This is a genomic window from Pseudomonas sp. Sample_20, assembly GCF_004307585.1.
Taxonomy (GTDB): domain Bacteria; phylum Pseudomonadota; class Gammaproteobacteria; order Pseudomonadales; family Pseudomonadaceae; genus Aquipseudomonas; species Aquipseudomonas atacamensis.
This window is the reverse complement of sequence record NZ_RCOA01000019.1, coordinates 1-115,343: the sequence shown is the minus strand read 5'-3', so window position 1 is coordinate 115,343 and position 115,343 is coordinate 1. Positions and strand designations below refer to the sequence as shown.

At 59.9% G+C, this 115,343-nt stretch carries 100 protein-coding genes and 1 pseudogene (1 of these 101 running past the window's edge); 52 read left to right on the top strand and 49 right to left on the bottom strand.

What is annotated here, in order from left to right:
• Together D8U70_RS03540 and D8U70_RS03535 are read right to left on the bottom strand one after the other, a co-directional pair.
• Nucleotides 1-886, bottom strand: partial view of a CynX/NimT family MFS transporter gene (locus D8U70_RS03540; protein ID WP_130928299.1) — the 5' portion only. The gene continues 419 nt to the left of window position 1, outside the view; the window shows 886 of its 1,305 coding nt (coding positions 1-886); the start codon lies at nt 884-886; its stop codon lies beyond the left edge, outside the window.
• Nucleotides 876-1,535 (bottom strand): FadR/GntR family transcriptional regulator, encoded by a 660-nt coding sequence (locus D8U70_RS03535; protein WP_071174465.1) that lies wholly within the window; start codon nt 1,533-1,535, stop codon nt 876-878. The genes D8U70_RS03540 and D8U70_RS03535 overlap by 11 nt, the downstream gene beginning before the upstream one ends.
• 166 nt (nt 1,536-1,701) lie before the next feature.
• On the opposite strand from D8U70_RS03535, the gene D8U70_RS03530 reads away from it, so the two are divergent.
• Both D8U70_RS03530 and D8U70_RS03525 read left to right on the top strand, forming a co-directional pair.
• Nucleotides 1,702-2,013 carry a type II toxin-antitoxin system MqsR family toxin gene (locus D8U70_RS03530; RefSeq protein ID WP_071174464.1) on the top strand — a complete coding sequence of 104 codons (312 nt, stop codon included), beginning with the start codon at nt 1,702-1,704 and terminating at the stop codon, nt 2,011-2,013.
• Nucleotides 2,010-2,498 (top strand): type II toxin-antitoxin system MqsA family antitoxin, encoded by a 489-nt coding sequence (locus D8U70_RS03525; RefSeq protein WP_122699624.1) that lies wholly within the window; start codon nt 2,010-2,012, stop codon nt 2,496-2,498. The genes D8U70_RS03530 and D8U70_RS03525 overlap by 4 nt, the downstream gene beginning before the upstream one ends.
• Nucleotides 2,499-2,555: 57 nt before the next feature.
• On the opposite strand, the gene D8U70_RS03520 is transcribed toward D8U70_RS03525, so the two are convergent.
• The 4 genes from D8U70_RS03520 to D8U70_RS03505 form a co-directional block, all read right to left on the bottom strand.
• Nucleotides 2,556-3,320, bottom strand: a complete 765-nt coding sequence (locus tag D8U70_RS03520) for an amino acid ABC transporter ATP-binding protein (RefSeq protein WP_016771581.1) — start codon at nt 3,318-3,320, stop codon at nt 2,556-2,558.
• 13 nt (nt 3,321-3,333) lie between these two features.
• Nucleotides 3,334-4,428, bottom strand: coding sequence for an amino acid ABC transporter permease (locus D8U70_RS03515; protein ID WP_016771582.1), 1,095 nt, complete (start codon nt 4,426-4,428; stop codon nt 3,334-3,336).
• A gap of 10 nt (nt 4,429-4,438) precedes the next feature.
• On the bottom strand, nt 4,439-5,620 hold the full coding sequence (locus D8U70_RS03510) for an amino acid ABC transporter permease (RefSeq protein WP_071174462.1): 1,182 nt from the start codon (nt 5,618-5,620) through the stop codon (nt 4,439-4,441).
• Between the two features lie 66 nt (nt 5,621-5,686).
• Nucleotides 5,687-6,718, bottom strand: a complete 1,032-nt coding sequence (locus D8U70_RS03505; RefSeq protein WP_016771583.1) for an amino acid ABC transporter substrate-binding protein — start codon at nt 6,716-6,718, stop codon at nt 5,687-5,689.
• 468 nt (nt 6,719-7,186) lie between these two features.
• On the opposite strand from D8U70_RS03505, the gene D8U70_RS03500 reads away from it, so the two are divergent.
• The 5 genes from D8U70_RS03500 to D8U70_RS03480 all read left to right on the top strand — a co-directional run bounded on the left by D8U70_RS03500 (nt 7,187) and on the right by D8U70_RS03480 (nt 12,468).
• Complete coding sequence (locus D8U70_RS03500; RefSeq protein ID WP_122747670.1) at nt 7,187-7,843, top strand: alpha/beta fold hydrolase; 657 nt, start codon at nt 7,187-7,189, stop codon at nt 7,841-7,843.
• A 96-nt stretch (nt 7,844-7,939) separates the two neighbouring features.
• Nucleotides 7,940-9,418: an ATP-dependent RNA helicase RhlB gene (gene rhlB, locus D8U70_RS03495; RefSeq protein ID WP_016771585.1), complete on the top strand. Its 1,479-nt coding sequence runs from the start codon at nt 7,940-7,942 to the stop codon at nt 9,416-9,418.
• A 117-nt stretch (nt 9,419-9,535) separates the two neighbouring features.
• Nucleotides 9,536-10,480: an ornithine cyclodeaminase family protein gene (locus tag D8U70_RS03490; protein ID WP_130928298.1), complete on the top strand. Its 945-nt coding sequence runs from the start codon at nt 9,536-9,538 to the stop codon at nt 10,478-10,480.
• 149 nt (nt 10,481-10,629) lie between these two features.
• Entirely contained in the window at nt 10,630-11,757 is a 1,128-nt protein-coding gene (locus tag D8U70_RS03485) for an FAD-binding oxidoreductase (RefSeq protein ID WP_073473656.1), read from the top strand.
• Nucleotides 11,758-11,841: 84 nt separating this feature from the next.
• Entirely contained in the window at nt 11,842-12,468 is a 627-nt protein-coding gene (locus tag D8U70_RS03480) for a transcriptional regulator (protein WP_073473659.1), read from the top strand.
• A 123-nt stretch (nt 12,469-12,591) separates the two neighbouring features.
• On the opposite strand, the gene D8U70_RS03475 is transcribed toward D8U70_RS03480, so the two are convergent.
• The 6 genes from D8U70_RS03475 to D8U70_RS03445 all read right to left on the bottom strand — a co-directional run bounded on the left by D8U70_RS03475 (nt 12,592) and on the right by D8U70_RS03445 (nt 17,919).
• On the bottom strand, nt 12,592-13,368 hold the full coding sequence (locus D8U70_RS03475; protein WP_110646409.1) for an ABC transporter substrate-binding protein: 777 nt from the start codon (nt 13,366-13,368) through the stop codon (nt 12,592-12,594).
• 286 nt (nt 13,369-13,654) lie between these two features.
• Complete coding sequence (moaE, locus tag D8U70_RS03465) at nt 13,655-14,107, bottom strand: molybdopterin synthase catalytic subunit MoaE (RefSeq protein WP_016771590.1); 453 nt, start codon at nt 14,105-14,107, stop codon at nt 13,655-13,657.
• A gap of 2 nt (nt 14,108-14,109) precedes the next feature.
• Nucleotides 14,110-14,352 (bottom strand): MoaD/ThiS family protein, encoded by a 243-nt coding sequence (locus D8U70_RS03460; RefSeq protein ID WP_016771591.1) that lies wholly within the window; start codon nt 14,350-14,352, stop codon nt 14,110-14,112.
• The gene (gene moaC, locus D8U70_RS03455) at nt 14,349-14,822 is read right to left on the bottom strand and encodes a cyclic pyranopterin monophosphate synthase MoaC (RefSeq protein WP_008080206.1); all 474 of its coding nucleotides are present in this window, start codon (nt 14,820-14,822) and stop codon (nt 14,349-14,351) included. Before moaC ends, D8U70_RS03460 begins: the two co-directional genes overlap by 4 nt.
• A 239-nt stretch (nt 14,823-15,061) precedes the next feature.
• Complete coding sequence (locus tag D8U70_RS03450; RefSeq protein WP_024011685.1) at nt 15,062-16,456, bottom strand: PhoH family protein; 1,395 nt, start codon at nt 16,454-16,456, stop codon at nt 15,062-15,064.
• A 338-nt stretch (nt 16,457-16,794) separates the two neighbouring features.
• Nucleotides 16,795-17,919: a polysaccharide deacetylase family protein gene (locus D8U70_RS03445; protein ID WP_110600253.1), complete on the bottom strand. Its 1,125-nt coding sequence runs from the start codon at nt 17,917-17,919 to the stop codon at nt 16,795-16,797.
• A gap of 317 nt (nt 17,920-18,236) precedes the next feature.
• Between D8U70_RS03445 and yaaA the strand changes: the two genes are divergently transcribed.
• The 13 genes from yaaA to D8U70_RS03380 all read left to right on the top strand — a co-directional run bounded on the left by yaaA (nt 18,237) and on the right by D8U70_RS03380 (nt 36,341).
• The gene (gene yaaA / locus D8U70_RS03440; RefSeq protein ID WP_130928296.1) at nt 18,237-19,016 is read left to right on the top strand and encodes a peroxide stress protein YaaA; all 780 of its coding nucleotides are present in this window, start codon (nt 18,237-18,239) and stop codon (nt 19,014-19,016) included.
• Between the two features lie 809 nt (nt 19,017-19,825).
• The gene (locus D8U70_RS03435) at nt 19,826-21,142 is read left to right on the top strand and encodes a UDP-glucose/GDP-mannose dehydrogenase family protein (protein WP_130928295.1); all 1,317 of its coding nucleotides are present in this window, start codon (nt 19,826-19,828) and stop codon (nt 21,140-21,142) included.
• Nucleotides 21,143-21,221: 79 nt separating this feature from the next.
• On the top strand, nt 21,222-22,703 hold the full coding sequence (alg8, locus tag D8U70_RS03430; RefSeq protein WP_162098720.1) for a mannuronan synthase: 1,482 nt from the start codon (nt 21,222-21,224) through the stop codon (nt 22,701-22,703).
• A gap of 35 nt (nt 22,704-22,738) precedes the next feature.
• Nucleotides 22,739-23,908, top strand: coding sequence for an alginate biosynthesis protein Alg44 (locus tag D8U70_RS03425; protein ID WP_110646406.1), 1,170 nt, complete (start codon nt 22,739-22,741; stop codon nt 23,906-23,908).
• A 9-nt stretch (nt 23,909-23,917) separates the two neighbouring features.
• Nucleotides 23,918-25,426 (top strand): alginate biosynthesis TPR repeat lipoprotein AlgK, encoded by a 1,509-nt coding sequence (gene algK / locus D8U70_RS03420; protein WP_177433943.1) that lies wholly within the window; start codon nt 23,918-23,920, stop codon nt 25,424-25,426.
• On the top strand, nt 25,423-26,904 hold the full coding sequence (locus D8U70_RS03415) for an alginate export family protein (RefSeq protein ID WP_056783051.1): 1,482 nt from the start codon (nt 25,423-25,425) through the stop codon (nt 26,902-26,904). Before algK ends, D8U70_RS03415 begins: the two co-directional genes overlap by 4 nt.
• A gap of 26 nt (nt 26,905-26,930) precedes the next feature.
• Nucleotides 26,931-28,502 (top strand): mannuronan 5-epimerase AlgG, encoded by a 1,572-nt coding sequence (gene algG / locus D8U70_RS03410; protein WP_073473915.1) that lies wholly within the window; start codon nt 26,931-26,933, stop codon nt 28,500-28,502.
• 11 nt (nt 28,503-28,513) lie between these two features.
• A complete protein-coding gene (locus D8U70_RS03405; RefSeq protein ID WP_130928293.1) occupies nt 28,514-29,980 on the top strand; it encodes an alginate O-acetyltransferase in 1,467 nt (488 codons plus the stop codon).
• 8 nt (nt 29,981-29,988) lie between these two features.
• A complete protein-coding gene (locus tag D8U70_RS03400) occupies nt 29,989-31,113 on the top strand; it encodes a mannuronate-specific alginate lyase (RefSeq protein ID WP_122601884.1) in 1,125 nt (374 codons plus the stop codon).
• A gap of 202 nt (nt 31,114-31,315) precedes the next feature.
• Nucleotides 31,316-32,881 (top strand): MBOAT family protein, encoded by a 1,566-nt coding sequence (locus tag D8U70_RS03395; protein WP_024011674.1) that lies wholly within the window; start codon nt 31,316-31,318, stop codon nt 32,879-32,881.
• Between the two features lie 10 nt (nt 32,882-32,891).
• Nucleotides 32,892-34,064, top strand: coding sequence for an alginate O-acetyltransferase (locus tag D8U70_RS03390; protein ID WP_016771604.1), 1,173 nt, complete (start codon nt 32,892-32,894; stop codon nt 34,062-34,064).
• Between the two features lie 14 nt (nt 34,065-34,078).
• Nucleotides 34,079-34,735, top strand: coding sequence for an alginate O-acetyltransferase AlgF (locus D8U70_RS03385; RefSeq protein WP_016771605.1), 657 nt, complete (start codon nt 34,079-34,081; stop codon nt 34,733-34,735).
• Between the two features lie 154 nt (nt 34,736-34,889).
• Nucleotides 34,890-36,341: a mannose-1-phosphate guanylyltransferase/mannose-6-phosphate isomerase gene (locus D8U70_RS03380; protein WP_024011673.1), complete on the top strand. Its 1,452-nt coding sequence runs from the start codon at nt 34,890-34,892 to the stop codon at nt 36,339-36,341.
• 79 nt (nt 36,342-36,420) lie between these two features.
• Here D8U70_RS03380 and D8U70_RS03375 read toward each other — a convergent pair whose 3' ends face one another.
• Nucleotides 36,421-39,156, bottom strand: coding sequence for an RHS repeat protein (locus D8U70_RS03375; RefSeq protein ID WP_177433942.1), 2,736 nt, complete (start codon nt 39,154-39,156; stop codon nt 36,421-36,423).
• Between the two features lie 170 nt (nt 39,157-39,326).
• Here D8U70_RS03375 and D8U70_RS03370 point away from each other — a divergent pair, with 170 nt between their 5' ends.
• The 3 genes from D8U70_RS03370 (at nt 39,327) to D8U70_RS03360 (ending at nt 42,109) form a co-directional block, all read left to right on the top strand.
• Nucleotides 39,327-39,791 carry a multidrug transporter gene (locus D8U70_RS03370; RefSeq protein WP_071174448.1) on the top strand — a complete coding sequence of 155 codons (465 nt, stop codon included), beginning with the start codon at nt 39,327-39,329 and terminating at the stop codon, nt 39,789-39,791.
• Nucleotides 39,792-39,827: 36 nt separating this feature from the next.
• Nucleotides 39,828-40,652: an SDR family oxidoreductase gene (locus tag D8U70_RS03365; RefSeq protein ID WP_130928292.1), complete on the top strand. Its 825-nt coding sequence runs from the start codon at nt 39,828-39,830 to the stop codon at nt 40,650-40,652.
• A gap of 161 nt (nt 40,653-40,813) precedes the next feature.
• Nucleotides 40,814-42,109 (top strand): hypothetical protein, encoded by a 1,296-nt coding sequence (locus D8U70_RS03360; protein ID WP_130928291.1) that lies wholly within the window; start codon nt 40,814-40,816, stop codon nt 42,107-42,109.
• Between the two features lie 45 nt (nt 42,110-42,154).
• On the opposite strand, the gene D8U70_RS03355 is transcribed toward D8U70_RS03360, so the two are convergent.
• From D8U70_RS03355 to D8U70_RS03335, 4 genes are all read right to left on the bottom strand, one after another.
• Nucleotides 42,155-43,021 (bottom strand): HlyD family secretion protein, encoded by an 867-nt coding sequence (locus tag D8U70_RS03355; protein ID WP_073473686.1) that lies wholly within the window; start codon nt 43,019-43,021, stop codon nt 42,155-42,157.
• A 10-nt stretch (nt 43,022-43,031) separates the two neighbouring features.
• Nucleotides 43,032-43,232: a DUF1656 domain-containing protein gene (locus tag D8U70_RS03350; protein ID WP_016771611.1), complete on the bottom strand. Its 201-nt coding sequence runs from the start codon at nt 43,230-43,232 to the stop codon at nt 43,032-43,034.
• Nucleotides 43,222-45,414, bottom strand: coding sequence for an FUSC family protein (locus D8U70_RS03345; protein WP_071174444.1), 2,193 nt, complete (start codon nt 45,412-45,414; stop codon nt 43,222-43,224). The genes D8U70_RS03350 and D8U70_RS03345 overlap by 11 nt, the downstream gene beginning before the upstream one ends.
• A gap of 139 nt (nt 45,415-45,553) precedes the next feature.
• Nucleotides 45,554-47,053: an efflux transporter outer membrane subunit gene (locus D8U70_RS03335; RefSeq protein WP_130928290.1), complete on the bottom strand. Its 1,500-nt coding sequence runs from the start codon at nt 47,051-47,053 to the stop codon at nt 45,554-45,556.
• 276 nt (nt 47,054-47,329) lie between these two features.
• Here D8U70_RS03335 and D8U70_RS03330 point away from each other — a divergent pair, with 276 nt between their 5' ends.
• Complete coding sequence (locus tag D8U70_RS03330; RefSeq protein WP_024011667.1) at nt 47,330-48,298, top strand: LysR family transcriptional regulator; 969 nt, start codon at nt 47,330-47,332, stop codon at nt 48,296-48,298.
• 96 nt (nt 48,299-48,394) lie between these two features.
• Here the strand turns inward: D8U70_RS03330 and D8U70_RS03325 are convergent, their stop codons facing one another.
• Nucleotides 48,395-48,856: a hypothetical protein gene (locus D8U70_RS03325; RefSeq protein ID WP_073473692.1), complete on the bottom strand. Its 462-nt coding sequence runs from the start codon at nt 48,854-48,856 to the stop codon at nt 48,395-48,397.
• 718 nt (nt 48,857-49,574) lie between these two features.
• Here D8U70_RS03325 and D8U70_RS03320 point away from each other — a divergent pair.
• Entirely contained in the window at nt 49,575-50,549 is a 975-nt protein-coding gene (locus D8U70_RS03320) for a D-glycerate dehydrogenase (protein WP_130928289.1), read from the top strand.
• Between the two features lie 140 nt (nt 50,550-50,689).
• The gene (locus D8U70_RS03315) at nt 50,690-51,199 is read left to right on the top strand and encodes a DUF2165 domain-containing protein (protein WP_073473697.1); all 510 of its coding nucleotides are present in this window, start codon (nt 50,690-50,692) and stop codon (nt 51,197-51,199) included.
• 18 nt (nt 51,200-51,217) lie between these two features.
• On the opposite strand, the gene D8U70_RS03310 is transcribed toward D8U70_RS03315, so the two are convergent.
• Nucleotides 51,218-52,120, bottom strand: coding sequence for a DMT family transporter (locus D8U70_RS03310; protein ID WP_073473699.1), 903 nt, complete (start codon nt 52,118-52,120; stop codon nt 51,218-51,220).
• A 140-nt stretch (nt 52,121-52,260) separates the two neighbouring features.
• Here D8U70_RS03310 and D8U70_RS03305 point away from each other — a divergent pair, with 140 nt between their 5' ends.
• Nucleotides 52,261-53,136, top strand: coding sequence for an AraC family transcriptional regulator (locus D8U70_RS03305; RefSeq protein ID WP_130928288.1), 876 nt, complete (start codon nt 52,261-52,263; stop codon nt 53,134-53,136).
• 199 nt (nt 53,137-53,335) lie between these two features.
• Here the strand turns inward: D8U70_RS03305 and D8U70_RS03300 are convergent, their stop codons facing one another.
• The 6 genes from D8U70_RS03300 to D8U70_RS03275 all read right to left on the bottom strand — a co-directional run bounded on the left by D8U70_RS03300 (nt 53,336) and on the right by D8U70_RS03275 (nt 59,744).
• Nucleotides 53,336-55,765 carry a TonB-dependent receptor gene (locus D8U70_RS03300; protein ID WP_130928287.1) on the bottom strand — a complete coding sequence of 810 codons (2,430 nt, stop codon included), beginning with the start codon at nt 55,763-55,765 and terminating at the stop codon, nt 53,336-53,338.
• A 213-nt stretch (nt 55,766-55,978) separates the two neighbouring features.
• Nucleotides 55,979-56,968, bottom strand: coding sequence for a FecR family protein (locus tag D8U70_RS03295; protein ID WP_130928286.1), 990 nt, complete (start codon nt 56,966-56,968; stop codon nt 55,979-55,981).
• Entirely contained in the window at nt 56,965-57,531 is a 567-nt protein-coding gene (locus tag D8U70_RS03290) for an RNA polymerase sigma factor (protein WP_016771621.1), read from the bottom strand. Before D8U70_RS03290 ends, D8U70_RS03295 begins: the two co-directional genes overlap by 4 nt.
• A 1-nt stretch (nt 57,532) precedes the next feature.
• Complete coding sequence (locus D8U70_RS03285) at nt 57,533-57,859, bottom strand: DUF3325 domain-containing protein (RefSeq protein ID WP_110646390.1); 327 nt, start codon at nt 57,857-57,859, stop codon at nt 57,533-57,535.
• The gene (locus tag D8U70_RS03280) at nt 57,859-59,442 is read right to left on the bottom strand and encodes a PepSY-associated TM helix domain-containing protein (RefSeq protein WP_130928285.1); all 1,584 of its coding nucleotides are present in this window, start codon (nt 59,440-59,442) and stop codon (nt 57,859-57,861) included. The genes D8U70_RS03285 and D8U70_RS03280 overlap by 1 nt, the downstream gene beginning before the upstream one ends.
• On the bottom strand, nt 59,439-59,744 hold the full coding sequence (locus tag D8U70_RS03275) for a DUF3649 domain-containing protein (RefSeq protein WP_071174514.1): 306 nt from the start codon (nt 59,742-59,744) through the stop codon (nt 59,439-59,441). The genes D8U70_RS03280 and D8U70_RS03275 overlap by 4 nt, the downstream gene beginning before the upstream one ends.
• Nucleotides 59,745-59,890: 146 nt before the next feature.
• Here D8U70_RS03275 and D8U70_RS03270 point away from each other — a divergent pair, with 146 nt between their 5' ends.
• The 3 genes from D8U70_RS03270 to fecA all read left to right on the top strand — a co-directional run bounded on the left by D8U70_RS03270 (nt 59,891) and on the right by fecA (nt 63,773).
• Nucleotides 59,891-60,421: a sigma-70 family RNA polymerase sigma factor gene (locus D8U70_RS03270; RefSeq protein ID WP_122601871.1), complete on the top strand. Its 531-nt coding sequence runs from the start codon at nt 59,891-59,893 to the stop codon at nt 60,419-60,421.
• Nucleotides 60,418-61,350: a DUF4880 domain-containing protein gene (locus D8U70_RS03265; RefSeq protein WP_130928284.1), complete on the top strand. Its 933-nt coding sequence runs from the start codon at nt 60,418-60,420 to the stop codon at nt 61,348-61,350. The genes D8U70_RS03270 and D8U70_RS03265 overlap by 4 nt, the downstream gene beginning before the upstream one ends.
• An 89-nt stretch (nt 61,351-61,439) precedes the next feature.
• Complete coding sequence (gene fecA, locus D8U70_RS03260; RefSeq protein WP_130928283.1) at nt 61,440-63,773, top strand: TonB-dependent Fe(3+) dicitrate receptor FecA; 2,334 nt, start codon at nt 61,440-61,442, stop codon at nt 63,771-63,773.
• 277 nt (nt 63,774-64,050) lie between these two features.
• Here fecA and D8U70_RS03255 read toward each other — a convergent pair whose 3' ends face one another.
• Both D8U70_RS03255 and D8U70_RS03250 read right to left on the bottom strand, forming a co-directional pair.
• Nucleotides 64,051-64,458, bottom strand: a complete 408-nt coding sequence (locus D8U70_RS03255; protein WP_016771629.1) for an HPF/RaiA family ribosome-associated protein — start codon at nt 64,456-64,458, stop codon at nt 64,051-64,053.
• Between the two features lie 200 nt (nt 64,459-64,658).
• Nucleotides 64,659-65,606, bottom strand: a complete 948-nt coding sequence (locus D8U70_RS03250; RefSeq protein ID WP_016771630.1) for a LysR substrate-binding domain-containing protein — start codon at nt 65,604-65,606, stop codon at nt 64,659-64,661.
• Nucleotides 65,607-65,741: 135 nt separating this feature from the next.
• Between D8U70_RS03250 and D8U70_RS03245 the strand changes: the two genes are divergently transcribed.
• On the top strand, nt 65,742-67,118 hold the full coding sequence (locus D8U70_RS03245) for an L-serine ammonia-lyase (RefSeq protein WP_130928282.1): 1,377 nt from the start codon (nt 65,742-65,744) through the stop codon (nt 67,116-67,118).
• Between the two features lie 263 nt (nt 67,119-67,381).
• Entirely contained in the window at nt 67,382-67,699 is a 318-nt protein-coding gene (locus D8U70_RS03240; RefSeq protein WP_130928281.1) for a DUF3509 domain-containing protein, read from the top strand.
• On the opposite strand, the gene D8U70_RS03235 is transcribed toward D8U70_RS03240, so the two are convergent.
• Nucleotides 67,696-68,196, bottom strand: coding sequence for a phosphate-starvation-inducible PsiE family protein (locus D8U70_RS03235; RefSeq protein WP_016771633.1), 501 nt, complete (start codon nt 68,194-68,196; stop codon nt 67,696-67,698). The genes D8U70_RS03240 and D8U70_RS03235 overlap by 4 nt on opposite strands.
• A gap of 336 nt (nt 68,197-68,532) precedes the next feature.
• Between D8U70_RS03235 and D8U70_RS03230 the strand changes: the two are divergent.
• Nucleotides 68,533-68,772, top strand: a pseudogene (locus D8U70_RS03230) (YebG family protein); the annotation flags it as partial.
• Between the two features lie 170 nt (nt 68,773-68,942).
• On the opposite strand, the gene D8U70_RS03225 reads toward D8U70_RS03230, so the two are convergent.
• Nucleotides 68,943-69,962: a Glu/Leu/Phe/Val dehydrogenase dimerization domain-containing protein gene (locus D8U70_RS03225; RefSeq protein ID WP_071174427.1), complete on the bottom strand. Its 1,020-nt coding sequence runs from the start codon at nt 69,960-69,962 to the stop codon at nt 68,943-68,945.
• 184 nt (nt 69,963-70,146) lie between these two features.
• Between D8U70_RS03225 and D8U70_RS03220 the strand changes: the two genes are divergently transcribed.
• Entirely contained in the window at nt 70,147-70,950 is an 804-nt protein-coding gene (locus D8U70_RS03220) for a transglutaminase family protein (RefSeq protein WP_071174426.1), read from the top strand.
• A gap of 90 nt (nt 70,951-71,040) precedes the next feature.
• On the opposite strand, the gene D8U70_RS03215 is transcribed toward D8U70_RS03220, so the two are convergent.
• The 4 genes from D8U70_RS03215 to hmgA are packed head-to-tail and all read right to left on the bottom strand — an operon-like array spanning nt 71,041 to nt 75,730.
• Nucleotides 71,041-72,411 (bottom strand): aromatic acid/H+ symport family MFS transporter, encoded by a 1,371-nt coding sequence (locus D8U70_RS03215; protein WP_122707503.1) that lies wholly within the window; start codon nt 72,409-72,411, stop codon nt 71,041-71,043.
• Nucleotides 72,412-72,466: 55 nt separating this feature from the next.
• Entirely contained in the window at nt 72,467-73,105 is a 639-nt protein-coding gene (gene maiA / locus D8U70_RS03210; RefSeq protein WP_130928280.1) for a maleylacetoacetate isomerase, read from the bottom strand.
• Between the two features lie 12 nt (nt 73,106-73,117).
• On the bottom strand, nt 73,118-74,422 hold the full coding sequence (fahA, locus tag D8U70_RS03205) for a fumarylacetoacetase (protein WP_130928279.1): 1,305 nt from the start codon (nt 74,420-74,422) through the stop codon (nt 73,118-73,120).
• Nucleotides 74,423-74,425: 3 nt separating this feature from the next.
• Nucleotides 74,426-75,730, bottom strand: a complete 1,305-nt coding sequence (gene hmgA / locus D8U70_RS03200) for a homogentisate 1,2-dioxygenase (RefSeq protein WP_071174423.1) — start codon at nt 75,728-75,730, stop codon at nt 74,426-74,428.
• Between the two features lie 163 nt (nt 75,731-75,893).
• Between hmgA and D8U70_RS03195 the strand changes: the two genes are divergently transcribed.
• On the top strand, nt 75,894-76,673 hold the full coding sequence (locus D8U70_RS03195; RefSeq protein WP_130928278.1) for an IclR family transcriptional regulator: 780 nt from the start codon (nt 75,894-75,896) through the stop codon (nt 76,671-76,673).
• 27 nt (nt 76,674-76,700) lie between these two features.
• Here D8U70_RS03195 and D8U70_RS03190 read toward each other — a convergent pair whose 3' ends face one another.
• The 4 genes from D8U70_RS03190 to D8U70_RS03175 form a co-directional block, all read right to left on the bottom strand.
• Nucleotides 76,701-80,165: a DUF6543 domain-containing protein gene (locus tag D8U70_RS03190; protein ID WP_130928277.1), complete on the bottom strand. Its 3,465-nt coding sequence runs from the start codon at nt 80,163-80,165 to the stop codon at nt 76,701-76,703.
• 151 nt (nt 80,166-80,316) lie between these two features.
• A complete protein-coding gene (locus tag D8U70_RS03185) occupies nt 80,317-82,872 on the bottom strand; it encodes a LuxR C-terminal-related transcriptional regulator (protein ID WP_130928276.1) in 2,556 nt (851 codons plus the stop codon).
• A gap of 138 nt (nt 82,873-83,010) precedes the next feature.
• Nucleotides 83,011-84,378: a DUF1329 domain-containing protein gene (locus D8U70_RS03180; RefSeq protein WP_016771641.1), complete on the bottom strand. Its 1,368-nt coding sequence runs from the start codon at nt 84,376-84,378 to the stop codon at nt 83,011-83,013.
• 23 nt (nt 84,379-84,401) lie between these two features.
• Entirely contained in the window at nt 84,402-86,195 is a 1,794-nt protein-coding gene (locus D8U70_RS03175; protein ID WP_038860649.1) for a DUF1302 domain-containing protein, read from the bottom strand.
• Nucleotides 86,196-86,875: 680 nt separating this feature from the next.
• Here D8U70_RS03175 and D8U70_RS03170 point away from each other — a divergent pair.
• Complete coding sequence (locus D8U70_RS03170) at nt 86,876-89,029, top strand: S-type pyocin domain-containing protein (protein ID WP_241664632.1); 2,154 nt, start codon at nt 86,876-86,878, stop codon at nt 89,027-89,029.
• Nucleotides 89,026-89,283, top strand: coding sequence for an immunity protein (locus D8U70_RS03165; RefSeq protein WP_122508245.1), 258 nt, complete (start codon nt 89,026-89,028; stop codon nt 89,281-89,283). The genes D8U70_RS03170 and D8U70_RS03165 overlap by 4 nt, the downstream gene beginning before the upstream one ends.
• Before the next feature lie 41 nt (nt 89,284-89,324).
• Here D8U70_RS03165 and D8U70_RS03160 read toward each other — a convergent pair whose 3' ends face one another.
• The 4 genes from D8U70_RS03160 to D8U70_RS03145 form a co-directional block, all read right to left on the bottom strand.
• The gene (locus tag D8U70_RS03160) at nt 89,325-90,236 is read right to left on the bottom strand and encodes an SDR family oxidoreductase (protein WP_056782986.1); all 912 of its coding nucleotides are present in this window, start codon (nt 90,234-90,236) and stop codon (nt 89,325-89,327) included.
• Between the two features lie 153 nt (nt 90,237-90,389).
• Complete coding sequence (locus tag D8U70_RS03155; protein WP_122750880.1) at nt 90,390-91,292, bottom strand: alpha/beta hydrolase; 903 nt, start codon at nt 91,290-91,292, stop codon at nt 90,390-90,392.
• Entirely contained in the window at nt 91,292-92,074 is a 783-nt protein-coding gene (locus D8U70_RS03150; RefSeq protein WP_073473740.1) for a class II aldolase/adducin family protein, read from the bottom strand. Before D8U70_RS03150 ends, D8U70_RS03155 begins: the two co-directional genes overlap by 1 nt.
• A gap of 175 nt (nt 92,075-92,249) precedes the next feature.
• The gene (locus D8U70_RS03145; protein WP_122610814.1) at nt 92,250-92,705 is read right to left on the bottom strand and encodes a flavodoxin; all 456 of its coding nucleotides are present in this window, start codon (nt 92,703-92,705) and stop codon (nt 92,250-92,252) included.
• Between the two features lie 153 nt (nt 92,706-92,858).
• Here D8U70_RS03145 and D8U70_RS03140 point away from each other — a divergent pair, with 153 nt between their 5' ends.
• Nucleotides 92,859-93,335: a PAS domain-containing protein gene (locus D8U70_RS03140; RefSeq protein ID WP_024011640.1), complete on the top strand. Its 477-nt coding sequence runs from the start codon at nt 92,859-92,861 to the stop codon at nt 93,333-93,335.
• A gap of 54 nt (nt 93,336-93,389) precedes the next feature.
• The gene (locus D8U70_RS03135) at nt 93,390-93,995 is read left to right on the top strand and encodes a hypothetical protein (protein WP_024011639.1); all 606 of its coding nucleotides are present in this window, start codon (nt 93,390-93,392) and stop codon (nt 93,993-93,995) included.
• A gap of 3 nt (nt 93,996-93,998) precedes the next feature.
• Here the strand turns inward: D8U70_RS03135 and D8U70_RS03130 are convergent, their stop codons facing one another.
• Nucleotides 93,999-94,958 carry a MerR family transcriptional regulator gene (locus D8U70_RS03130; protein ID WP_130928275.1) on the bottom strand — a complete coding sequence of 320 codons (960 nt, stop codon included), beginning with the start codon at nt 94,956-94,958 and terminating at the stop codon, nt 93,999-94,001.
• Between the two features lie 211 nt (nt 94,959-95,169).
• Here D8U70_RS03130 and D8U70_RS03125 point away from each other — a divergent pair, with 211 nt between their 5' ends.
• The 5 genes from D8U70_RS03125 (at nt 95,170) to D8U70_RS03105 (ending at nt 97,675) form a co-directional block, all read left to right on the top strand.
• On the top strand, nt 95,170-95,739 hold the full coding sequence (locus D8U70_RS03125; RefSeq protein ID WP_073473745.1) for an antibiotic biosynthesis monooxygenase: 570 nt from the start codon (nt 95,170-95,172) through the stop codon (nt 95,737-95,739).
• A gap of 58 nt (nt 95,740-95,797) precedes the next feature.
• Nucleotides 95,798-96,508: a dihydromonapterin reductase gene (gene folM / locus D8U70_RS03120; RefSeq protein ID WP_130928274.1), complete on the top strand. Its 711-nt coding sequence runs from the start codon at nt 95,798-95,800 to the stop codon at nt 96,506-96,508.
• A gap of 72 nt (nt 96,509-96,580) precedes the next feature.
• A complete protein-coding gene (gene folX / locus D8U70_RS03115) occupies nt 96,581-96,952 on the top strand; it encodes a dihydroneopterin triphosphate 2'-epimerase (protein ID WP_016771653.1) in 372 nt (123 codons plus the stop codon).
• A gap of 95 nt (nt 96,953-97,047) precedes the next feature.
• A complete protein-coding gene (locus D8U70_RS03110; protein ID WP_130928273.1) occupies nt 97,048-97,344 on the top strand; it encodes a DUF1244 domain-containing protein in 297 nt (98 codons plus the stop codon).
• Nucleotides 97,337-97,675 (top strand): HopJ type III effector protein, encoded by a 339-nt coding sequence (locus D8U70_RS03105; protein WP_110646373.1) that lies wholly within the window; start codon nt 97,337-97,339, stop codon nt 97,673-97,675. The genes D8U70_RS03110 and D8U70_RS03105 overlap by 8 nt, the downstream gene beginning before the upstream one ends.
• A gap of 194 nt (nt 97,676-97,869) precedes the next feature.
• Here D8U70_RS03105 and trxB read toward each other — a convergent pair whose 3' ends face one another.
• Nucleotides 97,870-98,832 carry a thioredoxin-disulfide reductase gene (gene trxB, locus D8U70_RS03100; RefSeq protein WP_016771656.1) on the bottom strand — a complete coding sequence of 321 codons (963 nt, stop codon included), beginning with the start codon at nt 98,830-98,832 and terminating at the stop codon, nt 97,870-97,872.
• Between the two features lie 312 nt (nt 98,833-99,144).
• Here trxB and cysZ point away from each other — a divergent pair, with 312 nt between their 5' ends.
• Both cysZ and D8U70_RS03085 read left to right on the top strand, forming a co-directional pair.
• Nucleotides 99,145-99,897: a sulfate transporter CysZ gene (cysZ, locus tag D8U70_RS03090; RefSeq protein ID WP_038861129.1), complete on the top strand. Its 753-nt coding sequence runs from the start codon at nt 99,145-99,147 to the stop codon at nt 99,895-99,897.
• A gap of 40 nt (nt 99,898-99,937) precedes the next feature.
• Complete coding sequence (locus D8U70_RS03085; RefSeq protein WP_130928272.1) at nt 99,938-101,137, top strand: glycosyltransferase family 1 protein; 1,200 nt, start codon at nt 99,938-99,940, stop codon at nt 101,135-101,137.
• Between the two features lie 127 nt (nt 101,138-101,264).
• Here the strand turns inward: D8U70_RS03085 and D8U70_RS03080 are convergent, their stop codons facing one another.
• From D8U70_RS03080 to D8U70_RS03070, 3 genes are all read right to left on the bottom strand, one after another.
• Nucleotides 101,265-102,368, bottom strand: coding sequence for an NADH:flavin oxidoreductase (locus D8U70_RS03080; RefSeq protein ID WP_016771659.1), 1,104 nt, complete (start codon nt 102,366-102,368; stop codon nt 101,265-101,267).
• Between the two features lie 154 nt (nt 102,369-102,522).
• Nucleotides 102,523-103,005, bottom strand: coding sequence for a glutathione peroxidase (locus tag D8U70_RS03075; RefSeq protein ID WP_016771660.1), 483 nt, complete (start codon nt 103,003-103,005; stop codon nt 102,523-102,525).
• 123 nt (nt 103,006-103,128) lie between these two features.
• The gene (locus D8U70_RS03070) at nt 103,129-103,614 is read right to left on the bottom strand and encodes a peptidylprolyl isomerase (RefSeq protein WP_016771661.1); all 486 of its coding nucleotides are present in this window, start codon (nt 103,612-103,614) and stop codon (nt 103,129-103,131) included.
• On the opposite strand from D8U70_RS03070, the gene D8U70_RS03065 reads away from it, so the two are divergent.
• From D8U70_RS03065 to D8U70_RS03055, 3 genes are read left to right on the top strand one after another with little or no spacing between them, the layout of a single operon-like run.
• Nucleotides 103,583-103,909, top strand: coding sequence for a DUF3565 domain-containing protein (locus D8U70_RS03065; protein WP_082530248.1), 327 nt, complete (start codon nt 103,583-103,585; stop codon nt 103,907-103,909). The genes D8U70_RS03070 and D8U70_RS03065 overlap by 32 nt on opposite strands.
• Before the next feature lie 51 nt (nt 103,910-103,960).
• Entirely contained in the window at nt 103,961-106,060 is a 2,100-nt protein-coding gene (pta, locus tag D8U70_RS03060; RefSeq protein ID WP_024011632.1) for a phosphate acetyltransferase, read from the top strand.
• A complete protein-coding gene (locus D8U70_RS03055) occupies nt 106,061-106,966 on the top strand; it encodes an acyltransferase (protein ID WP_130928271.1) in 906 nt (301 codons plus the stop codon).
• A 232-nt stretch (nt 106,967-107,198) separates the two neighbouring features.
• Here the strand turns inward: D8U70_RS03055 and cysN are convergent, their stop codons facing one another.
• The 3 genes from cysN to D8U70_RS03040 all read right to left on the bottom strand — a co-directional run bounded on the left by cysN (nt 107,199) and on the right by D8U70_RS03040 (nt 111,031).
• The gene (gene cysN / locus D8U70_RS03050) at nt 107,199-109,097 is read right to left on the bottom strand and encodes a sulfate adenylyltransferase subunit CysN (RefSeq protein WP_110646361.1); all 1,899 of its coding nucleotides are present in this window, start codon (nt 109,095-109,097) and stop codon (nt 107,199-107,201) included.
• 9 nt (nt 109,098-109,106) lie between these two features.
• Nucleotides 109,107-110,024 carry a sulfate adenylyltransferase subunit CysD gene (gene cysD / locus D8U70_RS03045; RefSeq protein ID WP_016771664.1) on the bottom strand — a complete coding sequence of 306 codons (918 nt, stop codon included), beginning with the start codon at nt 110,022-110,024 and terminating at the stop codon, nt 109,107-109,109.
• A gap of 248 nt (nt 110,025-110,272) precedes the next feature.
• Nucleotides 110,273-111,031 (bottom strand): Nif3-like dinuclear metal center hexameric protein, encoded by a 759-nt coding sequence (locus tag D8U70_RS03040; RefSeq protein ID WP_073473762.1) that lies wholly within the window; start codon nt 111,029-111,031, stop codon nt 110,273-110,275.
• 104 nt (nt 111,032-111,135) lie between these two features.
• Here D8U70_RS03040 and algW point away from each other — a divergent pair, with 104 nt between their 5' ends.
• The 3 genes from algW (at nt 111,136) to D8U70_RS03025 (ending at nt 115,219) form a co-directional block, all read left to right on the top strand.
• Nucleotides 111,136-112,293: a Do family serine endopeptidase AlgW gene (gene algW, locus D8U70_RS03035; protein WP_016770590.1), complete on the top strand. Its 1,158-nt coding sequence runs from the start codon at nt 111,136-111,138 to the stop codon at nt 112,291-112,293.
• Between the two features lie 88 nt (nt 112,294-112,381).
• The gene (locus D8U70_RS03030; RefSeq protein WP_130928270.1) at nt 112,382-114,487 is read left to right on the top strand and encodes a TonB-dependent siderophore receptor; all 2,106 of its coding nucleotides are present in this window, start codon (nt 112,382-112,384) and stop codon (nt 114,485-114,487) included.
• Between the two features lie 12 nt (nt 114,488-114,499).
• A complete protein-coding gene (locus D8U70_RS03025; RefSeq protein ID WP_130928269.1) occupies nt 114,500-115,219 on the top strand; it encodes a DUF4198 domain-containing protein in 720 nt (239 codons plus the stop codon).
• The last annotated feature ends 124 nt before the right edge of the window (nt 115,220-115,343 follow it).

The following is a 115,343-nucleotide window of genomic DNA, read 5'->3' as shown; positions in this document are numbered from 1 at the left end:
TGGCCAGTTGAATGATCACCGAACCGGACAGCACCAATCCGGCCTGAGTCGGTGTCAGCCCGCGCCCGATGAGGATCGACGGCAACCAGCCAAACACAATGTAGGCCAGCGACGATTGCAGGCCCATGTACAAGGTCACCTGCCAGGCCAGCGGATCACGCAGCAAGCCGCGCACGCGATAGACGACGTTGTGTGCGCCATGTTTGGAGCCGACTTGTGGCAGCCAGAAAACCGCCGCCACCAATGCCGGAATCACCCAGAAGCCCAGGCCCATCGCCCAGCTGTTGCCGAAGTGCTCACTCAGCGGCACGGTCGAACCCGCCGCCATCGCAGCGCCCAGGCACAGGGCCATGGTGTAGACGCCGGTCATGGTCCCGGCGTGTTTGGCGAAGTCGCGTTTGACGATGCCTGGCAGCAGCACGCCGACGATGCCGATGCTGGCGCCGCCAAGGACGCTGCCGGCGAACAGGCCGATCTCGCCGAAATTGCTGCGCAGGATGATGCCGCCGGCCAGTGTCAGCAGAATCCCCAGCACCACCCGCTCAGCACCGAAACGCCGCGCCAGAATCGGTGCCAGCGGTGCGAACAAGCCCAGGCACAGCACCGGCAACGTGGTCAGCAATCCCGCCTGCGCCGCAGACAGCCCGAGGCTTCTGGAGACCTCGCTGAGCAATGGCGCCATGCTCGACAACGCCGGGCGCAGGTTCAGCGCCACCAGAATCAACCCGAGCAGCAACAGCCATGGACGTTTTACCAACGGATGGCTTTGCTGCACCTGCTCGTCATCAGCCTCGGCATCGATCAGCAGCTCTTCAAGTTCGGGGGTGCGCTTCGACGCTGTGGATAACTCACTGCGGGACATGGTCTTCTCGGTTTCAAGGTTCATTGATCAACTGCCTCGACAAGGCTTTTGCCCGTTCCGGGTCGCGTTGCTCGACCGCATCGAGCAAGTCGATGTGCAGATCGAACACTTCCTGACGGCGCGGGGAGATATTCAGGGTCTGGCGCAATTGCGCGCCGACGATGCTGGAAAAGTAGCGATACAACTCGCTGAGGGTCGGGTTGTGGGCGGCGTCGACCAGTCGGCGATGGAACACCAGATCGCAGGCGATATAGGTGTCGAGATCGCCGTGGTAATGGCTGCCGCTGGTGCCGAGCGCTTCACGCAGCGCCGCCAGATCCTCATCGGTACGACGCAACGCCGCCAGGCCGATGGCCTCGACTTCAAGGATGTGCCGGGTCTCCCGGGCCTGCTCCAGCGAACAACGCGATAGCGCTTTAAGTGTGTCGAGCGGGTCGACCAGCGCACGAAGATAACTGCCGTCGCCCTGGCGAATTTCGATCAATCCCGAGAACGCCAGAACACGCATCGCCTCACGCACTGTGTTGCGGCTGATGCCCAACTCGGCGCACAGCTCAGGCTCGGTCGGCAGACGCTCGCCGACCTGCCACGCACCGCTGTTGATGCGCTGACGCAGTTGATCCAAAGCCTGATCGACCAGGGATCGCTTGATCAAAGGGGAAATTTCGGACATGAGCCTCACCTTTTCATCCAATCATAGGATGAATTTTCCGACATGTTAGTCAGACCCATGTAGGACGGCAACCACCTAGGGTCAATCGGAGACACATGGAGCGGCATTTTCGATTGGTCAAAATTACCCTTTAAGGGTAATTTCAGGGACAGGTTTTTGGCTTCTTATGGAAAAGAACACACCCCATTACGACTTGGCAGTCGTGAAGGCCGAAGTAATTAGACGAGGCAAAGAAGCCTTTACACGTTATGCACTTGAGACAGGCCGGGACATGGGCATGTCCTGGAAAGTGATGATGCAGGTTGTGGCAACGCTTGAGCGGCGGATGCTCTACAAATCCATGACCTCTTATTCCAACCATCGGAACTGGCACGACGTCTATCACGTATCGTTTCGAAATCGGGAGATCTACATCAAAGTGACCTACTGCACCAGCGGTGGGTCTCCGGTGATCTCCTTCAAGGAGAAAAACACATGAGCAAGAGGCAATGCCTGAGTTGCGGCACCGAACACGCAATGCACCACTTTCAAGATCGCAGTCTCGACGTCAATTACAAACAGTTTTCGCGGCCCGTACACCTTCTTGCCGGCTGGGAGTGCAGGGTCTGTGGCGAAATCATTTTTGACAGTGGTACCGACAGTGCCGAGCGCTACGTAGACGCCGGCGATCAATTACTCGAAGACGTACTTGGGCTGATCGGTACCGAAATGAAGCGTATTCGCCGAAAGCTCCATCTCACTCAAAGAAGTGCGGTGAAGTGGCTGTCAGGAGGTGGGCATAATGCGTTTTCACGATATGAACGCGGCGAACTGGCTCCGCCGCAGCCGTTGTTCACACTGATGCGGCTTCTGGATCGTCATCCCGATCTGCTAGAGGAAATTCAGGCACTTCACGCAGACGACGGTCTCAAACAGCTTCTGGAAACTCGTTACCCGGAGCGGGAACCTGTTCTGGCCAGATGAGCCAAGATAAAACAAACCCGGAACTGAGTCCGGGTTTGTTTCAGTGCCTGACGGGCATCAATGCAAAATCTGACTCAAGAACAACTTGGTCCGATCATTCTGCGGATTGTCGAAGAAATCGTTCGGCGCGGCCTGTTCAACGATTTCGCCCTTGTCCATGAAGATCACGCGGTTGGCCACGGTGCGGGCAAAGCCCATTTCGTGGGTCACACAGAGCATGGTCATACCGTCTTCGGCCAGACCGATCATGGTATCGAGAACCTCTTTCACCATCTCCGGATCAAGCGCTGACGTCGGTTCGTCGAACAGCATGATTTTCGGCTTCATGCACAAGGCGCGGGCGATCGCCACACGCTGTTGCTGACCGCCGGAAAGCTGCCCCGGATACTTGTGTGCCTGCTCCGGAATGCGTACGCGTTCCAGATAATGCATGGCGATTTCCTCGGCCTTGCGCTTGGGCATCTTGCGCACCCACATCGGCGCCAGGGTGCAGTTCTGCAGGATGGTCAGGTGCGGGAACAGGTTGAAGTGCTGGAACACCATGCCGACTTCGCGACGGATCGCTTCGATTTGCTTGAGGTCATTGGTCAGTTCCACGCCATCGACGACGATGCGGCCCTGCTGGTGTTCTTCCAGACGATTGAGGCAACGGATCGTGGTCGATTTACCGGAACCCGACGGGCCGCACAGGACGATGCGCTCGCCCTGTTTGACGTTGAGGTTGATGTCCTTGAGTACGTGAAACTGGCCGTACCACTTGTTCACGCCCTGCATCTGGATGATGCCTTCCGGACCCACAGGCTTTTTGATTGCTTCGCTCATTTACAGAGAACTCCTAACGCTTGTGGCCAGTGTCGAGCTTGCGTTCCAGATGCATGGAATAGCGCGACATACCAAAACAGAAAATCCAGAACACCAGGGCGGCGAACACGTAGCCTTCGGTGGCCATGCCCAGCCATTTCGGGTCGGCGGCGGCTTGCTTGACGCTGTTGAGCAGGTCGAACAGGCCGATAATGATCACCAGGCTGGTGTCCTTGAACAGCGCAATGAACGTGTTGACGATGCCCGGGATTACCAACTTCAGCGCTTGCGGCAGAATCACCAGGCCCATCGAACGCCAGTAACCGAGGCCCATCGCTGCAGCCGCTTCGTACTGCCCTTTGGGAATCGCTTGCAGACCACCGCGCACCACTTCGGCGACGTAGGCCGACTGGAACAGGATCACGCCGATCAGCGCCCGCAGCAGCTTGTCGAAGTTCATGCCTTCGGGCAGGAACAGCGGCAACATCACCGAGGACATGAACAGCACCGTGATCAACGGCACGCCGCGCCAGAACTCGATGAAGGTCACGCAGACCACACGAATCGCCGGCATATTGGAACGCCGTCCCAGCGCCAGCACGATGCCCAGCGGCAATGCTCCGGCGATGCCGACGGTGGCGATCACCAGAGTCAGCATCAGGCCGCCCCACTGGCTGGTCGGCACGGTGGTCATTCCGAAACCGCCATGCAGCAAAGTGAAGGCAATGATCGGGTACAGCACCAGGAAGCTCAGGCCGTACACCGCTTTACGCGGCACGCGCGAGATGAACAGCGGTGCTGCGCCAATGACCGCCAGCCACACGGTCAGGTCGACGCGCCAGCGCAGTTCGGTCGGATAATAGCCGTACATGAACTGGCCGAAGCGCTGCTGAATGAACACCCAGCAGGCGCCTTCCTTGGTGCAGTCGGCGCGCGTGGTGCCGACCCAGTTGGCATCGACAATCGCCCAACTGAGGATCGGTGGCACGACCAGGTAGATCAGGTAGAACGCAAACAGCGTCAGCAGGGTGTTGAGCCAGCTGGAGAACATGTTTGCGCGCATCCACGCCACCACGCCGATGCTGCTGTTCGGTGGAGGCATGTCGGGTTTGAAAGTATGAGTACTCATGCGCTTTTCCTTACCGCTCGATCAGCGCAATGCGCTTGTTGTACCAGTTCATCAGCAGGGAAATGCTGATACTGATCGCCAGGTACACGCTCATGGTGATGGCAATCACTTCGATGGCCTGCCCGGTCTGGTTGAGCACGGTGCCGGCGAACAGCGAAACCATTTCCGGGTAACCGATACCGGCGGCCAGCGAGGAGTTCTTCGCCAGGTTCAGGTATTGGCTGGTCAGCGGCGGAATGATCACGCGCAGGGCTTGCGGAATGATCACTTTGCGCAGGGTCGGGCCGTTGCGCAGGCCGAGGGAACGCGCCGCTTCGGTCTGGCCGTGGCTGACCGACTTGATCCCGGAACGTACGATCTCGGCGATGAACGCTGCGGTGTACACGGTGAGCGCCAGGGTCAACGCCAGCAGTTCCGGGATCAACACCCAGCCGCCGACAAAGTTGAAGCCCTTGAGCTCGGGCATTTCCCAGTGCAGCGGAGCGCCGAAGATCAGCGCGCACAGGGTCGGGATCACCAGCGCAATTGCCAGGCCGGTCCAGAACTTGTGGAACGGTACGCCGGTTTCTTCGAAGCGCTTGTTGGCCCAGCGGCACATCAGCACGATGCCGACAATGGCCAGGACGATGCTGATCACGAACGCCCAGAAACCGTCGGCAGCGAGTGCGGCCGGCATGTTCAGGCCACGGCTGCTGACGAAGAAAGTGTCGCCGAAGTTGTGGCTGTTGCGCGGCCCCGGCATGGTCAGGAACACCGCGAAGTACCAGAACAGGATCTGCAGCAGCGGCGGAATGTTGCGGAACACTTCCACATACACCGTCGCCAGCTTGGCGATGATCCAGTTCTGCGACAGCCGCGCCACGCCGACGATGAAACCGAGAATCGTCGCCAGGATCACGCCGATAAAGGTCACCAACAGGGTGTTGAGCAGGCCGATGACAAACACCCGCGCGTAACTGTCCGCTTCGGTGTAGTCGATCAGGGTTTGAGCGATGCCGAATCCGGCACTGCGCTCCAGAAAGCTGAAACCGGAGGTGATGCCCCGGTGCTGAAGGTTGGTTTGCGTATTGTCGAACAGGTACCAGCCAAGCGAGACCACCGCCACAACGGTGATGATCTGGAATAGCCACGCACGCACTCGTGGATCGCTGAGGCTGAGCCTCTGCTTTGGTGCGCCGATTGAATTTTGCATGAAGTGCCCCGGAAGAAATGGAACAAGAACATCACCCGGCGGTTGGCCCGCCGGGCGATAGAACCATTAGCGCACTGGTGGTGCGTACTGAATGCCGCCGTTGTTCCACAGGGCGTTCAGGCCACGGTCGATTTCCAGCGGAGTGCTCTTGCCGAGGTTTTTCTCGAAGATTTCGCCGTAGTTGCCGACTTGCTTGACGATCTGCACAACCCAGTCTTTCGGCAGTTTCAGGTCTTTGCCGTACTCGCCGTCAGCGCCGAGCATACGGGCCACGTCCGGGTTCTTGGTGGACTTGGCTTCAGCTTCGACGTTCTTCGAAGTGATGCCGGCTTCTTCGGCATTGAGCAGCGCGTAGCCGACCCAACGCACGATCGCCAGCCACTCGTCGTCGCCGTTACGTACGACCGGGCCCAGTGGTTCCTTGGAAATGGTTTCCGGCAGCACCACGTAGTCCTTCGGCGAGGCCAGCTTGCTGCGCTGGGCGAACAGCTGGGACTTGTCGGAGGTCAGCACGTCGCAACGACCGGATTCCAGCGACTTGGCGCTTTCATCGGAGGTGTCGAAGGTGATCGGGGTGTATTTCAGACCGTTGCCACGGAAGTAGTCGGAAACGTTCAGTTCGGTGGTGGTACCGGCCTGGATGCAGATGGTCGCGCCGTCGAGCTCTTTGGCACTTTTCACGCCCAGCTTGTTGTTCACCAGGAAGCCGATGCCGTCGTAGTAGGTGATGAAGCCCGGGAATTTCAGGCCCATGCCCGCGTCACGGGAACTGGTCATGGTGGTGTTGCGCGACAGGATGTCGATCTCGCCGGATTGCAGCGCGGTGAAGCGCTCCTTGGCGTTCAACTGGCTGAACTTGACCTTGTTGGCGTCGCCGAAAACGGCTGCCGCCACAGCGCGGCAGACGTCGGCATCGATGCCGAGGATCTTGCCGGTCGCATCCGGTACCGAGAAGCCCGGCAGACCGTCGCTCACGCCACACTGCACGAAACCTTTTTTCTGTACCGCATCCAGGGTTGCACCCGCCTGAGCGAACCCGCTGACGCCGAGTACTGCTGCAGCAGTCACGACCGCCAGAGTGGATTTCAACATCTTCATTCAAACCTCCAGTTTTGCTCTTGTTGTGTCGGAGCTTGAGTCCTGTCGCACCCTTTTGAGGCGTTGTTGACCCGTGTTGGCTTTTTTTGGGGTCAACCGACGTAAGACCTTCGCTATGAGTCTAGTAGGAGAAAATCCACATCATGGATCACTCACTTCTCACCAATCGGCCGAACGGGCTGTAGCCCTTTCACGTTCGCTAAGCCCGTTGCGGCCATTGGCGAACATCCATCACCGGATTCGTTGCTATCCCATCGCGCGACTGACACTGATAGTGTTACCGCCGCGCAACGGATGCTTCGTACGCAAAGCTCCATAGCAAACGCCGTACCACACCGCTTGCGAAAGTGATTGCGCGACACGTCAATAGCTAAACTTGTAACCTTGCGACATCTTGTTAACGGATCAACCGGGCGCGCACTTCAATCACGCACTCATTGTGAGCGCCCGCACATTTTTGGAGCAGACATGACCGAGCCCTTGATTCTTCAGCCTGTTAAGCCCGCAGACGCCTGCGTGATCTGGCTGCACGGCCTCGGCGCCGACCGCTACGACTTCCTGCCGGTAGCCGAGGCGTTGCAGGAAAGTCTGTTGAGCACGCGCTTTGTGCTGCCGCAGGCACCGACCCGTCCAGTGACGATAAATGGCGGATATGCCATGCCCAGCTGGTATGACATCAAGGCCATGAGCCCGGCCCGGGCGATCGATCGCGACGAACTGGAGGCGTCGGCAGAGCGCATCATCGAGCTGATCGAAAACCAGCGCGCCAGCGGAATAGACGCCTCGCGGATTTTTCTTGCCGGGTTTTCCCAGGGCGGCGCAGTGGTGCTGCACACCGCATTCCTTAAATGGCAGGGACCGTTGGGCGGGGTGCTGGCGCTGTCGACGTACGCACCGACATTCAGCGACGAACTGGAGTTATCCGCCAGTCAGCAGCGTATTCCGGTGCTGTGTCTGCACGGGCAGTTCGATGGCGTGGTGCAGAACTCGATGGGGCGCACTGCCTATGAGCATTTGGTGAAGCATGGTGTCACCGTGACATGGCAGGAATACCCAATGGAGCACGAAGTGTTACCTGAAGAGATCCGCGACGTCGGCGTCTGGCTGAGCGAACGCCTGCGCTGATTTGCGAGCAATGCCCGCCCATTGATCCCTCCTACTACGCCGCGCCCGATTCTTGCATTACACTGGCCGGCGTACATTCCTTAACCAACTGATGAGATGACCGTGCTCAAAGCACTCAAGAAGATGTTCGGTAAAAGCGAGGCTGAGCAGCTCGCGCCAGTTCCCAGTGCGCCGTCGCACGCCCCCGGTCATCGCACCGATGCCCCGCAGGCCGACCGCCCCGCTCCCGCAGCCGCACCGAAGCCAGAAGAAATACCCGCTGCGCCAGCGCCAATTGCCGTAGAGCCTGCACCCAGCGAAGCGCCGAAACCGGCCAGGCCACGTCGCGAACCGAAGCCCAAGGCACCGGTCATTCCATGGAAACTCGAAGACTTCGTCGTCGAGCCGCAGGAAGGCAAAACCCGCTTTCACGATTTCAAGCTTGCTCCGGAACTGATGCACGCCATCCAGGACCTGGGCTTTCCGTACTGCACGCCGATCCAGGCGCAGGTGCTGGGTTTCACCCTCGCCGGCAAAGACGCCATTGGCCGCGCGCAGACCGGCACCGGCAAGACCGCCGCGTTCCTGATCTCGATCATCACCCAGTTGCTGCAGACTCCGCCGCCGAAAGAGCGCTACATGGGCGAACCGCGCGCGCTGATCATCGCGCCGACCCGTGAGCTGGTGGTGCAGATCGCCAAGGACGCCGCTGACCTGACCAAGTACACCGGCCTCAACGTCATGACCTTCGTCGGTGGCATGGACTTCGACAAACAGCTCAAGCACCTCGAAGCACGTCATTGCGACATCCTCGTCGCCACGCCGGGCCGCCTGCTCGACTTCAACCAGCGCGGCGACGTGCATCTGGATATGGTCGAAGTGATGGTGCTGGACGAAGCCGACCGCATGCTCGACATGGGTTTCATCCCGCAGGTACGGCAGATCATTCGCCAGACCCCGCCAAAGTCCGAACGCCAGACTTTGCTGTTCTCCGCAACCTTCACCGAAGACGTGATGAATCTGGCCAAGCAATGGACCACCGATCCGGCCATCGTCGAAATCGAAATCACCAACGTCGCCAACGAGAACGTCGAGCAGCACATCTACGCCGTGGCCGCTGCCGACAAATACAAGCTGCTCTACAACCTGGTCAACGATAACGGTTGGGAGCGGGTCATCGTGTTTGCCAACCGCAAGGACGAAGTACGCCGCATCGAAGAGCGCCTGGTGCGTGACGGCATCAACGCCGCGCAGCTGTCCGGCGACGTACCGCAGCACAAGCGCATCAAGACTCTGGAAGGTTTCCGCGAAGGCAAGATTCGCGTGCTGGTCGCCACCGATGTCGCCGGTCGCGGCATCCACATCGACGGCATCAGCCACGTGATCAACTTCACCCTGCCGGAAGTGCCGGACGACTACGTGCACCGCATTGGCCGTACCGGTCGCGCCGGCGCTGACGGTGTGTCGATCAGCTTTGCCGGCGAGGACGACTCCTACCAGTTGCCGTCCATCGAAGAAAAGCTTGGTCGCAAGATCAGCTGCGAAACCCCGCCGACGCATCTGCTGCGTGCGGTTGAGCGAAAGCGTCCGCAGTAAGCTCCGCTATATGAGAAAGCGCAGCCGGAAACGGACTGCGCTTTTTTTACGCCTGGCGGTTGCCCAAAGAAACTAAAAGTCCATAATGGAAAAATAAGTTTAGTTTCGGAGCGCGAAATGTCCAGTACGCCTTATGTGATCGATCAAGCCCAGGCCCATGAGCTATTGGCGCGTATCGATGTTCCGCAAATCCTGCGCAAGCTGTTCCGGGATCTGGCGGCCGGTAACGCCGTGCAGCCGGCGCAGCAATGGGTCGAGTTCCCCAAGGGCGCAGGCGACTTCATCAATTATCTGGGCGTGCTGGCTGAGGATGGCGTGTACGGAGTGAAGACTTCGCCGTACATCGTTCGTGAGCAGGGTGCGCTGGTGACGGCGTGGACCCTGCTGATGTCGATGAAAACCGGCCAGCCGCTGCTGCTCTGTGATGCCGGCGAACTGACCACCGCGCGCACCGCCGCGACCACGGCAGTGGCGGTCGACGCCCTCGCCCCGTTGGACGCCCAGCGACTGGCAATCATCGGCAGCGGCAAGGTCGCTCAGGCGCATCTGCATTACGCCAAGGCGCTGCGCGACTGGCAGAGCATCAGCCTGTATTCGCCATCGCTGCTGGAAGATGTGGAAACACAGACTGTGTTGAAGTCCATCGCGCCGTCACTGAAGATTGCCGACAGCCGCGAGACCGCCATCTCCAATGCTGACGTGATCATGCTCTGCACCTCGTCTGCCGGGCCGGTGATCGATCCGGCGCAACTGCACAAACCGGCGCTGATCACCTCGATCAGCACCAACGCCCCGCGCGCCCATGAAGTACCGCCGCAAAGCCTCAACGACATGCAGGTGTTCTGCGACTATCGTCAGACCACGCCGGGTTCGGCAGGTGAGATGCTGATTGCCGCCGAACAGCATGGCTGGAGCAAGGATTCGATTGTCGGCGACCTCGCCGACTTGCTCAGCGAAAAAGTGCAGCGCCCGAGTTACGACCGTCACGTGTTCTTCCGTTCAATCGGCTTGGGCCTGGAAGACATCGCCCTCGCAAATGCGGTTTATCACTTAACCCACTAACGCCAAAAATCCCCTGTGGGAGCGAGCCTGCTCGCGAATGCGGACTGACATTCACCGAAGATGTCGACTGATACACCGCTTCGCGAGCAGGCTCGCTCCCACAAGGGACTAGCGTACGCCTTGATATTGCGTACCCACTGGAGACCCACATGAGCCACGCAGATTTCATCATCATCGGCGGCGGGATTGCCGGCGCTTCTACCGGGTTCTGGCTGGCGCCGCACGGCAAAGTGATCGTGCTCGAGCGTGAAACCCATCCCGGCTATCACTCCACCGGTCGCTCCGCCGCGCTGTACACCGCCGCTTACGGCACCGCACAGGTCCGCGCACTGACTCAGGCCAGCCGCGCGTTTTTCGACAGTCCTCCGAGCGGCTTCTGCGAGCACCCGCTGCTGACCCCACGCGGCGAAATGACCGTCGACTTCATCGGTGATCCCGCCGAACTGAACAACCAATACCTCAGCGCCAAAGCCACGGTGCCGCAGATGCAACTGCTCAGCGCCGACGAAGCCTGCGCGCGCCTGCCGATCCTGCGCCGGGAAAAAGTCCACGGCGCGATCTACGACCCATCGGCCTGCGACATCGACACCGACGCGCTGCATCAAGGCTACCTGCGCGGCATTCGGCGCAATCACGGCGAAGTCCGCACCGATTGCGAGGTGCTCGGCTTGAGCCGCGATGCCGATGGCCTGTGGATCGTGCAGACCAACGGCGAGACATTCAGCGCACCGGTGCTCATCAACGCCGCCGGTGCCTGGGCCGACAAGATCGCTGCCCTGGCCGGAGCGCAGCCGCTGGGGCTGCAACCGAAGCGCCGCGCCGCATTTATCTTTGCCGGCCCGGAAGGCGTGGACACTCATCACTGGCCAATGCTGGTCAGCCTCGACGAATCCTTCTACATGAAGCCCGACGCCGGCATGTTTCTCGGCTCGCCGGCCAACGCCGATCCGGTCGAACCGCACGACGTGCAGCCGGAAGAACTCGACATCGCCATGGGCATCTATCAGATCGAAGAGGCCACCACGCTGACCATCCGCCGCCCGACCCGCACGTGGGCAGGCCTGCGCAGTTTCGTTGCTGACGGTGATTTGCTCAGCGGCTTCGATCCGCAGGTGCCGGGGCTGTTCTGGGTCGCCGCGCAGGGTGGCTACGGCATCCAGACGTCGCCGGCGATGGGCCAAGCCAGTGCGGCGCTGGTGCGCGGCGAGCCATTCCCTGAGCACCTGCATCAATTCGGTCTGGACAGCGCCATGCTCTCCCCGGCCCGACTGGCTTGATCGCATCGACTCGTCGAAAAGATTGCGGCACACTCGCAGCGCCCCGGCACAAGGGGCGCTGACGCTGCCTGGAGTTTCACTGTCATGACTGCCCCCGAATTCGACCCGGCGCTGGATAACTTCCGCGCCATCGCCGACGCCATCGCGACGCTGTTCTTTCCCCATGCCGAGGTGGTGCTGCACGACCTGCGCACGCAGAAGGTCGACTACATCGCCAACAACCTGTCCAAGCGCGAGATCGGCGACGACTCGTCGCTGGAAGACATGCTCAGCGAGGATGTCAGCGACAGGAACATCGGCCCGTACGAAAAGCTCAACTGGGACGGCCAGAAAATTCGCAGCCTGAGCACCGTGCTGCGTGACAGCGAAGGTCATCCGCTGGCGGTGCTGTGCATCAATCTGAATATTTCCCTGTTCGAGAACGCCAAGGCGGCGCTGGACCTGTTTCTCTCGCCGAGCAAACTGATTCCGCAGCCGGACTCACTGTTCCGTGATGACTGGCAGGAGCGCATCAACACCTTCCTCCACGCCTGGTTGCGCGAGCGGCAGTTGAGCCTGAATCTGCTGACCCGTGACCACAAACGCGAACTGGTGCTGGCGCTGCACGCCGAGGGCGCGTTCAAGGGCAAGAGCGCCTCGAACTACGTGGCCAATGTGCTGAACATGGGGCGGGCGACGGTGTACAAGCATTTGAAGGAATTGAAGGGCTGAATTCTGCGGTGACTCGTCCGGCCCCATCGCTGGCAAGCCAGCTCCCACAGTAATTGCGTCACACACAAAATTTATGGCGACCGCTGAACCTGTGGGAGCTGGCTTGCCAGCGATAACGGACTGTCAGTCGCCGTAGATATCGGTCTTGAAATACTTCTCGGAAATCTTCTGATATTCGCCATTCGCGCGAATCCCGTCGATGGCGCTGTTCAACTGGCTGACCAGTTCACCGTTGCCCTTGCGCACCGCAATCCCCGCGCCCTCGCCGACGTACTTCGGATCCTTCAGCTCCGGCCCGACAAACGCGTAACCCTTACCGCGCGGCATCGACAGGAAGTCATTGAGCGGAATGGTGTCGGCAAAAATCGCATCAAGGCGCCCCGCCGCCAGGTCCATGTAGATCTCTTCGTTGTTGCTGTAGCGCTTGACGTTGATGCCCTTGGGTTCGAACACCTCGGTGGCGTAACGATCGGTGGTGGTCGCGCGCTGCACGCCGACGTTCTTGCCCTTGAGGCTGGCGTACTGGTCATCCACCGTGGCGCCCTCCTTCATGACCAGACGCGAGGAGGTGAAGTAGTACTTGTGGCTGAAATCCACCGACTTCTTGCGATCTTCGTTGATGGTCATCGACGACAGCGCCATGTCGATCTTCTTCACTTTCAGCGAAGGAATCAGCCCGTCGAACTCACCTTCAACCCACACGCATTTGACCTTCATCTGCGCGCATAGGGCATTGCCGATGTCGTAGTCGAAACCGACGATTTCACCTTTATCGGTTTTCGACGCGAATGGCGGGTAGGCCGCTTCGATGCCGATGCGCAAGGTTTTCTCGGCGGCAAAGGTGCTGGCACAGGCCAGCAGGCTGAAGGCAAGGCCGGTGATGAGGGGGAGTTTCTTCATTGTTCATTCTCTCGCGGGTTGTTGTTGGTTTGGCAAGATGAAGAAGAGCAGCTGCTAGCGGGGAGCTACGAGCGGCAGGATTGAAGCTTTTTTTGTACCTGGAAATCCATATTGGACTTATAGGTACAAACCGTCAATCCGCGAGAAGAGAGTGTCTGCGAGGTTTTTGCCGTTACAGATGGCCCCTTCGCGAGCAAGCTCGCTCCCACATTGGATTTGTGAACGACACAGATCCAATGTGGGAGCGAGCTTGCTCGCGAAGGCGTACTGAGGGGCGCTACAGGAATTACTTTTTCCAGCGATCAGCGGCGGCATGATCACTGTCACGCCCTTCGACCCAACGTGGTCCATCGCTGGTGTTTTCTTTCTTCCAGAACGGCGCGCGGGTTTTCAGGTAGTCCATCACGAAGGCGCAGGCATCGAATGCGGCCTGGCGGTGGGCGCTGGCGGCGCCGACGAAGACGATCGGTTCGCCCGGCTCCAGCGCGCCGATGCGGTGCAGCACTTCCAGTTTCAACAGCGGCCAGCGCTGCTCAGCTTCGACAGCGATCTTGCCGAGGGCTTTTTCGGTCATGCCCGGATAATGCTCGAGGAACATCCCGGCCACGTCGAGACCGTCGTTGAAGTCGCGCACGTAACCGACAAAGCTCACCACCGCGCCAACGCCGACATTGGCCGCGTGCATCGCATTGACTTCAGCGCCCGGATCGAACGGCGTGGCCTGCACGCGAATCGCCATGCTCAGCCTCCGGTCACGGTGGGGAAAAACGCCACTTCGTCGCCATCGACCACCGGCTCGTCGAGCTGGCAGAGGTCTTCGTTACGTGCGCACATCAGGTTCTGCTCGCTCAGCACTTCGGCGCCATCACGTTGCGCCAACAGTGCGCGAACGTCATCGACGGTGGCGAAATCGCCTTCAACCGCAACCGAATCCACGCCCAGCGCTTCACGGTAGCGGGCAAAAAACTTCACGGTCAGTTTCATGGCTGCTCCGCCTGGAAGTGGCCGCTCTTGCCGCCGACTTTCTCCAGCAGACGCACGCTTTCGATGGTCATGCCACGGTCGACGGCTTTGCACATGTCGTAAATGGTCAGGGCAGCGACACTGGCGGCGGTCAGCGCTTCCATCTCGACACCGGTCTGCCCGGACAACTTGCAGCGCGCGACGATACGCACGCTGTCCTCACCCTCGGCGCTGAGTTCGACTTTGACGCCAGTCAGCATCAGCGGATGGCACAGGGGAATGAGATCGCTGGTTTTCTTCGCCGCCTGAATCCCGGCAATGCGCGCCACGGCGAACACATCGCCCTTGGGGTGGCCGCCGCTGACGATCATCTGCAGGGTTTCAGGGAGCATGCGCACCAGCGCTTGAGCGGTCGCTTCACGGAACGTCACGGCTTTTTCAGTGACGTCGACCATGTTGGCGCGACCTTGGGAATCGAGATGAGTCAGCACGGGATTACTCCTGATCAGGAGCGTGGATTGTAAACCTGTGGGTCAGATATCCGCATCACTGATTATGAAATCACCGTTGCCCCCTGTGGGAGCGAGCCTGCTCGCGAAAGCGGATTCAGATTCACCATAGATGTCGACTGATACATCGCATTCGCGAGCAGGCTCGCTCCCACAGGAGACATGCATTTATCCATAAAAAAACCGGGCGGCTTTAAGGGTCGCCCGGTTTGGGTGAAGGGTTACAGATGCGATTCGGCGTATTCGGCCAGGATCGAGCGAGGCACCCCTTGCAGGGTGATGTGCACACCGTTGGGGAAATCCTTGAAGCGTTCGGTCAGGTAGGTCAGCCCGGAGCTGGTCGCGGACAGGTAAGGGGTGTCGATCTGCGCCAGGTTGCCCAGGCACACCACTTTGGAACCGGCGCCGGCACGGGTGATGATGGTTTTCATCTGGTGCGGCGTGAGGTTCTGGCATTCGTCGATCAGGATCAGGCTTTGCTGGAAGCTGCGACCGCGAATGTAGTTGAGCGATTTGAACTGCAACGGCACTTTGCTGAGGATGTAGTCGACGCTGCCATGGGTGTTTTCGTCATCCATGTGCAAGGCTTCGAGGTTGTCGGTGATGGCGCCCAGCCAAGGCTCCATTTTTTCCGCTTCGGTGCCGGGCAGGAAGCCGATTTCCTGGTCCAGACCCTGCACGCTGCGGGTGGCGATGATGCGGCGATAACGTTTGCTGACCATGGTCTGCTCGATCGCAGCGGCCAGCGCCAGAATGGTTTTACCGGAACCGGCGGCGCCGGACAGGTTGACCAGATGAATGTCCGGGTCAAGCAACGCATACAGGGCCAGACTCTGATAGATGTCGCGCGGCTTCAGGCCCCAGGCCTCCTGATGCAGCAGCGGTTCCTGGTGCAGGTCGAGGATCAGCAGGCGGTCTTCCTGGATTTCCTTGATCCAGCCGACAAAGCCCTGCTCGTCGATGATGAACTCATTGATGTGCACGGCCGGCAGGTTATCGATCAGTTGCACCTGATGCCAGGTGCGGCCGTGGTCCTGACGGGTTTCGACCTTGCTCACGCGGTCCCAGAAGGAGCCGGTCATGTTGTGGTAGCCGTTGGGCAGCAGGGACACGTCATCGACCAACTGGTCGGTGCTGTAGTCCTCGGCGTCGATGCCACAGGCGCGCGCCTTGAGGCGCATGTTGATGTCTTTGGTGACCAGCACCACCGGTTTCTGCGGATCGCGGGTGTGCAGATCAATCAGTTGGTTGATGATTTTGTTGTCGTTCAGGTGCTCGGGCAGAATCAGGTTCGACTCGGCCTGTTTGCTCATCAGAATTGACAGCAAGCCTTTCGGCCCGCCCTTGCCGCGCTGGATCGGCACACCCAGTTCGACGTCCTCGGGGGACGCATCGCCCAAGGTCTTGTCGATCAGGCGGATCGCCTGACGGCATTCGGCGGCCACGCTGTGATGGCCGCTCTTGAGCTTGTCCAGCTCTTCCAGCACGGTCATCGGGATGGCGACGTGGTGTTCTTCGAAATTCAGCAGGGCATTTGGATCGTGAATCAATACGTTGGTATCGAGTACATACAGGATTGGCTGGTTGGAGGAAGGGCTGCGTCCGTGATCATCCATACTCGGTCACCTTTGTGGGAGCCATTCGACGCAATACCTTGACAGTGCTGCGCCTCGAGGTGACTGCCGAATTCATCCACGAGGGCCTGGATGAACTGCACACAATAGGAGTCTGGGAAGACGCCACCTGTGTTGCAGGTTTCGGCGGTCTGTCTTCGTAATACTCCAAAACCGATGACATAAAAAAGCACTTTGACGGTTTTTTTAAGTTTATTTTGCAGAGTGACGAAAAGCCCTTGGCGGACTCCTCGTACCCCGCTAAAGTCGGAAGTCCGCCTGCATCGAATTCCTTCTGAAAATTACCCCAAGCCCAATGTTTTCGGGCTTTTTGTCGTTTCTCAACGAAACGCGTCCTGACAGTCTTCCCAGCCGATGCCGCTCTGCGCAGTCTGGGTGATCAGCCACGGTAAGGACGTCTTCACCGCATCCTGTTTCATGTTGAAATTGATCACCCCGTGCCGCCACAGCAGCATCAGGGTCAACACTCGCTGCGCGCTCGCCGGGCCCTTGAGTTTGCCGGCACCGTCCTGGGCATCGATATCCCAGAGCGCCACTTGCAGGCCCTGGCTGTTGAAGAAACCTTGTGCGTCACTGCGGCGCTGACCATCCGGCGGCCGGAACAGCGGCACGTAGTTTTCCGGCAGTTTGTTCTTCACCAGATCGGCGCTGCGTCGTACCGAATCCTGCCAGTCCTGCCAATGGCTGTGGGAGCGGAACTCCCAGCCCTGCACGCCCACGCACTGCCGGGAGAAGCTCGCCTGCAGGCTGCTGACCGAACGGCCGGTGAGTCGTGCCTGAATATCCTTGCCCAGAACAAAGAACGTTCCGCTCAGATTGGACTTGCGCAGGTATTCGGTCAGCCAGTCGGTGTTGTCCGGTTGCACGTTGGCGGCGCTGTCGAACGTCAGCAGAAACAGCCGGTCGTGCATGTCGTCGCCGTTGCGCTCGTAGTCGCCAAAACGATCGAACTCGTTACTGGTTTGCGGCGACAGCGCAGCCTTGCGCATCAACTCGTCGAGGTACTGCAAATGGAAGATCCGGCTCGGCTCGGCCCACTTGGTGTAATAACTGTCGTCGCTGACGACGAACTTGGCCGCCTGCTCGCGCAGCGTCGGCAGGTCTTCGACGAGGAAGCAGAACGAGGCGTCCTGATCGCAGCTTTGCTGGGCGTGGTTGTAGTTGGCGAGCAAGCGCTGCCAGAGGCGCTGGCGCAGCTGATTGACCGCATCGATATTGACCGTGCGCAGGCCCAGGCGCTGGGCCAGTGCCGCCTCGTCGATGGACTCGGTGCCGAGCAGGCCGCGAGCGAACATGAGAATTTCCGCCCGCGACGCGACGTCGAACAGGGTCGGATTGCTGAGCTGCTCCGGCCAGGTCGTGCGATCCAGCGTCGCCGCGTCGCCGGGCGCCGCCATGGCGCCGAAGCTCAGCAGCCACGCGGTGAATATAAGAACAATGCGCAAAGGGATGTCTCCATAACAAAACCCGCGCGGCACTATAGCTGATCCTGTCCTGTTCCCCCTCAGCCACGGATGATCGTTCCCACGCTCTGCGTGGTAACGCCTCCCCGGACGCTCCGCGTCCGACGACTGTGACGCAGAGCGTCACGGGCTGCATTCCCACGCGGAGCGTGGGAACGATCATGTAAATCCGCTTTCGCGAGCAGGCTCGCTCCCACAAGGGGTTTGAGTTAAGCCGTCGATCACCTATGGGGCTTGATAGCTGGAGTCAACCCGGACAACCCCCTAGAATCGCCCCCACGATCAAAGGAGACGACTTCATGCTGATGGTGATTTCCCCCGCCAAGACCCTCGACTACGAAACACCGCCGGCGACCCAGCGCTTTACCCAGCCGCAGTACCTCGACCATTCCCAGGAATTGATCCTGCAGTTGCGCGAGCTGAGTCCGGCGCAGATCAGCGAGTTGATGCACGTGTCCGACAAGATCGGTGGCCTCAACGCCGCGCGTTTCGGCAGTTGGACGCCGGCCTTCACCCCGGAAAACGCCAAACAGGCGCTGCTCGCCTTCAAGGGCGATGTGTACACCGGCCTGGATGCGCAGTCCTTCAGCGAGGCGCAATTCGATTACGCGCAAAAACACCTGCGCATGCTCTCCGGCCTTTATGGCCTGCTGCGGCCGCTGGACCTGATGCAACCCTATCGCCTGGAAATGGGCACCAAACTGGCCAACGCCCGTGGCAAGGATCTGTATGCGTTCTGGGGCACGCGCATCAGCGAGTGGCTGAACGAAGCGCTGGCCGAGCAAGGCGATGACGTACTGCTCAACCTTGCATCCAACGAATACTTTTCCGCGGTCAAGCGCAGCGCGTTGAAGGCGCGGATCATCAACACCGAGTTCAAGGATCAGAAGAACGGCCAGTACAAGATCATCAGTTTCTACGCGAAGAAGGCGCGCGGCCTGATGAGCCGTTTTGTGATTGAGGAACGCATCAACGACCCGTCTCAACTCAAGCAATTCGATGTACAGGGTTATCGCTACAGCGCCGAGCAGTCGAAACCCGACAATCTGGTGTTTTTGCGCGACCACGCCCCGGAATAAAGCATGCCCTTTGCACGACTCTTTTCCTCAAGAGTCGTGCAGTCCGCCCGAAGTCAAAATCCCCTCGCGACATATCGCCAATTTAATGGCGCCAATAAAACCACACCCTATTTTCTAATTTTAGTTTCACTCGACACTGAAGTTTTTTTTCAGTAGTGGCACCTAAATTTTTTACCCGTAGTGGCACAAAACTATCGGCCCCGGTTTCGCCCCGATAACTAAAGGGCGAAATCGTTAGTGCTATCAATTTGCACCCAGTGCCATCTTCATCAATATTTCAAAAAATTTCGACTGGCACGATGAGCGGCCTGGAACTATGTCCAAATGCATTGCTCATACCACCGGTAACGATTCTCGCCGAGTTTGTACGAGATAACTTACGCAGAGCTGATAGCCATGTAACCAAGTTGTCACAGCAACTTGCCTAAGTGACTAACGAGTCTCAAAACAATCGAAGGACAGGAGATACGCACCATTAATATCCCCTACAAAGGCCAAGGCCGCGCCCCTATAAACGTGCTCGCCTGAGCACCTAACTGCTTGATTTACCGGCCCCCTACCGGACGTCGAGCAGGCTACACAACTGCACTAGAGTCTTCCCGCACGGAAGATCGGCTGCATAACAGGGCAAGTCATAACAACAAGGCCTAGTTGCGCACATCTTGAGTGCACTTATTAGACACTCGGAACTTTGTATGCCTGCACACGGCATTGTGGCGCCTGTAAGCCGCACTTCCGAGTGCACTAGTGACCGCTGAACACCATTAACTCCGGCCTTCTAAGGCCTGATATATACAGAGGTAATTGCGATGCGCATCAGCATATTTGGTTTGGGTTACGTTGGCGCAGTATGTGCCGGTTGCCTGTCTGCACGGGGCCATGACGTAGTTGGCGTCGATGTTGCCAAAGACAAGATCGACATGATTAACGCCGGCAAATCGCCGATTGTAGAACCGGGCCTGGGCGAACTGCTGCAGCAGGGTATCCAGACCGGCCGTCTGCGCGGCACGACCAACTTCGCCGAGGCGATTCGTGATACCGACCTGTCGATGATCTGCGTCGGCACGCCAAGCAAAAAGAACGGCGACCTGGAACTGAACTATATCGAGGCCGTGTGCCGCGAGATCGGTTTTGTCCTGCGTGAAAAAACCACCCGTCACACCATCGTCGTGCGCAGCACCGTGTTGCCAGGCACCGTGGCCAACGTGGTCATCCCGATTCTGGAAGACTGCTCGGGCAAGAAGGCTGGTGTCGATTTTGGCGTAGCGGTCAACCCGGAATTCCTCCGCGAATCCACCGCCATTGCCGACTACGATCAGCCACCGATGACCGTTATCGGCGAGTTCGACACCGCGTCGGGCGACGTTCTGCAATCGCTGTACGAAGAACTCGACGCACCGATCATCCGCAAGGACATCGCCGTTGCCGAGATGATCAAGTACACCTGCAACGTCTGGCACGCGACCAAAGTGACCTTCGCCAACGAGATCGGCAACATCGCCAAAGCCGTCGGCGTCGATGGTCGTGAAGTGATGGACGTAGTCTGCCAGGACAAGACCCTGAACCTGTCCCAGTACTACATGCGCCCGGGCTTCGCCTTCGGCGGTTCGTGCCTGCCCAAAGACGTGCGTGCGCTGACCTACCGCGCCGGTTCCCTGGACGTCGAAGCACCGCTGCTCAACTCGCTGATGCGCAGTAACGAATCGCAAGTGCAGAACGCTTTCGACATCGTTGAAAGCCATGAAAAACGCAAAGTCGCCCTGCTCGGTCTGAGCTTCAAGGCCGGCACCGACGACCTGCGCGAAAGCCCGCTGGTCGAACTGGCGGAAATGCTGATCGGCAAGGGTTACGACCTGAGCATCTACGACAGCAACGTCGAATACGCCCGTGTCCACGGTGCGAACAAGGACTACATCGAATCGAAGATTCCGCACGTATCGTCCCTGCTCAACTCCGACTTCGACTCGGTGATCGACAACTCCGACGTGATCATCCTCGGCAACCGCGACGAGAAATTCCGTTCGCTGGCCCAGGAAGCGCCGCACGGCAAGCAAGTCATCGACCTGGTGGGCTTCATGTCCAAGCCCACCAGCGCCGGTAGCCGCACCGAAGGCATTTGCTGGTAAGGCAAGCCTCAAGCTTCAAGCCGCAAGCAAAGGCAACACGCTTGCGGCTTGAAGCCTCCATCACCTTCGGATGACGGTTATGACCAAGCTCAAACATTTTTTTCTGCAATCAGCCGGCTGGCTTTTTTATCTCAGTCTGCTGATGGGCCTGGCCTTGATGCTGCCCACGTCCACATTCGACTCCGAGTCGAAGGACTTCATTTTCCTGATTGGCGCCGTGGGTATCTGGCGCTACTCGATGGGTGCAACGCACTTTGTGCGCGGCATGATTTTTCTCTACATCGTTTACCCGCACTTGCGTCGCAAAGTCCGCAAGCTGGGTAAAGCGGCCGATCCGTCGCATGTGTTTCTGATGGTCACCAGCTTTCGTATTGACGCGCTGACCACCGCGCAGGTCTACAGCTCGGTGATCCGCGAAGCCATCGACTGCGAACTGCCGACCACCATTGTCTGCTCGATCGTGGAAATGTCCGACGAGCTGCTGGTCAAGGCGTTGTGGGCGCGGATGAATCCGCCGGAGCGGGTCAAGCTCGACTTCGTGCGGATTCCCGGGACCGGCAAGCGCGATGGTCTGGCCTTCGGTTTCCGCGCGATCTCCCGTCACCTGCCGGACGACCGTGCCGTGGTGGCCGTGATCGACGGCGACACCGTGCTCGGCGAAGGCGTCGTGCGCAAGACCGTGCCGTGGTTCCAGCTGTTCGGCAATGTCGGCGGCCTGACCACCAACGAGTTCTGCGAAGTGCGCGGCGGCTACATCATGAGCGAATGGCACAAGCTGCGTTTCGCCCAGCGCCACATCAACATGTGCTCGATGGCCCTGTCCAAGCGCGTACTGACCATGACCGGTCGGATGTCGGTATTCAAAGCCTCCGTGGTGACCAATCCGGAATTCATCGCCGACGTTGAAAGCGACTCGCTGCAACACTGGCGTCTGGGCCGCTTCAAGTTCCTGACCGGTGACGACAAGTCGAGCTGGTTCAGCCTGATGCGCCTGGGTTACGACACCTTCTACGTGCCGGACGCCGCGATCAACACCGTTGAACATCCGCCGGAAAAGAGCTTCATCAAGGCCAGCCGCAAGCTGATGTTCCGCTGGTACGGCAACAACCTGCGCCAGAACTCCCGTGCACTGGGTCTGGGTATCCGCCGCCTCGGCGCGTTCACCTCGGTGGTGCTGTTCGACCAGCGCGTGTCGATGTGGACTTCGCTGCTCGGCCTGACCGTCGCACTGATCGCCAGCTTCAAGTACGGCACCGCGTTCATCCTCGTGTACCTGCTGTGGATCGGCATCACCCGCCTGATCCTGACGCTGTTGCTGTCGTGTTCCGGCCACCGCATCGGCCCTGCTTACCCGGCGATTCTGTATTACAACCAGATCGTTGGCGCCCTGGTGAAGATCTACGTGTTCTTCCGCCTCGACCAACAATCCTGGACTCGCCAGCCCACATCCCTGACCCGTGATCTCGCCAGCTTTCAACGTTGGTTCAACACCTGGTCGTCTCGGACCATGACCTTCTCCGCCGGCAGCATTTTTGTCGCCGTGCTGCTGATGATGGTCTGACCCGCTCCTATTGAATTAACAAGGAAATCGCCCCTATGAATACCGCCGTCAACGTCAACGTAGTGCATGAATCCGAAGCCCAGCGCCAGCACGCTCGCGTGAAAATCCCGGCCAAACTGCGTTTCTTCGGCCCTGACCGGACTCCGCTCGAAGCGCGGGTCCTCGATCTGTCGGCTGGCGGTCTGGCGTTCAACGCCGGGCAGATGCCGCTGACCATCGGCGAGGTGTACAAGGCGCGTCTGCAATTTGTCATCGACAACCTCGGCCTGGCCATGGACGTTGAACTGCAGGTGCGTTCCTTCGATCGCGCCACCGGCCGCGCTGGCTGCCAGTTCCAGAACCTCGAGCCGCAGGACATTTCCACCCTGCGCCACCTGATCACTTCGCACCTGGCCGGCGACATCGTCAGCATCGGCGAAGTGCTGGCGACGCTGCAGCGCGACAACTTCACCAAGGCGCGCAAGAACAAGACCAACGACACCGGCATGACCCCGTTCGGCCGTCTGAAAGCCGTGACCTTCAGCGCCGGTATTTTCGCCATTGGCCTGGTCGCTGCCGGTTTCATCTTCAAGTCGGTGTACGGCATGTACTTCGTCAGCCACGCCCAGGCCGGTCTGGTCAGCGTGCCGGGGATGAACATCACCATGCCGCGTGACGGCACCGTGCAGAGCCTGGTCAAGTCCGACGGCGTTGCCGCCAAAGGCGCACCGCTGGCGACCTTCAGCACCAGCATGCTCGACGTGCTCAAGGGCCATCTGGCCGAAGACCAACTGGCCCCGGCCAAGGTTGAAGAACTGTTCGGCAAGCAAATGACCGGCACCCTGACCTCGCCGTGCGATTGCACCGTGGCCCAGCAACTGGTGGCTGACGGTCAGTACGCGAGCAAGGGCGACGTGATCTTCCAACTGGTGCCGCGCAACACCCAGGCCAACGTTGAAGCACGCTTCTCCTATCGCCAGTTCGGCGACGTGCGTCCAGGCACTCCGGTGAGCTTCCAGATCGCCGGCGAAGACAAGACCCGCACCGGCAAGATCGTCAGCAGCACCAGCCTGAAGAGCGCCGACCTGTCCTCCGACATTCGCGTGCAGATCCAGCCAGACGAGCCGCTCGACAGCAGCCTGGCCGGCCGCCCGGTGGAAGTGAACAGCGACCGTGGCCCGAACCTGAACTGGCTGATCGACAAAGCCATGGCTGCCGGTCTTTAAGTCGAGGACATGCCTGTGACTACGCATAACTTGAACACACCGCCGACCCTGTGGGAGCGAGCCTGCTCGCGAAAGGGCCAGCGCGGTTTGTCTGAAGTACCGAGTCGACTGCTTCGCGAGCAGGCTCGCTCCCACATGGGATTGATGGTGTGCTCGCTGGCACTAGCAGTTTCTATGGCCGGTTGCGCCGGGCTGCCCGATCAGCGTCTGGCCAACGAAGCGCTCAAGCGTGGCGACACCGCCACCGCTGCGCAGAATTACCAGCAACTGGCCGATCTGGGTTACAGCGAGGCGCAAGTAGGCCTGGCTGATATCCAGGTCGACAGCCGCGACCCGGCGCAGATGAAACAGGCCGAAGCGACTTACCGCGCAGCGGCCAGCGTGTCGCCGCGTGCCCAGGCACGTCTGGGTCGTCTGCTGGTGGCGAAGCCGGGCTCCACCGAAGCCGAGCACCACGAAGCCGAAACCCTGCTGAAAAAAGCCGCCGCCAATGGTGAAGGCAACACGTTGATCCCGCTGGCGATGCTGTATCTGCAATACCCGCACAGCTTCCCGAACATCAACGCCCAGCAGCAGATCGATCAGTGGCGCAAATCCGGTTACCCGGAAGCCGGTCTGGCGCAGGTGCTGCTGTATCGCACCCAAGGCACCTACGACCAGCATCTGGATGACGTGGAAAAGATCTGCAAGGCCGCGCTCAACACCACCGACATCTGCTACGTCGAACTGGCCACCGTCTACCAGAAACGTGGCCAGCCGGAGCAACAGGCCGAGCTGATCAAGCAGATGCAGGCTGGTTACAGCCGTGGCACCGTCACCGCGCAGCGTGTCGATTCCGTGGCCCGCGTGCTGGCCGATTCGACCCTGGGCAAGACCGACGAAAAAACTGCGCAGGCGCTGCTCGAGCCGATCGCTCCGGGCTACCCGGCGTCGTGGGTCACCCTCGCGCAATTGCTTTACGACTTCCCCGAACTGGGCGACGTCGACCAGATGATGAAGTACCTGGACAACGGTCGCGCTGCCGACCAGCCGCGCGCCGAACTGTTGCTGGGCAAGGTCTACTACGAAGGCAAACTGGTCCCGGCCGACGCGAAAGTCGCCGAGGATCATTTCCAGAAAGCCGTCGGCCGCGAAGTCGCCGCCGATTACTACCTCGGCCAGATCTACCGTCGTGGCTACCTGGGCAAGGTCTATCCGCAGAAGGCTCTGGACCATCTGCTGACCGCTGCGCGCAACGGCCAGAACAGTGCCGACTTCGCCATCGCCCAGTTGTTTTCCCAAGGCAAGGGCACCAAGCCCGACCCGCTGAACGCCTACGTGTTCAGCCAACTGGCCAAGGCCCAGAACACCCCGCAAGCCGATGAACTGGCAGCGACCCTCGAGGCGCAACTGCCGCCCGAGCGCCTGCCCGAAGCCCGCCGCCTGTTGCAACAGGAACAGGCCAGCCGTGGCGCCCTGAACTCGAACACGCTGCAACTGCACGCCCTGCAAGAAGAAGACGGCGAGGAAAAACTATGAAGCTGAACCCATTCGTGAAGGCCGGTATTGGCCTCACCTTCGCGCTGCTCTGGTCTTGCCCGACACTGGCTGCGATGACTGAAACCAAGAACTTCGGTCTGGAAGTGAAACTCACCGGCCAGTCCGAAGACGACCGTGACCTCGGCACTGCCGGCGGCGGTGACGTCAATGGCGTGGGCCTCGACCTGCGTCCCTGGATCTACGGCGAAAGCGGCGCGTGGAGCGCCTACGCGATGGGTCAGGCGGTGACCTCGACCGACATCATCGAGACCGACACCCTGCAACAATCCGACGGTGAACAAGCCACCGACAACAGTGATCGCAAAACCAAGAAGAACTACCTGGCGATGCGCGAGTTCTGGGTCGGCTACAGCGGCCTCACCCCGTACCCGGGCGAGATGCTCAAGTTCGGTCGCCAGCGTCTGCGCAATGACGACGGCCAATGGCGCGACACCAACATCGAAGCGCTGAACTGGACCTTCGATACCACACTGCTGCGCGCCAATGCCGGTGTCGCCGAGCGTTTCAGCGAATACCGCACCGACTTGAAAGAGCTGGCACCGAAAGACAAGGATCGCCTGCACGCCTACGCCGACGCCGCTTACCAGTGGACGCCGGGGCAGTGGGTCGGCATTCGCGGCCACCACACCCACGACGACGGCAAACTCGATTACGCCGAGCCGGGCGTCCCGCGCGATTCGCTGGACAAGACCGAGAACGGCGACATCAGCTGGATCGGCCTGACTGCCGACAGCGACGCCTACAACTGGCGCAACACCAACACCGTCAACTACTGGGGCAGCATCACCGGCATGAGCGGCGACCGCGACACGGTCAATGCGCTGAACGCCGACGGCACGCGCCCGACACAAGCCAAGCGCAGCGATGACATCAGCGGCTGGGCAGCCGACGTCGGCGTACGTCTGCGCCTCGATCCGCAGTGGCAAGTCGGCGGTGCCTACGCCCGCGCCAGTGCCGATTACGAACAGAACGGTCTGGAGAGCAACCGCTCCAACTACACCGGTACCCGCTCGCGCGTGCACCGTTTCGGCGAAGCGTTCCGTGGCGAAATGAACAACATGCAGACCGCCACCCTGTTCGGTTCGTGGATGGTCAACGACGAGTACGACGCCAGCCTGATCTACCACAAGTTCTGGCGTGTCGACGGCAACAAGCCGGTCGGCAGCAACGGCATCAACGCGGTGGAAAACAACACCGACGACGTCACCGGCGCAATCCTCTCCAGCACATCCTTGCCGCTTGAAGATGGCAACAAGGACCTGGGTCAGGAAATGGACCTGGTCGTCACCAAGTACTTCAAGCAAGGCCTGTTGCCGGCGGCGTTGAGCCAGTCGATCGACGAGCCTTCGGCACTGGTGCGTTTCCGTGGCGGTGTATTCAAACCGGGCGATGCCTACGGCAGCCAGGTTGATTCCTACATGCACCGCGCATTCATTGACGTGATCTGGCGCTTCTGATGCAAACCGCCAAGGGAGTGCCCGACATGATCAGCACCAGAACAGGCTCACTCAGCCTGCTGGCCGGCGCGATGCTGCTGGCCAGCGCCGGCGCCTTCGCCAATGTTGAACCGGCGAAACCTGCGACCGTGGCCAAAGAACTGCAACAGGCCAAGACCTACACCGTCAGCAGCGCGCCGACCGACGCGCTGAAACTGGCCAAGCCGACACTGCCCGACCTGTCCGGCTTCACCGCCGAAGCCGCTGCGGCGAAAATCGTGCGCAGCAAACCGGGCAAGATCAGCGTGCGCCGGATGATGCAGGAAAACGCCCTGAAGGACTTCATCGGCGGCGATAACAAGATGGCCGAATGGGTGGTGCGTCAGCACGGCATCCCGCAGGCCATCTTCATCGACGACGGCTACATGAACCTTAAGGATCTGGCGAAAAAACTGCCCAAGCAGTATTTCAGCGAGACGTCCCCTGGCGTGTACCTGGCAAAATTGCCGATCGTGGTCGGCGAGAAAGGCATCCTCGAAATCGATGGTCAGACCCAGGAACTGCGCCTGTCCCAGGAAGCCGGTTCGTTCCTGGTCAACGACGGCAAGCTGTTCGTGCGTGACACCAAAGTCACCGGCTGGCGCGAGAAGGACAACGGCCCGGCGACCTTCCGTTCGCCGAAGGAATTCCGTCCGTTCCTGCTCTCCTGGGGCGGCACCGAGACCTACATCGTCAACAGCAAGATGGCCAGTTTCGGTTACGCCAACAGTAAGTCGTACGGGGTGAGTATTTCCCAGTACACGCCGAACATGGCCAAGGTCCTCAAGCGCCCGGAACCGACCGGCTGGATCGTCGGCTCCGAGTTCTCGGACATGTGGTACGGCTTCTACTGCTACGAAACCAGCGACTTTGTGGTCAAGGGCAACACCTACAAAGACAACATCGTCTACGGCATCGACCCGCATGACCGCTCGCACCGTCTGATCATTGCCGAGAACACCGTTCACGGCACGAAGAAGAAGCACGGGATCATTATTTCCCGTGAGGTCAACGACAGCTTCATCTTCAACAACAAGAGTTTCGACAACAAGTTGTCGGGCCTGGTGATCGACCGTAACAGCGTCAACAACATCATTGCCTACAACGAGATCTACAAGAACCACACCGACGGCATCACGCTCTACGAGTCCGCCGACAACCTGCTGTGGGGCAACAAGGTCATCAGCAATACCCGTCACGGCATTCGTATTCGTAACAGCGTGAACATCCGCCTCTACGAAAACGTTGCCATGACCAACGGCCTGACCGGTATCTACGGCCACATCAAGGACCTGACCGACACCGACCGTGACATCAAGCTCGACCCGTTCGACGCGCAGGTCTCGCTGATCGTCGTCGGCGGCGAGCTGGCGGCCAATGGCAGCGGCCCGCTGTCGATCGACTCGCCGCTGAGTGTCGAGCTGTATCGCGTGTCGATGCTGGCGCCGACCAAGTCCAGCGGGATCAGCTTCAACGGCATCCTCGGCGAGCGCCAGGATGAAATTCTCGATCTGTTGGTGCGCCAGCAGAAAGCCGTGCTGATCGACCCTGTCGAACGCCAGACCGAATTGCAGGACTGAGGATAATTTTTATGCACCCACACATGATCAAACTGCTCAGCCTCTCGGCCCTGACCCTCGGCATTCTCGCTGCCGGCAACGCCCGCGCCGACGCTGACGGCGCAAGCGTCACGCCACCGAAGTTCACCGCCGAGCCGTGCTGCAACCTGTGCCCGGCGGCCCATGACGCGAAGAACTACACCACGCGTTATCAGCAGAACTTCACCACCCTGGTACAGGCCCAGGGCGACTGGCTGTTCCGTACCCAGGAAGACCTGCGCACCGAGTTCAACACCACGCCGGCCGGCTACAAGCGCCTGCAACAGTTGCACGATGCGTTCAAGAGCAAAGGCGTTGAGCTGGTGATCGTCTACCAGCCGACCCGTGGCCTGGTGAACCGCAACAAGCTCAACCCGCAGGAAAAAGCCGCGTTCGATTACGAGAAAGCGCTGGGCAACTACAAGACCATGCTTGGCCGTTTCGCCAAGATGGGCTACGTGGTGCCTGACCTGTCGCCACTGACCAACGAATCGCTGCCGGACACCCTGCCCGCCCACGATTTCTACTTCCGTGGCGACCAGCACTGGACACCCTATGGCGCCCAGCGCACGGCAAAAATCGTCGCCGAAAAGGTCAAGCAAATCCCGGCCTTCGCCGACATTCCCAAGCGTGAATTCGAGACCAAGCGCTCCGGGCGCATGGGCAAGACCGGCACCCTGCACAACATGGCCGGACAACTGTGCGGCACCAGCTACGCGATCCAGTACATGGACCAGTTCACCACCGAGCCGAAAGGCGAGGCCGGTGACGGCGATCTGTTCGGCGATTCCGGCAATCCGCAGATCACTCTGGTCGGTACATCGCACAGCGGCAAGAACTACAACTTCGCCGGTTTCCTCGAAGAAGCCATCGGCGCCGACATCCTCAACGTGGCCTTCCCCGGCGGCGGTTTCGAAGGTTCGATGCTGCAATACCTGGGCAGCGAAGAATTCCAGAAGACCCCGCCGAAGATTCTCATCTGGGAATTCTCGCCGCTGTATCGCCTCGATCAGGAAACCATCTATCGCCAGATGATGGCGCTGCTCGATAACGGTTGCGAAGGCAAAGACGCGCAAATGTCCGCCAGTGCCACGCTGAAGCCGGGCAGCAAGCAAGAACTGCTGGTCAATAGCAAGAACCTGAACCTGCAAAACGCCAACCATCAGGTCGACATCCGCTTCGCCGACACCTCGGTGAAAACCCTGCAAGCCACCCTCTGGTACATGAACGGTCGCCACGAGGACATCAAGATCGAGAAACCGGAAACCTCCGACACCGACGGTCGTTTCGCCTTTGAGCTGCGCACGGACGAAGACTGGGCCTCGCAAAACCTGCTGGCCGTTGAAGTCCAGGGTCCTGAAGCCGGACCTGGCGCCACGCCACAAAAAGTCGAAGCGAAAATCTGCAAACGCAACGTATTCCCGGGCGTCGGTCAACAGACCGCGCAGCTCGGGCAATGAGGTCTGCTATGCGAAATCCGAAACTGAAAAACCTGTTGGCACCGACACTCCTGAGCCTGGCGATGTTCGCCGGGGCAACTCAGGCCGCCGCGCCATTGCGTCCGCCGCAGGGCTACTTCGCCCCGGTGGATAAATTCAAGACCGGCGACAAGAGCGATGGCTGCGACGCGATGCCGGCGCCGTACACCGGTCCGCTGCAATTTCGCAGCAAGTACGAAGGTTCGGACAAGGCCCGCGCGACGCTGAACGTGCAGTCGGAAAAAGCCTTTCGCGACACCACCAAAGACATCACTACGCTGGAGCGCGGCACCGCCAAGCGCGTCATGCAGTTCATGCGTGACGGTCGCCCGGAGCAGCTCGAATGCACGCTCAACTGGCTGACCGCGTGGGCCAAGGCTGACGCGTTGATGTCCAAAGACTTCAACCACACCGGCAAGTCGATGCGCAAATGGGCGCTGGGCAGCATGGCCTCGTCGTACATTCGCCTGAAATTTTCCGACTCGCATCCACTGGCCCAGCACCAGCAGGAAGCGCAGGTGATCGAAGCCTGGTTCAGCAAAATGGCTGATCAGGTGGTCAGCGACTGGGACAACCTGCCGCTGGAGAAAACCAACAACCACTCGTACTGGGCCGCCTGGTCGGTGATGGCCACCGCCGTCGCCACCAACCGCCGCGACCTGTTCGACTGGGCCGTCAAGGAATACAAGGTCGGCGTCAATCAAGTCGATGCCGATGGCTTCCTGCCCAACGAACTCAAGCGCCAGCAACGCGCCCTCGCCTATCACAACTACGCCCTGCCGCCGCTGGCGATGATCGCCAGTTTCGCCCAGGTCAATGGTGTCGATCTGCGTCAGGAAAACAATGGCGCACTGAAGCGTCTGGGTGACCGCGTGTTGGCCGGCGTCAAGGACCCTGACGAGTTCGAAGAAAAGAACGGCAAAAAGCAGGACATGACCGACCTGAAAGAGGACATGAAATTCGCCTGGCTCGAACCGTTCTGCACGCTCTACACCTGTGCGCCGGATGTGATCGAGAAGAAGCGCGACATGCAACCGTTCAAGACTTTCCGTCTTGGCGGCGACCTGACCAAGGTCTACGACCCGTCGCATGAAAAGGGCAACAAAGGCAGTTAGTCGCTGATCGTTCCCACGCTCTGCGTGGGAATGCAGCCCGGGACGCTCCGCGTCCCATGCCGAAGCGGACGCAGAGCGTCCATTGAGGCATTCCCACGCAGAGCGTGGGAACGATCGCAGGACTGTTTCACCCCTCCACTACCACGGGGGGTTTGGGGGGGCTTTGGCCCTTGACTGTTGGTTCAAACATGGAGAGATCGGGATGGTATTTTCATCCAACGTGTTCCTGTTTCTGTTCTTGCCGATCTTTCTCGGCTTGTACTACCTGAGCGGGCAACGCTATCGCAACCTGCTGCTGCTGATCGCCAGCTACGTGTTCTACGCCTGGTGGCGGGTGGACTTCCTCGCGCTGTTCGCAGCGGTCACGCTGTGGAACTACTGGATCGGCCTCAAGGTCGGTGCCGCCGGCGTACGAACCAAACCGGCGCAGCGCTGGCTGCTGCTCGGCGTGGCCGTCGACCTGTGCATCCTGGGCTACTTCAAGTACGCCAACTTCGGTGTCGACAGCATCAACGAGATCATGACTTCGTTCGGTCTCGAGCCGTTCATCCTCACCCACGTGCTGCTGCCGATCGGTATTTCGTTCTACATCTTCGAATCGATCAGCTACATCATCGACGTGTACCGTGGCGACACTCCGGCCACGCGCAACCTGATCGACTTCGCGGCATTCGTGGCGATCTTCCCGCACCTGATTGCCGGCCCGGTCCTGCGTTTCCGCGACCTCGCCGATCAGTTCAACAACCGCACGCACACCCTCGACAAGTTCTCCGAGGGCTGCACGCGGTTCATGCAGGGTTTCATCAAGAAGGTCTTCATCGCCGACACCCTCGCCGTGGTCGCCGACCATTGCTTCGCTTTGCAGAATCCGACCACGGGTGATGCCTGGCTCGGTGCGCTGGCGTACACCGCGCAGCTGTACTTCGACTTCTCCGGTTACAGCGACATGGCCATCGGTCTGGGCTTGATGATGGGTTTCCGCTTCATGGAAAACTTCAAGCAGCCGTACATCAGCCAGTCGATTACCGAGTTCTGGCGCCGCTGGCACATCAGCCTCTCCACCTGGCTGCGTGACTACCTGTACATCACCCTCGGCGGTAACCGTAAAGGCACGCTGATGACCTATCGCAACCTGTTCCTGACCATGCTCCTGGGTGGTCTGTGGCACGGTGCGAACATCACTTACATCATCTGGGGCGCCTGGCACGGCATGTGGCTGGCGATCGAAAAAATGCTCGGCCTGAACACTTCGCCGCGCAGCCTCAACCCGATCCGCTGGGCACTGACCTTCCTGCTGGTGGTCATGGGCTGGGTGATCTTCCGTGCCGAAAACCTGCACGTTGCCGGGCGCATGTACGGCGCGATGTTCAGCTTCGGTGACTGGTCGCTGTCGGAACTCAATCAGGCCAGCCTCACCGGTCTGCAAGTGGCGACTCTGGTTGTGGCTTACGTGACCCTGGCGTTCTTCGGCCTGCGTGATCTGTACACCAATCAGCCGCCAGCCAAGACCAAACCGGAAGTCAACGTCGAGGCTGATGGCCCTGCGACCGCGACGCCGGGAATGATCAAGGCAGCACCTGGGGAAAATCCGGCGAGCATCCACGAACCTGGCTACACCGTCGGCGTCGAAGCCCAGGTGCAACCGGCTTACTGGACCGCTGACTGGTCGCGCTACGTGATGCGCGGGCTGATTCTGCTGCTGTTCATCGCCTCGATTCTCAAACTCTCGGCGCAAAGCTTCTCGCCGTTCCTTTACTTCCAGTTCTGAGGGATCTGACATGACCCGCTCATTACGCATCTTCTACATCGCCCTGTTCCTGGTGACGTTGTTGGTCCTCGGTCTGTGGTCGATTCGCAGCTTCTTCGGCTTCAGCACCAACGCCGACGCGACGGTGCTCAATGGCCGCTGGACCAAGGCGGTGGAAACCCACTACGACGATGAATTCCCGATCAAGCGTCTGGGCACCAACCTCTGGGCCGCGCTGGATTTCAAACTGTTCAACGAAGGTCGTCCGGGCGTCGTGCTCGGCCGCGACCAGTGGTTGTACAGCGATGAGGAATTCAACCCGATCGTCAACGAACAGCAGAACCTGCAAGGCAACTACGCGCTGGTCGAAGGCGTGCGCCAGACCCTGAAAGAGAAAGGCGTGAAACTGGTGATGGCGATCGTCCCGGCCAAGGTGCGTCTGTATCCGGAGCATCTGGATGAAGTGAAGCCTTCGAGCATTCACCAGAACCTGTATCAGGATTTCCACGCCCGTGTCGCGGCCGACAAGATCCTCGCCCCTGACCTGCTCGGCCCGCTGCAACAGGCCAAGCAGAACGGTCAGCAAGTGTTCCTGCGCACCGACACCCACTGGACGCCGGAAGGCGCCGAGATCGCCGCCAACACGCTGGCGAAAACCATTGCCGAGAAATTCCCGCTGAGCGGCGAGCCACAGCGCTTCGTCACCACGCCAGCTGAAAAGGTCACGCACAAGGGCGATCTGCGTCTGTTCCTGCCGCTCGATCCGCTGTTCGAAAACATGATGCCGGCGCCTGAGCCACTGCTCAAACGCAACACCGTGGCCGCCGAGCAGCCTGCCGGTGACGACGCCCTGTTCGCCAACAGCGAAGTACCGGTCGCGCTGATCGGCACCAGCTACAGCGCCAACCCCAACTGGAACTTCGTCGGTGCGCTCAAACAAGCGCTGCACAGCGACGTCGTCAATTACGCCGAAGACGGCCATGGCCCGATTCTGCCGATGCTCAGCTACCTGAAAAGCGATGACTTCAAGAACAGCCCGCCACAAGTGCTGATCTGGGAGTTTCCTGAACGATATCTGCCTGTGAACAACGAAATCGGCGACGCCGACCCGCAGTGGGTCGCAGAGCTCAAACAAGCCGGCGCCCGCCAACAAAACGTAGCCATCAACACTAAATCCGAGACGCCCGATCGGGCGCAAAACTGAAAGAGAGGTACACCATGACTTTCACTACTACTCCTCGTCGTCTCGCTAAAAGCTTCGCACTGGTTGCTGGCCTCAGCGTACTTTCCGTCCCAGCCTTCGCCGGCGGCGACGCCGCGCTGTACGGCCCGACCGCACCGAAAGGCTCGACCTTCGTGCGTGTCTACAACGCCAGCAACGCTGAAGTCAGCGCGACCGTCGGCAGCACCAACCTGAGCGATATCGCGCCATTGGCCAGCAGCGATTTCAGCTTCATGCCGGGCGGCGACTACAGCGCCAAGGTCGGCAGCCAGACCCTGCCGGTCAAGCTTGCCGGTGACCACTACTACACCCTGGTCAACAACGCGTCCGGCGCGCCACAACTGATCGAAGAGCCGCCATTCAAGAACAAGCAGAAATCCCTGGTTCGTGTACAGAACCTCAGCGACAAGCCGCTGACCCTGAAGACCGCCGACGGCAAGACCGAAGTGGTGCCGAACGTCGCTGCCAAGGGCCGTGGCGAACGTGAAATCAACCCGGTGAAAGTCAGCCTGGCGCTGTACGAAGGCGACAAGAAAGTCGGCGACGTGAAACCGGTCGCTCTGGAGCGTGGTGAGGCAGCCGTACTGTACGTCACCGGCAACGGCAGCAACCTGTCGCCAGTCTGGGTGAAACGCCCGGTGTCGACTCGCTAATCCTTTTGTGAACTGACGCAGTACCCCTTGTGGGAGCGAGCCTGCTCGCGAATACGGTCTGACATGCAACATCAATGTCGACTGAGCCATCGCCATCGCGAGCAGGCTCGCTCCCACAGGGCTCTAACCAAATTGATTTTATGGAGTAAACATTATGATTCCGGTGATCTTGTCAGGTGGTAGCGGTTCGCGTCTGTGGCCTCTTTCGCGTAAGCAGTTCCCTAAACAATTCCTCGCTCTGACCGGCGAACACACACTGTTCCAGCAAACCCTCGAGCGTCTGGTGTTCGAAGGCATGGACACGCCAATCGTGGTCTGCAACAAAGAGCACCGTTTCATCGTCAACGAGCAACTGGCCGCGCGCAATCTGGAATGCCAGCGCATCCTGATGGAACCGTTCGGCCGCAACACGTCGCCGGCCGTAGCATTGACCGCGATGATGCTGGTCAATGAAGGCCGTGACGAACTGATGCTGGTGCTGCCGGCCGACCACGTGCTGGAAGACCAGAAAGCCCTGCAACGTGCGCTGGCCCTGGCCACCGTCGCTGCGGAAAACGGCGAAATGGTGCTGTTCGGCGTGCCGGCAACCAAACCGGAAACCGGCTACGGCTACATCAAATCCACCGCTGATTCGCTGCTGCCTGAAGGCGTCAGCCGCGTCTCGCACTTCGTCGAAAAACCGGACGTCAAGCGCGCCACCGAGTACGTCGAATCCGGCGGTTACTACTGGAACAGCGGCATGTTCCTGTTCCGCGCCAGCCGCTTCCTCGAAGAACTGAAAAAGCACGATCCGGACATCTACGACACCTGCCTGCTGACCCTTGAGCGCAGCCAGCAGGACGCTGACACCATCACCTTCGACGAAGCCACCTTCGCCTGCTGCCCGGACAACTCCATCGACTACTCGGTGATGGAAAAAACCCAGCGCGCCTGCGTGGTGCCGCTGACCGCCGGCTGGAGCGATGTCGGCTGCTGGTCGTCGCTGTGGGAAGTCAACGAGAAAGACGCCAACGGCAACGTCAGCAAAGGCGACGTGGTCATCCAGGACAGCAAGAACTGCATGATCCACGGCAACGGCAAACTGGTTTCGGTGATCGGTCTGGAAAACATCGTCGTGGTCGAAACCAAGGACGCGATGATGATTGCCCACAAGGACAAGGTCCAGGGCGTCAAGCAGATGGTCAACACCCTCAATGCCCAGGGCCGCAGCGAAACCCAGAACCACTGCGAAGTCTATCGCCCGTGGGGCTCGTACGACTCGGTGGACATGGGCGGGCGTTTCCAGGTCAAGCACATCTCGGTCAAGCCGGGCGCGTGCCTGTCGCTGCAGATGCACCACCACCGCGCCGAACACTGGATCGTGGTCAGCGGCACCGCCGAAGTGACCTGCGACGAGAACGTGTTCCTGCTCACCGAAAACCAGTCGACCTACATCCCGATCGCCTCGGTGCATCGCCTGCGCAACCCGGGCAAGATCCCGCTGGAAATCATCGAAGTGCAGTCGGGTTCGTACTTGGGTGAAGACGATATCGAACGTTTCGAAGATATCTACGGCCGCTCCACCCCGATCGAACGCGGCGTGTCGGTGAAGACCATCGCGCAGTAATCGATCACTAAAACGAGAAGCCCTCGTCCAGCCCGTTGCGTTCCCTATCCGCAGCGGGCTGGGCGGGGGCTTTTTTTGTCTAGCCGAAGACTGAATTGCGGCGTCTCGCCAGCGGTGAATCTTCATCGACCGACTCGCCTTCCGTCCCCTGCGCCAGCCCCGCGGGACCTTGTGTAAACGCGGCTGCAAACAGTTGCTGGGCCAACGGTGTGGGTGTTGATTCCGGTTCTGCAAACAACGGCTGCCGCCGGGTCGATCGATTGAAGGACTGCAAGTCGACCGCCGGACTGTTCGAGGAGATGGCAAGAGGCACGGCAACGGGTGTGCTGAGCAGTTTGTACTGGATCCGCGTCTGAGCCTCGGAAACCTGCATGGCATTGCCCATTGCCACACTCAGTGAGCCCACCAACTGAACTGCGGGGTTAGCGGCGTGCATCAGCAGATTTCCGCCGATCTGGAAGCCTTTGGCCACGGCACCGCGCCTGGCTGCAAGCACTTGCGGTTCTTCGACAGGGCTGTTGAACGCAACGGACATGGGTCCCATGATCCGGCTGGTGGTCTCCTCCCCCAACACCCGATTCATTGTCGAAGAAACGAATTCACCGGAGTGGTACAGCACGGCCCCCGAAGGTGGCGCGGTGTGCGTCCGCGCGGCGGCAATGACATGTGCCTGATGTGTGTTGAGCACGGAGTTGTCCCGGGCTCCCAGCTCTGCCAGCGCTACCGGTATTTCGCGGCGATAGGCCTGGACGTCGGGATTGGGGTCATTCTCGAAGTAACGGCGCACTGGCTGCATGCCGGCGGCTTGCACGGGATTGACCAGTTTCTTGTCGGCAAGATCGTGGTACACCCGATCGGGAGCATGCTTGTCGGGCTTGCGCCCGTCGCTGTCTCTGTAAGTGACTGGGTTATTGCGCATCGCGCGATAGCGATTATGACCGTCGATCGCCCCGCCAGGATCGGTATTCAACCAGCGTTGCAGCCACGGCACGTAATAGCGAAACCCAAAGTAATAAAGCCCCGTGGCATCACGTTCCTTTCCCGAATAGCGCGCGGTCTTGTAGCTGACGTCGGGCTCCTTGGCCCACGCCGTCGCGCCAAACGGATAAAAATGCTCGCGGCTGATCAGCCGCGCATCGGCGTCCAGCTCAACACTGATCGAACCCAGGTGATCTTTGAAATTGTATCGGTAGAGATTATTCAGGCCGGTCGGCGGTGGGCTTTGCCAATGCAGGACGCGTACGGTGTTGAGTCCGGTCTGCACGGTGAGCACTTGCAGGTTTTCTCCGGTGCCAGTGTCGGTGCGTAACTCCAGCGCTGGCAGATACCGCACCTGTGCAAGAAGACTGCGCGCAGCCGTGCGTGACGAACGCGTTTTCAATACCCGCTGACCGGCGCCGTCGTAGAGATAGTTTTCACAATCATCGGCGCCTGATACGCGCAGCACGAGCACCACCGAGTTCAGCTGGTTCCGCAGATTCCACTGCAACCGGCGTCCTTGATCCAGCAACAGCAAATTGCCTCGCGCATCGAACGCCTCAGCGATCTGGGCCTCAGATGGCGGCTTACCGTCATGCCACGGCAAGCAACGATTGCTGTAGCGCGCGGCCTGCAATTGATGACCTGGACTCTGTGGGCCAACGTGAGTCAGCTCGAGCAAATTGCCGGCGGCGTCATAACGATAACTCTGGCTGTAGTTGGCGACAGCGGTCGGCCCGCCACCGGCAGCGCCGGCCTCCCAGCCAGTGGCGTGAGTCAACTGGTAAAGGCTGTCATAGCGGTAGCGACTGACCGGCTCGATGCGCTGGTTGGCGAACCAGCGTACCGGCAATGCCTGGTCTTCGATGCTCAGCACATTGCCCATCGGGTCATAGGCATACAACAGGTCCTGCCAAACATTGCCCTCTTGATCCTGAGCATGACGCATGAGCAGACGGCCGTCTTCAGGGCGGTAGCTCAGCGTGGTCAGAACGCCGTTGCCTGCCAGCTCCTGGGTCACCTGACCTTCGGCGTTGTACCGAATATCACTGACCACAGGATGGTCTGAAGTCTGATACCTGAGCCGTAGATCAACCCCGCGTAATCGTCCGTCGTGAGTCAGCGCGAACACCTGCCGATGACCAGCGGCATCCACCTGTTCCAGCACGGAGCCCTGCGGTGAAAAGCGCCATTGCGTGGTTGCCCCTTCGGACTCCAGCGGTACCTTGCGCTCAACGTCAGCATCTGGCCAATCCGGCACAACCGGATCGAGCGCGAAGTGTCGGGTGTTTTCACAACACTGGCCGGTGATTGCGAATTGCTCGAACAGGACGCTACCGGCCGGATCGTCATGCCGGATCAACTGACCGAGCTGATTGCGCAGCGCCTCGCCAAAGCCGGGCCGGCCATAGGCAAAACGCTCGGCGCAGCGGCGAGGTACGCCTGTGCCTTCTTCGAACACCGCGACAGGGCGCAGCAAGTCATCGTATGCAATCTCGCGGCATGTGCCACGGCTGTCCCAGTTGAACAGCGTCTGGCCGGCCAAACCCGGCAACCGGACCTGGACTCCCGCATCGCTACTGTCCGAGCGCAGCGCGATATCGTTCAAGGCATGGGTGGTGGTGAGGCTGGCGGGCGCTTGCGGATCGATCACCTGCAACGCCCACAATCGCGCATCCCATTGTTTGACTACACGCCCGGCAACGTCCCGCAACTTCCGCTCGATTCGGGGCTCACTTGCCAGCGCCGCATCGGCGCGCCAGTAGTTGACGTTGAGGATGGCCAAACCGCGCGGATCGTTCACGGCAAGCGTTGGCGTATTGCGGTGGATGCCCATAGTGCGTCAACGTCCCAGTGTGCCCTTCGCGCATGAGAGCAAGCCCGGACGTGGATGCCTACTGTCAGAAATTACAGTCCCGACCAACGGCAGGCTTGTTGCCGCTCCGAATATCCATTGTGCGACACCTTCGGTAGGATGAAGCTCACTCACTCACGGAGCGTTCCCGCATGTTCATCGGCATCCTGCTGGTCATCACCTGGCTGATCCTGCTGCTGCGCTATCCGGCCAAGGCCTTGCCGGTGTCGGTGGCCGCTGCCATCGGCCTCGGCTTCGTAGCCATGTGGGTGGTGTGGCTGGACAACCGCGAGATCAAACAACTGGCGCGCCTGGAACTGCGCATTGCCTATGCTCCCGAACAATGTCCGGCCGACCGTCCACTGCAATTGAAAATGAACAACGGTAACGATGTGCCGCTGACCGAACTGCGTTGGCGCATCGCCGCGTACGCGCCGGGCGATACGGTCAATCTGGCCGACAATCAATACACCGCCCCGCGCTATCGCGGCCCCGGCGAACTGCAGGCCGGCGCGACCTGGGAAGATTGCTTGCCACTGCCGCCGCTGCGTCCCGGCTATCGCCCGCAAACCCTGGAGTTTCGCGCCGAGCATTTGCAGGGTAGTTTTGCCGACTGATCCCCTCCCCCGACTTTTTTGCACAAGGAATGCGCCATGCCCGTTGCGTTGATTACCGGTTGTTCCAGCGGCATCGGCCGCGCCCTCGCCGACGCGTTCAAAGCCGCCGGCTACGAAGTCTGGGCCAGTGCGCGCAAGACTGAAGACGTCGCTGCGCTCAGCGCCGCCGGTTTCACCGCGATTCAGCTGGACGTCAACGATGGCGCCGCGCTGGAACAACTCGCCGAGCGTCTGAACCAGCAACATGGCGGCCTTGATGTACTGATCAACAACGCCGGTTACGGCGCGATGGGGCCGCTGCTCGACGGCGGCGTGCAGGCGATGCAGCGCCAGTTCGAGACCAACGTGTTTTCGATTGTCGGCGTCACCCGCGCGTTGTTTCCGCTGCTGCGTCGGGCCAAGGGGCTGGTGGTGAATATCGGCAGCGTGTCAGGTGTGCTGGTCACGCCATTTGCCGGCGCCTACTGCGCTTCGAAAGCGGCGGTGCATGCATTGAGCGATGCCTTGCGCATGGAACTGGCACCGTTTGGCATCCGTGTGATGGAAGTCCAGCCCGGCGCCATCGAATCGAGCTTTGCGAAGAATGCCGGACATGAAGCCGAGCAATTGATCAACGAGCAATCGCCGTGGTTTCCATTGCGTGAAGGCATTCGGGCACGGGCCAAGGCATCGCAGGACAAACCCACCCCGGCCAGTGAGTTTGCTGCCGAGCTGTTGAAAGCGGTGCGGCAGAGCAAGCCGTCACGGCTGGTTCGCATCGGCAACGGCAGTCGGGCGTTGCCGTTGTTGGCGGCGTTGTTGCCGAAGGGTTTGCTGGAATCGACGTTGATGAAGCGCTTCGGATTGCGCGCAAAGCTCTGATACCCAGTTGTTGCGACGAGCGGTATCCCGACCTGTCAGAGTTGACAGTAGGCGCCCTCTAAAGGAAGGCCTATCGTGAGTTCAAGCCAGGTGAACGGTGTTGTGGCGGTGTTAAAGCCCGGCGAGTAATCCGACCTCACGACAACCGCGCAGGGACGTATATGACAACCGCTAAGAAGGCCACGAACATCAGGGCAACAATCGACGCTACATGGGGAAGCGGCCAGGGCAAACTTCAACTTGACGATATATTTCAGGACGACCCGGGGAAGTCCCGGCCCCTCACCGGATCGACGCTGCTGCGCGATAAATCGTTGCTGGTTACCAGTACCTTCGACAATAGCTCCTTCTTCATTTCCAAGCTGAACCACTTGGGTGCCGTAGACCTGGCGTTTGGGGTCGAAGGGCGTGTCATGGGTTCGTTCCTGGCCAATGAGCAGGCCGCTGGCGGGCCTATTGCAGAAGGTGCCGATGGGCGGCTGTTCATGGCGGGCAGCACAACCAATGGGAAGTCGAGCGAGGTTAGCCCCGCGATTCTCTGCCTCGACAGCAAAGGCAATCGAGTGAGCAGCTTTGGCGACAATGGCCAAGTCATCATCGATCCCCCAAACACACAACGGCTTACGAAAAAAGGCCCGGCATTCGTGTTCGCGCTACCCGACGGCAGCGTTATTGTCGGCGTTGATTACCACACGCCTGCCGTGCTCAGGGCGCACCTTTACAAGTTCGATGCGCAGGGAGCACCCGTTAAGGCATTCGGCACAGATGGCCGAGTCGAAATAAAGCACGGGCTACGGCATGCATCGACCTCACTCAGCGACGGTTGCGTGCTCGACAATGGACTGTTGTTATTTGCAGGCTACGAAAAATACGAGCCCGACGTGAACACGGACGGTCTCGTCGTGATGTTGAATTCAGACAGTGGCGCGCCCCATGAGAATTTCGGTCACCCGGAAAGACCCGGGATTCTGGTAGTCCGGTACAACTCCAGGGGTGCCGAACTCAATACTGTGAGACAGCGAGCCCCCAATAGGTTCACGGCATCCGGCTACACCAACATGGGCAACGCCTTGAGTGAGCGATACGGCATGTTGATCGCCTTCGATGAAGAAGGTAAGCCCGATTTCGACGTTTTCGGCAGTCCGAATATCATGCCGCTTCCAGCAGATCTCGGCAGCGACAGGCGAGTCAACTGGGCGGACCATGTTCCTTTCGCTGATAACATCGTAGTTTCTGGTGGAGACGAGAAGGGCAATTATATTGCCTGTGTGAAAGCACGCAGCGGTGGCTACAACTCCGATTTTTCAGACGCGGGTGGCGTCATCCCCCGCGAGGAGACCACCGACTCTCTCTCCAGGCTTCATTATCAGCAGGACCCTGGCAAATTGATTGTTGCCCTCAACATCAATCCAGAAAATCCTCTGGGTTGTCTGTATCGCTACAACATTGCTCAGTAGGTGGCAGGATCACCGCGTCGCCCGGTTCAAGGGCGACCCGGTCAATCAATTGTCTGCCAGGTCCTGCTTCACCACTACCGTGCAAGTAATTCCCGCCGCCAGCAACACCCCCGCCGGCACCTCATCAATGTGAATCCTTACCGGCACCCGCTGAGCCAACCGCACCCAGTTGAACGTCGGATTCACATCTGCAATCAGCTCGCGGCTTTCAGGGTTGTCGCGGTCGTAAATCCCGCGCGAAATGCTTTCGACATGGCCCTTGAGCACTTCGCCGCTCATCAATTGCATGTCGGCTTGGTCACCCACTTTGACGTGCGGCAGTTTGGTTTCTTCGAAAAAGCCGTAAACCCAAAATGAATTCATGTCGACCACGGCCATCTTCGCCTCGCCAATGCGCGCGTAGTCGCCGCGATGCACATTGAGGTTGGTCACGTAGCCGTCCACCGCCGCACGCACTTCGGTGCGTTTGAGGTTGAGTTCGGCGGCTTCCAATTGCGCCTGGGCGTGTTGGTAATCGGCCAGCGCAGCGTCGGCGATGTTGCTGGCGTCGTCGCGGTTCTCTTTGGAGATCACCAGATTGTCGAGGTCGGCGCGGCGGTGCGCGTTGACCTTGCGCATTTCCCAGGTCGACTTGCGCGAAGCCACCAGTGACTGCGCCTGCTTGACCGCGATGCGGTAGTGCTCGGGGTCGATGCGCATCAGCAGATCGCCCTTCTTCACCAACTGGTTGTCACGCACCGGCACTTCGACCACTTCGCCGGTGACGTCGGCGGCGACGTTGATGATGTCGGCACGCACGCGACCATCGCGGGTCCACGGCGTGTTCATGTAGTGTTCCCACAGCGTGCGGCCGATCCACAGCGCCAGGGCCAGTACCAGCAGGGTCGCGAGCAGGCTGAAAAACTTTTTCATCAAGATGTTCTCAACGGTAGACAGTCAGCGCCATGGCGCCGAACAGACAGGTAAACAGGCTCAGACGCAGCAGCGCCGGGTGCCAGAAAAAACGGTACAGGTCGAACCCCGAGAGGAAGCGGTCAACTGCCCAGGCCAGTCCCGCAGCAATGAAAAACATCAGGGTCATGGTCGGCATGTACACGCCGTGGAAGGCGATTTCACGAGGCATGGGCGAGTCCTTCGGGCCTGGCAGAAGCGAATTGGGCGAGGGGTGATTGCGGGTCGAGCAACGAGGTGCGGATGAAATGCAGGTAGCTTTTCACCCGGCGCAACGCCGAGGTATCGAAGTGCGGCGCGAACGGCTCATCGGTGGCGGCGACGCGGCTGATCGCGTGATCGACCGCCACCAGTGCGCGTTCGAGATTGCTCGCGTTCGGCTGTAGAAACAGGCGCACCAACGCGCGCCCCATCACGCGGATTGCCTGGCGCCACGGCTGCGATTCGGCATACGCCGGGTGCACCGGCAGGATCGCCTGTTCCTTGCGCAATTCGATGATCGCGTGGCCGACTTCGAGCACCACGAACATCCAGCGCAGCAGACTCTTCTGCACTTTCGGTTGCCCTGCCGCGAGGCCATAGGCCTGATGCAGCAGATCGCGGGTGCGGCTCTCGAAACGCGAGGCCAGGCCCTTGAGTTTGCCGCTGATCGCGTAGACCACTTGGCCACGCAGATCCTGCTCCAGGCGCTGCCACAGCCAGCGACTGTTCGGCGGCAGAATGATCGCCCCCGCCGCCGCACACACGAGCATGCCCATGACCATGGCGATGTAGTCGTTGATGAAGGTGTAGGGGTTGTAAATCGTGAGATTGTCCGGCACTGAACCGGTGCTGAAAAAGATCAACAACCCGAGGCCGACACCGGCGTATTGCGGTCGTGAAGCGAGGAACGAACCGAGCACGATCACCGGCGCGAGCATCACACAGAGCAAGGGGAAACCGTCGATCAGCGGGAAGATGAAAAACATCTCGACGAAGCCGATCAGTGCGCCGAGAAACGTGCCGCAGGCCATTTGAAAGGCCATGCGTTTGGGGTTCGGTGTGGCGGCGGAAAGGCCGACGGTGGCGGCGGCGATCAGGGTCATGGTCGCCCCGCTCGGCCACGCGGTGGCGACCCAATAACTGCCCAACACAATCAGGATGAACGAGGCACGAATTCCCGACGCGGCTGCGGCCCACCAGTTGGTTTGCGGAGTGAACGGCTCGTCCCAGCGCTCGCGTTCGTGGCGGTGCTCGGCCAGGGACGCATGGGTCTGCGCATAGCTGTGCAGGTCATCGACGAAGCGGTAGAGCAATTCGTAGGCGGTGTGGAAATCCAGTTGTTCGGCTTCGCTCGGAGCAGTGTCCTGAAAGATCCCGCGCAGGGTTCGGACACGTGCCGGCAGACCTTCCTTATAGGTGGCCAACGCGGTCGCCAAACGTGCCGCATCGGGGCTGGTCAGGGCGCGACCGCTGAAGCTGTCGAGCACTTCGGCGAGGTCCTGCAAGCCCGGTTTGATCGCCGCCACGACATGCTCTTCGCCATTGCCGCGCAGGCGTTCAAGCAACTGATGCAAGGCGTTGAAGCGCGTGGTGATGCCCATGAACTCGCTGTTCAAACGACTCAGACGACCGTTGCGCCGGCGCATGTGCGGGTCTTCGAACACGGTCACACTGCGCAGCCCTTCCAGGCCGACGGCTTCGGCAATGAAGCGCACGTTGCTGGCTTCGAACGCCTCGGCTTTGCTGCGCCCGCGCAAGCCGTCGGTGACGAACAAGGCGAACACACCGAAGCGCTGATACAAGGCGTTGCGCATCGCCGCACTGGCGGTCTGCGGCAGAATCGCCGCGCTGATCAGCGTCGAACAGAGAATCCCCAGCGAGATCTCCAGCACCCGCCACACCGCCGCCATAAAGGCGCCGTCCGGGTGCGCCAGCGCCGGCAGACCGACCATCGCTGCGGTGTAACCGGCGAGAACAAAACCATAGGCGCGAAAGTTGCGGCAACGCGCGGCACCGGCCGAGCAGATGCCGACCCAGATCGCCAGCGAGCCGAGAAACAGCTCCGTGTTCTGCGCGAACAAAGCGATCAGCGTGACCATCATCGCCGACCCGGCCAGCGTGCCGAGCAAGCGATAGAAACTTTTGGCGAACACCTGACCGCTCTGCGGCTGCATGACGATGAACACCGTGATCATCGCCGTACGCGGTTGCGGTAGTTCCAGCCGCATCGCCAGCCACAGGGTGAGAAACGCGGCGAGCAACACCTTGAAGATATACACCCAGGTCACGCCATCGCTGCGTGCCCAGTCGAAAAAACCCCGACGCCATTCCAGGGAGTGGAGCCAGCGCAGGGGGGCGGGCAAGGAGGTCATTGAAAATACTCAGGCATGCAATGCGGACTCGAAACCTGTGGGAGCGAGCCTGCTCGCGAAAGCAGCGTGTCAGGCAACATGTTCATTAACTGATACGCCCTCTTCGCGAGCAGGCTCGCTCCCACAATGGACGCTGTGTTCACCGCAGCAGCGCCGGGGTTTTCGGGGCTTGGGTCTGCTCGGCTGTCGGCACGTCATCACCGGCACCGAGGCCGCCACCCAATGCCGTCACCAATTCGGCATGCGCACTCAAGCGCGCCGCCTGGACCTGCTGCTGCACTTGCTGCTGTTTGAACAGCAAGGTCTGCGCATTCAGCACATTGAGGTAATCGGTGAGGCCACGTTGGTAGGCGATCATCGCGATGTCGTAAGTCTTCTGCGCTGCGGCCACGGATTCGGCAGCGAATTCCTGCTGCTTGTCCATCGACTCGCGGCGGATCAACTGATCGGAAATGTTCTTCAGCGCGTTGATCAGGGTCTGGTTGTAGTGCGCCACAGCGATGTCATAGCCGGCCGCCGCTTCGCCCAATTCGCCACGCAGTCGACCGCCGTCGAAGATCGGCAACGAGATCGCCGGGCCGACGTTGTAGTTGAGTTTCTTGCCGGTCAGAAACTCCAGCGCGCCGCCGCCCGTGGCCATGTAGCCGAGGCTGCCGACCAGATCGACGTTGGGGTAGAAACCGCCGTGGGCGACATCGATGTCGCGCGCCTGCGCCGCCACTTGCCAGCGACTGGCGACCACGTCCGGACGCTGGCCGAGCAGTTCGGCGGGCAATGCCGAGGGCAACTTCAACGGTGCCGCGAGGGACAGCGTCGGCCGTTGCAGTTGCGCCGCCGCGCCCGGGCCTTTACCGGCCAGCGCAGCAATCTGGTTGCGGTTCAGGGCGATTTCCTCGTCCAGCGCATCGAGTTGGCGATGGGTTTCCGGCAACGGCGTTTCGGCCTGGCTGACTTCGAAGTGCGTGCCGATGCCACCGCTCAAACGCTTCTGCGCCAGATCGAGAATCTGCTGTTGCTGTTTGAGCATTGCGGCAACGATGTCGCGCTGGGCGTAATGCAGCGACAGCTCGATGTAGGCGCGGACGATGTTGTTCTGCAGTTCCAGTTGCGCCAGGCGCGCCTCGGCCACGCTCACATGGGCCAGATCCACTGCGCGTTCACTGGCATTGCGCTCGCGGCCCCAGAGGTCGAGGGCGTAACTGAAGCCGAGCGCGGCGTTGTTGTCCCATGTGGTGGTGTTGGCCAGATCGCCGGGGCCGTAGAACTGATCGGTCGGCCAGTTGTGGCGCTTGAGGGTCGACTCGCCATTGATCTGCAACGCCTCGGCCGCTTCGGCAACACCGGCCATAGCCTTGGCCTGACGCACCCGCGCAGCGGCCATGGCCATGCTCGGGCTGCCTTGCACGGCGAGGTCGATCCAGCGATCAAGTTGCGCGTCACCAAACGCCTGCCACCATTGGGCGCTGGGCCAGTGGGCGTCTTTGGCGGCCTCGGCAATGGCGGCGTCGGTGGCCAGTGAATCGGCCGCAAGCGTTTCGCCGTGAGGGGCAATGCCTTGAGTTGAGATGCAGCCGCCGAGAGCCAGGGTGAAAGCCAGAACACTGAGCGGCAAAAGCGCTCTGTTGATGCGACGCGGCACAGCTGCGAATTCCTGAGAGAGGGATAGATCGAGGACCGTGCAGGAGCTGCCGCAGGCTGCGATTTTTTGATCTTGCTTCCCTTAAAACAAAATCAAAAGACCGCGGCCTTCGGCAGCGCCTGCACAGGATCGGCGCAATTCTATGGAGCTGCCTCTGCGGCGATAAGCTGGGATTTCTGTGAATCTTTGTTACGGTTAACGAGATAATCCCTTGGTCGGGGGTCTCAGCCCCTGAAACTTCGTGTCACAATTTGCCATCTCCCTTGAGAGCACCCCATGGACACTTTGCAAAACATGCGCGCCTTCAGTTGTGTTGCCGAAGCGGGCAGCTTCACCGCCGCCGCCGTGCAACTGGACACCACTACCGCCAACGTCTCGCGCGCGGTCTCCAACCTGGAAGCCCACCTGCAAACCCGCCTGCTCAATCGCACGACCCGGCGCATCGCCCTGACCGAGGCCGGCAAACGCTACCTGCTGCGCTGCGAACAGATCCTCGCCTACGTCGAAGAAGCCGAAGCGGAAGCCAGCGACGCCCATGCACGCCCGGCCGGCCAGCTGAAAGTGCACACCATGACTGGCATCGGTCAGCACTTCGTCATCGACGCCATCGCCCGCTACCGCAAGACCCACCCCGACGTGACCTTCGACCTGACCCTGGCCAACCGCGTGCCGGACCTGCTCGACGAGGGCTACGACGTGTCCATCGTGCTGGCCAGCGAACTGCCCGATTCCGGCTTCGTCTCGCAACGCCTGGGCATCACCTACAGCATCGTCTGCGCCTCGCCGGCCTACGTGAAAGCCAACGGCGCCGCGCAGAAACCCAGCGACCTGCTCAACCACGCCTGCCTGCGCCTGGTCAGCCCGGTGATCCCCTTGGAAAAATGGGCCTTCGACGGCCCGGACGGCCAGGAAACGGTCACCATCAACAGCTCACCGTTCCTGGTGAACTCCGCCGACGCCATGAAAACCGCCATCACCAGCGGCATGGGCGTCGGCGTGCTACCGGTCTACGCCGCCATCGAAGGCCTGCGCAACGGCACCCTGGTGCGCGTGATGCCGAACTACCGCTCGCAGGAACTCAACCTCTACGCGATCTACCCGTCGCGGCAGTACCTGGATGCGAAGATCAAAACCTGGGTGGAATATTTGCGCGGATCGTTGCCGGAGATATTGGCGGCGCATCAGGCGGAACTGGTTGCGTATGAGTTGAGCGGGAGCCTGGCTGGCGCGCGCGTTGCGACCTGACTTTCAAAGACCCGGAGGGAGTTCCGCGCTCCGATGACGCGGAATTCCCAATGCAACGTCGTTGCGATAGCACTAATCGGCGATAAAGACAGAGTGTTACTTCTGTACGTGCTCAAGACCTTGAACGTCTCTGAACGCACCGTTTGCTCCCAGCTGGGGCTCTGTTGGATCGTTCTGTACCTTTAAATTGAACGTCGCATGGAATGTGCCTCGTTCCAAATCGAATGCAACTGTGACTTTTCCGCTTCCGTAAACAGCTGAGTAAGGAGTATATGTCTCCCCATCGTCATCCTTTTCAATCAGTACATAGATAATGTCGATACCGCCGTCTTTAACGTAATCATGTTCTTTGTTGTCAATTGACTCTGGAAAACTGATGCTCAACGACGCCGACCGTTTTTCGTCAAATTGTTGATTTGCACTAACTAGGACTTCCTTGCCATCAGTCAAGAATTTCAAAACAGTGCCATTGAACGGTGGAAGGCTGTCAATCAGCACGTTGGCCGAACCTGATACTGATTTTTTTGATTTCGAATGGAGCCGAATTTTATTTTGCATGACAAGTTCCCTCTCTATGGATCCGGTACACACAGGAAAATAGTGTGCAGACACAAGATTGCATGATTGAACTCTGATCGCACCTGACAGAAATGACAGTAAAACAAAATTTTTTGCTATAAGAAACTTACGATCTGGTTCTAGACAAAGTGCAGAAGGATGGAATTGGTAGCGTATCAATTGGCCGGAGCCCGCCCAGGACTCGACACATTCAAACTCGAGGTGTCAGATAAACCGCTATCGCCAGCAGGCTCACTTCCACAGAAAAGCAAAGCAGCGCAGCTGCCCGCGGCGAAGCCGCCCCACTCAACAATGAGCGCAAGCTCGAGTGCTTTTGATCTTGATCCACCGGCGACGTCGGAAGGCTGAGTGGAGGGATTGATCCGGGCGTGGGAGCGCAGCGACCGTCTGGCGCAGCCAGACACAGCGGAAGGAGGTGCAGCGAAGCAAACCGGAGCCGCTGCGCCCGGATCAGTCCCGGAGCGAAGGGACCCGAGCCTGCGAGGGCCGAACGTAGGAGCTAGCGTTTTTTGCTTACTTTTTTAGGCGCTTGTAAAAAAGTAAGTCGCCGTCAGGCGAAACCGCCAGCCGCCGCACCGAAACCTTCGGATATTCACACCAGACAAACCAAGGCATGGTCGGCCCAGAGGCCGCCAAGACAACCCGAGCGAGAAAATGTTAGCGTGCTTGCAATCAAGCCCCGACGAGCCCAAGCCCAATGAAAAAAACAGTCCTGGCCTTCAGCCGCATCACCCCGCCCATGATCGAACGCCTGCAAGAAGAATTCGACGTCATCGTCCCCAACCCCAAGACCGGTGACATCAACGCCCAGTTCAACGAAGCCCTGCCCCACGCCCACGGCCTCATCGGCGTCGGCCGCAAACTCGGCCGCGCACAACTGGAAAGCGCAACCAGACTCGAAGTGGTCTCGAGCGTCTCGGTCGGCTACGACAACTACGAACTCGACTACTTCAACGAACGCGGGATCATGCTCACCAACACCCCCGACGTGCTCACCGAAAGCACCGCCGACCTCGCCTTCGCCCTGATCATGAGCAGCGCCCGCCGCGTCGCCGAACTCGACGCCTGGACCAAGGCCGGCCAATGGCAAGCCAGCGTCGGCGCCCCGCTGTTCGGCACTGATGTACACGGCAAGACCCTCGGCATCGTCGGCATGGGCAACATTGGCGCCGCCGTCGCCCGACGCGGGCGCTTCGGCTTCAACATGCCGATCATCTACAGCGGCAACAGCCGCAAGACCGAACTGGAAGAGGAACTCGGCGCACAGTTCCGCAGCCTCGATGAGCTGCTGGCCGAAGCCGATTTCGTCTGCCTGGTGGTGCCACTCAGCGCCAAGACCCGCCACCTGATCAGCCATCGGGAGCTGGCGCTGATGAAGCCGGGTGCGATCCTGGTCAACATCTCGCGCGGCCCGGTGGTCGACGAACCGGCACTGATCGAAGCCCTGCAAAACAACCGCATCCGTGGCGCCGGGCTGGACGTCTATGAAAAAGAACCGCTGGCCGAATCGCCGCTGTTCCAATTGAAGAACGCCGTGACCCTGCCGCACATCGGCTCGGCCACCACCGAGACCCGCGAAGCCATGGCCAATCGCGCCCTGGCCAACCTGCGCAGCGCCCTCCTCGGCGAACGGCCGCAGGATCTGGTCAACCCGCAAGTCTGGCGCGGCTGAAAAAAAAGGCCAGCGCAACATTGCGCTGGCCCTCACCTTACATAACTTGCAACCGAACAAGAACGCCAGACCCAGTAACCGCCATATAAGCTCTCGCAAATTATCAACTCATTGATTATTTGCGATGGAGAGCTGATCCCGTGAACACCCTGACCACCGACAAACTCATTCGTTACAGCAAAGTCATCTTGATGGCTTATATAAGTTTCTTTGGCTTGCTGGTGATGATTCATAACTTCACCGACTACGAGTCCAACTACACTTACGTTGCACATATCCTGAGCATGGACACCACCAACGCCAGTGAAAACATCATGTACCGGGCGATCGATTCGCCGATGATCCATCACCGGATCTACTGGTTCATCATCACTATGGAAGTCACCTATACCGTGCTTTGCCTGATCGGTACTTACCAGTTGTATCGCTACATCGATGCATCGCCAGCGGCATTCCATGAAGCCAAGAAGTTTTCGATCATGGGCATATTGGTCGCCATTTTCATCTACTACGTATGCCTGCAAACGGTCGGCGTCGAGTGGTTCGACATGGACACTTCGCAATCCTGGAATGCCAAGGACTGGGCGCGACATATTGTCGACTTCATCTTCCCGGTAATGATCTACATCACTTTGAAAGTTGAGCGCTGAGTATCAGCGCTCGCTTTATCAAGCCAACTTCCCTTGACCCGCAGACAACAGCACTTTCGGTTTACGAAACACCAGCACGTTGCCCAGCATCACCAACACCAGCCCGACCAGCGCCGGTGCGGTCCATTGATAACCTTCGGCAAACGCCGACACGTTCAACGCCACCACCGGGAACAGCACCGTGCAATAAGCCGCTCGCTCCGGGCCCATGCGCCCGACCAGCGTCAGGTACGCAGTGAAGCCGATCACCGAGCCGGGAATCACCAGATACAACAGCGCACCGACATATCGCGGCGACCAGTCCATGGTGAAGGGGATGCCTTTGAACAGACACCACACCGTCAGCATCGCCGCGCCGTAAGCCATGCCCCAGGCGTTGGTGGTCAGCGGTCGCAATCCCGCTTTCTGTTGCAGACTCGAGAGCATATTGCCGGCGGAAAAACACAAGGTGCCGCATAACGCCAATCCAAGGCCGAGCAGGGTTTGCGGACTGGCCTGATGCCCGGCCAGTTCTGGCCAGAACAACAGCCCCAGACCCGACAGCCCCAGCGCACCGCCCATCAGTACATTGCGCGCAATGCGCTGGCCGAAAAACACCCGCGCATTCAGCGCGTTCCACAACGTTGCCGTAGAAAACACCACCGCCACCAGACCGCTGGGTATCCACTGGCTGGCCGTCAGAAAGCACATGAAGTTCACACAGAACAGACAGAGCCCTTGCGCCACACAGATCAAGTGGCCCCGGCGGTTCATCGGTTGCAGGCGTCGACTGAGCAGCAACAACGCAAACAGCACCAACGCGGCGAGGCCGAAGCGATAGACAATCGACACCGGGATTTCGACCACGCCCAATTGCCATTTCAAGGCAATCCAGGTGGTGCCCCAGATCAGCACGGTCAGCAGGTACAACGACAGGTTCATGGCAAACACTCCTTAAACAGGCCTTGAGTGTCTGCCTCGGGCAGCCTTCGACGCTTGCACAATCTTGCGCTTTTGTCTGGCGGCAGGCTGGCAGGGCGGCGTCTACGGAGTAGGATGCAAGGCGTTGGAGAGAACCGAACATGGCCGCGATCGATACCCTGCAAGTCTTTCAAGCCCTCAACCGCTCGCCGAATGCACGCCTTGTGCACAGCGCCGAGCTCGGTGACGGCATGTCTGCGGCCTTGTGGACCAACCACCACGATGCCCAGGAATACGAAGCGCCAAGTCATCACACGCTGTCGTGCTACGTCGCCGGCGGCACCGGCACATTCCGTCGTGGCCAGCCGGGCCGCAAAGGCGGGCCGGACAAGCTGTGCATCCTGCCGGCCGATCATGAATCGGGCTGGGTGATCAATGGCGATATCCGTCTGGCGCACCTGTATTTCAGCGCCGAACAATTCGCCCTCGGTTGCGTCACGTTGCTCGATCGCGAACCGCGCGAGATGCAATTACGCGAGCAGACTTTTCTCGAAGATCCGCAGCAGGCGCAGCGCTTCCGGCAATTGCTGAATCTGAACTGGCAAGAGCCGGCCGAGCGCTTGCTGACCAGCAGCCTCGCCCATGAATTGATCAGCCACACCTTGCTCAGCCAGGTCGGTGCGCGTCAGGGCCTGCGCCTCAAGGGCGGGCTGGCGCCGCACCAGCGCCGACAACTGGTGGAGTTCATCGACGATCAGTTGAGCGAAGCCATCAGCCTCGGGCAACTGGCCGGGCTGTGTGCACTATCGGAATATCACTTTGCGCGGATGTTTCGCCTGAGCTTCGGCCTGCCGCCACATCAATATGTGCTGGCGCGGCGCTTGAGCCGGGCGCGGGAATTGTTGCGCGGGACGACGTTGCCCTTGGGCGAGATTGCGCTGGCGTGCGGGTTTGCCAGTGCGAGCCATTTTACTAATCGGTTCAGGCAGGTTTTGGGCGGGACGCCGGGCGAGTATCGGCAGGCGTTTTTGCGGTAACCCCATTCCCCTCACCCCAGCCCTCTCCCAGAGGGAGAGGGGGCCGACCGAGGTGTCTTGCGGTGTACATCGACCTGAAAAATCGCATCGATTATGGATTCCAAGCATTACTTTCAGGTCGGTGTATCTCTCGAATATCCCACGGTCAGTCCCCTCTCCCTCCGGGAGAGGGCTAGGGTGAGGGGCTTTTGATCTTGCCTCAAAACTCCAGAGTGCTGGAAAGCGAAACCTGCCGCGAATCCCCCATCGACACAAAGAAGCGGCTCGCCGACGAGGTGTAATAGGTGCGATCAAACAGGTTCTTCACGTTCAACTGAAACTTGACCTTCTGCCCGTCAACCGTCGTGTCGTAAGTGGCAAACGCATCCGCCACGGTGTAGCTCGGCAGATCGAAATCATTCACCGCGTTGCCGGCACGCTCACCGACGTACCGCGCGCCCGCCCCGACACGCAACTGATCGCCGCCAAACACATTGCCGAAGTCATACACCGCCGACAGCGAGCCGGAATTCTTAGCTACGTTTTGCAGGCGCTTGCCTTTGTATTCCGGGTCTTCGGTGACTTCGGCATCGGTGTAGGCATAGCTGCCGATCAGGTTCCAGTGCTCGCTGAGCTGCCCGCTCAGGTCAACTTCCAACCCGCGTGAACGCACCTCGCCTGCCGCACTGTAAATCGTTGTCGGGCCTTCGGAATTGGCCACCAGTACGTTGCGTTTCTTGATGTCGAACAACGCGATATTGCCGGTGATGCTGCCGGGCATATCCAGCCGCGCACCCAGCTCCCACGACTTGGCTTCCTCCGGCGCGATGCTACCGTCGAGCACGGTACTGCTGCCGCTCAGCGGGGCGATGGTCGAGTTGGGTTTGAACGATTCGGTGTAGCTGCCGTAGAACGACAGCGCGTCGGTGTAGCGATACACCAGCCCTGCGCGCGGTACCCACTTCTGCCCATTGCTGTCGGTGTTGGCCTTGAACGGCACGCCTTTGCCAGCGTACTGGTCGTACTCCTGAAAACGTCCGCCAGCGACGAGAATCCACTGCTCGTTGAGGTGAATCGAATCCTGCAGGAACAGCGAATCGCTGCGCAGCTTATCGGTCTGCGCACTGTCGGGCGCACTCACCGTAGTGCCCATCACTTCGCGACCATAGACCGGGTTGAGATAGCTGAACGTGCTCAGGCTTTTCTGCCGGATCAGATCCTCGCGGTAGATCTTGCGGTATTCATCATCAACGCCGAACACCAAGTCATGCTGCATGCCCAGCACATTCACTTTGCCTTCGAGGCTGGCGGTGGTGAAACGATCGGTGCTGATCGCGTTTTGCGTGCCGTCCATGCTGCGCGTCAGTGTGCCTTTGTTGGTGTCGATCGCTGTCACGCGCACCTGGCTGGCGTCGTAGGTTTCACGGTTCCAGCTGTAGCCGAAGTGGGCTTTCCAGTCGTCGTTGAGTTCATGGTCGGCTTCGAAGTGGTAGAGGTCCGAGCGCCCTTCCATGTCGTTGAACGGCTCGTCGAGACGCTGTTTGCGCGAGATATCCAGCGGATGGTTGGTGCGCGGATCGATCAAGGTGCCACGGTCGAACGGGGTGAGAAATTCGCGGTGCTCGTAGGCGAACAGCAGCTTGGTGCGCTCGCCGTACCAGGCCAGCGACGGTGCGATCAGCGTCTCGCGATGGGTGCCGAAGTTGCGCCAGTAATCTTCGTCTTCATGATCGACGACCATGCGATAGGCGAAGCCGGAATCGCCCAGCGCCCCGGTGCTGTCGAAGGCGCCGCCGCTGCCATTCTTGCCGTCACCGTAGGTCGACCCGCGCACGGTCACGGCGTTGTACTGGGTCAGTTCCGGCTTCTTGCTGACCAGGTTGACCACACCACCCGGATCCTGAATCCCGTAGAGCAACGAGGCCGGGCCCTTGAGCACTTCGACGCGATCCACGGTCGCGTTCATGCCACGGCCCTGCACCAGCGGCATGCCGTCGCGCATGATCGAGCCGTTGCGGTTGTCGCCGAAGCCGCGAGTCATCACCGAATCCTGCGTACTGCCCAAGGTGTTGCCCTGCGTGATGCCGCTGACATTGGCCAGCGCGTCGTCGAGATTGCGCGGCGCCTGATCGCGAATGACCTGCGCCGGGATGACATTGACCGTCTGCGGAATTTCTTGCAGCGACGCCGATGAGCGCATCACCGAACTGGTTTCCGGTGGCTGATAACTCATCGATTCGTCGCGCGTGGACGTGATGGTGGTGGCGCCGAGATTGAGCGCGCCTGCGGTCGGCATCGGCTCCAGCGCCAACGTGTGACTGTCGGTGCGGCGAAAGCTCAGGCCGGAGTTGCCGAGCAGGCGTTGCAGGGCCTGTTCGGCGCTCATCTGGCCGTTGACTGCCGGAGCATTGAGGCCGTACGGCGCTTCGTCGGTGTAGACCACGCTCTGCCCGGTCACACGGCTGAAGTCGCTCAGGGCCTGCGGCAACGGTTTGGCGGCGAGGGCAAAATTGAATTGCTGTTGCGCCTGATTGCTCACCGCTTCTGTCGCCAGCGCGATACTCATCGGCAGCAATGCCAACGCGGAAAAACTCAACGCCGACATGCCCAACCACTGTTTGACCGAACCGGATTTTGCCCTGGACTTCATTGCTCAATGACCTGTGTAGAACCGCAACGGATGCGAATGGCTCGCAGTTTCAGTCACTACACGGATGGGGCTCGGGGTTACCTCACCTTTAATTTGAAAATATTTTGCGGGGGGATTTGTTGCCTGGGCTGACGCCTTCGCGAGCAGGCTCGCTCCCACCTTTGGAATGCGTTCCCTGTGGGAGCGAGCCTGCTCGCGAAGAGGCCGGCAGCCTCAGCGCAGAATAATCAGCTGCCCCAACACCCGATGCTGCTCAAACCCCAACACCCCCTGCAACGAATTGAGCACCGCCTGCGGGTCCTTGCTCGGAAAGCTGCCGCTGACCTTGCGCGCCGCCAGCTCATCGTTGAGCAGCACAATCCGCCCCGGGTAATAGCGGCGCAGATCCTCGACGACATCGGCCAGCGTGGTCTTGTAGTAGGTCAGCCAACCCTGACGCCAGGCCAGTTGCGCTTCACTGTCCACGGCATGCAGTTTTTCCGCAGTGCCGTCGGCATAAGCAACTTGCTGGCCGGCCGTGAGAATCTGTTGTTGGCCATGCTCATCCGCCGTCACTGCGACACGTCCGGACAATACCGTCACTTGCGCGCCGTGGAGTTGCCGGCGCACTTCGAACTGGGTGCCGAGCACCCGCGCTTCGCCCTGCTCCGCCGCCACCACAAACGGATCGCCGGTGTGAGTGACGCTGAAGAAAGCAGCGCCTCTGATCAATTTCACGCGGCGCTGGCCATGACTGAAATCCACAACAATCGCGCTGTCGGCATCCAGCGTCACTTGCGACTGATCGGCCAGTGTCACCGTGCGAATTTCCCCTGGTGCCGAGACATGATCAGCGCGCAGATCGTCGAACCAGCGCTGCGCCTGCCACCCCGTGCCGAGGCTGACCATCAACAGCAGACACGCGGCCAGCGCCAGCGCGCCCGACCAACGCAACATCGGCGAGCGACGCGGGGCGTCCATCGCCTGCAGATAACCTTGCAGCGCGAGCGCATCTTCATCGGCCAGCGTGCGCGCGGGGCTTTCGCTGAGTTCCCAGATCACCTGCGCCTGCGCATACGCTTGGGCATGGGCCGGATCGGCGCGCAGCCATTGGCTGAAGGTCAGCTGATCGCCAGTGCTCGGGCGGTCGTGCAACAGGCTCAGCCAGGCCAGCGCGGCCTGTTCCTGGGCCGGTGTCGGCGTGATCGGGTTTGATGGCTTCACGGTGCTTTCCCTGGCAGGCGTGGCGCGGGGTCGCGCAGGCTGGCCTTGCAGGCCTCGAGGGCGCGCATCATATGTTTTTCCACGGCACTTTGGGACAGGCCCATGGCCTTGGCGATCTCGGCGTACTTGCGCCCGTGAATGCGATTGAGCAGAAAGATCTGCCGGGTACGCTCGGGCAAGGCGCGCAATGCCGCCTCGACATGGCGCAGATCGTTGCCCGCTTCCAGCGCAGCCTGAGGCTCACTGCCATGGCTGTCGGGTTCGTCCGGCTGCCAGCCTTCGTTGACCCGCGTGCGCGTGCCTTCGCTGCGCAAATGATCGATGGCGATATTGCCGGCGCAGCGCAGCAGATAAGTGCTGAGCTCTTCGACCTGGACCAGCGGCCGCCGCCAGAAGCGCAAAAACAGATCCTGGACCAGATCCGCCGCGGTCGCCCGACAACCGACGCGCCGATTCACCAGCGCCTCCATTTGCGCACGCTGGGACAGAAACACCTGAAGAAAATGCGCACGCGCGCCACGCGCTTCATCGTCACGCGATTCCGGCGGCAGACCGATCAGCACTTCAGCACTGCGCCCAGGCGGCGACCGGGCTCGCCAGCAGGCTCAACCCGGCCAGGGCCATGGCCAGACGCGGGCGATACGGCAGCAACAGCACCAATGCCAAAGCGCTGAGCATCAGCACCGCGAACCAGTCGACCAGACCGAAACTCCAGCCGCCGGCCGCCACCGCCGCCCACAGCGAAAGCGCCAGCAACAGCCATCCCGCCAACGCCAGACCCTGACGGCGGCGCGTCGACGGTCTGGCGCCGAGCAATTCGGCGTGATGACGTGGCATCGACAGGCACAACGCGGTGAAGCCGGCATAGGTGAGCAACAGGACCAGCAGCATCAGTTGGCCCCCTGTTCGACTGTGATCGAGCGAGGCGAAGGACTTGCGTTGCGAACGCTGACGGAGTCGCCCGTACGCTGCATCTTGCGCGCAGCCCAGCCGAGAAAAAGCCCCGTCGCCAGACACGTCAGATCAAATCCGGCCAGTGCCCAGTCGCGCTGCATCAGGCTGGCGCCAAGATTCCACGGTGTGGTCAGCGCATTGATCAGCGGCACCGCGATAAACAGCGCAGCGCCGAGCGTCAGCTGTTCGATCCACGCCTTGCGCCCTGGACGCAATACCGCGTGCAACAGGCTAAGCCCCCAGGCAATAAAAAACGCATTCACTTCCCAATCGGCCCGCCCCGCCAGACTCACCGGCAGCAGTCGATTGGCCAGAAAGAACACCGCCACCGCCGATACCAGGCCGGCCATGCTGGCGATATTCAGCACCTCAACCAGGCGCAATTCGAAGGGCAACGCCGCGCTTTTTACGTGCTTGAGCTGCCGCTTGCCGAGCCAGATCACCAGCCCGGTGCCAATCATCGCCGTGCCGGCCAGTCCGCAAATGAAATACATCCAGCGCAACAGCGGCCCGGCGAAATGGCCCATGTGCAAACCGTAAAACGCGCCACCCACCGCCATCGCCATGGGTTGATCGGGTGTACTGCTCAGAAGCTGCCCGGTGACGCCATTGAAGGTGACCGCCCGGCCGAAATCATGCACCACCCGATCGCCCGCGCGGGACAGCACCACCGTGGCGCTGGCATCGCCCGGATTGCTCACCGACAGGCGCGCGGTGTGGCCGCCCGACCACTGCTCGCTGGCATTGGCCAGTAGCGGCGCCATGGCGGTCAGCGGTGCGGCGACATCGGCGCGCTCGGGCGTCTTCGAGGCGGGAAAGACTTCGTCGTAGAACTTGCGCACGTCGCTGCCGTAAGAGGCAACGATGCTGGCCGGCATGACCATCGACATGAAAATCACCAGGCTGCTGTAAGTGATCATCAAATGAAACGGCAGCACCAGCACGCCCACGGCGTTATGCCCGTCGAGCCAGGAACGCTGGCCCTTGCGCGGGCGGAAGGTGAAGAAGTCCTTGAAGATTTTCTTGTGGGTGATGATGCCGCTGATCAACGCAACGAACATCACCATCGCGGCGAGGGTCGCCAGCCAGCGCCCCCACGGGTAAGGCATCTGCAACTGGAAATGGAAGCGATAAAAGAACTCGCCGCCCATGCTTTCGCGGCCCTGCACCTCGGCCCCGGTCTGAGCGTCGAGGGTTCGGGATTCGAAGCGGCCGCGCTCGCCGGGGTTGCCCGGCGCCTGTTGCCAGCGCACCGTCAGGCCGGGGTCGCGGGCATCGGGCAAATCGATCAGCCAGCGCGAGGCGCCGGCGGCGTGTTGTTGCAGATAATCTTGCGCCAGCGCCAGGCTCGCTTCGCTATCAAGCGAATGTGCAGCGATTTCCGGCTGCATCCAGTGGCTGATTTCATCTTTGAAATAAGCGAGCGTGCCGGTGAAAAAAATCGCGAACAGCAACCAGCCGAACACCAGCCCGGCCCAGGTGTGCAGCCAGGCCATCGCCTGCCGGAAGCCCTCTTTCATGCCAGCCCCAGACCGCGCGCGGCACCGGAAACGGTGGCGAGAATCACGCTCGGCACCAACAGGCCGACCCACGCCGACCACGCGCTGCGGCAGGCAAAACACCAGAGCACCGCGACCAGATAGACCAGAAAGGACACAGTCATGCCGGTGACCACCGCTTCGGCGCGGTTCAGCGGCAGCCACAACGTCAGGGCGACACTGGCCAGCGCCGCGACCAGATAGCCGCCGAAAATCGCCGCCAGCACTCGCGAAGTGACGGCCAGACGATAGGACATGGGAAGGGTGGCGAGTTTGCCTTTCATGTTTCGACCCTGAAACGAAAAACGTTCGGCCGACAAGCCGAATCTACAGGCGAGCAATATTAATGATAAATATTCTCATACGCAAAAGCATCTGATTGCCGGACACTGTCGCCAGCCTCTACAATGCGAACCGTTCTTGTTCTCTAATGCACGTTCTCTACGCAAATTTTGCGTCCGGAGTCATTTCGTTGCCGCCCGCCCATCCCGTCGAATCGCTCTACCATGCTCATCACAGCTGGCTCACTGGCTGGTTGCGGCGCAAGCTCGGCTGCCCCGACAGCGCGGCGGATCTGGCTCAGGACACGTTCATCAAGGTGCTGACCGCTCGCGAGCCACCGGTGATCATCGAACCGCGCGCCTTTCTCACTACGCTGGCCAAGCGCGTGCTGTTCAATCATTACCGGCGCCAAGATGTGGAACGCGCCTACCTCGAGACGCTGGCGCAAATGCCGGAAATGGTCGCGCCGTCGGAAGAGCACAAAGCGATCATCCTGCAGACGTTGATCGAGCTCGATGAGCTGCTCGACGGCTTGCCGCGCCAGGTCAAACGCGCCTTTCTGCTCGCGCAGGTCGATGGTCTGACTTATCCACAGATCGCCGCAGAACTGGGCATCTCAGTGGCCACGGTCAAACGCCATTTGAACAAAGCGGCCATGCGCTGCTATTTCGCTTTATGAATCGCACCCCGGACTTCTCCGCGCAGGTCGCCGAACAGGCGGTGCACTGGCTGCTGGAAATACAGCAGGGCACGCTGACCCCGCGCCAGCAACAGGCCTGGCAACAATGGCTGGATGCACACAGCGAACACCGCCGGGCGTGGGAACACATGCAACGAGTCAATCAGCGTTTGCGCGGCGTTTCGTCGCCGTTGGCCCACGCGGCGTTGAACGGACCGAAGTCCGGCAGCCGCCGTCAGGCGCTGAAAATGTTGCTGATTCTCGGTGCCGGCTCAGCGGCGACCTGGGGCATGCGCGAGCACACGCCGTTGCCGTCGCTGCTCGCCGATTACCGCACGCCGGTCGGCCAGCGGCGCGAGATCGGCCTGGGCGGTGCCGATTCGTTACAGCTCAATACCGCCAGCTCGGTTGATGTTGACGGTGCGCAGCGGTTGATTGGTCTGCTCGAGGGCGAAATGCTGTTGAGCGCTGCAAATCCGTTCGAGATCCGCACGGCACACGGCGTGCTGAAAACCCAAGGTGCGCGCCTCAATGTGCGGCAGTTTGCCGAGCGCACGCAGATCGCGCTGTTTGAAGGACGAGTCGAACTCATCGCCAACCAGCGCGCGCCCCTGCTGCTGCCGGTCGCGCGGCAGTTGAGTTTTACTGCCAGCTCCGTCAGCGCGGCCAAACCACTGGACGCCAACAGTGGTGCGTGGACTGACGGCATGCTGGTCGCCGCTCATATGCGCCTCGGTGATTTCCTCGAAGAGCTTGGCCGCTACCGGCGCGGGCAGCTGCGGTGCGACAGCCAGGTTGCCGATCTGCTGATTTCCGGAACGTATCCACTGGATGACAGCGAGCGGATTCTTGACCTGTTGCAGGTCAGTCTGCCGGTCAGAGTGAAGCGCTTTACCCGTTATTGGGTGAGCGTCGAAGCGCGGGTGTAAAAAAAACGCCAAAACCATGAGCCGTTTTTCAGATCTGGCGTGACAGAGAAGGAAAGCCCCCTTGATTCCACCTTCTCAGGATCATCCACATGCAGTCCACCCGCCTCACGCCACTGGCCCGCAGCCTGCGCAATCTTCTGCTCGGCGCCAGCCTGAGTTTCACCGCCCTGCCCGCCGCGTTGGGTGCCGAAGCCAAGGTTTATCACATCGCCCCGGCGTCGCTGGAAACCGCGCTGAACCAGTTTGGCCGTGAAGCCGGCGTGCTGATTTCCTTCGGCTCGCAAGTCACCAGCGGTGTGCAGAGCCGGGGTCTGGAGGGCAATTACACGACGCAAAAAGGCCTCGATGCCCTGCTCGAAGGCACCGGCCTGCAAGCCCGCGCCGAAGGCGACAATGCCTTCAGCCTGCAACCGCTGGCTGACGCGGCGCTGGAGCTGGGCACCTCGACCGTAGTCGGCGACTGGCTCGGCGATGCGGCGCAGATCAATGTCTTCGAACACCCCGGGGCGCGTGATGTGATCCGCCGCGAAGAATTCGAACGCCAGGGCGCGACCCAGGCCCGCGATGTGCTCAACCGCATCCCCGGTGTGAATGCGCCGGAGAACAACGGCACCGGCAGCCACGACATGGCGCTGAACTTCGGCATTCGTGGTCTGAATCCACGCCTGGCCGCGCGCTCGACAGTATTGATGGATGGCATCCCGGTGCCGTTCGCGCCGTATGGTCAGCCGCAGTTGTCGTTCGCGCCGATCAGCATGGGCAACATGGATGCGGTGGACGTGGTGCGCGGCGGCGGTGCGGTGCGTTATGGCCCGCAGAACGTCGGCGGCGTGGTCAACTTCGTGACCCGGGCGATTCCCGACGAGCCAACGGTCAAGGGTGGTTTCCAGACTGAAACCAGCCCATCGTCGAGCCACGACGGTTTCAAGACCAGCGCCAATCTGCTGGCCGGCGGCACCAACGCCAACGGCCTCGGTGGTGCGCTGTTGTACTCCGGCACCCGTGGCGGTGACTGGCGCGAACACAGCGATACCGAGATCGACGACCTGATCCTCAAGGGCAAGTACCAGCTCGACGAGGCCAACAGCTTCAACGCCATGGCCCAGTATTACGAGGGCAAGGCCGACATGCCTGGCGGTCTCAACGTCGCCGATTACGATGCCGATCCGTATCAATCGACGCGGCCGAAAGACCAGTTCTGGGGGCGCCGCACGATGTTCAACTTCGGCTATCGCTATCAGGAAGATCGCCGCGAATTCACCGCCAACACCTTCTTCACCAAAACCCTGCGCAGCGGTTATCTGGATCAGGGCACATTCCTTTCGCTGTCGCCCCGCGAGTATTGGGTACGTGGTCTGGAAACCCGTTTCGCCCAGGGCTTCGATCTCGGTCCGAGCAGCCACGAAGTCGGCGTCGGCTACCGCTACATCAACGAGGCCGGCCACGAACTGCGTTATCGCACGCCGATCAGCGCCAACGAATACCCGACCACCAGCAGCCGCAACGACCGCGACACTCGCGGTGGTACCGAGGCCAACGCGTTCTTCGTCGATGACCGCATCGACATCGGCAAATGGACCATCACTCCGGGCGTGCGCTACGAGATGATCGAGTCGCAACAGACCAACAACCTGACCAACGTCAAATACAAGGGCGACTACAACACCGCGCTGCCGGCGCTGAACGTGCTTTATCACCTCACCGACAGCTGGAACCTGTATGCCAACACCGAAGGCTCGTTCGGCAGCGTGCAATACAGCCAGATGCCCAACCGCGTGAGCAGCGGCGAAGTGAAACCGGAAAAGGCCCGCACCTGGGAACTCGGCACGCGCTACGACAACGGTGCCCTGCGCGCGGAGATCGGCGCATTCCTGATCAACTTCGACAACCAGTACGAAAGCAACCAGACCAACGACTCGGTGATCGCTCGCGGCGAAACCCGCCATCAGGGCATCGAGACCAGCGTCAATTACGCGCTGGATGACTTGAGCCCGGCGCTGGCCGGTTTCGATGTCTACGCCAGTTATGCCTATGTCGACGCCACCATCCGCGAGGACGGGCCGAACAAAGGCAACCGCGTGCCGTTTTCCTCCAAGCACAAAGGCACGATTGGCGTCGGTTATACCGAAGGGCCATGGAAGCTGAATCTGGACAGCAGCTTCCAGAGCGACCAGTTCGCCGACAATGCCAACACTTCGAAGGAAAGCGCCGATGGCAGCACCGGCAAGATCCCCGGCTACATGCTGTTCAGCAGCCGCGCCGGGTATGACTTCGGACCGCAACTGTCGGATTTGAATGTGGCGGTGGGCGTGAAGAACATCTTCAACACGCAGTACTTCACACGCTCGTTCGATGACAACAACAAGGGCAAGTACGTGGGAGAGCCGCGGACGGTTTATGTGCAGACGTCGGTGGCGTTCTGACCGCAGCCCATTGAAGATCAAAAGCCCCTCACCCTAACCCTCTCCCAGAGGGAGAGGGGACTGACCGAGGTATATTTACGATTTACGCTCGCCTGCAATATCGAGCCGAACGCTGGACCTGAAAACAACCGGAATCGGCTCCCTCTCCCTCGGGAGAGGGCTGGGGTGAGGGGCTACGATCTCCAACCCTGCCGCGAAACAACCAACACCTCGAACAAAAAAAAACGGGCCTGCATCAGCAGGCCCGTTCTCCTTAGTCACTTGTGAAATCAGCGCATCAACTGTTGATCGCTGCCTGTTCATTCTCGTCAAATTCTTCCGCCAACAGCTTGTCGTTGGCCTTGCCGGTAAATGGCACTACAGCGGCGCGTGGTTTACCTCGCAGTTTGCCGAACAGATGATCCAGTTTGTGCTCGAGTTTCTCGGCAGCACCGTCGATCGCCTGTTCCAGCGAATCGGCTTTGTGGGTCACGGAAATCGGTTGGTGGCCTTTTGGCCGCGCTTCCAGTTGGCAGCGCAAGTCATGGGGACCTGGTTTCTCGCCGTTCTCGTCGCTCAGGTGGACTTCGACACGGGTCAGGTCTTCTTCATAACGGTCGAGCGTGCTCTCAATAGTTGTACGTACCCACTCCTCCAGTCGCTTACTGCTTTGAATATGGTTATCGCTGTTGACTTGGATTTGCATAGTTCATCCCTTATTTCAGCTAGCTCGCTGGAGGCCTTGAAGTGAATTTCCTGACCTCCTGGTTACAACAATCGGCCCGAGCGGCGAACATTTCAACCCCTGAAAAAAGAAAAATATTCATTCGCAAAAAAAGCCGGACAACCGAGCGAGGCGCTGTTAATGTCGGGAGTTGGGTCGACCCGCTCCGCAGAAAAATCTGCTCACATCTGCTGCTCGTTCAGCGGGTGCAGACTGCGGAAAATTCCCGCCTCCTCCACCAGCCAATCATGCACAGCGCGCACGCCCGGATGGCTCAACGCCCCCGGTGCATACAGCAGCACATAGCGTTTATGGTTGGGCACCGACAAGCCGAACGGCACGATCAACGTGCCGCGCTCCAGCTCATCGTTGAGCAACGTGCGCCGGGCAATCGCCACGCCCATGCCGGCAATCGCCGCTTCGATGGTCAGGTGATTGCGATTGAAGGTGTGGCCGCGTCGCACATCGGCGCCTTCGAAGCCGATCGCGTTCAGGTAGAACTCCCATTCCGCGTATTCGTAACTGCCACGCCAGGCGGTGATGTCGTGCAGCAACGGGAAATGCACCAGATCGGCCGGCCCGTGCAACGGCGGGCGCCCACGCAACAGGCTCGGCGCGCACACCGGAAATATCTGCTCGTCGAGCAAGGCTGTGGATAACAATCCGGGATAACTGCCATCGTTGAGGTCGATGGCCAGATCGAAATCGCCCTCATGCAAGGGCACGCTGCTGTCCTCGGCCACCAGGCGCAACTGGATATCCGGAAAGCGTTGCTGCAAGCGCGGCAGGCGCGGGGTCAGCCACTTGCCGAGAAACGACGGGATCGAGCGCAACCGCAGAGTCCCGCTGATCATCCCGGCGTCCAGCCGGCGCAACTCCGCATCGATGCTGCCGTACGCTTCATTGACGGTAATCGCCAGCCGCTGCCCCTGTGCACTCAACTCAACGCCACGCGCGCGCCGATGAAACAGGCGAAAGCCCAAGCGCTCTTCCAATTGGCGAATCTGCTGGCTGACCGCGCCCGGGGTGATGTGCAGCTCTTCGGCACAACGGGTGAACGACAGGTGCCGCGCGGCACAGGCAAATACCTGCAGCCAGACATAGGTCTGGGCATGCAATTGACGACTCATTGTTTAGTCCTGCTAAAGGCTGTCTTAGGAGGTTTCGTTGGTCACCTCGAACCGAGGCAGGCAGTATCGCCGACATTGCGCTTGTCCGACAAAAAATGGCAGCGATTCCTACTCCATTGCTTGTAAGGGTTTAGCATGGCTATCAGTGTTTTCGATCTATTCAAGGTGGGCATCGGCCCGTCCAGTTCCCATACCGTCGGTCCGATGCGTGCAGCGGCGACCTTTGCCCAGGCTCTGATCGATCAGCATCTGCTCAATGATGTGCGACGTGTGCAGATCCGCCTTTACGGTTCGCTCTCTGCCACCGGCGTCGGCCACGCCACTGACCGCGCAACGGTCATGGGCCTGATGGGCGAATGGCCGGACAGCATCGATCCTTCGACCATCGAGCCACGCATCCAGCAACTGCGCGAAACCGGGCAACTGTCCCTCGCCGGTCAACGTTCAATTGCTTTTGACTGGCAGAGCGATCTGCTGCTGCTCGACGAGAGCCTGCCCTACCACCCCAACGCCATGTCGCTGAGCGCCTTTGGCGAAAGCGCCGAGCTGTTCGCGCAAACCTATTACTCGGTGGGCGGCGGTTTCATCGTCGAAGCGGCTGAAGCCGAGTCTGGTGTGGCGCCAATCAGCGACGTGGTGTTGCCCTACGATTTTTCCAGCGCCGCCGAACTGCTCGCCCTGTGCAAACAACACAATCTGCGCGTGTCCGAACTGATGATGGCCAACGAGCGCACCTGGCGCAGCGATGCCGAAATCCGTCAGGGCCTGTTGCACATCTGGTCAGTGATGCGCGAGTGCGTCGAACAAGGTTTGCACCACGAAGGCATCCTGCCCGGCGGTCTGAAAGTACCGCGTCGCGCGGCGAAACTGCATCGCAGCCTGTTGGAAATCGGCAAACCGAATGTGATCAGCTCGACCCTGTCGGCGATGGAATGGGTCAACCTGTTCGCCCTCGCCGTCAACGAAGAAAACGCGGCCGGTGGGCGCATGGTCACCGCGCCGACCAATGGTGCCGCCGGGATCATTCCGGCCGTTCTGCACTACTACATGAAATTCAATCCGGATGCGTCTGACGATGATGTCGTCGCGTTCTTTCTCGGCGCAGCCGCTGTCGGCATTTTGTGCAAGAAAAACGCCTCCATCTCCGGCGCCGAAGTTGGCTGTCAGGGCGAAGTCGGTTCGGCTTGCGCAATGGCCGCCGCCGGCCTGGCCGATGTCCTCGGCGCGACACCGGAGCAACTGGAGAACGCTGCCGAAATCGGCCTGGAACACAACCTCGGCCTGACCTGCGATCCGGTCGGTGGCCTGGTGCAAGTGCCGTGCATCGAGCGCAATGCCATCGCGGCGGTGAAGGCGATCAACGCCACGCAAATGGCCCTGCGCGGCGACGGCAATCACTTCATTTCCCTCGACCGGGTGATCCGCACCATGCGCGACACCGGCGCCGACATGCACGACAAATACAAGGAAACCTCGCGCGGCGGGCTGGCGGTGAACTGGGTGGAGTGCTGATCGGCCTGACTGCACTGTCAGCGATCATCGGCTCATTTCTGCCCTGAAAACGCGCCACAAAAAACGGCGAGCCCCGAGGCTCGCCGTTTTTTTTGCCGTGTTTATTGTTCGACAATTTTTCCGGCATGCCCCTTGCTACATCACCCTTGAGGCAAACGGACATTGCAAACCTCAGCGAACGAGATGCCAGTGGTCTGGTGTTGCGAACCAAATCGGATCATGGCCGGTCAACAACTGCACGTTCAATCAGGCGGTGACGCATCATGGACAACCCATTTCAAATCATTACCGATGCCTTCGCGCCGGACTATCAGATCAATCTGAGCATTCAGGGCCTGGACGGCAGCATCATGCTGACGCTGTCCAACGCCGGCCGCATCGTGGCCAAGCGCATGATCAGTGCCGAACAGCGCAATGATCCCGAGCGTTTGAAACGGCTGGTACAAAGCATCCAGTTCGGTATCGCCATCGAACAGGGCCACAGCGCCATGTCGATTCTCGAAGCCATGACCAGCGGCGTCGGACTGACCCCGCCACCGCCACGGGTCAAAGGTCAGCCCGGCCAGGCGGCGGGCCTTTAGAGCTCGCCCTTCTCCACTTCCGGATGTTCGCTGGAGCCCGTACCGATCTTGCGCTGCGGGTTCTCGATCTTCACCGAAGGGAATTGCGACGAAGCGTAACGCACCACCAGGATCGCAAACGCCAGCAGCAAAATGCCGCCGCACAGGTAGATGATGCCCATGTCCGGCGGGTTGTGGTGCGAGACGTTGGAGATCAGCAGGCGCGTCAGTGCAGTGATCGCCACGTAGATCAGAAAGCGCACCGGCATGTGGTTGGTCTTGAAATAAATCCCGACCATCGCGCCCAGTTCCAGATAGATGAACAGCAACAGGATGTCATCGATCTTGATGTGCCCGACTTCGAGCATGCCGAGAAACTCCATCACCGCCGCCCACGCCGTCACCGCACCGATGGCGAACAGCGCCAGATAGTGGAAGGTTTCGACGAACAGGTTGCCCAGGGACTCGGCCAGTTGATGCACGTTACGCCGCAGTTTCTCGGCCCAGTTTATTTTCACGATGAGTTTCCTTAGCCCGTTTCGGGCGGATGATGCGTATCGCACGTGACGGTTTTGCGCGCGCGCCTTGTTGCAACGGTTTTCATGCAGGTTCAGGGCCACGCATCATGGCGATCCGCCGCAAATCCCGCGCCGTGGCGTTTGGTCGCACCGCTGGAGTTTCTGTGGGAGCGAGCCTGCTCGCGAATAGCAGCCACCCCGTCCCCTGACAAACGCCAAATCCGGTCTACATTGAAAAGCCACTACCCATGGCGCAGGGATTCGCTTATCCTTTTCGCTGTATATGGATACAGTAGTCGTCAAGACAACTTAACGTGAAGGCATGTGAGGTGGTGAATGGCCGTCGAAGTGGTATACCGCAGCAGCCGAGATCTGGAGCGCTTGTTCATGGATAAAGCCGAAGCTGATCGTCATGACAAAATGCTCGAACTGGCCGAATATCTGGCCGATGTGCTGCAAAAAGCCGTTCCGTCCCTGACCGAACAGCAAGTGGAAGAAGCCGGGATCTACATGGCGAAGAATCGTGATGTGTTCGCCCGGGCATTCAAGAGCCAGCCCGATGCGCTGTCGGAGCTGATCAATGCGCCGGCCGAGCCTGTCGAAAAAGCTGAAGCGGCAGAACCTGACGAGGCGCCGGCGAAGCCCGCCAAAGCAGCGAAAGCGCCGAAGTAATCAAAAAGATCGCAGCCTTCGGCAGCTCCCACATTCCGAGTGTAGGAGCTGCCGAAGGCTGCGATCTTTTGCTTTCAGCGATACAAAACCTTTTCCGCCAACTCATCCGCCACCCGCGCCGGCGAACGTTTTTCCGCCTGCGCGTGAGCGAAGACCTCCGTGAGCCGCGAACTGATCTTCGACAGATGTGCCGTGATGGTCGGCAACTCCTCGCCACGATGTTTAAGCGAAACGTAAATAAGCCCGCCGGCATTGATCACATAATCCGGCGCATAAAGAATCCCGCGCCGTTCCAGTTGATCCGCCACATCCAGATGGGAAAGTTGATTGTTCGCCGAACCGGCCACAGCGGAACAGCGCAGCTGTGAAACGGTGTGACTATTAAGCACCCCGCCCAACCCACAAGGCGCGAGAATGTCGCACGGCGTGCTGAGCAATGCGTCGTTGGCGATCGGGTGAGCATTGAGCTGCTCCATCGCCAGTTGCACCTTGCCGTGGTCGATGTCACTGACCAGCAACTCGGCGCCGGCAGCGTGCAGTTGCTCGGCCAGTGCATAACCGACGTTGCCAAGCCCCTGAATCGCGATGCGCAGGCCTTCGAGGTTGTCGCTGCCCAGACGCGCCATCGCCGTGGCGCGAATGCCGGTGAACACGCCCATGGCCGCGTGCGGTGCCGGATCGCCTGCCGAGGTGGTGCTGGTGACATGCCGCGTCTGTTGAGCAATGCAGTCCATGTCCGCCACTGAAGTGCCGCTGTCGATGGCGGTGATGTAGCGACCGTCGAGCTGCTCGATGCAACGGCCGAAAGCCTCGAACAACGCGGCGCGATTCTCGACATGGGCCGGGCGCACGATCACCGCCACCCCGCCGCCCTGCGCAAGGCCGGCGAGCGCCGCTTTGTAGCTCATGTTTTGCGCCAGGCGAATGGCGTCCTCGACCGCAGATTCGTCGTTGGGATAGGCAAGGTAACGGCAGCCGCCCAGGGCTGGCCCCAGGCGACTGTCATGAATGGCAATGACCGCCTTCAACCCGGTGACCGGGTCCACGCTCAAGTGCAGCGATTCCAGGCGAGTGCTTTGCATGAGAGCGAACATCGACAGGCTCCCGAATCACTTCTTGTAGAACGCCAGTATAGGCTTGCCCCTGAAAATTGCTGGCGCGCACCAGCATGAGCCGCCGAGCGGACAATGTTGCGCCGCTATAACTCGCGCTCAACGCGCCCGGCACTGGACGAACAACCCGGACGGGGCTAAAACGAGGCATTGGAGGGAGATTTTGATGAGTGCGCGCCAACGCTTTTTCGAATGCCTGCATCGTTCACCGCCAGCCCTGCTGGAAGCTGCGCTGTGGATAAGTGCCGAGCACGACAAAACCCTCGAGCCCGAGGCATGGTTGCGCACCTTCAAGGATCTGCAACTACGCGTCAGCTATGGCCTGCCGATGCTGCCGGTCAGCGAACTGGCGCAACCGCTGTTGCGGCGCATGGTCGATCTCGGTTTCGCACAGGATGATTTCCTGCCGCTGCGCCCGCAGGCGGCGCTGCTGCACCGCGTGTTGCACACCCAGCGCGGTCAGCCGTTGGCATTGGCGTTGATCGCACTGGAACTGGCCCATGGCCTCGAGATTCCTTTGGTCGGGGTCAACTTCCCCGGGCATTTCCTGTTGCGGGTACCCGGCGCCGACCACTTGCTCGACCCTTGCGGCGGTCGACGCTTGTATCCCAACGACTGTCGCGAACTGTTGCAACGCCAATACGGGCCGAACATGCAGCTCAGCGCCGAGCATCTGCTGACGGCCACGCCAGCGCAGATGCTGCAGCGTCTGTCACGCAACCTGCGCCAATTGCATCTGACCCACGACGATCACATCGCCGCGCTGATCGACGCAGAACGAGTGCTCGAACTGGGTGATGCGAAGGCCTCCGATTACATGGCCCGGGCCAGTCTGTATCAACGGCTGGACTGCCCGAACGCTGAGCGCTTCGATCTGGAGCATGCGTTATTGCTCAGCGAAGACCCGATCCAGCGGCTGCGCCTGACCGAACGCCTCGGCCATCTGCCGCCCAACTCCGTCGTGCATTAACTACCTTCCGCGGGCTGCCCCCATCCTTGAGGCCCACACAAACCTGTGTGGGAGCGAGCCTGCTCGCGAAGCAGGCACCTCGGTCTCCGGTCAAACCGCGTTATCGTTCTTCGCGAGCAGGCTCGCTCCCACGGTGGCTCGGGAGGCATCAGTGGGCGAGCGCACCTGAATGATCAGCAGTGCGGCAATCACCGCCGGGATCGCGCAGAAGAAGAAAATCTGCGCCACCGGTATATGCATTGCCAGCAGCAGGCTGCCGAACAGCGGGCCGAGGATCGAACCGAAACGTCCCACGCCCAATGCCCATCCGGTGCCCGTGGCGCGCACATGGGCCGGGTAGAAATTGCTGGCAAAGGCATTCAGCGTCAGTTGCCCGCCGATGATGCAGAACCCGGCGGCAAACACACAGGCCACCAGAAAACGCGGATCGTCGTGGTTGAGGCCGAGCAGAATCGTGCACAGCGCCGCCCCTGCCAGTACGCCGGACAACAGGCGCACCTTGCGTTGCAAACGGTCGGCGAACCAGGCCATACAGATCGCGCCAAGGGTCCCGGCGAACAGGAACATCGACGTCACGAGATTGGCTTCGTTGAGTTTCAATCCGCTTTCCAGCAGCAGCGTTGGCAGCCAGCTGATCATGAAATACAACAGAATCAGGCTGACAAAAAACGTCGCCCAGATCAACAAGGTTGGCCGCGCGTAGCCGTTGCGAAACAACTCGACCACGGTCAGTTTGCTGCCCTGCTCACGCTCGTTCTGCTCGACGCTGGCCAGCGGTGGCTGCCAGTCCGGCAACATCCGCGCGCTGACTTTGCGCAGCCGTGCATACGGCGGTGCATCACGCAGCAAACGCGGCAGCGATTCCGGCAACATCCACCAGAGAAACGGGAACAGCAGCAACGGCGTCACGCCGCCAGCGAGGAACACAGCCTGCCAGCCGAACTGATCGATGAAACCGGCGGCAACAAAACCGCCCGCCGCCCCACCGAACGAGAAACCACAGGCAGCCAGCGTCACCATTAACGTACGCAGACGCGGTGGTGAATATTCCGACATCAAGGCCATGGCGCTGGGCATCGCGCCGCCCATGCCGATGCCGCAGATGAATCGCGCGATCATCAGCGTGTTCAGCGAATCGGCGAAAACCATCAGCACCGTCAGCGTGGCGTAGATCAATACGCAGGCAAGCAGAATGCGACGCACACCGAAGCGGTCAGCCAGCGGCGTAACCGCGAGAGAACCGAGGGTCAGGCCGAGCAGGTTGGCGCTGAAAACCGGCCCGAACACGGATTTTTCCAGCCCCCAGTCTTGGGCCAGCGCCGGCACTACATAACCGAGCACCTGGGCGTCATAACCGTCGGTGACCAGCAGCAACGCCAGCAGAATCAACAGCAACCACTGATAACGGGACACAGGCCGGGCGTCGAGCGCCGCACGGAAGCTGGCAATCTGGTTATGCATCGCAAGTACCTGTTTTTGTTTTTATTGATCGTTCCCACGCTCCGCGTGGGAGCGATCATTTAGGGGTATCTGGTTGGTTGGCGGGATGGGCCTTGATGAACGCTGGATGTTCCAAAGCGAGCGCAGCAACGCGGCGGATTTTCGGGTAAGCCTCCAGCGAAACATTGAACCGTTCTGCGGCATACAACTGCGGAATCAGATACACATCCGCCACACACGGCCATTCGCCAAAACAGAAACCGCTGTCGCCGATCAACTGCTCCACTGTCGCCAGCCCTTGGCTGATCCAGTGACTGATCCACTCCATTACCTGCGTTTCATCCTGCCCGGACTGGCGCAGGCGATTGAGCACGCTGACGTTGTGCAGCGGGTGCACGTCGCAGCCGATTACCGCCGCAACGCCGCGCACCTGCGCGCGCGCCAGCAGATCATCCGGCAGCAACGGCACCCGTGGATAACGCTCTTCCAGATACTCGATGATCGCCGGCGATTGAATCAGCAGCGCGCCGTCATCGGTGCGCAATGTCGGCACCCGGCCTTGGGGATTGAGCGCCAGATACGCCGGCTGCCGATGTTCACCGCCCGACGGCGCAATCAGGTTGACCGGCAGCGCCTGGTAATCGAGGCCCTTCAACGCCAGCGCAATTCGCACCCGGTACGATGAAGTGGAACGGTAATAGCCAAAGAGATCCATAAGCCGCTCCTGTCAGCGTGCCGCGATCACGGTGCCGCGACATTCGCCGAAGCCGATCGAGGCAAAACCTTCGCGGGCACAGCGGGCGCGCAGGATGATTTCGTCACCGTCCTCAAGGAACTTGCGCACTTCGCCGGAAGCCAGTTCGATCGGTTTCTTACCGCCCTCGGTAATCTCCAGCAGGCTACCAAACTGGCCGTTTTCCGGGCCGGACAAAGTGCCCGAACCAAACAGGTCACCAGCCTGCAACTGGCAACCGTTGACGCTGTGGTGCGCGACCATTTGCGCCACGGTCCAGTACATGTAGCGGGTGTTGCTCAGGGTCAGGCGATGGGCGGGCAGCTTCTGCTCGCGCATGGCTTCGGTGCGCAGCAGCACTTCCAGTTCGATGTCGAAGGCGCCGCCGTCCTGATCACGCTTGTCGAGCAGATACGGCAGCGGCTGCGGATCACCTTCAGGGCGCGCCGGTTGCGCCGTGCGGAATGGTTCCAGTGCTTCAGCCATCACCACCCAGGGCGAGACGCTGGTGATGAAACTTTTCGACAGAAATGGCCCGAGCGGCTGGTATTCCCAAGCCTGGATATCCCGCGCCGACCAGTCGTTGAGCAGGCAGAAACCGGCGATGTGCTCGGCAGCGTCACCGATGGCAATCGGCTCGCCCATCTCATTGCCCTGGCCGATCCAGATGCCCAGCTCCAGTTCGTAATCCAGACGTGCGCAGGGGCCGAATACCGGTTCGGTCTGCCCCGCCGGCAGCGTCTGGCCTTTCGGCCGGCGCACGTCGGTGCCGGACGCTCGCACTGTGGAAGCGCGACCGTGGTAACCGATCGGCACATGCTTGTAGTTCGGCAACAGCGGGTTATCCGGACGGAACAGTTTGCCGACGTTCTGCGCATGCTCGATGCCGACGTAGAAGTCGGTGTAATCGCTGATTCGCGCCGGCAGGTGCATCTGGCAATCGGCAGCCAACGGCAAGACTTTCGCGCCTTGGGCTTCGATGCTGCCGCGCAGGGTGCTGCCTTCACTGAACAGTTCGATCAGGCGTTCGCGCAGGGCCACCCGCGCCTCACGGCCAAGTTCGAAGAACGCGTTCAACTGCCCGCCGTGCATGGCTTCCACCGCACTGCGTGCAACGCCGTCGAACAGCCCGGCCTCAAGCGCCACCTGCAAATCGAAAATGTGCTCGCCGATCGCCACGCCCGCGCGCGGACTGCAATCGTTGAGACTGAACACGCCCAGCGGCAGATTCTGCAACGGAAAATCGCTGTGACCGTTGGCCGAAGCGACCCAGCTGCGGGAGATGGAATTCTGTGTCATGGGTTATCTCCGGGTCGGGTCGAACGTGGCAGGCAGCGAGGCCCAGCAAGCGTCATAACTGGATTGCAATTGAGGGCAGTCGAGGGCGAAACGGCTTGGGCGCAGCACCTGGCTGGTCTCGAACATGAAGGCCATGGTGTTATCGATTTTCGCAGGTGCAAGCTCGGCGTTGATCGCCCTGGTGCAGGTCTCGCCGTCGGGGCCGTGGGCGCTCATGCAACTGTGCAGCGAAGCGCCACCGGGCACGAAGCCTTCGGCCTTGGCGTCGTATTCGCCCTGGATCAGGCCCATGAATTCGTTCATCAGGTTGCGGTGGAACCACGGTGGCCGGAAGGTGTTTTCGGCGACCATCCAGCGCGGCGGGAAGATCACGAAATCGAGGTTGGCCAGACCGTGCACGCTGGTCGGCGAGGTCAGTACGGTGAAGATCGAAGGATCGGGATGATCGAAACTCACCGTGCCAATGGTGTTGAAACGGCGCAGGTCGTATTTGTACGGCACGTTATTGCCGTGCCAGGCGACCACATTGAGCGGCGAATGATTGAGTTCAGTGGCCCACAACTGGCCAAGAAATTTCTGCACCAAAGTAGTCGGGTGCTGCAGGTTTTCGTAGGCAGCGACCGGGGTGAGGAAATCCCGGGGATTGGCCAGACCGTTGCTGCCGATCGGCCCCAGATCTGGCAGGCGCAGCGGCGCGCCATGGTTCTCGGCGAGGTAGCCGCGTGCCTGTGGATCGAGCAGTTCGACGCGAAATTTCAGGCCACGCGGCAGCACGACGATTTCCAGCGGCGCCACTTCGAGTACGCCCAGTTCGGTGGCGATACGCAGGCGACCGAGTTGCGGCACCAGCAGCATTTCACCGTCAGCGTTGAAGAACACCCGCTCCATCGAACGGTTGGCGGTGTAGTTATAAATGCTGATGCCGGACGGTTTCTCGGCGCCGGCGTTGGCGGCCATGCTGACCAGGCCATCGATGAAATCCGTCGGTTCGGTCGGCAGCTCCAGGGGATTCCAGCGCAGGCGATTGGGCGTCACTTCACCCAACGGTCCGCCGGCCAGTTGCCGTTCCAGTTTGACGAACGCCGGGTGGTTGGCCGATGGCTGAATCCGGTACATCCAGGTGCGGCGCGCTTCACTGCGCGGCATGGTGAACGCGGTGCCGGAGAACAATTCGGTATACAGGCCGTACGGGGCTTTTTGCGGGGAATTCTGGCCAACGGGCAGCGCGCCGGGCAACGCTTCAGTGCTGAATTCGTTGCCGAAGCCGGACTGGTAAACCAGGTCCTGCGCGGTTGAATCGAGGTTCATGGAGCCTCCTGAACAGGGAGTCGGCAATGGCCCATCGCTCTGGCTCAGAGGTCTCGGCACGCCGGGGTTGTTATTATCGTAATCTGATTACGCATAACGTAATTTGCTCGCTATCCAGCGTCAAGCTATAAAGACGCCCATTCGAACCGGAACCGCCAGCCCCATGGAAAAAACCAGCGACAGCAACGGCAAACAGAAAGTCCGCTCCGCCGAGGTCGGCACCGACATCCTCAAGGCTTTGGCCGAGTTGTCACCGTCGACTTCGCTGTCGCGTCTGGCCGAACACGTGCAGATGCCGGCGAGCAAGGTGCATCGCTATCTGCAGGCGTTGATTGCTTCGGGATTTGCCGAACAGAACGCCGCCACCAACCATTACGGCCTCGGTCGCGAAGCGCTGCGGGTGGGCCTGGCCGCACTCAACAGCATGGACGTGCTGAAGGTCGCCGCCCTGCCGTTGTCCGAGTTGCGCGATGAACTCAACGAAACCTGCTTCCTCGCGGTGTGGGGCAATCAGGGCGCAACCGTGGTGCATATCGAACCGGCGGTGCGCGCGGTGACGGTGGTGACGCAATTGGGTTCGGTGCTGCCGCTGCTCAGTTCGTCCACCGGGCTGGTGTTCAGCGCTTACCTGCCGCACCGGGAAACCGATGAATTGCGCGAGCAGGAAATCGCTGTCGCGGAGCATCCGCTCAAGGATGAAACAGCCTATGCAGCGCTGTGTGAACAGATCCGCGAACGCGGTCTGCATCACGTGCATGGTTTGTTGATGCCGGGTGTGGATGCGCTGTCTGCGCCAGTGTTCAACGCGATCGGGCAGATCGCTGCGGTGCTGACCATCGTCGGCCCGACCTCGCTGTTCCACGCCGACGAAAACGGCCCGGCGGCGCAGCGGTTGTTGGCTGCGACGCGGGCCGTGAGTTGGCGCATGGGTTACGAAAGTTAAGTAATGCTTATGTGCGCTCGAAACGACTCAACGCACCGTGGTCTTGCTCAATGCGCTGTCACCCTCTTGCATCAGTGACTTGAAGAAACCGATCAGCTCATCGGCGGGGTCTTCATGGCCGGTGTAATACGTTACGAGTTCCGCAACCGTGCGGGCGTCTTCAAACAGACTTAGAAACGAGCGTTGCGCACGGGTAAGTTCTTTAACCGGCGCCCCCGCCGCTGCAGCCTGACCCAATGTCAGCAGTCCGCTCAATACATCCTGCACATGCCCCAGCGCGGCGGAATAATCACCCCGTCGGTGCGACTGCGACGCGTCGTAGATGCTTTTCATCACCTGCACAGCCACCACCACAGGGCCTACGGGTGGCACCACCAGGCTGACGATATTTGCGGCCTTCAACAGGTTTTCATAAACCAGGGCGGCAATTATTTCATTGAGACTGGTGGTCCGTTCGTCGATGTCACTCAGTAGACGGCGCACTCGCTCGTCGTGAAAAGTGAACAGATCGGGCAGTAACGAACGCTGCTGCGTGCGAATGACCGGTCGGGTATCAACCGTTGCGACCAGATTATCGAAGTAATCATTGATCACTTTCTGGTCAATCAGCAGTATCCGCTCGCTGTAGTAGGTCCTGAACGGGCCTTTCCGAAAACGAATCGAAGGAATGAACTCAGCGATCGGCCGGAAGCTGACTTGATCCGGCGCGTCAGGCGTATAGAGCAAGTCGAAGAAACCTGACGATAACTTCAGTCGAAAAATATAAACGCCACCCACTGTACGGTCCCCGGCAGCCGTCAGACCCAGCGTGCCGATGTTGAATTTATACAGCCCGATGTCGCCTTCGGAGACGCTATTGACGATTGATGGATAGCCGCCACCTTCTTTCAGATTGTCGATAACCCGTTGGACAGCAGAGAAAGATTCAGTGGTTAATCTGCCGTTGGTAAAGTCGGCAAACGCATTGCGGTACATCTCACAACGGATTTTCCGGGCGTGTACAGCGCGTTTGAATGAGTGATCAGGATGGGCCTTGTTCTGATATTGCTCTTTCAGCATCGCGGTATATCTGTCGCCGGGTCGGAATGTTTTCGACAGCGAGGAAAGGTCGCGGATATCCAGTTTTTCAACGATGGGATGGCCGTTGACCAAATAGTATTTCGGGCTGAATTTCGTTTCGTAGGACGGGTGCGCCGCTTCAAAAGCGAGTCCTTCAAGCAAAACGTCGGTAACGCTCTTACGAAAGTCTTCGGTTTGCACAATGATCTGGTCGGGATCGACCGAAACGTTACTGCCACGCGAACGCAAAATGTCTTCGATCTGAGCTTTCACCGAGTCATAAGTGAATTGCTCGAATGTCGGAAAACCATTGTCTCGCGCATCAACCATGGACAGTGCCTTGAATTCGGTGCTCAGACGCGAATAGCGCTTGCGGCCCTCGACGCCAAGTGCTCGATAACCGGCCGGTGCAATGGCCTTGTGCAAGGCAACTTCGGCGCGGTAAGCGGCATTTGCGTAATCAGCCAGCTGTGCTTTGGGATTCAGGCCGAGATCAACCGGTCGGCTATCGAGCGTATAGCGATAGCTCAGTTGTGTACGAGCGCTGCCGAGCAACTCACCCGCTTCGTGCAGATAGTCCGGATGGATCAGCAATGCAGCGTATTCACGATCAGCGGACAACGCCGACTCCAGCCAGCGGTTTGCCGCGTAGATATCGGCAAATTTATGCAGTTCGAATTCACCGGCAGGCGTTTTGATCAACATCAGCGACGGTACATACTCTCGGGCCGAAATGATCAGGACCTCTTTCAACGCCGGCACCTGGGATCGGATTCGCATTCCCTGAACCGTCACCGCAGGATCATTGGCCATGGCCCGCGCGATGATATTGGCATCAGTGGAATCCAGTTTCCCGGAGTGACGAGCAACAAAAGCCGCGAACTCCATCTGACTGCAGAGATAGTTGCGATAAGCCTCTTGGTAAGCCACCGAGGGCGAGTATGCAAGACTGCCGGTAAATTCCAGTCGCAGGTTACGATTTTCCAGCCACTGTTCAAGCGCTACTGCCGTCAACCGACTTCCGGCGGGAGCGCCGATTATAGTCAGAGCCGCTTTATAACCAGTGTCGTGCAGCCCGAAAACAATAAACTCCGTCAGCGTTCGGGTTTCTTCCTGTTCGATAGTACGCCCGGCAATTTGCAGACTGTACGAGCTATGGACACTTATCGATTCCGGATCCAGTTGTTCACCAAGTACCCTGTCCGCCCATTCGGCGAATGTGCGCACTACATAATCCTTGAATGAAAAACATGCATCGAAGGTGTTTGAGTAGACAGCCTGGTATTGATCCCGCGACTCTTCAAGCTCGCTATAGCGCTGTTGCATATCGCTACCCGCGGCATGCAGCCATAGCGGCCAATCGGTGCGTTTCAATGCAGCCCACAGCAGATAGAAGCGGGTTTCGATGCCGTAACGCAGCACATGCAGGCCTTGATTGTCCTGCAGCATGGAAGTCAGCGGTTTTGCCAGTTGTTCCTGGCCACCGATCAAGAGTGAAACACTTTCAAGCTGACCCTTGAGGTGAGCCTCGGCACAAAATGCATGAGGACTTTGCGCAGCTTTCAGATACCTGATCTGGTCTCCACCCAGGGACAGTCGCTGCTGAAGTTTGCTATGCAGATCGATATTTTTTTCAAAAAATTCAAAGCCGTTTTCCGGCGTATGCAGGAGATAAGAGGTTGACTCATTCACCAGCGGCATTTCTGCATCCGCACGCTCGGCGTTGTCCAGAACGAAACAAGGCTGAAGCGACAGCAGGTAATCCTGTTCAGGTTGCAGCCTGACTTCAAACGCTGCGCGACCGCCATCTGCTTCAAGCAGATGAGCGAATCGCTCGCCCAACCAGGCGTCAAAATTGTTGGCCATGACCGACAGCGAAAGCTCTGCACTGGTGACCACGGCGCAGGCTTCGATGAAAGCCTGCTTATTGGTCAACGGTGCCGTGTCCGGTCGCATGGACCTGGCTGGCGCCGCCCAGAACTTTGCGATCTCGGTTTGCAATGTCTTTTGCAACCCGGTGATCACCGCAGCAATCAGATCCTCGACAATAAGGACATTGAGAGCACTGACTTTGAACTGCTCATTCCGGGTGTCCGGCAGAGAATAAACCCCATCACCGCCCATTATGTAAGCGGGGCTGACATTATTATCAAGACAATGAACAGTCACTTCCCAAAGAGTGCCAGAAGGGCGACTTCCATTATCAGGAAAAGCCGAGTCTGTATTGATATAAACCTTGTCAATATCGATTGTCTTGCCCAAACGCTTCAATTCACTGCCAAGCATGCTACGAAGAATATCCAGCACGCTCGGCATGGCGTCGACGATCTTGAAAAGATCTTCTTTTGCCTGGATTGCCTTTTCCCACTCTTCAGGCCAGGTAAGTTGCTCACCCAAAGAACCACGCATCAGACTTTTATATAACTTGACCACATCTTTTCCTTACTTGACTATCCAGAGCTGCGAACACAGCCACTGTAGATAGTTGCAAGGTAGTTTCTTTTCCAGGCAACTTGAAGGGCGAACAATTTACAAAACATGCCAACAAACAAATGCAATCCTTTGTACTGCAAAACCTCACAACCTAAATCAGTATCCCCATCAACTTTGCTTTTGCCACCGCTTGGGTTCTGCGCTCCACACCCAACTTTCCGTTAATACGTCGCGCATGGGTTTTTACTGTATGCAATGAAATAAACAGTTGTTCGGCAACTTGCTGATTCGAAGCACCTTGAGCAATCAATGTCAGCACTTCGCGCTCGCGTCGACTGAGGCCCGGGGCGTGATCAGCGTTATCGCTCAGCCAGACAGGAATCTGCTTGCCAGACGCCGTGCCGGTGCTGCCTCGGCGTAATTCCCACTCGCGCATGGCTTGCTGCAACCGGCAGCGCTCCGCCAGCATTGCGGCTCGCTGGAAAGCTTGCTGCGCCGCCACCGCATCACCGTTCGATTCGGCCAACTGGGCGAAGGCCAGCAGCAACTCTGTTTCTGCCGCCAACATGCCCTTGGCCTGAGCGCGCTTCAACAATCGCTCAATAGTGGGCAGAGCGGTTTCGTCCGGGTCCGATTGCGCATTCGCGCAGGCCAGCAGGTATTCGATGCGGATAATCAGCTCGAACGTCGCGGGTGGCGCCTGCAACGCAGAAGGTCCCCGGTAATGCCGTAACAGTCGGCTCAACGCTTCTTGGACAAGATGCGGTCGGCCCTGCTGCAACCAGAACTGGCTGCTGACCTGCAACACAACCCCGCGATAGACCGTATCGGGAATCTGCCGCTGCTGCATGACCCTTTCGGCCTCGCGCAGGCGCTCGAAAGCACAGGCATAATCACCGCGATTGCCGGCCAGTTGCGCCTGCCCCAGATAACCATACAAGACTCGTTTGTCTGCACTGCGCAGGCAATCTTCAAGGCCTTGGCTGAACAGCTGCGCAGCCTGCTCTTCAAGGCCCATGCACAGCGCCAGTCGTCCGCGTCGCAGGGCGATACGGCCGAGCAGCGGCGTGGGCACCATGCTGCGTTGACGCAGCAAGTGCTCGATCTCCACCAGCAGGCTTTCCGCACGCAAAGGCGCGCCTCGCTGCTCGAGCCATTGCGCATGGTCAAGCTCAAGCAAGCCTTCGAACAGCAACGAGCCGTGAGCCCGCGCCAGGCACAGCGCCTCGCGGTTGAGGGCATGGGCCTGATCGAGCTCACCGCACAGCAACGCCTGCTGGGTCAGTCCCGACAGGCACATCACACGGGCCTGCCAGGCCTCGTCAGCCAGCGCAGACAACGCCTCCTGAAAGCAGGCGCGTGCCGGCTCCATTTGCCCTTGCAGGTGAAACAGCCATCCCTGTTGCGCCTGCCAGCGGGCCAGCAGTTGCTGCTCCAGCTGCGCTGTCGGTTGTGGCATGAAGCGGCCGAGATGAGCCAGGCATTGCCCGGCCTGTTCGAACCGGCCGGCAAACAATAAGGCGCCCGTGACCAGCACGATCAGCTGGGGTGTCATCAGGGTCAGCTGCTGGCTTTGCTGCTCGTGCAAACGCAACAGCAGGACGACCGTCTGGTCTTCGAACAAGTCTTCGAAGCCGAAATGCTGCAACAGGCTGACGGCAGTTTCGTATTCCTCGGCCAACAACGCTTGCTCGAACGCCGCTCGCCAATCCTGCGTCGCGCTGAACCACTGACAGGCGCGCCGGTGCCAGGAACGCGCACACGGCCAGTGCGACTCCTGGATGATTCGCGACAGCGGGCGGAACACCTGGAGCCAGTCAGCGGACGCTTGCCAAGGCTCGATGAAGCAGCCGAGCACTTGCAGATCACGCAGCAGCTGAGCGCCTTCGCCAGGGCCGAACAAATGCTCGCATAACGGCGCGTTGAACCGTGGCAGGTGAGCCAGCACACGCCATGCCTCGTCCTGCTCCGGGGTCAGGTTGCTGAAGAGTTCGTGCTGCAGATAATCGAGCAGAGTGTCGACACGCTGCTGCGGCTGCAGGTTTTGCGACCAGTCGCACTTTTGCAGGAGCGCCATGCGCGCCCCCGCGCACCAGCCGCCGGTACGCTGGATGATACGGGCAGCGACACGCTCGGCCTGGTCTGGCGGCAAATGGTGCAGCACCGATACCACTTCATCGTGAGTCAGCGCCAGGCTGGCGCTTTCGAATTCGTAGAGTTCGTCATCGAGCAACAGCCGCGGCCAGTTGCACTGCGGCCGGCGGCGAGTGCTGACCCACCAGGTGAGCGCCGGGCTGCTGACCGCCAGCAAGCGATCCAGCAGAGCATCCACAGCCGGATCCGGCAGCCGACTGTAATCGTCGATAAACAGCGACGTCGGCCTCGACCAATGGGCCAGCTCCGCCATCAGCTGCGTATCATCAAGGCCTTCGACCAGCCCGAGCGCCCGCGTCAGACGCAGGCAGAATTCTTCAGTGCTGAGCGCCGCTCCCGCCAGCGGCAGCCAGATTGCCTCGCAATCTGCACGCGCCTGAAGAAGACATTCGGTGAGCAGTGCGGTTTTGCCACTGCCCGCGGGCGCGCACAACAGCTTCACCCGCGCGCTGGATGCCAGCAAAGGTGCGCTCAAACGGCTGCGAGGTTGATGATGCGAAGAAAGCCTGGGCAAAAATCCGGGTCGATCCAGGCACGGGGTCATGGCGGTCATCGGGTGAGCCTTCTTATCGTTGTGCGCTCACCCTAGCCCTCTCCCGCGCCCTTGTTGACGAGTATTCAGCACGCTGATCGATGGCCATAAAAAAGGCGACCGTGCGGTCGCCTTTTGTCCAGCGGTGCAGCAGACCCGTTACCGCACGCCCTCGGCGCGCAGGGCCGACGGAGTGTAATCGGCAGCCTTGGCTTCGAAGCCGAATTCGAAGCTGTGCTTCTCTTCGTTCTTCATGCCCAACGCAATGTAGCGGCCGGCAATGATGTCGTAGAGCGCTTCCAGCGTGTAAGCCTGGGCCTGATGATCGTAGTAGTACTGGGCGTGACCTTCGGCGACGCGCCACAGTTGCCCGCGACCGTCGTAGTGATCGGCCAGTGCCACTTGCCAGCTGTCCTCGTCGATGTACATGTGGCGCTTGGCGTAGATGTGCCGCTCGTTCGGTTTCACCGTGCCGATCACTTCCCAGACGCGGTGCAGTTCGTAACGGGTCAGGTCCTGATTGATGTGCCCGGCCTTGACGATGTCGTCGTACTTGAGCTTCGGCGAGTCGAGTTTGTAGCTGTTGTAGGGAATGTACATTTCCTTCTTGCCGACCAGTTTCCAGTCATAGCGATCCGGCGCTCCGGAGAACATGTCGAAGTTGTCGGAAGTCCTCAGGCCATCGGCCGCTGTACCCGGGCCGTCATAGGCCACTTGCGGTGCGCGCCGGACCCGGCGTTGACCGGCGTTATAGATCCACGCCAGACGCGGTTCCTTCACCTGATCGAGGGTTTCGTGCACCAGCAGCACGTTACCGGCCAGCCGCGCCGGGGCGGTCACCGATTGCTTGAAGAAGGTCAGCACGTTGGCGGCTTTATCCGGGTCGATGTCTTTCATCAATTGCGGCACGGCGATCTCTTCTTCGAAGCGGATCGGCGTGTAACTGCCGTTGGTCTGCGGCGTGACTTGGGTGATGATCCGCCGCAGATTGCCACCGTGGTAGCGGGTGATGTGGTTCCACAGCACCTCGACGCCGTTCTTCGGAATCGGGAAAGCGTAGTAGCGATTGCCAGTGAAATTGGCCAGGCCGTTGCCATCGTTGATCGCGTTGACGTTCAGCGCGCTGCGCTTGGCCGACTCGTAGATTTCCGCTGGCGCACCCACGGTGCGGTGGGTCGGGTAGACCGGGATCTTGTAGGTTTCCGGGTAGCGTTTGAACATCGCCACCTGGCCATCGGAGAGCTTGCTTTTGTACTGCTCGACGTTCGCGGCGGTGATGGTGAACAACGGTTTTTCGTTGGCAAACGGGTCGGCGAGAAAGCCCTTGCTGTCCACCGCACCGGCGTTTTTCGGGATGCCGCCGGTCCAGGCCGGAATCGAACCGTCCGCATTACCGGCCTTCTCGGCGCCGAGCGGGGTCAGGCTGGTGCCGAGTTTGTTCGCTTCGTCCGGCGACACCGCCGCCATCACGTTGGCGGCCAGCAGACTCAAGGCCAGCACGCCACATTGCAGAATCGTTTTGCGCATTGCAGTCATCCTTCTCGGGCAGATCAGAAGTTCACGCCGAAGCTCAGGGCCACGAAGTCACGGTCTTCGAGGACGTTGTAGTCGCCACCGAAAAAGTCGGTGTAACTCAGGCTTGCGGTGTAGGTGTTGCGGTAGTCGGCATCGACGCCGAAGCTGATGGCTTTCGCACCTTCGTTGAACAGACCGTTGGGGCCGTAACCGGCGACGTCATGGGACCACGACAGGTTGGGCTTGAGGTTGATCCCGCCGATGACGTTGGCGTAATCGAGAATCGCCCGGGCGCGATAGCCCCACGAAGTCGAGGTGACGAAGCCGTCGGTATCGCCGCCGAATCCGTACTGACCGTAGACCGAATCACGGCCGTAACGCAGCTCACTGCGGGACTCCAGACCACCGACATGCACCACCGCCGCTTCGCCGACCACAGTCAAACGTTCGGCGCCGAGCACCTGATCGAAGAAGTGCGTGAGGGTGCTCTGGATTTGCGTGACTTCCTTGCGCCGGTAGCCTTTGTTGTCGGCACCCGGCGAAGTAGCGAGTGGCGATGCGGTGCCGCCGGCAATCGGGTTGACCAGCGCCAGGGTCAGGTCGTTGGTGTTGACCTGCACCGGCGCGTTCGGCCGGTAGCTGACCTCGCCGGTCCACGCGGTGCCGGTGGGCAGAGTGGTGGAGAAACTCGCGCCGTACAGACGAATGTCTTCCGGATATTCGAGGTAATACTGACCGCGCCCGAGCATCACGCTTTGCGCCAGCCCCGCACCGCTGCCAGGCGCGAGGCCGTTGGCAATGCCGACCATGCCTGGCAATGCCGCCAGTGTCGACAGCCCCGCCGTGGTGGTGCCGACCGTCGGCGTACGGCTGTGGTAGTTCATGAAGTAGAGGCCGTACTCGGTGTCTTCGCCGAGCCAGCGCAGCGCCGTGCCCCACTGCCCGGAATCGCGCGCATCGCGATCACCGCCACGGGGGATCACCACGCCCTCGCGGGTGACCTGGATGCCTTGGCCGAACGCGGTGGTCAGCGGCACCAGTGGCGCCACCGCCGGACTGCCGACGGTGTAGCCGTTGTTGCAACCATCCGCCGCGACGTCGACGCCAAAGAAGGTGCCGCAGTTGTCGAGAACGGTCTGGTCCCACTCCAGTTGGTAGAAGCCTTCGACCGAAAGTTTGTCGGTCAGGCTCTGCGAACCAAACAGCATGTTCACCGGAATCAGGCCTTCCTTGATCTCGGCACCGGGACGGCGAAATGCTGAGACGTCAACCGGGTTGATGCTGTTGATCGAGTTGCCGATAAAGGTACTTTCGCCCCAGCTCACCACCTGCTTGCCGGCCCGCACAGTGCCGGGCAAATCAGCGATGGCGTAGTTGTGATAGACGAAAGCATCGAGGATCTGCGCGCCGGAAGACTTGGCGCCTTCCTTGCGGCCACTGTCGCTGATCTGTTTGAACTCGCGGTCTTCGTCCTTGAGTTCGAAGTCGTACCAGTATTTGCCCCGCACGAACACGCCGGTATCGCCGTACTTCAGTTCGAGGTCGTGGATACCCTTGAAGATTTTCGAGAAGGTTTCGCCCTTCTTGAAATTCAGCCGCCCGTCATCACCGGTGGACGATTGTCCGCTGCCGCCATTTACCGTGCCGACCAGCGAACTGTCGGCATCGCGCAGGCCCCAGCTCGCGCCGACCGAAAGTGACGAGTCGAAGGTGCCTTCGATTTCGCCGATGTTGAAGGCGACCGCGTGCGCCTGGGCGCCGCAACCCAGAGCCACCGCAGCGGCAAGCGCCTGCGGTGTGAAGATGGCGCGCATTGTTGTTTTTGTCATGCGTCTTCCCCGGTGAGTGACAGAAGGCCCCACCCTACTGCCGGTCGCTGCGGTCGATAAGCGCACCAAGGAGGTATTTGCGTTGTCGCTCGAAAGGATGAATGGCCTTGCACGGCGGGGCCTTGAGCGGTTCATGGGCTGGCTGGATGGCGCATCATCAGCGCCATTCATGGGCACCCCACTGTTGCGCGCCCCGTAACAGTGCATGTCTGGAATCGGTATTTTTCCTACAGGCTTGAGACCTTATTCTGAGCGCGCTTTCCCGGCACACGCCGCAAAGCGCAAAGCCCGCTACGCTGAATCGCGAGCGACTGGCTACAGATTCTGGATAAATCGATGTTTTCGGTTTACCGCCCCGGTGTTCACTGACGTTGATTTGTAGCTCCTTGATCCAACGTCTTACCTTGGCCGCTGCGTTTGCAGCGGCCTTTTTTATGGGCGTTTAAAAAGGCTGGATAGCGGTTCGGCAAAGCTTCCGATCAGCGCGTCAGACATTTCTTCGAAGCTCGGACGAATTCCCTCTGCACCGATAAAAACCCGTGAAAACCCTTTCGACATAACGCCCTGTTACTGACGGGCTTCTCGGATTTGATTACCGCCACTCTGAGGTAACTTGAAACACCTCAACCATTCGCTGGTGACACGGACGTCATCGCCACCCGTGCGCACTTTTCGAGCGAGTGAAAACGCACATTCAAAAGGACATGAATATGCCAAAGCCTCCACCTTTAGAACTGGATCCAGTACATATCAGGGAATTCGGTCCTGATGGCTTCGAACCATTCAAAGAACGCGACATGAATTACTCCTACAGCGGCATGTTCGGCCCTGCCGGCGCCAATCCGCAGACGCGTGAATTGATGCATGAAACGCAAGTCGCCGTGGAACAGGAATTCAACGCAAGAACCGCCTCTATTCCCCAAACCATTGAGGTCGAACTGGCGGCGACCAGGCTGGAAGGACCGACCAATCCTCTGCCACCGGCCGCAGCACTGGCCCGCGAAGTGGGCGTCAGGAACACCTTGATTCAACGCAAGAGCGCCGAGTTTCAACGGCAGACTGCCATCGCCAACCGCTTTTATGGCAGCGATCCACTGGGAAAAACCTTCAAGGATTACCTGAATCAGGCATCGGCCAATCGGCGCGCGCATGGCGCAGCGGTCCGCAGCAGAGCGTTGTGGAGCGAGTCCTTTCGGGCCGCCCACGAAGCGCGGCTGCTGGGCCAGACATTGGCGCTGCTCAACCAGCAACAGGCTGGCGTACTCAATTGGCTGGCCACCGTACAAGCCCAGGATCAGGCCCAGGCGGCAGCGGCAGAGGCACAACGCCAAGCTGCAGAACGTGCCCACATTGCCGCTGAGCAACAGCGCCAGCGTGACATTGCCGAAGCGGTGCGCCGGGAGCAGGTAGCGCAAACAGATGCCGAGCAAAAGCGCCAAATGGCAGTCGCCGAGGCCAAGCGACAACGAATCCGTGCGCGCATTCAACAGGCGGCAAGGACAGAAGCAAGGCGTCTGGAGTCAGAACAAGCAAGGCTTGCGGCGCGAGCTGCGCAACGACAGCAGGCAGCGGAGCGCGCTCGGTTGGAGGCACTGGCAGAGGCTCAGCGCCAAAGAGAGAACCTCCAGGCTGAACGCGAAAAGCAATCGCGCGATCAGCGGGTGGAAACACCCGAAACTCAGCGTGAATTTCCCGCATCCGGCGCGCAGGCAACGACTGGTCCGGCTTTTTCATTTGCGTCAGTCGCTGCTGTACTGAGTCCGGAAAAATCCTCGTCAATTCTCGCAGCGCTGCGTACCGCCCTGCATACACTCGAAGCGGGCGGCCCCGCGCTGTTGAGCAGTCCGGCATTGGTCGGGTTTGCGGCGCTGCTCATGCCATCACGCTTGGGCAACGGCGAGCGGTTTGTGGTGAGCGTTCCACTTGCTGAATTATCGTCGGAACCCGCGGGAGCATTGCGTGAAATTGCTGATCAACGGGGCATATTTGAGATGCATATCGGCTTGGGCGCCCGGCAAATCGATGCCGGTGTACAAATCTTTGTTGCGACCAACGATGACTTTCATATTCGCTCAAGCATCCCTGTCCTGAATGCAGCGTATGACTCGCTCAATGATGTTTATGAAGTCGCGTTACCGGATTCTCCCACTGACTTCCTGACATGGACCCCCGCCATTTCACCGCAAGACAGCTCGACTGAATTGCCCATCTTTGGGAAAAGACCATCCGCGTACTCGGGGGCTCCGATTCTTCCGCTTGAAGGACGACTGGACCTGAACCCGATCCTCGTCGAAGGCTGGGAGAGATTCATTATCGTATTCCCTGATGACTCCGGGATTGCACCGCTGTATGTGGTGTTCAGCAATCCCTATGAAGGAGCTTCAGTCAGAGGCAAATACAGCGGCCGCTACTTCAATCCAGAGGCGGCGGGAGGAGCGATTCTCGATCTGGATTGGCGTACGGCGGTTATTACAAAGTCAGGTATAGACTTGGTAAAACTGCACATCGGTCGGCTCGATCAATCAGACGCCAACGACATCATGATTCAGCGGCTGGAAAAGATCTTAAGCGGCCACTGGGAGCTTACTGATACGGACTTACGTTATTACACACATGAGATTCGTGAACTGGAAAGATTTCGAGCGATGGGACTTAGCGATGACTTCAAGCCCGAAAACGGATCTCCCGCCTGGAATAATGCCCATACCGCCACGCTGGAGGACTTCAAGCTCGGAAGCGAGGATCATGTCCTTTATTCACCTGACGCGCTGCGGGCGGGAAACAAGCAAATGCAACGCATATATGAACAATTGCTTAAAGGAACAGGCCAATGATTCCTATCGAAGAAATTCTCAAGCACGAACCAATTGCTGATGTACTGACGGCTTTCGGCATCGGCATGGCATACCCATCCTTGGATAGAATGATTGGGCGATATAAATTCGAGCTTATCGCGAGCGGCGAGCTATTAACGACATATGCACAACTTTTCAAAGAAGGCGTGCTGGCAAATGGTGATGGTCCAATTCCAATCAAGGGACCAAATTGGAAGGCGCCGAAGTTTATTACTGAACGTAGATACTCATGAATTCACGAGGCCACCAAGCCTGAGCCTGGTGGCCTCTTCACTCAAATCGAATACTTCTGCAAATTCGCCATCATTTCCTTCAATGCTTCAATATTGTCCTTCGGATGCGCCGCGCCTTCGAAATCACAAATCTGCTGCCAGTGCGCCGCCACATCCTCTGGCGAGAACCCCTCGCGCGGATCGAAGCCGGCACCGAGGCTGCGTTCCCAGCGCACCTTGCCCATCCAGCCGCCGCCGACTTCGAACAGGCCGGACGTTTCCTGGCATTGCTCGCTGGCCAGGTACACCACCAGCGGGCTGACCAGTTCCGGCTTCAGTTGCTCGAATACTTGCGGCGGGATCAGGCCCTCGGTCATGCGCGTGCCGCCGGTCGGGGCGATGGCGTTGACCAGAATGTTGTTCTTGCGCCCTTCGATCGCCAGCGTTCGGGTCAACCCGTAAAGCCCGAGTTTGGCCATGCCGTAGTTGGACTGACCGAAATTGCCGTAAATGCCAGAAGTCGACGCAGTGAAAATCACGCGACCGTAGTTTTGCTCGCGCAGATGCGGCCAGGCAGCACGGGTAACTTTGTAGGCGCCTTCAACATGGACGCGATAGACCAGATCCCAATCGGCGTCGTCCATCTTGTGAAATGACTTGTCGCGCAGGATCCCGGCGTTGTTCACCACGACGTCGACGCGGCCGAAGGCATCGAGGGCGTTCTGTACCAGTTTGTCGCCGTCAGTCACCGAGTCGTGGTTGGCTTCGGCAATACCGCCAGCCTCACGGATTTCCGCCACTACGCGGTCGGCAGCCGAAGCGTTGGCGCCCTCGCCCTGCGTCGAGCCACCGAGATCGTTGACCAGCACCTTGGCGCCCTGTCTGGCGAACAGCAGCGCATGGGCACGCCCGAGGCCGCCACCGGCGCCGGTGACAATCACGACTTTATCTTCGAAACGCACAGGTTCATTCATCGCGGCAACTCCAGCAGGCCAAGAGGTAATGAACCTGAGTGTCAGGCACGACGCTTTGGGTCACAACGAACCCGGCTGCGGCTGAATGGTGCGCGATAAGGCTGAGGGATGATCGAGTGTCCGGTCGCCGAGAGCCTGTGCTCTCGGCGAGAATCAGGAGCACGCCACTTTGCGTGGAGGCAATACCAGACGATCGCGAAACGCCAGATAGTGCTTGAGCACCAGCGCCGGCGCCTCGGTTTGCGGATAGTGGCCGATGCCCGGCAGCAGCACAGTGTCCGGATCGGGGATCAATTCGCGATAACGCTCGACCATGTGCACGCCGGAGATCGGATCGACTGCACCGTCAATGACCCGCAAAGGGATATCACCACGCTGCATGGCCGCCACCCAGCGCTCGCGCTGCACCCGGCGCTCAGGAATGTAAGTGATCAATTTGTGCAGGATGCGCGGGCCATGGTTGCTGTCGACCAGGCTCCAGTAATCATCCAGTTCGCTTTCAGATGGCTGGGTCTGCGGGCCGAAGATCTGCCGGAAACCTTTGACCAGCGCCTCACGGCTGAAGGCGCGGCCAAGCAGCCAGCCAATCGGGCTGAGCAGCAGTTTCTGCATCAGCAGCGGACGATGGGTTTCCGGAAACAGACCGCCATTAAGGAACACGCAACTGGCAACTTCGATGCGTTTTTCGTAATGCCGCGCGAGCAGTTCCTGAGCGACGCTGTCGCCGTAGTCGTGAGCGAGAATATGCACCGCTTGTTCAACCTGCAGATGGGCGAGCAGCGCCTGTTGCAGATCGGCCTGTTCCAGCAGGCTGTAGGTGTGATTGCGCGGTTTTGCCGAATCGCCGAAACCGAGCATGTCGCAGGCGATCACCTGATAACGCTGCGCCAGTGGCTGCCACAGGTAATGCCAATCCCAACTGGCGGTGGGAAAACCGTGAATCAACAGCAGCGGCTCACCCTGCCCGACTGTCCAGTAGCGGATCGACTGGCCATGAAAAACGAATGTCCGGCTGCGCTTGCGCCAGACACTCAGAGGAATCTCGGCGAGCGGCATTAGAATTTATACCCCGGGTCTTGAAGATCGAGTTTGCGCAACAGCGCCGGCCACGCCAGCGCGCCGCCCATGCCCTGCGCGCTCTTGGTGACGCCGGCAATCATTGCCTTGGCGCCGGCGAGAATCTGCGGTTCGATGGCGATCAGTTCGGCACCTCCCGTCTGCGCCATGACCTGAATGTCGCAGGCTCGCTGGAAGGTGAACATCATCAGAAACGTATCGGCAATAGTGCCGCCACAAGTCAGCAGACCGTGGTTGTTCAGCATGAGGAAATTGTTGTCGCCGAGGTCGGCTTGCAGGCGCGCCTTTTCTTCATGGTTCAGGGCCACGCCCTCGTAGGCGTGATAGGCCAGGCTCGACAACACAAACAGTGACTGTTGACTGATCGGCAGCACCCCCTGCCTTTGCGCCGACACCGCAACGCCTGACGCAGTGTGCGTATGCAGCACGCAAACCACATCGTGGCGCACTTCGTGGACGGCGCTGTGAATGGTGTAACCGGCGGGGTTGATTTCGTACGGGCTGTCCATGAGTTTGTTGCCGGCCTGATCGACTTTCACCAGGCTCGAAGCGGTGATCTCGTGGAACATCAGGCCAAACGGATTGATCAGGAAATCTTCGGTGCCGGGCACCTTGGCCGAGATATGCGTGAAGATCAGATCGTCCCAGCCGTGCAGCGCGACCAAGCGATAACAGGCGGCAAGATCGACGCGGGTCTGCCACTCGGCAGCGCTGACCTGATCTTTGACGTTCGGCGACGATTGGACGGGGGCTACGCTCACTGTATGCACCTCTGCGTTCTTCTTGTTCTGCTCGTGTCAGCAGTCTAGTCAGGCGCAGGGCATCGCGTAGTTGCATTGGCAGCCAGCTTGATGACTGAACGAGTCAGCCGGGCAAACAGCCTGGATCCGTTGCAATGCAACAACGCTTAGAAGGTGCAGCGATTATTGCCCGCGATCAGCCCTTGAGCGCTTCAATCAACTGCGCCAGCCACGGCTCGGCATCGGTTTCCGGCGTGACGCTTTCGCTGGCGTCGATGCGCAGCATTTCCTGAACCTCGTTTACCCCCAGTTCGGCAAACAGTTCGCGCATCTGCTCGCCACCGCCGCAGAATGTGTCGCCGTAGCTGGCATCACCGAGGGCGATCACCGCGCCGGGCAGGCCGCGCAACGAAGCCGGCAACTGATCGCGCAGGGTCGAATACAACGGTTGCAGGTTGTCCGGCAGCTCGCCCATGCCAGTGGTCGAAGTCACAGCGAGAAGGGCCTCGGGACCGAACGCCTGGATATCGGCCAACGCGACGCGCGAGTTGTAGAAGGTTTCAAAGCCGGCGGCTTTCAGCAGGTTCTGGGCGTGGCGGGCGACTTCTTCGGCGGTGCCGTAGACCGAACCGGAGAGGATGGCGACTTTCATCAATCTGATCCTGGAACTGAAAAAAAGAGCCGCGATAGTAACAGCCCATGCCGCGAAGTTGCGATTGGCTCTCAATGCAAGCTGCTGGCCTATAGACAGTCTGCGGCTTTCTTCTAGAATGCCTGCCACTGCCATAACGGAAGGGATTCTCGGATGATCAACGCCAGCCTGCTGCAAATGGTGATCAACGCGTCAAACGACGGGATCGTGGTTGCTGAAAAGGAAGGCGAGCAGGACAACATCCTTATTTACGTCAACCCTGCCTTCGAGCGCATGACCGGTTATAGCAGTGAGGAAATCCTCTATCAGGACTGTCGTTTTTTGCAGGCTGGAGACCGTGATCAACCAAGTCTGCAGCTGATTCGCGAGACATTACGTGAAGGCGGATCCTGCCGGGAAATCCTGCGCAACTATCGCAAGGATGGCACGCCGTTCTGGAACGAATTGTCATTGTCGACGATAAAAAATGCCGATGACGGGCAGACTTATTTCATCGGCGTGCAAAAAGATGTGACGGTTCAGGTCAAGGCGCAGCAGCGGGTTGCGCAGCTGGAAGCACAAGTGGCGGCGCTGCAAAGCGAGCTAGCGGCGTTGAAAGCGACGAACGGCGCAAACAAAACCGCGAACTGATGGTCATTAACTACAATCACCAATGACTTTGTAACTATTCACTTCGAGTTAGCCATGCAGCGCGACGCCCTCCTCACCCAGGACGAGCTGGATTTTATCCAGACCATGCAGCACAACCCGCAACTTAACGTGCGGGATGCAACGTCGAGTCTGCTGGTTAATGGTGGTTCGCAGATCCGTGACCTGCTGACACGTCTGGCTGCTCACGAGCAGGTGACGATCCAGGCCAACTTCGAAAATCAACAGATGACTTTTCCGCTGCATCTGGTGGAAGACGAGTTCCACGCGCTGCATCTGCGTCTCGGTGTGCCGAGCATCTACGAAGACGGCCCGATGGTGCGCCCATGGCGCCTGGTACTGGAAGAGCCGGTGGCGCTGGAAAATGCCAAAGGCCAGCCCGGCACGCTGTGGGTACACGAGGTGTCGCACAAAGGCGTGTTGCTGGAAGTGCGCAACAAGACCAAACCACCGAAACATTTCGCCCTGTGGTTCAGCCCTTCCGGTTATGAGCGCATATCGTTGCGCGGCCATTTCGAGCGTGAGACCGAGCAAGGTTTCTTCGCCTACGAACTGAGCCAGACCGATGCCGACGAAACCGAGCGCTTGCGCCAGTTCATCCTGCAACAGCATCGCCTGACCCACCCCGCCCTGCACGCCTGAGTTTCAGGTATCCAGTTTGCCTGCCATGAATTGCTTCATGCGTTGACGCATTGTCGCGCCCTCATTTCCCAGGCATGCCACCGATGAACCGGCCAGACTCTCTTCGGCCAGTTCCGAGGCATCGCCGGCCAACATCAATTGGCAATCCAGACTCAGTGCCAGACGATTCAGGCGCCGGGGCAGCTCTGGACCGGGGGCATGATTGGAAAACAGCACAAGTGCGTCAGGCTTGACCTTTTCGCAGACCAGCGTCAATTCATCGAAAGGCTGGCCCGTAGTCAGCACCCGCACGCCAGAATCGTTGCCGCTGAGAAACAGCGCCGCGACCAGCAACTCAAGCTCTCTGCATTGCCCCGCAAGCGCACTGACGACCACCCGGCGCGGTTGAGCCCCCCGCAGCATGACGATGCGCTGCAGCACGCGCACCCTGAGAAATCCGTCGAGAAACAACCATTCGCTGGTTTGCCCGAAAGCGTCCTGGCGCTGCAGCAGTTGACGCCACAACGGCATCAGAATGGCTTCGAACACCACCGGCAGCGCGTAGGACGAGAAAATCTGCCCGTAGACGCGATCCAGCTGCTGATCGTCGAACGCACTGACCGCCTGCTGAACCTGTTCCTGCCATTGCTTGTAATCGGCCTGCACATGGTCATCGGGGATAAAGTTTGCCAGCACCTTCAACGGCTCTGTTTTCGCCAGGATCTTGCCGACTTTGCTCACGGCCACGCCGCGATCGATCCAGTCGACAATGCTGCGCACGCGCTCGATATCGTTCATGGAATACAAACGATGCCCGCTTTCGGTGCGCGTCGGCTGGATGAGTCCGTAACGGCGCTCCCAGGCACGCAGGGTCACCGGGTTGACGCCAGTCAGGCGCGCCACTTCGCGGATGGGAAACAGCTCTTCGCGCTCGAGCGTGCCGAGTGCTGTCGAAGCCGGGCGAGGGTCCGTGATTACAGGCATCTGGCGGTCAACTTCCATGTCGGTTCATTGGATCCCATTTTAAACATGATGGACTGGAAACCTTCAAGTAGTGATCTACGACGAATGTGGCTGGTTTAATCGACAAAATCAGGAATAATCCTTGCTTGCTGCAAAGCGCAGGTCTCTACCCCGGCCTGCGTCAGGCGAAGCTCTTACCCGGAGTGACGCACTCGAAATACGGAGATACAAAATGTCTACTTCCCCCGTTACGCTCATGGTAGCGCGTCGCGTCGCCGATGGCCGTTATCATGATCTGATTGCATGGTTGCGCGAAGGCGAGCAACTGGCCACCGACTTCCCCGGCTACCTGGGTTCCGGCGTCCTCGCGCCACCGCCCGGTGACAACGAATTCCAGATTATCTTTCGCTTTGTCGATGAGCAGACGCTGCATGCTTGGGAATACTCGGCGTCGCGTACCGCCTGGCTTAACCGCGGCAGCGATTTGTTCGAACATCCTAAAGAGCACCGGGTCAGCGGCATTGAAGGCTGGTTTGGTGCTGCCGGACAACGTCCACCGCGCTGGAAACAGGCCGTGGCGATCTGGCTGGCGTTTTTCCCGGTGTCGCTGATTTTCAACTTTATCCTCGGCCCACTGCTCGCTGAGTTGAGCCTGTTGCCGCGGATATTGATCGGCACGGCGTGCCTGACGCCGCTGATGGTGTATTTCTTCATCCCGTTGTCGACGCGTCTGCTGGCGAACTGGCTGAACAGCACGCCGACCCGGCCACTGGCGGCCACACCGTCGGCGCAAAATCGCTGATCTGCAGCGGGCGGCGAGCCTGTTATAGTTTTCGCTTCAACCGCGATGCGAGCCGCCCATGTCAGATTCCGCAGCCCCGATCCTCATCACCGGCGCCGGCCAGCGTGTCGGCTTGCACTGCGCGCAGCGCTTGATCGAGGACGGCCACCCGCTGATTTTCACTTACCGCACCGAGCGACCGGGCGTGCAGGCCCTTCGCGATCTTGGCGCGACAGCGCTGTTCGCGGACTTTTCCAGCGAGGCCGGGATTCTTGCCTTCATCGACGCGCTGAAAGCCCACACCGACAGCTTGCGCGCCGTCGTGCACAACGCCTCCGAATGGCTGACGGAAACCCAGGGCAGCGAAGCACAGGCCTTCAATCGCATGTTCAACATTCACATGCTCGCGCCTTACCTGATCAACCTGCACTGCGCCGAGTTGCTGCAGCGCTCGACGCCTGCCGACATCATCCACATCAGCGACGATGTCACCCGCAAAGGCAGCAGCAAGCACATCGGTTATTGCGCCAGCAAGGCCGGGCTCGACAGTCTGACCCTGTCGTTTGCCGCGCGCTTTGCGCCGGCCATCAAGGTTAACGGCATCGCCCCGGCGCTGTTATTGTTCAACCCCGAAGATGACACGGCGTACCGCGCCAAGGCGTTGGCCAAGTCCGCGCTGGGTATCGAGCCGGGCAGCGAGGTGATCTATCAGAGCCTGCGCTATCTGCTCGACAACCCCTATGTCACCGGCACGACCCTCACCGTCAACGGTGGACGGCACGTCAAATAGGCCGTCCCGCTTCGGCCGCGAGTCGAGTAAGATCCACCAGAACGCCTGCAATAGACTGGACGGAGCAAATCAATGCCACAACTTCAACCGGGGATGGCGCGCATCCGGGTCAAGGATCTGCGCCTGCGCACCTTTATCGGCATCAACGAGGACGAAATCCTCAACAAGCAGGATGTGCTGATCAACCTGACCATCCTGTACGCAGCGCAGGAGGCGGTGCGTGACAATGACATCGACCACGCACTGAATTACCGCACCATCACCAAAGCGATCATCGCCCACGTCGAAGGCAACCGCTTCGCGCTGCTCGAACGCCTGACCCAGGAATTGCTCGACCTGGTGATGACCAATGCATCGGTGCTGTACGCCGAAGTCGAAGTCGACAAACCGCACGCGCTGCGCTTCGCCGAGTCGGTATCGATTACGCTCGCGGCGAGTCGCTAGCTTCAAGCCTCAAGCCGCAAGCTGTAAACTTTGCTCACAGACACCCATCTTGCAGCTTGAAGCTTGCCGCTCAAAGCTGTCTCGAAGAGACCCCCATGACTGATCAACAACGCCTGGAACTCGAAGCCGCCGCCTTTCGCCGACTGGTCGCCCACCTCGACAGCCGCAAGGACGTGCAGAACATCGACCTGATGAACCTTGCCGGGTTCTGCCGCAACTGCCTGTCGAAGTGGTACAAGGCCGAAGCCGATCAGCGCCAGATCGAGGTCAGCCTCGATGACGCCCGCGAAGTGGTGTACGGCATGCCCTACGCCGAGTGGAAAGCCCAATACCAGCAAGAAGCCAGCGCCGAACAACAAGCGGCGTTTGCCGAAGGAAAACCCAATGACTGATCTGAACACCCTGCGCGCCAGCCTCAAGAGTGGCGAGCATGCTTTCGCCGACACCCTGGCGTTCATCGCCGCCGGTTACGACTACCAGCCGCAAGCATTCAACAACGGCGGCGTGGAAAACGCTGAAGGGCAGAACGAAGGCTCCTGCAAGACCCTGGGTCTGGCACTGCTGGAAGGTCTGAGCGATGAAGAAGCACTGCTGGCTTTCGGCGAGCATTACCGTTCGGTGCTGGCGACGCCTGAGGGCAGCGATCACGGCAATATCCGCGCGTTGATCAAGCACGGCCTGGCCGGGGTGAAATTCACCGCACAACCCCTGACCCGCCGCTAACAACGGGATTCGGATCGTTCCCACGCTCCGCGTGGGAATGCCTCATTGGACGCTCTGCGTCCGCTTTGGGACGCAGAGCGTCTCGGGCTGCATTCCCACGCAGAGCGTGGGAACGATCGAATTGCGTTGGAGCAGGAAGAGCGTGCACAAAAAAACCGGCCAATCTCTGGCCGGTTTTTTTGTGCCCTGCGCTATTAGAACGTGGCGTTCTGCAGGCCGTCCAGGTAGCGCTCGGTGTCCAGTGCCGCCATGCAACCGGCGCCGGCCGAGGTGATGGCCTGACGGTAAACGTGGTCAGCCACGTCACCGGCAGCGAAGATGCCTTCGACGCTGGTGGCCGTCGCATTGCCTTCGCGGCCGCCCTGCACAACCAGGTAACCGTCTTTCAGCGTCAACTGGCCTTCGAACAGCGAAGTGTTCGGGGTGTGGCCGATGGCGATGAACACGCCGTCGACTTTGATTTCGTCGAAGCTGCCATCGTTATTGCGCAGACGCGCACCGGTGACGCCCATGTTGTCGCCGAGGACTTCGTCCAGGTTGGCGTTCAACTTGAGGATGATCTTGCCTTCGGCCACACGGGCGTTGAGCTTGTCGATCAGGATCTTCTCGGCGCGGAAAGTTTCACGACGGTGGATCAGGGTCACGGTGCTGGCGATGTTGGCCAGGTACAGCGCTTCTTCGACAGCGGTGTTGCCACCGCCAACCACAGCGACCGGCTTGTTGCGATAGAAGAAACCGTCGCAGGTCGCGCAGGCCGAGACGCCTTTGCCCATGAACGCTTCTTCCGACGGCAGACCCAGGTAGCGGGCGCTGGCGCCGGTGGCGATGATCAGAGCATCACAGGTGTAAACCGCGCTGTCGCCGGTCAGAGTGTACGGCTTGGCAGCGAAGTCCACGGCGTTGATGTGATCGAAAACGATCTCGGTCTCGAACCGCTCGGCGTGCTCGCGCATGCGCTCCATCAGCACCGGGCCGGTCAGACCATGAACATCACCCGGCCAGTTGTCGACTTCGGTGGTGGTGGTCAGTTGACCGCCGGCCTGCATGCCGGTGATCAGCAGTGGCTTGAGGTTGGCGCGGGCCGCGTAGACCGCAGCGCTGTAGCCGGCGGGGCCGGAACCGAGAATGATCACTCGCGAATGACGGACTTCAGACATGAATCTGCTCCTGTTGGCCGGCCATGAAAAATCTGGCGCGGACGCCGGACGGCCGGCGGAATAAAAAAGGACCGTGGACACCTTGGGGAAGGCTTGAACTCGACAGTCCTGTAAAAAGTTGGGTGCAGCGTATCGAGGGGGGCAAGATTAAGGAAATACGGTTTAACAATCCAGCTCATAGGTGGTCTCTATGCCGAGACGCTGACGAGATAGACCTCTTTGTTACAGTGAATGTCGATTGCTCTGCCGCGCTTTCGCCGCTGTGGCAAAGCCGGTAACGTCGGCGCGTTTTCCCTTGCTTCGGAGCACCTTATGCCCGCCCCTGTTCTGTCCGGCCCGCAATATCTGCGCGAAGGCCTCAAACTGGTCCTGAGCCCTGGCCTGCGCCTGTTCGTGTTGTTGCCGCTGGCGATCAACCTGGTGCTGTTCGTCGGATTGATCTATCTGGCCGGCCACCAGTTCAGCCTGTGGGTCGACACGCTGATGCCGTCGTTGCCTGAATGGCTGAGTTTCCTCAGCTATATCCTCTGGCCATTGTTCGTGGTCCTGGTGGCCTTGATGGTGTTTTTCACCTTCACCATGCTCGCCAACATCATTGCCGCACCGTTCAACGGCTTCCTTGCGGAAAAAGTCGAAGTGGTGGTGCGCGGCACTGATGATTTCCCGGCGTTCAGCTGGGGCGAACTGATCGCGATGATCCCGCGCACCCTCTCCCGGGAAATGCGCAAGCTCGGCTATTTCCTGCCGCGCGCTATCGGCCTGTTCATCCTGTCGTTCATCCCAGTGGTGAATATCGTCGCCGCGCCGTTATGGCTGCTATTCGGCGTGTGGATGATGGCCATCCAGTACATCGACTACCCGGCGGATAACCACAAACTGGGCTGGAACGAGATGCTCGCCTGGCTGCGGCAAAAGCGCTGGCAGAGCATGAGCTTTGGCGGGATCGTCTATCTGGTGTTGCTGATTCCGGTGGTCAACATCCTGATGATGCCGGCGGCGGTAGCCGGGGCGACGTTGTTCTGGGTGCGCGAGCGTGGTGCCGAAAATCTGGTGATCCAGCACTGACCGCGTCACAAATCCATCATCCGACCGTAACAAGCTCGACATGGCCTCAGCCGACACTGAGGTCATGACGACAGCTCTACATATCACCCTCATCAGCGAAACCTTCCCACCGGAAATCAACGGCGTGGCCAATACCCTTGGCCGCTTGTGCGAGGGCTTGCGCGCGCGCGGGCATCAGGTAGAGCTTGTACGCCCGCGCCAGGCCACCGATCCGCAACGCAGCGAAGACGATGCACTGTTGCTGTGTCGCGGATGGCCACTACCGGGCTATCCGGGACTGCAATGGGGCCAGTCGTCGATGCATAAACTGCTGCGCCGCTGGAAACGCCAGCGGCCGGATGTGCTGTACATCGCCACAGAAGGCCCGCTGGGATTGTCGGCACTGCGCGCGGCACGGCGCCTGGGGATTGCGGTGGTGAGCGGTTTTCATACCAACTTCCAGCAATACACCAGCCAGTACGGCCTCGGTCTGCTGACGCGGATGCTCACCCATTACCTGCGCTGGTTTCACAATCGTTCGGCAATGACTCTGGTGCCGAGCGTCAGTCAGCGCTTGGAACTGGAGCGGCGGCATTTCGAGCGGCTGGCGTTGTTGTCGCGGGGTGTGGACAGCCAGTTGTTTCATCCAAGCAAGCGTCAGAGCGCGTTGCGTGAGCAATGGGGACTCTCTGATAAAGATATCGCGGTCATCCACGTAGGAAGGCTCGCCCCGGAGAAAAATCTGGGCCTGCTCAAACGCTGCTTTGAAACCCTGCAGCAGACTTATCCACAGCGCCATCTGAAGCTGATCGTGGTCGGAGATGGCCCGCAGCGTTCGGCGCTGGAAAAAGAACTGCCGGAAGCGATCTTCTGCGGCGCGCAGCGGGGAGAAGCCCTGGCGGCGCACTACGCCTCAGGAGATCTGTTTGTATTTCCCAGCCTGACCGAGACCTTCGGCAATGTGGTGCTGGAAGCCCTGGCTTCGGGACTCGGCGTTGTTGCCTATGATCAGGCAGCGGCGGCGCAGCATATTCGCCAGGGCTACAACGGCGTGTCAGCGATGCCGGGCGATGAGCAGGCGTTTTGCGAGGCGGCGGCGTGGTTGCTGGAGGAGGATGAGCGGTTGCGTTGCGTACGGCTGAATGCGCGGCAGCATGGCAGTCGCCAGGGCTGGGCAGCGATTATCGAGCAGTTCGAGGGGTATTTGCGTGGGGCTTGTGCGGGGGAGCTGGTGGTGCCTGGGGCGCAGACACAACCTTAGATTTTCGGCGACATAGAAACAGCTTTCGCGAGCAGGCTCGCTCCCACATGGGTACTGCATTCTTTCAGATGGAATGCGGTCGAAGGTGGAAGCGAGCCTGCTCGCGAATGGTTCGAACTGGCGCAGCTTAGACCAGCGACATCAACGCCTCACGGCTGAACGGCAGAATGTCCTGCTCACGCCCTTCACGGACTTTCTGCGCCCAGTCCGGATCGACCAGCAGCGCACGGCCCACTGCTACCAGGTCAAACTCTTCTTTGTTCAGACGCTCCAGCAGATTTTCCAGGCTGGCCGGTTGCGCGACCTTGTCGGTGTTGACCATGAACTGCAAGAACTCGCCGTCCAGGCCGACGCTGCCCACGGTGATGGTCGGTTTGCCGGTCAGCTTGCGGGTCCAGCCAGCGAGGTTCAGATCCGAACCGTCGAACTCCGGCTCCCAGAAGCGTCGGGTCGAGCAGTGGAAAATGTCCACGCCAGCGTCTGACAGCGGCTTGAGAAACTCGCCCAGCGCTTCGGGGGTTTGTACCAGACGCGCGGTGTAATCCTGCTGCTTCCATTGCGAGAAGCGGAAGATGATCGGGAAACCCTCACCGACGGCTGCGCGCACTGCTTGAATCAATTCGATGGCAAAACGCGAACGGTTGGCCAGGCTGCCACCGTATTCGTCGGTGCGCTGGTTGCTGCCTTCCCAGAAGAACTGGTCGATCAGATAGCCGTGGGCGCCATGGATTTCCACACCGTCCATGCCGATGCTTTGCGCATCTTTGGCAGCTTGGGCAAACGCGGCGATCACGTCCTGGATGTCCTGCTTGGTCATGCCGTGCACCACGACCTGACCGTCCTTGAGTTTTTCCGACGGACCGTAGCCCGGCACGCTGGCGTCCGGCTCGGTGCCGAGGCGGCGTACGCTGCCGACATGCCACAGTTGCGGGACGATCTTGCCGCCCTCGGCGTGCACGGCGTCGACAACTTTTTTCCAGCCGGCGAGCGGCGCGTCACCGAAAAATTGCGGCACGTTAGGATAGCCATTGGACGCGATGTGGCCGACGGTGGTGCCTTCGGTGATGATCAGGCCAACCCCAGCGGCCGCACGTCGACGGTAGTACTCAATGACTTTGGAATTCGGCACGCCGCCCGGCGAGAACGAGCGGGTCATTGGCGCCATAACCACGCGGGTCGGCAGTTCGAGGGCACCGAGGTGGAACGGTTTGAACAGGGCTTGAACGGGCATCGAGAGGCTCCACAAAACGTTGGCGACGGACATTGATCGATATGACGGCGATAATATCCGCCACGTTCTTCGCGTGACAGCACTATTGATCTGAATGATTAAGGGTCAAAAGGCAGGCAAAAAAAATCGCAGCTCAATGCTGCGATTTTCTGATTCAGGCTAAGGCTTTTTCGATCGCGGCAATCACTGTCGGATCATCCGGCGCGGTGCGCGGCGAGAAGCGCGCCAGCACCCGGCCATCCTTGCCGAGCAGAAACTTTTCGAAGTTCCAGGTGATGTCACCGGGAAACTCGGCGCCCTCGCCCGCCAGCAGGCGATACAACTGATGCCGCTCGTGACCATTGACTTCGAGCTTGCTCGACAACGGAAAGGTCACGCCATAGTTGAGGCTGCAAAACTCCTGGATTTCTTTTTCCGAGCCTGGCTCCTGACCGGCAAACTGGTTGCACGGCAGGCCCAGCACAGCAAAGCCTTTATCTTTGTATTGCTGGTAGAGGTTTTCCAGTGCCGCGTACTGAGGGGTCAAGCCGCATTTGGAGGCCACATTGACCACCAGCACGACTTGGCCCTTGAACGGCGCCAGCGGTAGCTCCTGACCATCCAGGGCTGTCAACTTAAGGTCGTGAAAAGCACTCATGCCGAACTCCAGGATTCTCGTGTTCTACTCGAAACAGCCACTTGGCGAGGCCACCAAGGACAGCCGCGGACTAAAAAGGCGCCCACAGGCGCCTCTCCAGTACTCGAAGCTTAGCGCAGAAAATCAGTGGTGATGGCCACCTTCGCCATGGACGTGACCATGAGCGATTTCTTCCTGGCTGGCGTCACGGATATCAACGATCTTCACTTCGAAGTTCAGGCGCTGACCGGCCAGAGGGTGGTTGCCATCAACGGTGACGTCGTCGCCGTCCAGATCACGGATGGTGACGATCTGCATCTGGCCGTCCGGCGCCGAAGCGTGGAACTGCATGCCGACTTCCAGCTCGTCAACGCCTTCGAACATGCTGCGGCTCAGGGTGCTGACCAGCTCGGCGGCGTATTCGCCGTAAGCGTCTTCAGGCTCAACGGCTACTTTCAGCTCGTCGCCGACAGCTTTGCCTTCAAGGGCTTTTTCCAGGCCCGGGATGATGTTGCCTGCGCCTTGCAGGTAAACCAGCGGAGCGCCGCCGGCGGAGCTGTCGATGACCTCACCAGCGTCGTTGGTCAGGGTATAGTCGATGGAGACAGCCTTATTGGCGGCGATCAGCATGGGGCGAGACCTTTTGCATAAGAATATAGAAAGGCCAAGTTTAGCGAAGCAATCGCGTGAAAGCGACCACAACCCGGACAAACGGGTTTCGACCATCACCGGCTTCCATCAGGACGAAGATGGCCATTGGGTGGTCGAGCTTTCCTGTGGCCACACCCAGCACCTGCGCCACCAGCCGCCGTGGCAAACCCGCGCCTGGGTCCTGGATCCGGCGCAACGTATTGAAAAAACAGGTCAACCCTTTGCCTGCGGTTGGTGTGCACAAGGCTCGGTTAGCGATAACCTTGGCGACTGAATTTCGGTAGTCGGCCAGACATAGGCTGACACCCTTGCATAGAGAATTCCCATGCAAACTTTTTTTATCGCCCCCACCGATTTTGGCGTGGGTCTGACCTCCATCAGCCTCGGGCTGGTGCGCACGCTTGAACGCGCCGGCCTCAAAGTCGGCTTCTTCAAACCGATCGCCCAGCCACATCCGGGCGACACTGGCCCTGAGCGTTCCACCGAACTGGTGGCGCGCACCCATGGCCTGAAACCGCCACAACCGTTGGGGCTGGCGCACGTCGAACGCATGCTCGGCGACGGTCAGCTCGACGAATTGCTCGAAGAAATCATCGCCCTGTATCAGCAGGCAGCGGTCGGCAAGGATGTGCTGGTGGTCGAAGGCATGGTGCCGACCCGCAGCGCCAGTTACGCCGCGCGGGTCAATCTGCATCTGGCCAAGAGCCTGGATGCCGAGGTGATTCTGGTCTCGGCGCCGGAAAACGAAGTGCTCGCCGAGCTTTCTGGCCGTGTCGAGCTTCAAGCGCAATTGTTCGGCGGCCCGAAAGATCCGAAAGTCCTCGGAGTGATCCTTAACAAGGTCAAGACCGACGAGAGCATGGACGCCTTCGCCACGCGTCTGAAGGAGCATTCGCCGTTGCTGCGCAGCGGTGATTTCCGCTTGCTTGGCTGCATCCCGTTTCAGCCGGAACTCAATGCGCCGCGCACCCGCGACGTCGCCGACCTGATGGGCGCGCAAGTGCTCAATGCCGGCGACTACGAAACCCGGCGCATGAGCAAAATCATCATTTGCGCACGGACCATGCGCAACACCGTCGAACTGCTCAAGCCTGGTGTGCTGGTGGTGACACCGGGCGATCGCGACGACATCATCCTCGCCGTCAGCCTCGCAGCAATCAACGGCGTGCCGCTGGCCGGCCTGCTGCTGACCAGTGACACCCTGCCCGACCCGCGCATCATGGACCTGTGCCGTGGCGCCTTGCAGGCCGGTTTGCCGGTGTTGTCGGTGAGCACCGGCTCGTACGACACCGCCAATCTGCTCAATGGCCTGAACAAGGAAATCCCGATCGATGACCGCGAGCGCGCGGAGATCATCACTGATTTCGTCGCCAGCCACCTCGACGCCAACTGGCTGCATCAGCGCTGCGGTACGCCTCGGGAGATGCGCCTGTCGCCGGCGGTGTTCCGCTATCAATTGATCCAGCGTGCGCAAGCGGCGAACAAGCGCATCGTGTTGCCCGAAGGCAGCGAGCCGTTCACCGTGCAAGCGGCGGCGATCTGTCAGGAACGCGGGATCGCCCGCTGCGTGCTGTTGGCCAAGCCCGAAGACGTCGAAGCGGTCGCCCGCGCGCAAGGTATCGTGCTGCCGCCGGGTCTGGAAATCCTTGACCCGGACCACATCCGCGAGCGTTACGTCGAGCCGATGGTCGCTCTGCGCAAAAGCAAAAGCCTCAACGCACCGATGGCCGAGCAGCAACTGGAAGACACGGTGGTGATCGGTACCATGATGCTGGCGCTGGACGAGGTCGACGGCTTGGTTTCGGGTGTGATCAACACCACCGCCAATACCATCCGCCCGGCCTTGCAACTGATCAAGACCGCACCGGGCTGCACGCTGGTGTCGTCGGTATTCTTCATGCTCTTTCCGGAAGAAGTGCTGGTCTACGGCGACTGCGTGATGAATCCACACCCGAGCGCTGCCGAACTGGCCGAGATCGCCCTGCAAAGCGCTGACTCGGCGGCCGCATTCGGTATCACTCCACGGGTGGCGATGATCAGCTATTCCAGCGGCGAATCGGCGCGCGGTGAAGAAGTCGAGAAAGTCCGCGAGGCGACTCTGCTCGCTCATGAGCAACAAAACTCGCTGTTGATCGACGGCCCGTTGCAATACGACGCCGCCGCCAACGCCGACGTGGCGCGGCAACTGGCGCCGAACAGTCAGGTCGCCGGGCGCGCCACGGTGTTTGTGTTCCCCGATCTGAACACCGGCAACACCACGCACAAAGCCGTACAGCGCAGCGCTGATTGCGTCAGCCTCGGGCCGATGCTGCAAGGCCTGCGCAAACCGGTGAACGACCTGCCGCGCGGTGCGCAAGTCGATGACATCGTCTACACCATCGCGCTCACCGCGATTCAAGCCGCCAACCGACCTATGGATGTGTAAATGCTGGATTTTCTCCCTGCACCGTTGCGCGGCGTGATCGCCTCGCTGCTGTTGGCGCTCAACACGATTCTGCTCTGCTCGTTCCTGTTCTGCGTGGCGCTGGTCAAGGCTTTGCCGTTTGCCTTTACCCAGCGCATCGCCGGTTGGCTGATGAGCCACACCCACGAGGCGTGGATCAGCAACAACAAGGGCTGGATGAATCTGGTACGGCGCACCCGCTGGCACGTCAGCGGTCTGCAAGGTCTCGATTATCAGCACTCGTACCTGATCACCAGCAACCACCAGAGCTGGGTGGATATTCTGGTGCTGCAATACGTGCTCAACCGCAAGATCCAACCGCTGAAATTCTTCCTCAAGCAGGAGCTGATCTGGGTGCCGGTGATTGGCCTGGCCTGGTGGGCGCTGGGCTTTCCGTTCATGAAGCGCTACTCCAAGGCGTACCTGGAAAAACACCCGGAGAAGAAAGGCAAGGACTTGGAAACCACGCGCAAGACCTGCGCGAAATTCCGCCATAACCCGGTGGGAATTTTCAACTTCGTCGAAGGCACACGCTTCACCGAAGGCAAGCATGCGCAGCAGCAGTCACCGTTCAAATACCTGCTCAAGCCCAAGGCCGGCGGGATCGCCTTTGTGCTCGATGCGATGGGTGAACAGCTGGAGTCGATCGTCAACGTGACGATTCATTACCCGGCCGGGCGTCCGGGGTTCTGGGATTTGCTCTGCGGCAATGTGCGCGATGTGGTGGTGCATTTTGAAGAAATCAAAATCCCGCCGGCCTTCATCGGCAAGAACTACGATCAGGACGGCGAGTATCGATTGCAGTTCCAGGGCTGGATCAATCAGCTGTGGCTGGACAAGGATGCGTTGCTGGAGCAGATGCACCGCGAATATCCACCCAAACACTGACCCCTGTGGGAGCGAGCAGGCTCGCTCCCACAGTTGATCGTTCCCACGCTCCGCGTGGGAATGCAGCCTGGGACGCTCCGCGTCCCTGCCGAAGCGGACGCGGAGCGTCCAAGGAGGCATTCCTTTGCTGCGCGTGGGAACGATCACCCGGCCAAAAAAAGCCCGCCGATGATCACTCACCGGCGGGCTTTTTCTTGCCGCTTGCAGCTAGAAGCTTGTCGCTGCTTCCACCTTAGATCGCACCACGCTGACGCAACAGCTCCAGCACTTGCTTGACGCTTTCTTCCAGGCTCAGCGACTGCGTGTCGATCACCAGGTCGGCATTGAGCGGCACGTCGTACGGGAAGGATTCGCCCGGGATGTTGTCGCCGCCAGCGGCGTACAGACCTTGCGGATCACGCTCGGCGCACACGGTCGGCGACGCCTGCACATAGACCGTCAGCAAGCGATCCTTGCCGATCAGTTCCTTGGCCTGCTCGCGACCTTCGGCACTTGGCGCAACGAACGCCGCCAGGGTTAGCAAACCGGCTTCGTTGAATTGACGCGCAACATGCGCGGCACGACGCCAGTTCTCGGTACGGCCGGCGCGATCCTGCGGTAGCCCCTTGTTCAGATCCTGACGCAGATTCTGGCCATCGAGTACAAACACCGCGCGCCCCATGTCGAACAGCTTGCGCTCGACCGCATACGCCAAGGTGCTTTTGCCCGCACCGGACAGGCCGCTGAACAGCACGGTGGCTGGTTGCTGGCCGAAGCGCTGGGCACGCTCTTCAGTCGCCACGTGGGCCAATTTGCCATGGTGGGTTGCAGTGCCATGCGCTACAGGCTGAGCGACGATCATGCCGGCGCCAACGGTGCCGTTGGTCAGGCGATCGATGACGATGAACGCGCCGGTGGTGCGGTTGCTTTCGTAACCGTCGAGGGCGATCGGCGCGTCGAGCGCGATTTTCACCTTGCCGATTTCGTTGAGCTGCAACGCGCTCGCCGGGCCTTCTTCCAGAGTGTTGACGTCGACCTTGTTGACGATGCTGGCGATCGAGCCCGGTACGTAGCTGGTGGCGCGTTTGATGTCGTATTTCTTGCCCGGCAGCATCGGCTCTTCAGCCATCCACACCAGCATCGCTTCGAAGCTGTCGGTGACCGGCGGCACGTTGTCGGCATGCACCAACAGGTCGCCACGGGAGATATCGATTTCGTCTTCCATGGTCAGCGTTACCGCCTGACCGGGACCTGCGTGTTCCAGCTCACCTTCGAAAGTGACGATGGACTTCACGCGGCTGCTCTTGCCCGACGGCAGCACTACGACTTCGTCGCCCTTGTGCACAATGCCGCTGGCCAGGGTGCCGGCGAAACCACGGAAGTTCAGGTTCGGACGGTTGACGTACTGCACCGGGAAACGCAGATCGGTGAAGTTGCGATCGCCGGCGACTTCCACAGTCTCCAGAATCTCCATCAGCGACTGGCCGGTGTACCACGGCGAGCGCTCGGACTTGTTCACCACGTTGTCGCCCTTGAGGGCAGACATCGGCACGAAGTGCATGCTCGTCGGCTTCATCTTCAAGCCTTCAGCGAACTTCAGGTAATCGGCCTTGATCGACTCGAACACGCCTTCGTCGAAGTCCTTCAAGTCCATCTTGTTGATGGCGACCACGATGTGTTTGATACCCAGCAGGGAAGCGATGAAGCTGTGGCGACGGGTCTGGGTCTGCACGCCGTAACGGGCGTCGACCAGAATGATCGCCAGGTCACAGGTGGACGCACCGGTGGCCATGTTGCGGGTGTACTGCTCATGGCCGGGGGTGTCGGCGATGATGAATTTGCGCTTGGCGGTGGAGAAATAGCGGTAAGCGACATCAATGGTGATGCCCTGCTCACGCTCGGCCTGCAGACCGTCAACCAGCAACGCCAGGTCGATGTCGTCACCGGTGGTGCCGACTTTCTTCGAATCGCGGGTGATCGCTTCGAGGTGATCTTCGTAGATCATTTTCGAGTCGTGCAGCAGGCGCCCGATCAGGGTGCTCTTGCCGTCGTCGACGTTACCGCAGGTCAAAAAGCGCAGCAGCTCTTTACGTTCGTGCTGGCCCAGGTAGGCGAGGATGTCCTCGCTGATCAAATCAGAAACATGCGACATGACAGCCCCTTAGAAATAGCCTTGACGTTTTTTGTCTTCCATCGAGCCTGCGCCATCGTGGTCGATGACCCGGCCCTGGCGCTCGGAAGTTCGCGTCAGGAGCATTTCCTGAATGATGTCCGTGAGGCTTTCGGCCTCGGACTCCACCGCGCCCGTCAACGGGTAGCAGCCAAGGGTGCGGAACCGCACTTTCTTTTTCACGATGCGCGCTTTGTCTTCATCGGACAGGTGCTCGAGGATGCGCTCGTCGTCGATCATGATCAGCGTGCCGTTCTTCTCGATCACTTCGCGTTCGGCGGCGAAGTACAGGGGCACAATCGGAATGCCTTCGAGATAGATGTACTGCCAGATGTCCAGCTCGGTCCAGTTCGACAACGGGAATACACGAATGGATTCGCCCTTGTTGACCTTGCCGTTGTAGACGTTCCACAGCTCCGGACGCTGGTTTTTCGGGTCCCAGCGGTGCTTGCTGTCACGGAACGAGTACACACGCTCTTTGGCGCGGGATTTCTCTTCATCGCGACGGGCGCCGCCGAACGCTGCGTCGAAACCATGCTTGTCGAGTGCCTGTTTCAGGCCTTCGGTTTTCATGATGTCGGTGTGCTTGGCGCTGCCGTGGGTGAACGGGTTGATGTTCTGCGCCACGCCATCGGGGTTGATGTGGGTAATCAGGTCCAGGCCCAAGTCTTCGACCATCTTGTCGCGGAACTTGTACATTTCCTGGAATTTCCAGCGGGTGTCGACGTGCATCACCGGAAACGGCAGTTTGCCCGGGAAGAACGCCTTGCGTGCCAGGTGCAGCATCACGGCGGAGTCTTTACCGATGGAGTACAGCATCACCGGGTTATCGAACTCGGCGGCCACCTCGCGGATGATGTGGATGCTTTCCGCCTCCAGCTGTTTCAGATGCGTCAGTTTGTCGACCATGGCTACTCACGAAAGCTTTCTTATGAACGGCCAGCGGGCCGTGTTCGAGCGAGGAATCCTAGCACAGCGACCTCTTCTAATCAGGACGCCAACTAGATCGAAAGGGTATATGAATATGCCCACCAGTTCGGCCGTCAGGGCCGAACGTGGGAGCTAGCCTGCTCGCGAAGGCGGAGTGTCAGGCACCTTGTATTGAAGGTCTGAGGCCTTCGCGAGCAGGCTCGCTCCCACAGGAGTTTGCGGTGAGCTCAGATCGGGTTGGGGCAATCGATGAAGATGTGCTCAAGGGCAAAGCGCTTCGCCAGATACTCACCCAGCGCCTGCACGCCGTAGCGTTCGGTGGCGTGGTGGCCAGCGGCGATGAAGCTGATGTCGTTTTCCCGGGCGCTGTGGAAAGTCTGCTCGGAGGCCTCGCCACTGATGAACAGATCGACACCCGCCGCCACACTCTGGTCGATATAGCCCTGGCCACCACCGGTGCACCAGCCGACGCGGCGGATCATGCCACTGCCTTCGATCAGCAGCGGCTCGCGGCCCATGACTTCCTGCACCTTGCGCGCGAAATCCCGCGCAGTCATTGGCTCATTCAGTGAGCCGACCAGCCCGACGACTTTCGGATTGCTCGGGTCGAGCGGCCCTTCGACAGTGATGTCGAGCTGACGCGCCAGTTGCACGTTGTTGCCGACGTCCGGGTGCAGATCCAGCGGCAGGTGATAGGCGAGCAGACTGATGTCGTGCTTGAGCAGGGTTTTCAAGCGGCGCTGTTTCATACCGGTGACGCAAGGATTTTCGCCTTTCCAGAAATAACCGTGGTGGACCAGGATCAGGTCGGCCCCGGCTTCGACGGCGGCGTCCAATAAAGCCTGGCTGGCGGTGACGCCACTGACGATGCGCATCACCTGCGGGCGGCCTTCGACCTGTAATCCGTTGGGGCAATAATCGGCAATTTTCGCACTGCCCAGGTAACGGTCGGCTTCTTCGACGAGGGTGCTGAGGGCAACGGCCATGAAAGACTCCTAAATATCCCGTTCAGAGGCGCGCGCGGCCTCGTATAATGCGCGACATTATGGGCGGTCTGACCTCGCCTGCAACCTTTCCAGGAACGTGCTTAATGCTCAAGGCGCTGCGTTTTTTTGGCTGGCCGCTGTTGGCCGGTGTGCTTATCGCTCTGTTGATTATTCAGCGTTACCCCGAGTGGGTCGGGCTGCCGAGCCTCGACGTCAATCTGCAACAGGCCCCTCAGACCACGATCGTGCAACAGGGGCCGGTGTCCTATGCGGATGCGGTGGGCATCGCCGCGCCGTCGGTGGTCAACCTGTACACCACCAAGGTCATCAACAAACCGGCGCATCCCTTGTTCGAGGATCCGCAGTTCCGCCGTTTCTTCGGTGACAACTCGCCGAAACAGAAGCGCATGGAATCGAGCCTCGGTTCCGGGGTGATCATGAGCCCGGAAGGCTACATCCTCACCAACAACCACGTCACCAGCGGCGCCGACCAGATCGTCGTGGCGCTCAAGGATGGTCGCGAGACGCTGGCACGGGTGATCGGCAGCGATCCGGAAACCGACCTTGCTGTCCTGAAAATCGATCTGAAAAACCTCCCGGCAATCACCGTCGGCCGCTCGGACAGCATTCGCATCGGTGACGTCGCGCTGGCCATCGGCAACCCGTTCGGCGTCGGCCAGACCGTGACCATGGGCATCATCAGCGCCACCGGCCGCAATCAGTTGGGCCTGAACAACTACGAAGACTTCATCCAGACCGATGCGGCGATCAACCCGGGCAACTCCGGCGGTGCGCTGGTGGATGCCAACGGCAACCTCACCGGTATCAACACGGCGATCTTTTCCAAATCCGGCGGCTCGCAAGGCATCGGTTTTGCCATCCCGGTGAAACTGGCGATGGAAGTGATGAAATCGATCATCGAGCACGGTCAGGTGATTCGCGGCTGGCTGGGCATCGAAGTACAACCGCTGACTCAGGAACTGGCGGAGTCGTTTGGCTTGTCCGGGCGCCCGGGGATTGTCGTTGCCGGAATCTTCCGTGACGGCCCGGCGCAGAAAGCCGGCCTGCAACTGGGCGATGTGATTCTGAGCATCGATGGCGAGCCGGCCGGCGATGGTCGCCGCTCGATGAACCAGGTGGCGCGGATCAAGCCGACCGACAAGGTGACGATTCAGGTCATGCGCAACGGCAAGGAGCTGAAGCTGACCGCTGAAATCGGCCTGCGTCCACCGCCGGCACCGGTGAAAGAAAAAGAAGAGTAAAAATGTTTTCGCGCCAGTGGCGCGAATAACAGACACTCTCAACAGGCATGTTATATTGTTTCAATTCTAGCAATTGGAACAACATAACATGTCGTCTCGCAAAAAGGCCTCGCTGTTGGGCCTGACTCTGGGTTTGCTCTGCGATCCCGCCTTCGCCGATGAGCCGCAGCCCGTTGAACTGGAAGCCATCAGCGTCACTTCCGACTACGAATCACCCACCGGCCCGGTCAGCGGTTATCGCGCGACTCGCTCGGCCAGTGCGACCAAAACCGACACGGCGATTCGCGATATCCCACAAGCCATCAGCGTCGTTCCGGCCAGTGTGCTCTCGGATCTGGGCAGCACCAGCGTTGAACGCGCGCTGGATTTTGCCGGCGGCGTATCGAAGCAGAACAACTTCGGCGGCCTGACCCTGTACGAATACAGCGTGCGCGGCTTCACCACCTCGGAGTTCTACAAGGACGGCTTCAGTGCCAATCGCGGTTATCCGAGTACGCCAGATGCGGCCAATATAGAACGCATCGAAGTGCTCAAGGGCCCGGCCGCCAGCCTGTACGGCCGGGGTGATCCCGGCGGCACGGTGAACATCGTCACCAAGAAGCCGCAGCCCGAAGCGTTCACCACTTTGCAGACCAGCGCCGGCAGTTGGGATCGCTACCGCACCGCGCTGGACGTCAACACGCCCCTTGATGACCAGGGCAATGTGCTCTCGCGCATCAACTTCGCCGTAGAAGACAACAACAGCTTTCGCGACCACGTCGACAGCCAGCGGGTATTCGTCGCACCCTCAATCAGTTGGCAGTTGAACCCGGACACCTCGCTGCTGGTGGAGAGCGAAATCGTCCGTCACAACTCGACGTTCGATCGTGGTGTGGTGGCGCCGAACAACAAGTGGAGCGGCGTATCGCGCTCGACCTTCCTCGGCGAGCCCAACGACGGCAACATCGACAACCACAACAACCTGCTCCAGGCCACTCTTGAACACCATCTGAACGACAGCTGGAAACTGCGTCTGGCCAGCCACTACAAGGAAGGCAAGCTCTGGGGCGACGCTTCCGAAGCACGACCGCTGAACGCCGACGGCCACACGGTCAACCGCCGCTTTCGCGAACGCGACACGAATTGGCACGACAGCATCACCCAACTGGAACTGCGCGGTCTGTTCGATCTCGGTCCGTGGCAGCACGAATTGCTGATCGGCACCGAGTACGAGAACTATCGCAAGGACGAGCGCGTCACCACCATTGCTGGCGGCCCCTACGCCATCGACATCTATAAGCCGCTCTACGGCCAGCCGAAACCCAACGGCGGACGCTCGGGCACCGACTTCTTCGAACACGTCGAAAGCCAGGCGCTGAATCTGCAGGACCAGATCATCTTCACCGACAAGCTGCGCGGCATGCTCGGTGCGCGCTTCGAGCATTTCGATCAGCGCATCGACGATCACAGCCGCAACGCCAGAAGCCAGCAGCGCCACGACGCGCTGACTCAACGCGCCGGCCTGCTCTATCAGCTCACGCCAAATACCGGCCTGTTCGCCAACGCCTCGACCTCGTTCAAACCGAACAACGGCCTGGATGCCTCCGGCAAATCCTTCGATCCGGAAGAAGGCGTAGGTTACGAAGTGGGGATCAAGAACGAGCTGTTCGATGAGCGCGTGAGCAGCACCCTCGCCTTCTTCCACATCGACAAGGAAAACGTCCTCGCCCTCGATCCGGGCACTGACACCAGCCGCGCCATGGGCAAGGCGCGCAGTCAGGGTTTCGATTGGCAAGTGAGCGGTCAGGTGACCGACGCGATACGGGTCATCGGCGCCTTCGCCTACATCGACGCCGAGGTGACCAAGGGCGACGCGACCATTCCTACCGGCAGCCGCATCCTCGGCGTGGCTAAACGCAGCGGCAGTCTGCTGGGTGTTTATGAATTTCAGGATGGCCGACTGCGCGGTTCAGACGTCGGTGCAGCGCTCACCTACGTCGGGGATCGCTCGGGCGAATCCGGCAGCGACTTCAAATTGCCGGCCTACCAGACCGTCGACTTGCTCGCGCATTACAAGGCCAGCGACAACGTCACGGTCGGCCTGAACCTGAACAACATCTTCGACGAAAAATACTACGAGCGCTCCTACAGCAACTACTGGGTCAACCCCGGCGAGCCACGCAATTTCACTGTCAGCCTGACACTCAACCTGTAAAAGGACGTCACCATGCACTACGGCAAATCCCTTCTGCTCATCGCCGCGCTGTTCACCGGTCAGGTGTCGGCCCACGGCCTGTGGACAGAGGAGCGACGCGGCAACATCGAAGTGGTCTACGGTCACGGCGCTGAAGACAACGCCTTCAAGGCGCAGAAAATCAGCGGTGCCTGGGCTTATGACGCAAGCGGCAAAATGATCCCGGTCAGCGTCGAGCGCCTGGCCGATCATGCCCGTTTGAAACCATTGAAGCCGCCGGCGCTGATGGCCGTGGCGCTGAACAACGGCATGTGGTCGCAGACGGCGGACAAGAAGTGGATCAACGAAGGACGCAGCAAAGTGCCCGGCGCTACCGAGGCCACGCAGACGTTCAAGTACAGCCTGGCGATCTATCAGCCGGGGGCGAAGTTGCCGAAACTGGAGCAGATCAAACTGCTGATCCTGCCGGAGGTCGATCCGCTGACGGTCGGGCCGGGTAAATCGTTACCGGTGCGGGTGCTGCTCGATGGCAAACCGGCGGCGGGGGTGAAGTTGTATGGCGATTACCGCAGCGCGCCAAACACCCTGAGCACCGAGACCGACAAGGATGGGCGTGCGCAGGTGCTGGTGCGTAATGAAGGGTTGAATGTGATTGCGGCGCAGGTTGAAGTGCCGGTGAAGGACAGTGTGGATGTGGACAGTCGTGGGTTGTTCAGTTCGCTGACATTCCTTGGCGAGCCGCATCACGAATAAAAGCACACCCTCACCCCAGCCCTCTCCCAGAGGGAGAGGGAGCCGACCGAGTTGTCTTGCGGGATACATCGACCTGAAAGACCGAGTTGATTATGGATTCAATACAAATCGTTCAAGTCGGTGA

What these genes read in the sequence shown, in the direction of transcription:
- D8U70_RS03305 (WP_130928288.1), top strand. Translation starts at nt 52,261, where the DNA reads ATGGCCGCGATCGATACCCTGCAAGTCTTTCAAGCCCTCAACCGCTCG.
- fecA (WP_130928283.1), top strand. Translation starts at nt 61,440, where the DNA reads ATGCAGTCCACCCGCCTCACGCCACTGGCCCGCAGCCTGCGCAATCTT.
- yaaA (WP_130928296.1), top strand. Translation starts at nt 18,237, where the DNA reads ATGCTGATGGTGATTTCCCCCGCCAAGACCCTCGACTACGAAACACCG.
- D8U70_RS03080 (WP_016771659.1), bottom strand. Translation starts at nt 102,368, where the DNA reads ATGCCCGTTCAAGCCCTGTTCAAACCGTTCCACCTCGGTGCCCTCGAA.
- D8U70_RS03330 (WP_024011667.1), top strand. Translation starts at nt 47,330, where the DNA reads ATGGACACTTTGCAAAACATGCGCGCCTTCAGTTGTGTTGCCGAAGCG.
- maiA (WP_130928280.1), bottom strand. Translation starts at nt 73,105, where the DNA reads ATGGATCTCTTTGGCTATTACCGTTCCACTTCATCGTACCGGGTGCGA.
- cysD (WP_016771664.1), bottom strand. Translation starts at nt 110,024, where the DNA reads ATGGTCGACAAACTGACGCATCTGAAACAGCTGGAGGCGGAAAGCATC.
- algG (WP_073473915.1), top strand. Translation starts at nt 26,931, where the DNA reads ATGATCAGCACCAGAACAGGCTCACTCAGCCTGCTGGCCGGCGCGATG.
- D8U70_RS03505 (WP_016771583.1), bottom strand. Translation starts at nt 6,718, where the DNA reads ATGAAGATGTTGAAATCCACTCTGGCGGTCGTGACTGCTGCAGCAGTA.
- folM (WP_130928274.1), top strand. Translation starts at nt 95,798, where the DNA reads ATGTCAGATTCCGCAGCCCCGATCCTCATCACCGGCGCCGGCCAGCGT.
- D8U70_RS03285 (WP_110646390.1), bottom strand. Translation starts at nt 57,859, where the DNA reads ATGCTGCTGGTCCTGTTGCTCACCTATGCCGGCTTCACCGCGTTGTGC.
- trxB (WP_016771656.1), bottom strand. Translation starts at nt 98,832, where the DNA reads ATGTCTGAAGTCCGTCATTCGCGAGTGATCATTCTCGGTTCCGGCCCC.
- algW (WP_016770590.1), top strand. Translation starts at nt 111,136, where the DNA reads ATGCTCAAGGCGCTGCGTTTTTTTGGCTGGCCGCTGTTGGCCGGTGTG.
- D8U70_RS03175 (WP_038860649.1), bottom strand. Translation starts at nt 86,195, where the DNA reads ATGACAAAAACAACAATGCGCGCCATCTTCACACCGCAGGCGCTTGCC.
- D8U70_RS03220 (WP_071174426.1), top strand. Translation starts at nt 70,147, where the DNA reads ATGAGTGCGCGCCAACGCTTTTTCGAATGCCTGCATCGTTCACCGCCA.
- D8U70_RS03105 (WP_110646373.1), top strand. Translation starts at nt 97,337, where the DNA reads ATGACTGATCTGAACACCCTGCGCGCCAGCCTCAAGAGTGGCGAGCAT.
- D8U70_RS03215 (WP_122707503.1), bottom strand. Translation starts at nt 72,411, where the DNA reads ATGCATAACCAGATTGCCAGCTTCCGTGCGGCGCTCGACGCCCGGCCT.
- D8U70_RS03040 (WP_073473762.1), bottom strand. Translation starts at nt 111,031, where the DNA reads ATGGCCGTTGCCCTCAGCACCCTCGTCGAAGAAGCCGACCGTTACCTG.
- D8U70_RS03350 (WP_016771611.1), bottom strand. Translation starts at nt 43,232, where the DNA reads ATGCCTCGTGAAATCGCCTTCCACGGCGTGTACATGCCGACCATGACC.
- D8U70_RS03490 (WP_130928298.1), top strand. Translation starts at nt 9,536, where the DNA reads ATGTCCAGTACGCCTTATGTGATCGATCAAGCCCAGGCCCATGAGCTA.
- D8U70_RS03280 (WP_130928285.1), bottom strand. Translation starts at nt 59,442, where the DNA reads ATGAAAGAGGGCTTCCGGCAGGCGATGGCCTGGCTGCACACCTGGGCC.
- D8U70_RS03110 (WP_130928273.1), top strand. Translation starts at nt 97,048, where the DNA reads ATGACTGATCAACAACGCCTGGAACTCGAAGCCGCCGCCTTTCGCCGA.
- D8U70_RS03155 (WP_122750880.1), bottom strand. Translation starts at nt 91,292, where the DNA reads ATGCCGCTCGCCGAGATTCCTCTGAGTGTCTGGCGCAAGCGCAGCCGG.
- cysZ (WP_038861129.1), top strand. Translation starts at nt 99,145, where the DNA reads ATGCCCGCCCCTGTTCTGTCCGGCCCGCAATATCTGCGCGAAGGCCTC.
- D8U70_RS03320 (WP_130928289.1), top strand. Translation starts at nt 49,575, where the DNA reads ATGAAAAAAACAGTCCTGGCCTTCAGCCGCATCACCCCGCCCATGATC.
- D8U70_RS03310 (WP_073473699.1), bottom strand. Translation starts at nt 52,120, where the DNA reads ATGAACCTGTCGTTGTACCTGCTGACCGTGCTGATCTGGGGCACCACC.
- D8U70_RS03225 (WP_071174427.1), bottom strand. Translation starts at nt 69,962, where the DNA reads ATGTTCGCTCTCATGCAAAGCACTCGCCTGGAATCGCTGCACTTGAGC.
- D8U70_RS03325 (WP_073473692.1), bottom strand. Translation starts at nt 48,856, where the DNA reads ATGCAAAATAAAATTCGGCTCCATTCGAAATCAAAAAAATCAGTATCA.
- D8U70_RS03460 (WP_016771591.1), bottom strand. Translation starts at nt 14,352, where the DNA reads ATGAAACTGACCGTGAAGTTTTTTGCCCGCTACCGTGAAGCGCTGGGC.
- D8U70_RS03525 (WP_122699624.1), top strand. Translation starts at nt 2,010, where the DNA reads ATGAGCAAGAGGCAATGCCTGAGTTGCGGCACCGAACACGCAATGCAC.
- D8U70_RS03185 (WP_130928276.1), bottom strand. Translation starts at nt 82,872, where the DNA reads ATGACCGCCATGACCCCGTGCCTGGATCGACCCGGATTTTTGCCCAGG.
- D8U70_RS03265 (WP_130928284.1), top strand. Translation starts at nt 60,418, where the DNA reads ATGAATCGCACCCCGGACTTCTCCGCGCAGGTCGCCGAACAGGCGGTG.
- D8U70_RS03135 (WP_024011639.1), top strand. Translation starts at nt 93,390, where the DNA reads ATGCAGCGCGACGCCCTCCTCACCCAGGACGAGCTGGATTTTATCCAG.
- folX (WP_016771653.1), top strand. Translation starts at nt 96,581, where the DNA reads ATGCCACAACTTCAACCGGGGATGGCGCGCATCCGGGTCAAGGATCTG.
- D8U70_RS03500 (WP_122747670.1), top strand. Translation starts at nt 7,187, where the DNA reads ATGACCGAGCCCTTGATTCTTCAGCCTGTTAAGCCCGCAGACGCCTGC.
- D8U70_RS03345 (WP_071174444.1), bottom strand. Translation starts at nt 45,414, where the DNA reads ATGACCTCCTTGCCCGCCCCCCTGCGCTGGCTCCACTCCCTGGAATGG.
- D8U70_RS03360 (WP_130928291.1), top strand. Translation starts at nt 40,814, where the DNA reads ATGACAACCGCTAAGAAGGCCACGAACATCAGGGCAACAATCGACGCT.
- D8U70_RS03425 (WP_110646406.1), top strand. Translation starts at nt 22,739, where the DNA reads ATGAATACCGCCGTCAACGTCAACGTAGTGCATGAATCCGAAGCCCAG.
- D8U70_RS03510 (WP_071174462.1), bottom strand. Translation starts at nt 5,620, where the DNA reads ATGCAAAATTCAATCGGCGCACCAAAGCAGAGGCTCAGCCTCAGCGAT.
- D8U70_RS03400 (WP_122601884.1), top strand. Translation starts at nt 29,989, where the DNA reads ATGCGAAATCCGAAACTGAAAAACCTGTTGGCACCGACACTCCTGAGC.
- alg8 (WP_162098720.1), top strand. Translation starts at nt 21,222, where the DNA reads ATGACCAAGCTCAAACATTTTTTTCTGCAATCAGCCGGCTGGCTTTTT.
- D8U70_RS03070 (WP_016771661.1), bottom strand. Translation starts at nt 103,614, where the DNA reads ATGCTGATCGCCGCCAATAAGGCTGTCTCCATCGACTATACCCTGACC.
- D8U70_RS03530 (WP_071174464.1), top strand. Translation starts at nt 1,702, where the DNA reads ATGGAAAAGAACACACCCCATTACGACTTGGCAGTCGTGAAGGCCGAA.
- D8U70_RS03415 (WP_056783051.1), top strand. Translation starts at nt 25,423, where the DNA reads ATGAAGCTGAACCCATTCGTGAAGGCCGGTATTGGCCTCACCTTCGCG.
- D8U70_RS03535 (WP_071174465.1), bottom strand. Translation starts at nt 1,535, where the DNA reads ATGTCCGAAATTTCCCCTTTGATCAAGCGATCCCTGGTCGATCAGGCT.
- D8U70_RS03140 (WP_024011640.1), top strand. Translation starts at nt 92,859, where the DNA reads ATGATCAACGCCAGCCTGCTGCAAATGGTGATCAACGCGTCAAACGAC.
- rhlB (WP_016771585.1), top strand. Translation starts at nt 7,940, where the DNA reads ATGACCGTGCTCAAAGCACTCAAGAAGATGTTCGGTAAAAGCGAGGCT.
- D8U70_RS03130 (WP_130928275.1), bottom strand. Translation starts at nt 94,958, where the DNA reads ATGCCTGTAATCACGGACCCTCGCCCGGCTTCGACAGCACTCGGCACG.
- moaE (WP_016771590.1), bottom strand. Translation starts at nt 14,107, where the DNA reads ATGGCGATTCGCGTGCAGGCCACGCCGTTCGATCCGGGCGCTGAAGTC.
- D8U70_RS03475 (WP_110646409.1), bottom strand. Translation starts at nt 13,368, where the DNA reads ATGAAGAAACTCCCCCTCATCACCGGCCTTGCCTTCAGCCTGCTGGCC.
- D8U70_RS03055 (WP_130928271.1), top strand. Translation starts at nt 106,061, where the DNA reads ATGCTGGATTTTCTCCCTGCACCGTTGCGCGGCGTGATCGCCTCGCTG.
- D8U70_RS03275 (WP_071174514.1), bottom strand. Translation starts at nt 59,744, where the DNA reads ATGAAAGGCAAACTCGCCACCCTTCCCATGTCCTATCGTCTGGCCGTC.
- D8U70_RS03145 (WP_122610814.1), bottom strand. Translation starts at nt 92,705, where the DNA reads ATGAAAGTCGCCATCCTCTCCGGTTCGGTCTACGGCACCGCCGAAGAA.
- D8U70_RS03520 (WP_016771581.1), bottom strand. Translation starts at nt 3,320, where the DNA reads ATGAGCGAAGCAATCAAAAAGCCTGTGGGTCCGGAAGGCATCATCCAG.
- D8U70_RS03390 (WP_016771604.1), top strand. Translation starts at nt 32,892, where the DNA reads ATGACCCGCTCATTACGCATCTTCTACATCGCCCTGTTCCTGGTGACG.
- D8U70_RS03240 (WP_130928281.1), top strand. Translation starts at nt 67,382, where the DNA reads ATGGACAACCCATTTCAAATCATTACCGATGCCTTCGCGCCGGACTAT.
- D8U70_RS03270 (WP_122601871.1), top strand. Translation starts at nt 59,891, where the DNA reads ATGCACGTTCTCTACGCAAATTTTGCGTCCGGAGTCATTTCGTTGCCG.
- cysN (WP_110646361.1), bottom strand. Translation starts at nt 109,097, where the DNA reads ATGTCGCATGTTTCTGATTTGATCAGCGAGGACATCCTCGCCTACCTG.
- fahA (WP_130928279.1), bottom strand. Translation starts at nt 74,422, where the DNA reads ATGACACAGAATTCCATCTCCCGCAGCTGGGTCGCTTCGGCCAACGGT.
- D8U70_RS03355 (WP_073473686.1), bottom strand. Translation starts at nt 43,021, where the DNA reads ATGAAAAAGTTTTTCAGCCTGCTCGCGACCCTGCTGGTACTGGCCCTG.
- D8U70_RS03515 (WP_016771582.1), bottom strand. Translation starts at nt 4,428, where the DNA reads ATGAGTACTCATACTTTCAAACCCGACATGCCTCCACCGAACAGCAGC.
- D8U70_RS03375 (WP_177433942.1), bottom strand. Translation starts at nt 39,156, where the DNA reads ATGGGCATCCACCGCAATACGCCAACGCTTGCCGTGAACGATCCGCGC.
- D8U70_RS03180 (WP_016771641.1), bottom strand. Translation starts at nt 84,378, where the DNA reads ATGCGCAAAACGATTCTGCAATGTGGCGTGCTGGCCTTGAGTCTGCTG.
- D8U70_RS03450 (WP_024011685.1), bottom strand. Translation starts at nt 16,456, where the DNA reads ATGGATGATCACGGACGCAGCCCTTCCTCCAACCAGCCAATCCTGTAT.
- D8U70_RS03075 (WP_016771660.1), bottom strand. Translation starts at nt 103,005, where the DNA reads ATGAGTGCTTTTCACGACCTTAAGTTGACAGCCCTGGATGGTCAGGAG.
- hmgA (WP_071174423.1), bottom strand. Translation starts at nt 75,730, where the DNA reads ATGAACCTCGATTCAACCGCGCAGGACCTGGTTTACCAGTCCGGCTTC.
- D8U70_RS03385 (WP_016771605.1), top strand. Translation starts at nt 34,079, where the DNA reads ATGACTTTCACTACTACTCCTCGTCGTCTCGCTAAAAGCTTCGCACTG.
- D8U70_RS03250 (WP_016771630.1), bottom strand. Translation starts at nt 65,606, where the DNA reads ATGAGTCGTCAATTGCATGCCCAGACCTATGTCTGGCTGCAGGTATTT.
- D8U70_RS03485 (WP_073473656.1), top strand. Translation starts at nt 10,630, where the DNA reads ATGAGCCACGCAGATTTCATCATCATCGGCGGCGGGATTGCCGGCGCT.
- D8U70_RS03370 (WP_071174448.1), top strand. Translation starts at nt 39,327, where the DNA reads ATGTTCATCGGCATCCTGCTGGTCATCACCTGGCTGATCCTGCTGCTG.
- pta (WP_024011632.1), top strand. Translation starts at nt 103,961, where the DNA reads ATGCAAACTTTTTTTATCGCCCCCACCGATTTTGGCGTGGGTCTGACC.
- D8U70_RS03165 (WP_122508245.1), top strand. Translation starts at nt 89,026, where the DNA reads ATGATTCCTATCGAAGAAATTCTCAAGCACGAACCAATTGCTGATGTA.
- D8U70_RS03160 (WP_056782986.1), bottom strand. Translation starts at nt 90,236, where the DNA reads ATGAATGAACCTGTGCGTTTCGAAGATAAAGTCGTGATTGTCACCGGC.
- D8U70_RS03065 (WP_082530248.1), top strand. Translation starts at nt 103,583, where the DNA reads ATGGAGACAGCCTTATTGGCGGCGATCAGCATGGGGCGAGACCTTTTG.
- D8U70_RS03435 (WP_130928295.1), top strand. Translation starts at nt 19,826, where the DNA reads ATGCGCATCAGCATATTTGGTTTGGGTTACGTTGGCGCAGTATGTGCC.
- D8U70_RS03085 (WP_130928272.1), top strand. Translation starts at nt 99,938, where the DNA reads ATGGCCTCAGCCGACACTGAGGTCATGACGACAGCTCTACATATCACC.
- D8U70_RS03025 (WP_130928269.1), top strand. Translation starts at nt 114,500, where the DNA reads ATGCACTACGGCAAATCCCTTCTGCTCATCGCCGCGCTGTTCACCGGT.
- D8U70_RS03380 (WP_024011673.1), top strand. Translation starts at nt 34,890, where the DNA reads ATGATTCCGGTGATCTTGTCAGGTGGTAGCGGTTCGCGTCTGTGGCCT.
- D8U70_RS03030 (WP_130928270.1), top strand. Translation starts at nt 112,382, where the DNA reads ATGTCGTCTCGCAAAAAGGCCTCGCTGTTGGGCCTGACTCTGGGTTTG.
- algK (WP_177433943.1), top strand. Translation starts at nt 23,918, where the DNA reads ATGCCTGTGACTACGCATAACTTGAACACACCGCCGACCCTGTGGGAG.
- D8U70_RS03255 (WP_016771629.1), bottom strand. Translation starts at nt 64,458, where the DNA reads ATGCAAATCCAAGTCAACAGCGATAACCATATTCAAAGCAGTAAGCGA.
- D8U70_RS03405 (WP_130928293.1), top strand. Translation starts at nt 28,514, where the DNA reads ATGCACCCACACATGATCAAACTGCTCAGCCTCTCGGCCCTGACCCTC.
- D8U70_RS03125 (WP_073473745.1), top strand. Translation starts at nt 95,170, where the DNA reads ATGTCTACTTCCCCCGTTACGCTCATGGTAGCGCGTCGCGTCGCCGAT.
- D8U70_RS03395 (WP_024011674.1), top strand. Translation starts at nt 31,316, where the DNA reads ATGGTATTTTCATCCAACGTGTTCCTGTTTCTGTTCTTGCCGATCTTT.
- D8U70_RS03480 (WP_073473659.1), top strand. Translation starts at nt 11,842, where the DNA reads ATGACTGCCCCCGAATTCGACCCGGCGCTGGATAACTTCCGCGCCATC.
- D8U70_RS03195 (WP_130928278.1), top strand. Translation starts at nt 75,894, where the DNA reads ATGGAAAAAACCAGCGACAGCAACGGCAAACAGAAAGTCCGCTCCGCC.
- D8U70_RS03300 (WP_130928287.1), bottom strand. Translation starts at nt 55,765, where the DNA reads ATGAAGTCCAGGGCAAAATCCGGTTCGGTCAAACAGTGGTTGGGCATG.
- D8U70_RS03365 (WP_130928292.1), top strand. Translation starts at nt 39,828, where the DNA reads ATGCCCGTTGCGTTGATTACCGGTTGTTCCAGCGGCATCGGCCGCGCC.
- D8U70_RS03245 (WP_130928282.1), top strand. Translation starts at nt 65,742, where the DNA reads ATGGCTATCAGTGTTTTCGATCTATTCAAGGTGGGCATCGGCCCGTCC.